The organism is Pedobacter frigidisoli (genome assembly GCF_004331675.1).
In the GTDB taxonomy this organism is placed as follows: domain Bacteria; phylum Bacteroidota; class Bacteroidia; order Sphingobacteriales; family Sphingobacteriaceae; genus Pedobacter; species Pedobacter frigidisoli.
This window is the reverse complement of the sequence record NZ_SJSN01000003.1, coordinates 57,672-173,014: the sequence shown is the minus strand read 5'-3', so window position 1 is coordinate 173,014 and position 115,343 is coordinate 57,672. Positions and strand designations below refer to the sequence as shown.

The 115,343-nt window shown below is 37.1% G+C and carries 98 protein-coding genes (1 of these 98 only partly in view); 74 read left to right on the top strand and 24 right to left on the bottom strand.

What is annotated here, in order from left to right; genetic code table 11:
• The first annotated feature begins 157 nt into the window (after positions 1-157).
• From EZ449_RS04960 to EZ449_RS04865, 20 genes are all read left to right on the top strand, one after another.
• The gene (locus EZ449_RS04960; RefSeq protein ID WP_131556864.1) at positions 158-1,366 is read left to right on the top strand and encodes a site-specific integrase; all 1,209 of its coding nucleotides are present in this window, start codon (positions 158-160) and stop codon (positions 1,364-1,366) included.
• Positions 1,367-2,098: 732 nt separating this feature from the next.
• Positions 2,099-2,701 carry an RNA polymerase sigma factor gene (locus tag EZ449_RS04955; protein ID WP_165499700.1) on the top strand — a complete coding sequence of 201 codons (603 nt, stop codon included), beginning with the start codon at positions 2,099-2,101 and terminating at the stop codon, positions 2,699-2,701.
• A 76-nt stretch (positions 2,702-2,777) separates the two neighbouring features.
• On the top strand, positions 2,778-3,977 hold the full coding sequence (locus tag EZ449_RS04950) for a FecR family protein (RefSeq protein WP_131556862.1): 1,200 nt from the start codon (positions 2,778-2,780) through the stop codon (positions 3,975-3,977).
• Positions 3,978-4,066: 89 nt separating this feature from the next.
• On the top strand, positions 4,067-7,576 hold the full coding sequence (locus EZ449_RS04945) for a SusC/RagA family TonB-linked outer membrane protein (protein ID WP_165499699.1): 3,510 nt from the start codon (positions 4,067-4,069) through the stop codon (positions 7,574-7,576).
• A gap of 10 nt (positions 7,577-7,586) precedes the next feature.
• Positions 7,587-9,104 (top strand): RagB/SusD family nutrient uptake outer membrane protein, encoded by a 1,518-nt coding sequence (locus EZ449_RS04940; protein WP_131556860.1) that lies wholly within the window; start codon positions 7,587-7,589, stop codon positions 9,102-9,104.
• Positions 9,105-9,116: 12 nt separating this feature from the next.
• Positions 9,117-10,019, top strand: a complete 903-nt coding sequence (locus EZ449_RS04935; RefSeq protein ID WP_131556859.1) for a hypothetical protein — start codon at positions 9,117-9,119, stop codon at positions 10,017-10,019.
• 15 nt (positions 10,020-10,034) lie between these two features.
• Entirely contained in the window at positions 10,035-11,168 is a 1,134-nt protein-coding gene (locus tag EZ449_RS04930; protein WP_131556858.1) for a TlpA family protein disulfide reductase, read from the top strand.
• 29 nt (positions 11,169-11,197) lie between these two features.
• Positions 11,198-12,847, top strand: coding sequence for a S8 family serine peptidase (locus EZ449_RS04925; protein WP_131556857.1), 1,650 nt, complete (start codon positions 11,198-11,200; stop codon positions 12,845-12,847).
• An 8-nt stretch (positions 12,848-12,855) separates the two neighbouring features.
• Positions 12,856-14,094 carry an aspartyl protease family protein gene (locus tag EZ449_RS04920; RefSeq protein WP_131556856.1) on the top strand — a complete coding sequence of 413 codons (1,239 nt, stop codon included), beginning with the start codon at positions 12,856-12,858 and terminating at the stop codon, positions 14,092-14,094.
• A 615-nt stretch (positions 14,095-14,709) separates the two neighbouring features.
• Positions 14,710-15,282, top strand: a complete 573-nt coding sequence (locus tag EZ449_RS04915; protein ID WP_165499698.1) for an RNA polymerase sigma-70 factor — start codon at positions 14,710-14,712, stop codon at positions 15,280-15,282.
• Between the two features lie 50 nt (positions 15,283-15,332).
• Positions 15,333-16,496 (top strand): FecR family protein, encoded by a 1,164-nt coding sequence (locus EZ449_RS04910; RefSeq protein WP_131556854.1) that lies wholly within the window; start codon positions 15,333-15,335, stop codon positions 16,494-16,496.
• A gap of 330 nt (positions 16,497-16,826) precedes the next feature.
• Positions 16,827-20,444, top strand: a complete 3,618-nt coding sequence (locus tag EZ449_RS04905) for a SusC/RagA family TonB-linked outer membrane protein (RefSeq protein ID WP_131556853.1) — start codon at positions 16,827-16,829, stop codon at positions 20,442-20,444.
• A 9-nt stretch (positions 20,445-20,453) separates the two neighbouring features.
• Positions 20,454-21,914 (top strand): RagB/SusD family nutrient uptake outer membrane protein, encoded by a 1,461-nt coding sequence (locus EZ449_RS04900; RefSeq protein WP_131556852.1) that lies wholly within the window; start codon positions 20,454-20,456, stop codon positions 21,912-21,914.
• Between the two features lie 91 nt (positions 21,915-22,005).
• Complete coding sequence (locus EZ449_RS04895; protein ID WP_131556851.1) at positions 22,006-23,361, top strand: zinc-binding metallopeptidase; 1,356 nt, start codon at positions 22,006-22,008, stop codon at positions 23,359-23,361.
• 17 nt (positions 23,362-23,378) lie between these two features.
• On the top strand, positions 23,379-24,725 hold the full coding sequence (locus tag EZ449_RS04890) for a DUF4302 domain-containing protein (RefSeq protein ID WP_131556850.1): 1,347 nt from the start codon (positions 23,379-23,381) through the stop codon (positions 24,723-24,725).
• 641 nt (positions 24,726-25,366) lie between these two features.
• Complete coding sequence (locus EZ449_RS04885; RefSeq protein ID WP_131556849.1) at positions 25,367-26,116, top strand: hypothetical protein; 750 nt, start codon at positions 25,367-25,369, stop codon at positions 26,114-26,116.
• 103 nt (positions 26,117-26,219) lie between these two features.
• Positions 26,220-26,498, top strand: coding sequence for a helix-turn-helix domain-containing protein (locus EZ449_RS04880; protein ID WP_131556848.1), 279 nt, complete (start codon positions 26,220-26,222; stop codon positions 26,496-26,498).
• A 439-nt stretch (positions 26,499-26,937) separates the two neighbouring features.
• Positions 26,938-27,297, top strand: a complete 360-nt coding sequence (locus tag EZ449_RS04875; RefSeq protein ID WP_131556847.1) for a plasmid mobilization protein — start codon at positions 26,938-26,940, stop codon at positions 27,295-27,297.
• On the top strand, positions 27,294-28,238 hold the full coding sequence (locus EZ449_RS04870; RefSeq protein ID WP_131556846.1) for a relaxase/mobilization nuclease domain-containing protein: 945 nt from the start codon (positions 27,294-27,296) through the stop codon (positions 28,236-28,238). The genes EZ449_RS04875 and EZ449_RS04870 overlap by 4 nt, the downstream gene beginning before the upstream one ends.
• Positions 28,239-28,259: 21 nt before the next feature.
• Positions 28,260-28,862: a hypothetical protein gene (locus EZ449_RS04865; RefSeq protein ID WP_131556845.1), complete on the top strand. Its 603-nt coding sequence runs from the start codon at positions 28,260-28,262 to the stop codon at positions 28,860-28,862.
• A 133-nt stretch (positions 28,863-28,995) separates the two neighbouring features.
• Here EZ449_RS04865 and EZ449_RS04860 read toward each other — a convergent pair whose 3' ends face one another.
• From EZ449_RS04860 to EZ449_RS04850, 3 genes are all read right to left on the bottom strand, one after another.
• Positions 28,996-29,697 (bottom strand): hypothetical protein, encoded by a 702-nt coding sequence (locus tag EZ449_RS04860; RefSeq protein WP_165499697.1) that lies wholly within the window; start codon positions 29,695-29,697, stop codon positions 28,996-28,998.
• Positions 29,698-29,734: 37 nt separating this feature from the next.
• Entirely contained in the window at positions 29,735-30,220 is a 486-nt protein-coding gene (locus tag EZ449_RS04855) for a hypothetical protein (protein WP_131556843.1), read from the bottom strand.
• A 61-nt stretch (positions 30,221-30,281) separates the two neighbouring features.
• Complete coding sequence (locus EZ449_RS04850; RefSeq protein ID WP_165499696.1) at positions 30,282-30,971, bottom strand: HEPN domain-containing protein; 690 nt, start codon at positions 30,969-30,971, stop codon at positions 30,282-30,284.
• Positions 30,972-31,285: 314 nt separating this feature from the next.
• Here EZ449_RS04850 and EZ449_RS04845 point away from each other — a divergent pair, with 314 nt between their 5' ends.
• The 7 genes from EZ449_RS04845 (at position 31,286) to EZ449_RS04815 (ending at position 42,161) form a co-directional block, all read left to right on the top strand.
• Positions 31,286-31,696, top strand: a complete 411-nt coding sequence (locus tag EZ449_RS04845) for a helix-turn-helix domain-containing protein (RefSeq protein ID WP_131556841.1) — start codon at positions 31,286-31,288, stop codon at positions 31,694-31,696.
• A gap of 204 nt (positions 31,697-31,900) precedes the next feature.
• Positions 31,901-35,338 (top strand): hypothetical protein, encoded by a 3,438-nt coding sequence (locus EZ449_RS04840; RefSeq protein ID WP_131556840.1) that lies wholly within the window; start codon positions 31,901-31,903, stop codon positions 35,336-35,338.
• Positions 35,335-35,775: a response regulator gene (locus EZ449_RS04835; protein ID WP_131556839.1), complete on the top strand. Its 441-nt coding sequence runs from the start codon at positions 35,335-35,337 to the stop codon at positions 35,773-35,775. The genes EZ449_RS04840 and EZ449_RS04835 overlap by 4 nt, the downstream gene beginning before the upstream one ends.
• Positions 35,776-37,002 carry a phosphorylase family protein gene (locus EZ449_RS04830; protein ID WP_131556838.1) on the top strand — a complete coding sequence of 409 codons (1,227 nt, stop codon included), beginning with the start codon at positions 35,776-35,778 and terminating at the stop codon, positions 37,000-37,002.
• Between the two features lie 470 nt (positions 37,003-37,472).
• Positions 37,473-39,833, top strand: a complete 2,361-nt coding sequence (locus tag EZ449_RS04825) for an N-6 DNA methylase (protein ID WP_131556837.1) — start codon at positions 37,473-37,475, stop codon at positions 39,831-39,833.
• A gap of 3 nt (positions 39,834-39,836) precedes the next feature.
• Positions 39,837-40,538, top strand: coding sequence for a hypothetical protein (locus tag EZ449_RS04820; protein ID WP_131556836.1), 702 nt, complete (start codon positions 39,837-39,839; stop codon positions 40,536-40,538).
• Between the two features lie 450 nt (positions 40,539-40,988).
• Positions 40,989-42,161 (top strand): tetratricopeptide repeat protein, encoded by a 1,173-nt coding sequence (locus EZ449_RS04815; protein WP_131556835.1) that lies wholly within the window; start codon positions 40,989-40,991, stop codon positions 42,159-42,161.
• Between the two features lie 149 nt (positions 42,162-42,310).
• On the opposite strand, the gene EZ449_RS04810 is transcribed toward EZ449_RS04815, so the two are convergent.
• The 3 genes from EZ449_RS04810 to EZ449_RS04800 all read right to left on the bottom strand — a co-directional run bounded on the left by EZ449_RS04810 (position 42,311) and on the right by EZ449_RS04800 (position 44,138).
• Entirely contained in the window at positions 42,311-42,991 is a 681-nt protein-coding gene (locus tag EZ449_RS04810) for a hypothetical protein (protein WP_131556834.1), read from the bottom strand.
• Between the two features lie 100 nt (positions 42,992-43,091).
• A complete protein-coding gene (locus EZ449_RS04805; protein WP_131556833.1) occupies positions 43,092-43,679 on the bottom strand; it encodes a Crp/Fnr family transcriptional regulator in 588 nt (195 codons plus the stop codon).
• A 27-nt stretch (positions 43,680-43,706) separates the two neighbouring features.
• Positions 43,707-44,138: a DUF1304 family protein gene (locus EZ449_RS04800; protein ID WP_131556832.1), complete on the bottom strand. Its 432-nt coding sequence runs from the start codon at positions 44,136-44,138 to the stop codon at positions 43,707-43,709.
• A 146-nt stretch (positions 44,139-44,284) separates the two neighbouring features.
• On the opposite strand from EZ449_RS04800, the gene EZ449_RS04795 reads away from it, so the two are divergent.
• The 8 genes from EZ449_RS04795 (at position 44,285) to EZ449_RS04760 (ending at position 57,969) form a co-directional block, all read left to right on the top strand.
• Positions 44,285-44,641: a winged helix-turn-helix transcriptional regulator gene (locus EZ449_RS04795; protein ID WP_131556831.1), complete on the top strand. Its 357-nt coding sequence runs from the start codon at positions 44,285-44,287 to the stop codon at positions 44,639-44,641.
• Positions 44,642-44,886: 245 nt separating this feature from the next.
• On the top strand, positions 44,887-45,528 hold the full coding sequence (locus EZ449_RS04790) for a ligand-binding sensor domain-containing protein (protein WP_131556830.1): 642 nt from the start codon (positions 44,887-44,889) through the stop codon (positions 45,526-45,528).
• A 65-nt stretch (positions 45,529-45,593) separates the two neighbouring features.
• Positions 45,594-46,940 carry a BNR repeat-containing protein gene (locus tag EZ449_RS04785; protein ID WP_225872234.1) on the top strand — a complete coding sequence of 449 codons (1,347 nt, stop codon included), beginning with the start codon at positions 45,594-45,596 and terminating at the stop codon, positions 46,938-46,940.
• Between the two features lie 4 nt (positions 46,941-46,944).
• Positions 46,945-49,101, top strand: a complete 2,157-nt coding sequence (locus EZ449_RS04780; protein ID WP_131556829.1) for a family 43 glycosylhydrolase — start codon at positions 46,945-46,947, stop codon at positions 49,099-49,101.
• A 1-nt stretch (position 49,102) separates the two neighbouring features.
• On the top strand, positions 49,103-50,242 hold the full coding sequence (locus EZ449_RS04775; RefSeq protein WP_131556828.1) for a glycoside hydrolase family 88/105 protein: 1,140 nt from the start codon (positions 49,103-49,105) through the stop codon (positions 50,240-50,242).
• Positions 50,242-51,492: a DUF2264 domain-containing protein gene (locus EZ449_RS04770; protein ID WP_205942946.1), complete on the top strand. Its 1,251-nt coding sequence runs from the start codon at positions 50,242-50,244 to the stop codon at positions 51,490-51,492. Before EZ449_RS04775 ends, EZ449_RS04770 begins: the two co-directional genes overlap by 1 nt.
• Positions 51,493-51,875: 383 nt before the next feature.
• Positions 51,876-55,073 (top strand): glycoside hydrolase family 2 TIM barrel-domain containing protein, encoded by a 3,198-nt coding sequence (locus EZ449_RS04765; protein ID WP_131556827.1) that lies wholly within the window; start codon positions 51,876-51,878, stop codon positions 55,071-55,073.
• A 127-nt stretch (positions 55,074-55,200) separates the two neighbouring features.
• Positions 55,201-57,969, top strand: coding sequence for a glycoside hydrolase family 2 protein (locus EZ449_RS04760; RefSeq protein WP_131556826.1), 2,769 nt, complete (start codon positions 55,201-55,203; stop codon positions 57,967-57,969).
• 45 nt (positions 57,970-58,014) lie between these two features.
• Here the strand turns inward: EZ449_RS04760 and EZ449_RS04755 are convergent, their stop codons facing one another.
• Positions 58,015-60,486: a PAS domain S-box protein gene (locus EZ449_RS04755; RefSeq protein ID WP_131556825.1), complete on the bottom strand. Its 2,472-nt coding sequence runs from the start codon at positions 60,484-60,486 to the stop codon at positions 58,015-58,017.
• A 381-nt stretch (positions 60,487-60,867) separates the two neighbouring features.
• Between EZ449_RS04755 and EZ449_RS22790 the strand changes: the two genes are divergently transcribed.
• Positions 60,868-61,026, top strand: a complete 159-nt coding sequence (locus tag EZ449_RS22790) for a putative quinol monooxygenase (protein ID WP_205942945.1) — start codon at positions 60,868-60,870, stop codon at positions 61,024-61,026.
• Between the two features lie 122 nt (positions 61,027-61,148).
• Here the strand turns inward: EZ449_RS22790 and EZ449_RS04745 are convergent, their stop codons facing one another.
• Together EZ449_RS04745 and EZ449_RS04740 are read right to left on the bottom strand one after the other, a co-directional pair.
• Positions 61,149-62,003 carry an EamA family transporter gene (locus EZ449_RS04745; RefSeq protein WP_131556824.1) on the bottom strand — a complete coding sequence of 285 codons (855 nt, stop codon included), beginning with the start codon at positions 62,001-62,003 and terminating at the stop codon, positions 61,149-61,151.
• A 118-nt stretch (positions 62,004-62,121) separates the two neighbouring features.
• Positions 62,122-62,466, bottom strand: coding sequence for a hypothetical protein (locus tag EZ449_RS04740; protein WP_131556823.1), 345 nt, complete (start codon positions 62,464-62,466; stop codon positions 62,122-62,124).
• Between the two features lie 118 nt (positions 62,467-62,584).
• Here EZ449_RS04740 and EZ449_RS04735 point away from each other — a divergent pair, with 118 nt between their 5' ends.
• Together EZ449_RS04735 and EZ449_RS04730 are read left to right on the top strand one after the other, a co-directional pair.
• The gene (locus EZ449_RS04735; RefSeq protein ID WP_131556822.1) at positions 62,585-63,118 is read left to right on the top strand and encodes a superoxide dismutase family protein; all 534 of its coding nucleotides are present in this window, start codon (positions 62,585-62,587) and stop codon (positions 63,116-63,118) included.
• Positions 63,119-63,218: 100 nt separating this feature from the next.
• Complete coding sequence (locus tag EZ449_RS04730) at positions 63,219-63,746, top strand: ExbD/TolR family protein (protein WP_131556821.1); 528 nt, start codon at positions 63,219-63,221, stop codon at positions 63,744-63,746.
• 81 nt (positions 63,747-63,827) lie between these two features.
• On the opposite strand, the gene metK is transcribed toward EZ449_RS04730, so the two are convergent.
• Positions 63,828-65,078, bottom strand: coding sequence for a methionine adenosyltransferase (gene metK, locus EZ449_RS04725; RefSeq protein ID WP_131556820.1), 1,251 nt, complete (start codon positions 65,076-65,078; stop codon positions 63,828-63,830).
• Between the two features lie 226 nt (positions 65,079-65,304).
• Between metK and EZ449_RS04720 the strand changes: the two genes are divergently transcribed.
• The 29 genes from EZ449_RS04720 to EZ449_RS04575 all read left to right on the top strand — a co-directional run bounded on the left by EZ449_RS04720 (position 65,305) and on the right by EZ449_RS04575 (position 92,951).
• A complete protein-coding gene (locus EZ449_RS04720) occupies positions 65,305-66,186 on the top strand; it encodes a diacylglycerol/lipid kinase family protein (protein WP_225872233.1) in 882 nt (293 codons plus the stop codon).
• Between the two features lie 45 nt (positions 66,187-66,231).
• Positions 66,232-66,582 carry a translation initiation factor gene (locus EZ449_RS04715; protein WP_131556818.1) on the top strand — a complete coding sequence of 117 codons (351 nt, stop codon included), beginning with the start codon at positions 66,232-66,234 and terminating at the stop codon, positions 66,580-66,582.
• A gap of 647 nt (positions 66,583-67,229) precedes the next feature.
• Positions 67,230-68,825, top strand: coding sequence for a phosphoenolpyruvate carboxykinase (ATP) (gene pckA / locus EZ449_RS04710; RefSeq protein WP_131556817.1), 1,596 nt, complete (start codon positions 67,230-67,232; stop codon positions 68,823-68,825).
• Between the two features lie 297 nt (positions 68,826-69,122).
• Positions 69,123-69,956, top strand: a complete 834-nt coding sequence (locus tag EZ449_RS04705) for a MotA/TolQ/ExbB proton channel family protein (protein WP_131556816.1) — start codon at positions 69,123-69,125, stop codon at positions 69,954-69,956.
• A gap of 79 nt (positions 69,957-70,035) precedes the next feature.
• The gene (locus tag EZ449_RS04700) at positions 70,036-70,650 is read left to right on the top strand and encodes a biopolymer transporter ExbD (protein WP_131556815.1); all 615 of its coding nucleotides are present in this window, start codon (positions 70,036-70,038) and stop codon (positions 70,648-70,650) included.
• A 3-nt stretch (positions 70,651-70,653) separates the two neighbouring features.
• A complete protein-coding gene (locus tag EZ449_RS04695; protein WP_131556814.1) occupies positions 70,654-71,160 on the top strand; it encodes an ExbD/TolR family protein in 507 nt (168 codons plus the stop codon).
• 18 nt (positions 71,161-71,178) lie between these two features.
• Positions 71,179-71,997, top strand: a complete 819-nt coding sequence (locus EZ449_RS04690; RefSeq protein WP_131556813.1) for an energy transducer TonB — start codon at positions 71,179-71,181, stop codon at positions 71,995-71,997.
• A 305-nt stretch (positions 71,998-72,302) separates the two neighbouring features.
• Positions 72,303-73,139 carry a PstS family phosphate ABC transporter substrate-binding protein gene (locus EZ449_RS04680; RefSeq protein ID WP_225872232.1) on the top strand — a complete coding sequence of 279 codons (837 nt, stop codon included), beginning with the start codon at positions 72,303-72,305 and terminating at the stop codon, positions 73,137-73,139.
• Between the two features lie 72 nt (positions 73,140-73,211).
• Positions 73,212-74,927: a tetratricopeptide repeat protein gene (locus EZ449_RS04675; RefSeq protein ID WP_131556810.1), complete on the top strand. Its 1,716-nt coding sequence runs from the start codon at positions 73,212-73,214 to the stop codon at positions 74,925-74,927.
• Between the two features lie 82 nt (positions 74,928-75,009).
• Positions 75,010-75,381 carry an NADH-quinone oxidoreductase subunit A gene (locus EZ449_RS04670; RefSeq protein ID WP_131556809.1) on the top strand — a complete coding sequence of 124 codons (372 nt, stop codon included), beginning with the start codon at positions 75,010-75,012 and terminating at the stop codon, positions 75,379-75,381.
• A gap of 183 nt (positions 75,382-75,564) precedes the next feature.
• On the top strand, positions 75,565-76,107 hold the full coding sequence (locus EZ449_RS04665; protein ID WP_029282020.1) for an NADH-quinone oxidoreductase subunit B: 543 nt from the start codon (positions 75,565-75,567) through the stop codon (positions 76,105-76,107).
• A complete protein-coding gene (locus tag EZ449_RS04660; protein WP_131556808.1) occupies positions 76,107-76,607 on the top strand; it encodes an NADH-quinone oxidoreductase subunit C in 501 nt (166 codons plus the stop codon). The genes EZ449_RS04665 and EZ449_RS04660 overlap by 1 nt, the downstream gene beginning before the upstream one ends.
• A 90-nt stretch (positions 76,608-76,697) precedes the next feature.
• Positions 76,698-77,912: an NADH-quinone oxidoreductase subunit D gene (locus EZ449_RS04655; protein ID WP_131556807.1), complete on the top strand. Its 1,215-nt coding sequence runs from the start codon at positions 76,698-76,700 to the stop codon at positions 77,910-77,912.
• A complete protein-coding gene (locus EZ449_RS04650) occupies positions 77,905-78,417 on the top strand; it encodes an NADH-quinone oxidoreductase subunit NuoE family protein (protein WP_131556806.1) in 513 nt (170 codons plus the stop codon). Before EZ449_RS04655 ends, EZ449_RS04650 begins: the two co-directional genes overlap by 8 nt.
• Positions 78,418-78,493: 76 nt before the next feature.
• On the top strand, positions 78,494-79,861 hold the full coding sequence (gene nuoF, locus EZ449_RS04645) for an NADH-quinone oxidoreductase subunit NuoF (RefSeq protein WP_131556805.1): 1,368 nt from the start codon (positions 78,494-78,496) through the stop codon (positions 79,859-79,861).
• Between the two features lie 118 nt (positions 79,862-79,979).
• Positions 79,980-80,990: a 2Fe-2S iron-sulfur cluster-binding protein gene (locus EZ449_RS04640; protein ID WP_131556804.1), complete on the top strand. Its 1,011-nt coding sequence runs from the start codon at positions 79,980-79,982 to the stop codon at positions 80,988-80,990.
• Complete coding sequence (gene nuoH / locus EZ449_RS04635; protein WP_131556803.1) at positions 80,990-82,027, top strand: NADH-quinone oxidoreductase subunit NuoH; 1,038 nt, start codon at positions 80,990-80,992, stop codon at positions 82,025-82,027. Before EZ449_RS04640 ends, nuoH begins: the two co-directional genes overlap by 1 nt.
• Positions 82,028-82,029: 2 nt before the next feature.
• Positions 82,030-82,533 (top strand): NuoI/complex I 23 kDa subunit family protein, encoded by a 504-nt coding sequence (locus tag EZ449_RS04630; protein ID WP_131556802.1) that lies wholly within the window; start codon positions 82,030-82,032, stop codon positions 82,531-82,533.
• A gap of 194 nt (positions 82,534-82,727) precedes the next feature.
• Complete coding sequence (locus EZ449_RS04625) at positions 82,728-83,231, top strand: NADH-quinone oxidoreductase subunit J family protein (protein ID WP_131556801.1); 504 nt, start codon at positions 82,728-82,730, stop codon at positions 83,229-83,231.
• Entirely contained in the window at positions 83,231-83,560 is a 330-nt protein-coding gene (gene nuoK / locus EZ449_RS04620) for an NADH-quinone oxidoreductase subunit NuoK (protein WP_131556800.1), read from the top strand. The genes EZ449_RS04625 and nuoK overlap by 1 nt, the downstream gene beginning before the upstream one ends.
• A 19-nt stretch (positions 83,561-83,579) precedes the next feature.
• Positions 83,580-85,472, top strand: coding sequence for an NADH-quinone oxidoreductase subunit L (gene nuoL, locus EZ449_RS04615; RefSeq protein WP_131557011.1), 1,893 nt, complete (start codon positions 83,580-83,582; stop codon positions 85,470-85,472).
• 20 nt (positions 85,473-85,492) lie between these two features.
• On the top strand, positions 85,493-86,956 hold the full coding sequence (locus EZ449_RS04610; protein WP_131556799.1) for a complex I subunit 4 family protein: 1,464 nt from the start codon (positions 85,493-85,495) through the stop codon (positions 86,954-86,956).
• Positions 86,957-86,959: 3 nt separating this feature from the next.
• A complete protein-coding gene (locus EZ449_RS04605) occupies positions 86,960-88,333 on the top strand; it encodes an NADH-quinone oxidoreductase subunit N (protein WP_131556798.1) in 1,374 nt (457 codons plus the stop codon).
• A gap of 47 nt (positions 88,334-88,380) precedes the next feature.
• Positions 88,381-89,046 carry a DedA family protein gene (locus tag EZ449_RS04600; protein WP_131556797.1) on the top strand — a complete coding sequence of 222 codons (666 nt, stop codon included), beginning with the start codon at positions 88,381-88,383 and terminating at the stop codon, positions 89,044-89,046.
• Between the two features lie 3 nt (positions 89,047-89,049).
• Positions 89,050-89,601 (top strand): inorganic diphosphatase, encoded by a 552-nt coding sequence (locus EZ449_RS04595; RefSeq protein WP_131556796.1) that lies wholly within the window; start codon positions 89,050-89,052, stop codon positions 89,599-89,601.
• A complete protein-coding gene (locus tag EZ449_RS04590; RefSeq protein ID WP_131556795.1) occupies positions 89,601-91,028 on the top strand; it encodes a hemolysin family protein in 1,428 nt (475 codons plus the stop codon). Before EZ449_RS04595 ends, EZ449_RS04590 begins: the two co-directional genes overlap by 1 nt.
• 8 nt (positions 91,029-91,036) lie before the next feature.
• Positions 91,037-91,741 carry a 16S rRNA (uracil(1498)-N(3))-methyltransferase gene (locus EZ449_RS04585; protein WP_131556794.1) on the top strand — a complete coding sequence of 235 codons (705 nt, stop codon included), beginning with the start codon at positions 91,037-91,039 and terminating at the stop codon, positions 91,739-91,741.
• Between the two features lie 122 nt (positions 91,742-91,863).
• Positions 91,864-92,448, top strand: coding sequence for a DUF4159 domain-containing protein (locus EZ449_RS04580; protein WP_131557010.1), 585 nt, complete (start codon positions 91,864-91,866; stop codon positions 92,446-92,448).
• A gap of 2 nt (positions 92,449-92,450) precedes the next feature.
• Positions 92,451-92,951 carry a biotin/lipoyl-containing protein gene (locus EZ449_RS04575; protein WP_131556793.1) on the top strand — a complete coding sequence of 167 codons (501 nt, stop codon included), beginning with the start codon at positions 92,451-92,453 and terminating at the stop codon, positions 92,949-92,951.
• A 67-nt stretch (positions 92,952-93,018) separates the two neighbouring features.
• Here EZ449_RS04575 and EZ449_RS04570 read toward each other — a convergent pair whose 3' ends face one another.
• Together EZ449_RS04570 and EZ449_RS23260 are read right to left on the bottom strand one after the other, a co-directional pair.
• A complete protein-coding gene (locus EZ449_RS04570) occupies positions 93,019-94,710 on the bottom strand; it encodes an SUMF1/EgtB/PvdO family nonheme iron enzyme (RefSeq protein WP_165499695.1) in 1,692 nt (563 codons plus the stop codon).
• A gap of 203 nt (positions 94,711-94,913) precedes the next feature.
• Positions 94,914-95,099 (bottom strand): hypothetical protein, encoded by a 186-nt coding sequence (locus EZ449_RS23260; protein WP_262711104.1) that lies wholly within the window; start codon positions 95,097-95,099, stop codon positions 94,914-94,916.
• Here EZ449_RS23260 and EZ449_RS22980 point away from each other — a divergent pair.
• From EZ449_RS22980 to ispF, 5 genes are all read left to right on the top strand, one after another.
• Positions 95,029-96,447, top strand: coding sequence for an AsmA family protein (locus tag EZ449_RS22980; protein ID WP_262711107.1), 1,419 nt, complete (start codon positions 95,029-95,031; stop codon positions 96,445-96,447). The genes EZ449_RS23260 and EZ449_RS22980 overlap by 71 nt on opposite strands.
• A gap of 39 nt (positions 96,448-96,486) precedes the next feature.
• On the top strand, positions 96,487-97,107 hold the full coding sequence (locus tag EZ449_RS22975; protein ID WP_225872231.1) for an AsmA-like C-terminal region-containing protein: 621 nt from the start codon (positions 96,487-96,489) through the stop codon (positions 97,105-97,107).
• A gap of 38 nt (positions 97,108-97,145) precedes the next feature.
• Positions 97,146-97,424 carry a hypothetical protein gene (locus tag EZ449_RS22970; RefSeq protein ID WP_225872230.1) on the top strand — a complete coding sequence of 93 codons (279 nt, stop codon included), beginning with the start codon at positions 97,146-97,148 and terminating at the stop codon, positions 97,422-97,424.
• Between the two features lie 336 nt (positions 97,425-97,760).
• The gene (porV, locus tag EZ449_RS04560; protein WP_131556792.1) at positions 97,761-98,951 is read left to right on the top strand and encodes a type IX secretion system outer membrane channel protein PorV; all 1,191 of its coding nucleotides are present in this window, start codon (positions 97,761-97,763) and stop codon (positions 98,949-98,951) included.
• A gap of 46 nt (positions 98,952-98,997) precedes the next feature.
• A complete protein-coding gene (gene ispF / locus EZ449_RS04555) occupies positions 98,998-99,477 on the top strand; it encodes a 2-C-methyl-D-erythritol 2,4-cyclodiphosphate synthase (RefSeq protein WP_131556791.1) in 480 nt (159 codons plus the stop codon).
• Positions 99,478-99,763: 286 nt separating this feature from the next.
• Here ispF and EZ449_RS04550 read toward each other — a convergent pair whose 3' ends face one another.
• The 10 genes from EZ449_RS04550 to EZ449_RS04505 all read right to left on the bottom strand — a co-directional run bounded on the left by EZ449_RS04550 (position 99,764) and on the right by EZ449_RS04505 (position 111,070).
• Complete coding sequence (locus EZ449_RS04550) at positions 99,764-103,168, bottom strand: glycosyltransferase (protein WP_131556790.1); 3,405 nt, start codon at positions 103,166-103,168, stop codon at positions 99,764-99,766.
• Positions 103,169-103,330: 162 nt separating this feature from the next.
• Positions 103,331-104,209, bottom strand: coding sequence for a pirin family protein (locus EZ449_RS04545; protein ID WP_205942944.1), 879 nt, complete (start codon positions 104,207-104,209; stop codon positions 103,331-103,333).
• 58 nt (positions 104,210-104,267) lie between these two features.
• Entirely contained in the window at positions 104,268-104,798 is a 531-nt protein-coding gene (locus EZ449_RS04540; protein WP_131556789.1) for a YceI family protein, read from the bottom strand.
• A 159-nt stretch (positions 104,799-104,957) separates the two neighbouring features.
• Positions 104,958-105,545 (bottom strand): Crp/Fnr family transcriptional regulator, encoded by a 588-nt coding sequence (locus tag EZ449_RS04535; protein ID WP_131556788.1) that lies wholly within the window; start codon positions 105,543-105,545, stop codon positions 104,958-104,960.
• Between the two features lie 11 nt (positions 105,546-105,556).
• Entirely contained in the window at positions 105,557-105,715 is a 159-nt protein-coding gene (locus EZ449_RS04530; RefSeq protein WP_082455068.1) for a FeoB-associated Cys-rich membrane protein, read from the bottom strand.
• 129 nt (positions 105,716-105,844) lie between these two features.
• A complete protein-coding gene (locus EZ449_RS04525) occupies positions 105,845-107,032 on the bottom strand; it encodes a hypothetical protein (protein ID WP_131556787.1) in 1,188 nt (395 codons plus the stop codon).
• Between the two features lie 204 nt (positions 107,033-107,236).
• Positions 107,237-108,064, bottom strand: coding sequence for a glutamine amidotransferase-related protein (locus EZ449_RS04520; RefSeq protein WP_131556786.1), 828 nt, complete (start codon positions 108,062-108,064; stop codon positions 107,237-107,239).
• Between the two features lie 7 nt (positions 108,065-108,071).
• The gene (locus EZ449_RS04515) at positions 108,072-109,172 is read right to left on the bottom strand and encodes a carboxylate-amine ligase (protein WP_131556785.1); all 1,101 of its coding nucleotides are present in this window, start codon (positions 109,170-109,172) and stop codon (positions 108,072-108,074) included.
• A gap of 29 nt (positions 109,173-109,201) precedes the next feature.
• Positions 109,202-110,251, bottom strand: coding sequence for an ATP-grasp domain-containing protein (locus EZ449_RS04510; protein WP_131556784.1), 1,050 nt, complete (start codon positions 110,249-110,251; stop codon positions 109,202-109,204).
• A 111-nt stretch (positions 110,252-110,362) separates the two neighbouring features.
• Entirely contained in the window at positions 110,363-111,070 is a 708-nt protein-coding gene (locus EZ449_RS04505; protein WP_131556783.1) for an esterase family protein, read from the bottom strand.
• Between the two features lie 173 nt (positions 111,071-111,243).
• On the opposite strand from EZ449_RS04505, the gene EZ449_RS04500 reads away from it, so the two are divergent.
• Positions 111,244-112,053 carry an alpha/beta hydrolase gene (locus EZ449_RS04500; protein WP_131556782.1) on the top strand — a complete coding sequence of 270 codons (810 nt, stop codon included), beginning with the start codon at positions 111,244-111,246 and terminating at the stop codon, positions 112,051-112,053.
• A 6-nt stretch (positions 112,054-112,059) separates the two neighbouring features.
• Here EZ449_RS04500 and EZ449_RS04495 read toward each other — a convergent pair whose 3' ends face one another.
• Both EZ449_RS04495 and EZ449_RS04490 read right to left on the bottom strand, forming a co-directional pair.
• Positions 112,060-112,734: a TIGR02117 family protein gene (locus EZ449_RS04495; protein WP_131556781.1), complete on the bottom strand. Its 675-nt coding sequence runs from the start codon at positions 112,732-112,734 to the stop codon at positions 112,060-112,062.
• A gap of 178 nt (positions 112,735-112,912) precedes the next feature.
• Positions 112,913-113,275 (bottom strand): DUF4180 domain-containing protein, encoded by a 363-nt coding sequence (locus tag EZ449_RS04490; protein WP_131556780.1) that lies wholly within the window; start codon positions 113,273-113,275, stop codon positions 112,913-112,915.
• Positions 113,276-113,555: 280 nt separating this feature from the next.
• Here EZ449_RS04490 and typA point away from each other — a divergent pair, with 280 nt between their 5' ends.
• Positions 113,556-115,343, top strand: the 5' portion of a protein-coding gene (gene typA / locus EZ449_RS04485) for a translational GTPase TypA (protein ID WP_131556779.1). Its footprint extends 18 nt past the window's final position; 1,788 of the gene's 1,806 nt are visible here — the first part of the coding sequence; its start codon is at positions 113,556-113,558; the stop codon falls past the right edge of the window.

The window sequence follows — 115,343 nt, the reverse complement described above, 5'->3', positions numbered from 1 at the left end:
TTAAAATATAGGTGGACAAATCGAGCGCACTTATGTGCTTGAAAATTTGGCGCACCAAAAACTATAGAAAGATCTGTTAATCAAGCTGTTCGACTGCCGAACATCTTGATTGTAAACAACAACAATCTTAATTTTATAACTTTTAAATTATTTTAAAATGAGTGCAAAATTTAGTTTGTTATTCTTCCTTAAAAGAAGAGGGGGGTATGTTGGAGGTGATCTTCCAGTTTATTTAAGGATTACTGTTGATGGAAAGAGGGCCGAATTAGCCATTCAAAGGAAATGTGATCCTGAAAAATGGAATACAAAGAAAGGTTGTATGGTTGGTACAAAGGATTCGGTAAAAGAATTTAATTCGTTTCTTTTGGCGTTTCAAACTAAGGTCTATGAGATTCAAAGATCTTTACTTATGGACGGCAACCCTATTGACCCAGAAATAATAAAAAGAAATCTTACCGGTAAAGATAGATCTGCGAAAATGTTTCTTGAAGTTTTTGAGGAACATAACGAAAATATGAGAAAGCTTGTCGGTAAGGATTATTCTCTGGCAACGCTTACTAAATATTCGACTTGTCTGAAATCATTAAAGCTGTTTGTGCAATTTCAATACAAGACTAGTGACATCAATATTCGCTTAATGGATTTTGCGTTCCTTACATCGCTTGAAATGTATTTAAAAACGCAAAAGGGGGTTGGACACAATACAGCGATGGGCTATGTGAAAAAGGTAAAAAAAATAATCCATTTCTGTGTCGCTAATAAATGGCTTGCCTCCGATCCCTTTATGGCATTTAAAGTTTCTATAAATAAAACATCGAGAACCTTTCTGAGTGAGGCGGAGATGAAAAGTTTAACAAACAAGGAATTCAAAATCCAGCGATTGGCAGAAGTCCGAGATATGTTTCTTTTTAGCTGTTATACTGGACTTGCATATGTTGACGTCGCAAAGCTGACAAATAATGCGATCGTAGAAGATGGTAATGCAACCACATGGATTGTGATGGATAGAACGAAAACGGGTGTGATGGCAAATATTCCGCTTTTGCCTCAAGCGGAAAAAATCATTGATAAATACAAGGACCATCCAAAAGTATTAGTTACCGGCAAACTGCTACCAATGATTAGTAATCAGAAAGTAAATGCCTATTTGAAAGAAATATCAGTCCTCTGTGGCATTACGAAAGAACTCTCCCATCATTGTGCACGCCACACATTTGCAACTACAGTCACCTTGTCAAATGGGGTTCCGATTGAAACAGTTTCAAAAATGCTTGGTCATTCCAGTCTTAAGTCAACACAGCATTATGCCAAGGTTTTGGACAAAAAAGTTGCTTCCGACATGAAAAGATTGATTGGTGTTTTGTAATTGATTACTTTATTTTTTCGTTTGAAGTGATGGTTTTAATTTTTAAGGCTAGATCAAATTTATTGTTTCTAATCAATCAGTATACATCATTATTAAGAAAAGGTGGTTCACATTATCAAAATTCCGGAATAATGATAAATTTTTAGTTGTTGTGTAATTTACGTTCTGCTGCTTGGCGTAGTGGGGGCTTTTTCGAACAACATTGATACGAAGCACACGGTTCAAAATCAGGACAAATTTTCATATTAAGAACATCCGCCCCATTGGGCCAAACCAATGTAGGTTCAGTTTTTTTCATGCCGTAGATTTTCTGTCGTGTTCTTTTTGCACTTTATAAGGTAAAAAGAATAATTCTCTGTGACTTCTTCAATTTCAAAAAGCCCTGACTTCCCGAATTCTTCTGCTATTGTTTCGCTGTCATAAAAAAAAATATTTTTACTCCGTCTGTTATCTTAAGAGATCTTTCTGAAAAAAATTAAACTAGATCAATGTATTTTACCGCTTACTCTTCCTCGAGAATTTCGCATTTGGTTTTGAAATTTGGAATTACTTTGTTATTGTAAGAGATTTGGTTACTAGATTTTCTATGAGGGTTAGTTTCGGTGAATAATGCCAGAAGAGTTTGATGTGGTTAAGCAATCAGTGAAATCGATCGGTAATTACTAACAGCCTTCAAGCTATATGGTGAGGAGATTTCGAAATTTTGCTAATACTTTGCTAACTTGCCGTCTGATGACAGCTTTACCTACTGATGTTGAACTTTGGATATCCTTAAAGCAGGGTAATAGGGAAGCTTTTACAGCATTGTATGGAAAATATTCAAAGATGCTTTTTTCCTATGGGCTTCGTATAACTCCCGATGAGCATGTGGTTGCAGATGCATTGCAATCAACCTTTGTGAAATTCTGGACCAATCGCGAAACTATAGCATTGCCAGTTCAAGTGAAGCCTTTCTTGATTACCTCATTTCGCAACAACCTGTCAACAATAATTGCAAAAGGAAATAGGACAGAATCCTTAGATAATTTTAACGAAGAACAGTTTGTAATGAACTTTACCTTGGAGTCAGAATATATCAAAAAAGAGGATGTCGATATTCAGTCGAAGAAATTAAATGATGCGCTCAATCAACTAAGCCCTAGGCAGAAAGAAATTATTTATCTGCGTTATTTTGAGGAACTCGATTACAATGAGATTGCTGCAATCATGGACATTTCAGTAAAAGGTGCTTATAAGCTTTCTGCAAGAGCCCTTTTTAGTTTACAGAAAATTATGGAAATTGGCAGGAATGGACTTTTCCTTATGCTTGCTGCCTATCGAATAAGCCATTTTTAATTTTTTTTTAAAAAAATCTCAAACGATGGGGTGTTTTTAAAATTAGCTAAGTCTATCTATTAAACAGCCTATTCAGATGACCAAAGTATTAGCCGACTATACCTCGGAAGATTTCCTGAACGATGACCGCTTTATTAAGTGGGTGAAGTACCAAGATTCGAACCTAGGTCATTTTTGGAATTCTTGGTTATTGACCAATCCTTCGAATAAACTGGAATTTGATAATGCAGTGGTACAACTGAGGTTAATGTTGTCTGTACATCCTGTTGCTATTAAACAGGAAAAACTTGATGCTGTATTTATGAAAATAGAAACAGAAATCGATAGTGGAATCCCTGTTAAAATAATAAAATACAATTTCTTAAGGTATGCCGCTGCGGTATTGATTCCTTTGCTGATATTTTCTGCATTCTATCTTACCCTGAAAGATGATAATATAGGTGCTGAACAGCAGGCAAAAGTTTTAGATCATAACAGGGCAAAACTGATTCTTTCTGATGGGAGTACAGTTCTTTTAGGTAATAATGATCAAAATATAGAAGATGCCAGTGGCTCGAAGATTGAAAAAGATTCTGCTGGTTTGCGTTATGCAGATCAAACTGGAGCAACTACTATTGCCTATAATACGATAGAGGTGCCCAGAGGGGCCGAGTATAGGCTGGTGCTAACTGATGGTACCCAAATTTGGCTAAACTCGGAAACCAAATTGCGCTACCCTGCCAAGGTAATGCCAGATGGCGATAGAAATGTATATCTTGAAAACGGTGAAGCTTATTTTCAGGTTACAAAAAATAAACATGCACCTTTCTTGGTTAACCTGAATGGCATGCAGGTTGAAGTGCTTGGAACCTCTTTCAATGTGAATACATTCAATAATGTAATCAGCACAACTTTAGAAGAAGGAAATATCAGGGTCAATCGCAAGGGCAAAGCCTCCGTTTATCAAGTTCCAGGAGAACAGACCATATTTTCTCCAGTGTCTGAAGAACTGACCAAAGCTAAAGTAGATACCTATCCATTTACCTCATGGAAAGATGGATGGCTTGTTTTTAACGATAATCCATTAGAGGAAGTTATGGAGCAGGTTGGAAGATGGTATGACATGCAAGTAGAATATACAAACCCGTCGCTTAAGACAATTCGCTTTGGCGGAAAGTTGAGAAAAGTAAAAAGCGTCAAAGATATACTAACGGTAATCGAACGTTCAAATGAACTGTCCACGAGAATTTTAGGTGGTAAAATCATCATTAGCGAAAGAAAACCAGCAACACAATAGCAAACCTACAAACTAACAAAATGACCAAAAATTTTACAAAACCTATCAATGGGAGGAGATTCCCATGCCCAAAAAAAATCCTGCTGCTGATGTTATTTTTCATCGGGAGCGTGCAACTAGCCAGTGCTCAGGAGCGAAAGATCACATTAAATTTTAAGGATGCAAAAAGAACTACCGTGCTTAATGAAATTAAAAAGCAGGTAGACATGGAATTCTTTTATAATGTGAAAGAACTCGACAAATACGGCACCATGTCCATCAACATAAAGGATATGCCCATTAGTGAAGTCATCAAGCTGCTGATTAAGGATACTAACCTCAAATATGTGATAGATGGCAATGTGGTAAATATCCTGCTGGTGGGGCAAACCACCAAGTCGGGAGAATACCTCGGTCTAATGGTCACGGTTTCAGGCGTCGTTACCGACGATGAGGGAAAACCACTTGCAGGGGCAAGTATTCGGGACGCCACCAAAGAACACACCACAACCAGTAGTGCCAAAGGCGATTATACCATCAATATTCGTAGGGGTGCCACCTTGATTTTTAGCTACGTGGGTGCGGAACCCTTTCGTACCTCAATCAATGCTGCCGGCTCTACCGATATTACCCAGAACGTACAGCTCAATACTTCGGGCAATGTGCTTGGCGAGGTAACTGTTTCTACTGGTTATCAGGATATTAGTAAAAGAAATTTAGTTGGTTCAATCTCAACCGTTAAGGCTGAAGACATTAAGGTTGCAGGAGTACGCAGTATAGACCAATTGTTGCAAGGACAATTGCCAGGGGTTTCTGTTGCCAACCAGACCGGGATCATTGGTTCCTCTCCAAAAGTTAGGGTACGTGGAACATCCACCTTGTTGGGTAACCAAGAACCTGTTTGGGTAGTAGATGGAATTATCCAACAGGATCGTTTGCCGTTTGACTATTCATTGATTAATACCACCAGTAGTAATGGCATTCGCGACTTGATTGGGAGCTCGGTATCTTTCCTTAACATTGAAGATATTCAGGATATCTCGGTATTAAAGGATGCATCCGCCACTGCTATTTATGGAACAAAAGCTGCCAATGGGGTAATTGTGATCACTACAAAAAAAGGAAAGAGTGGACCTACAAGATTTAACTATGTGAGCAATCTTTCTATTTCGGCCGCACCATCATACAGTGATTTTAACCTGATGAACTCAAAGGAACGTATTGATGTTTCCAAAGAAATCTACGCAAGAGGACTTACCTTCCAGTTCACGCCAGACAACCTTTCTTATGAAGGATACTTAACGCAGTTATTGAACAAGACCATTACGGCTGATCAATTCAATGCACAAGTTGGAAAGTTGGAAACGATGAATACAGATTGGTTTGACCTTTTGTATCAGAATCCTTTCAGTCAGAACCACTCACTGAGCGCCTCTGGAGGTAGTGATAAGGTATCTTATTATGCCTCATTGGGCTATGCCAATAGCCGAGGCAATACGATTGGCAACAATCAGGAAATCTATAACGGGAACCTTAGGTTGGAGTTGAATGTGACGAAAAAATTAAAACTTGGTTTTAGGATGGGCGCCAATATGGGAAAGACAGAAGGTTTCTATCAGTTTAATCCTTTTAATTACGCCTATAATACCAGTCGTGCAATCCCTGCTTTTAATGAAGATGGAAGTTATTTTGCTTATAAGAAGAGCAACGATTTTACTCCTTTTAATGTACTCAGTGAAAGGGAAAATACCGGCAATGCGAACAAATCGAACAATTTCACTGCAACGGCAAACCTCGATTATAAATTCATAAAGGATTTTACCTTCCAATCTGTTTTTGGCATAACCTATAGCCAGACCACTGGAGAAAGTTATGCTGCTGCCCAGTCCTATTATATTGGACAGACCTATAGAATGAATGCATATGGATCGGCTATTCCAGGATCGGCTGCCTACAATGCATCCTACCTGCCACAAGGAGGTGTGCTTAATACCACTTCGGTAAATAACCAGTCCTATACATTTAGGAACGCGGTAGGTTACAACAGGAATTTCAGGAGTGAGAAGGATAACCTGTCGGTACTTGTGGGTTCAGAAATCAGGAGCTCTAAGTACGATGGTCTTACACAGACCAATTTTGGTTATCTTCCAGAACGTGGACGTACCTTTGCCCAGATTCCAGCAACATACCAGCCCATATCTATTGGTTCAACTCCTCAACAAAGCCCAATATTATACAATAACATACCTTCGATCACTGACCAGACTGCTAACTTTGTGTCTTATTTTGGTACAGCTAGCTATAATTGGGACAATCGGTACGTGCTTAGCACTACAATTAGAACAGATGCATCTAACAGGTTTGGTCAATCTACCAACAATCGCTTTTTGCCCATATGGTCTGCAGGTATCAAATGGAACGTGATGGAAGAAGATTTCTTCCACAATAAGTTTTCTTGGTTAAACCAGTTTTCTATCAGGGCAACCTACGGTTTTCAAGGTAATGTTGCAGAGAACTTTGGGCCTGAATTGGTATTGCAGTACCCTAGAAATTCTTTAAGCGCGGTTACTGGTGAAGGTATAGTTAACATCAAAAATCTTGGCTATCCTGATTTAAGATGGGAAAAAACATCAACCGTTAACCTGGGAGTCGATTTTGCGATCCTTAAAAACAGGGTTACGGGAACCTTTGAATATTACAATAAGAAAACCACTGATGCCTTGGCAGAGGTTGTTGTACCTACAGAATATGGGGTTGCTACAATGCCCATCAATGCAGGTAACCTGAACAACCACGGTTATGAACTTTCACTGAACTTCACGCCAATATCTACCAAGGATTTTAATTGGGGCATTAACTTTAACACGGCAAGGAACTTTAATGAGGTAACAAAATCTGGGAATAACCAATTGGGCACATGGACTCAGCTTGCAAATGGAAATGCCTATGTCGAGGGTTATGCAGCTAGTAGTTTCTTTGCTTTTAATTTTAAGGGATTGGACCCACTTACCGGTTACCCGATCTTTAATATCCCAGCTTTAACAGACGAAAGTAAAAAGAATGTTTCCTTGTTGATGGGGCATGCTGGTCAGCTTGACCCGAAATTTACAGGCGGTTTCGGAACGAACTTCCGCTACAAACGATTTAGTCTAAACTCAAGCTTTGTAGTGAGCCTTGGTGCACAAAAGTTCCTAGCGCCTTTATATAACAACAGTAACCTCTCTGCCCCATATCCAACACAGAACCTCTCGGCGGCATTGAACAACCGTTGGAGAAAACCTGGTGATGAGGCATCTACCAATATTCCATCATTACCAACAGCTAATATCCCATTTACCACCATTGGCAATTCAAGTTATCCAATCTATACGCTTTATGATTTTTCGACCGCTAGGGTGGTAAACGCCAATTACCTGCGTTGCAGAAATATAGGTGTCACTTATGCTATTCCTACAAAGTTGCTTTCAAAAGCAAATATACAACAGCTTAATCTTCAGGCATCGGTTACTAATCCATTTTATATCGCTTCCTCAAAGCTTGATGGGATAGACCCAGAGGTTTCAGGCAACAGTTTGCCAATTCCCAGGACATATTCATTAACCTTTAACGTGGGCTTTTAATTAGACAGACATGAAAAAACATATTATTTTAATCTTCCTTTTTTGCACATTGATTTTTGGTTCATGCAAGAAATTCTTGGAAGAAAGCAGTCAGAATCTGCTCAAGCCTACCACTATTTCAGAACTGGCAGAGACGCTGCTTGGAGAAGGATTCTCGCTAAGTGAGCCTGCAAACATACCTTTCCATACCTATATTGATTTAATTACTGATGATGTAGAGGCAAATTACTTAAATGATCCATTACAAATCAGCTCGCTTACCAGATGGGCACCAGGTTTTCTTTGGAAAAAGACAATGTTCGAAGAAATGCCAGTTTTAGGTGCTTCCGGTACTGACAGTTATACGATCTATTATACAAAAATCAAAGCATGTAATGTGGTGCTAGACTATCTGGACAAAGTATCTGGTACTGTTGCAGAAAAGAATAAAGTAAAAGGAGAAGCATTATTTCTTCGTAGTTTTTATTATTTTAATTTGGTGAATCTTTATGGTAAAGCCTATAGTGCAAATGGCGCTAACCCAAATACCGACTTAGGGGTTCCACTGGTACTTAAATCTGATGTTACCAGAGACCTAATTAAAAGAGCAACTGTAGCCCAGGTATATGCTCAAGTGGAACAAGATTTATTGGACGCGTATGAGTTATTGAAGATTACAACATCTTCTAATGTCTACCATCCAGGTAGTGGTGGAGCCTGTCTTTTGTTATCTAGGGTCTATCTATATGAGAAACAGTGGGACAAAAGTATAGATTTTGCAAACAAAGCCTTGGCCATCAAATCTACATTGAAAGACTTAAATGAGGTACCTGCGTTACCAGCATCTGGATTTACTGAGGCAAGTCCGCCGTATCAGATGTCTAATGCATTGGTTAGTCCAGAGGTTTATTGGGGTTATGGTGATTCGAAAGAATATTCATCGGCCCCTCTTGGCTCAGGCGTTCCAGGGGTACTCTTTAGTAAGGGTGCATTTACAGTTTCACCTTCACTTGGTGATTCCTATGAAGCAGATGATCGTAGGAATGTACTTTATTTTAATTATGCTGGGGAGTATAATCCTTCAACCGGGGTACTTAATTGGTATAAGTATTATGGTTTTAAATATGGCTCGCTCACGGCCATCACCAATAATGCAAAGGCCTTAAGGGTTTCAGAAGCTTATCTGAACAGGGCCGAGGCCAATATACAAAAAGCGATTTTGGGCAATATACAGGGAATATCGGCTGCGCTTACTGATCTGAACCTTTTGCGCAGCAAACGTTTTACCACCTCAAAGTTCCAAGCTATTAACATTACAGATGCTACAACGCTATTCGAATTTTATAAGGCAGAACGACGTAGGGAGCTGTGTTTCGAAGACCAGCGTTGGTTCGATCTGAGAAGATGGAATTTGCCTGTTAGCCATACCATTCAATTGTCGGTTACAGGAACACAATCAAAAACCATCTCACCGGGAGATAGTGAGTTTACCTTGCAGATTCCCCAAACTGCCATACGTGCCAATGCAGAACTTGTCCAAAATCCTTAATCCCTAGAGATCATGAAAAATAGAATTTTAATTATAACAATCTTTTTGGTTATGCTATTGGGCTGTAAAAAAGAGGAAACCTTACAACCTAGTGTTACAAAAATAGAATATACGCTGCCACAAGGATCGAATGCTTTTGATGCTGATATCGTAACCCTTTTCAAAAATTATAACAGTTATTTTCTGTACAAGTTTAATCCGGCTATTGATTTTGCTTGGGTACCTGCAGCTTTGGGTACTGATAATCTGTTTAGCACCAAATTCTCCTGCGAACAAGCTGATGAAGCTTATGTTGCAAAGGTATTGCCTTTCGCTAAAAATAACTGGTTAAGTTTTTATCCAGATACCCTGCTTAAAAGGGCACTTCCTTTTAAGGTACTACTAGCGAAAAATTTGAAGAGGCTTGTTAATCCCAATAGTGCTGATGCTACGTTAAGCAACACAGGGCTCACCTCAAATACTTTACCCAACACCATACTTGGATATTATCACATCACCATCAGCAACAATTCTGCAAACTTTGATGCAATGACAGCTGCACAGAAAGTGTTGTTTAAGGGAGACCTTCATATCGAGTTCTGGAACTATATGCTCAATACAGGCAAGGTTGTAATGCCGCCCACCTTTACAACAGGGAGTAATTATACCCTTACCGTTAGCGCTTCGACAATGTACGTGAATGGATTTTTGGATACCAAGGCCAAGGCCCAGACCAACCCCGCACTATATGACCTGAAAACTTACATTAAGGCGATCACGAATAACTCTAGGGCCACATTAGATAATACCATTCTTAAGGCTACAAATGACACAAAGGGTTTGGTAAAGCAGAAATATAATATCGTGATCAATTACTACAAGACCGTTCACAATATTGACCTGCAGGCCATCGGCGATGCTACATTGGTACCATAATTAAATATAAAACAAATGAAAATATTAATCATAGCTGCATCATTTACGCTTCTTTTTTCTGGTGTGGTATCTGGACATAATATGAAAGCAGACTTGCCGGTCTCTGAACAAAGGGAAAACCCGGCCGTTGATAGCCTGAAAAGAAAGATTTTAAAAGCATGGAACAGTGAATTGTTTTGGAAAGGCGGCATCAGCTTGGATAACTTTGAAAATGAAGTACTTAATTGCAGGGAAAAGGCAGCTGTGCTGGTTAAGCAACAGCCCTTGAAAGCTGTGGAAAATAAAGTGTTTGCTGATTTTGCAGAACTCTCTGCCCGTAGGGATTTTGTCAGAAACCAAAAAGACAGATCGGCTGTGCCGCAAAGTTTTTATAATTTACTGGATGTACTGAGCATCAATGATCCGCTATTTCAAAATAAACAAACCAGTGAGTTTTCTAATTTTTTCAATGCTTATGTGGCCATGCTAAATTATCGTTCGGGGAAAGAGGAACCTACCATGTACGACCAGTCAAGGTATGCTATGAACCATTTGACTGATGAGGAGTTAAAAAGCAATTATGTTGGAATGAACATCTCTAGCAGAAATACTCGCTATATGATGGATTCGGAGATGATTGACCTGATCAGGGAGGTGAACAGACTGTCTAAAGATGACGCTTTTAAGAAAAAGGTTAATGAGTGGGAAGCTTTGTATTCACCCATAATGGCTGGTAAACCGATGCCAGATTTTGAGCTACCTAATCAGTATGGGAAAAAGGTAAAATTTTCTGATTTTAAAGGGAAAGCGGTGATTATAGATGTCTGGGCTACCTGGTGCAGCGTTTGTATCAAAGAGATGCCTTATTTCGATGCCTTTAAAAAAGAAATGAAAGACCGCAAAGATGTGGTATTGCTATCTATAGGTTGGGAACAAACAGATGATAAACCAGAATGGAAGAAATTTGTGAAAGATCATAAACTTGAAGGTATTCAGTTGCTTTCGGTGCGTACAAAAAATGAAAAGGATAACCTGGAACAAAAACTGGTCCTGCATTCGATGCCCCGCTATATCTTTATTGATAAGCAAGGTAAGTTTGTAGATTCCTACGGCCCATATCCTAGCAACCCGGATTTTAAGGAAATGTTGCTAAAAACTATTGCGAATTAACCAGAAATATATAAAGAACCAAGATCAAGATGAAGTTTTCAAAACTATATATCACTTTAATACTAAGTACAGGCAATATTTTAAATGTCGATGCGCAGGTTGTTGTACCAACTCCAGGGATGGGAAATACGGCAACTGAAAAGCCAGGAAAGCCTGCTATACCGAAAAACTGGGAGCACCTTTCTTTTGGCAAAGACAGTGTTTATGGAGTAGAATTAAACAAAGCCTATATCGAGTTTCCAAAAGCTGCAAGCAAAAAGAAAATTATTGTAGCCATTATGGATTCTGGCATAGACACTGCACATGAAGATCTTAAAAATGTACTCTGGGTTAACAAAAAAGAAATTGCTGGAAATGGTAAGGATGATGACGGAAACGGCTATGTTGACGATGTACATGGATGGAATTTCTTGGGAACCAAAGATGGAAGGACCAATATTATTGCTACCAATTTAGAGGCGGATAGGGAATTTATGAAGCTTCGTGGGAAATATGAGGGTATTAACCTTCAAGACTACCTCAGCAATCCTATATATGTCTATTATAGGGCTGTCGTTACTAAATCGGCAATAGGTTCCAAAGAAAAGGCGGTAGAAATTGTTAAGGCGCTCGCTGCCGCAAATGAGGCTATTCTAAAACGCATGCAGGATGAGAATCCAAGCAAGATATTAAGGCTTTCGGATTACGTTGTTTTCAAACCAGCTGATAGCATGCAAGTATTTGCACACTCGGCCCTACTTACCGCAGTTGCCTTCAACAAGGTAAGCGATACTACACACCTGTTACCTTACGCCGCAAAGATGTTTGGCAATATGGTAGTTGCAAATGAGAAAGAATTTGAACAGGCCAAAATCAAGGGTAGGGACAACAGGGATTTAATGGACGATAAATCCAATGAAAACTCTACACGCTTTTACGGTAACAATGCCATCTTTTTGCCACATTCAGAACATGGTACGCACGTGAGTAGTATCATTGGTGCACAGCGTGGAAATGGATTAGGAACCGATGGCATAGCAGATAACGTAGAATTGATGATGATTAGGGTGGTGCCAGATGGTGACGAATACGACAAGGATATTGCCAACGGAATCCGCTATGCGGTTGATAACGGTGCAAAGATCATCAACATGAGCTTTGGAAAAACAATCTCTCCTGAAAAAAAATGGGTGGATGAGGCCATTAATTATGCGCAGAAGAAAGGCGTGCTAATTATTAAGGCTGCTGGAAATGATGCTACGGATCTTGACAAAACCACCTATTTTCCAAGCGCACTGATGCTGGACAGAACTATGGCTAATAATTTGGTAATGGTAGGGGCTTCAACACCAGAAGGAAAGGCTGCCAGCTTTAGCAACTACGGCAAAAGTACAGTTGATCTTTTTGCTCCTGGAACTGAGATTTATGCCGCGGTTCCGGGCAATAAATATGCGAACAAACAGGGGACGAGTATGGCCTGTCCGGTTACCGCAGGTGTAGCGGCGATGGTTTGGTCACGTTTTCCAAGGCTAACTTACCTACAGTTAAAGGATATACTGTTAAAATCTGTAACCAAGGTTTCGGGAACTACCCAGTTGCCTGGAGGAGGAAAGAGTACAATCGTTCCTTTTAGTTCTCTTTCTGCAACAGGTGGTATTGTAAATGCTGTTGAGGCTTTACGACTTGCCAAAAGCTATTAAAAGAACTGATGAAGCATTTTATTTTTAGCCTTCTGCTTTTAGTGCTTTTCCTCACAAGTATTGCACAACAGTCGCCATTGAAAAAGATTGATATTCCTTTACACAGGGACAGCATTCGGTTTCAGGTTGTAAATGACATGATTATCGTGAATGTGGAGGTTGCTGGTAAGGTCCGTAATTTTCTGCTTGACTCTGCTGCGCCTACACTAATTTCACAGGAATTACAAAAAGAATTATGCCTTGGTATAACAGATAGCCGTAGCATAACCGATGCAGGGAATACAACCAGCCAAATGGAACGGGGAATATTGCCTCTTCTAGAAATAGGGAATTCGAAAGTTACAAACCTGCCTGTCGTATTTTTCGATATGAGCAAAATAGAGCAATTGGCCTGTTTAAATATTCAAGGCTTTCTTGGTTTTGATGCCTTTGAATCAACAATGCTTCAGATAGATGTTAAAAATAGAAAACTTTTAATTGCCGATAAGCTAGGGAAGATTACCCCCGATGAAAGGTTTGGCCACGGAATGAAGGTTTTAGCAGGGCAGAATGCGGTACTTTTGCCTGTAAAGTTTGACAAGGTCTTCGTTGAGGATGCATTATTTGATACGGGCATGAATGCTTCATTATACAGTGTAGCAAAAAAGACAATCGATTATGTGGCACACACTACATCTCTTGACAAATTTGTGGGAGCTCGGGGTTATGGAGCTAGCTTGAAAGTTGCTTCAGGAACGGAAAATGAGAGTAAAAAAACAATGCTGGCTTTTGATGAGATGTATATCGGGCAATTTAAAATCAGCCAACCAATTGTTGCAAGTGCGAACCAGCCCTATTCACTTCTGGGCGTCAAGTTTCTAAAATTTGGCAAAATTACATTTGATTTTAGCGTCGAACGATATTATTTTGAACCCTATGAAAAGATGAACAAAGCAGAACCGATTAAATCGACTGGTTTTGAATTTAGGTTTGAAAAGAATGAATTTTTAGTAGGTGTGGTGTGGAAGGATTCACCAGCAGAAAAGTTTGGCCTACGGCCTGGATTCAAATTATTGGAATATGGAAACAACAATCTAGAAAAGTTAACCGCAGATCAGGTCTGCAGTATTATGGGAATGAACTTTTCCCATGCTGAAAAAAAAGAAAAAGATACCCTCTATGTTAAATTTATAGATGATGATGGAATAATTAAAGAGTTAGAGTTGCCAGTGGTTGATATCCGTAGTTTCAAAGGTAAAACTAAATAGAAAATTTTAAGGTGATTATAATAACAGTTATAGTTAGTTGATGAAAAGCCGGTGTATGCCGGCTTTTAAATTTCACTATTGAAGCGGTATATTTCCCCTTCATTATGATTGTTTTTTATATTACCTATGTATAAAAAGATAACGTTTTTTTAAATTTGTCAAGAAATGTTTAGTTTATCTGTTTCCTCTGATGTGGGGATATTGACAGTCAGGGCACATATGTCCCTTGTGGAAAAAGTTATTTGGACAAGAGCTATGTGTTTTGGCTATTGCAAATTTTTATCCATTTGTAAATATTAACCAAAATCAAGAATCTTAAAAAAGCATTTGTTTAAAGGGTACCCTTAGTAGATATAATTATTTTAACACTTTAAATAGACTTGAAATACTAAGTTATCCTGGCGTGATATCAAAAAGGCTACTAAAAAGACAAAGTAGAGGTTGTCTTAAAAATGAACATTAACGATTAAAAAATATAGCATTAATAAACAGTATGTTTACGTATTAATACTAATATCTTTTTTTGGCGATCCCTAACCAAGAAAAGATAGTCACAATAGTATTGGCGATGGGAAGTGTATGGTTTTTAAAAACATTGAAAACGAACGAGTACTATTGAAAGAGATCTCTGAAGGGAATGAAAGATCTTTTTCAGTTCTTTTTTTTAATTATCTTCCAATATTACAGTCTTTCGCCTTAAAGTTTACCAAGTCTGAAACGGCCTCTGAAGAGATTATCCAAGATGCTTTTTTAAGGGTTTGGCTGCACCGTGAAAAGTTGGAGCATGTCGATAATGTTAAGGCTTATCTCTACAAGTTTGTATCAAATGAGTGTCTAGGGTTTCTCCGAAAAACAATTAAAGAGGGGAGAATAATAGATTCGGCTCGATTAAACCAACCGGTAAGCGATAACAACACGTCAGATTCTATCCAACTGAATGAAGTTGTTCGCATAATTAATGATGCGGTTAATAAACTCCCAAGTCAGAGAAAGAAAATCTATAACCTAAGCAGATCTGAAGGGAAAACGATTCCAGAAATCGCAAACATTTTAAATCTTTCACCAAATACAGTTAAAAACACCTTGATATCAAGCCTAAAATCAATTAGGAATCATCTTAATAAGAGCGGAATTGAGGTAAATGTCTTGGTTTTTATCATGATTTTAGAAATATTCGAAAATAAATAAATTATTGATAGTCCTAAAGTGCTATTTCTGTTTCTTAGTATCAGAACCGCATGGAAAAAAAGATAAGTTATCTGTTAAATCAGTTTGAAAAAGGAACCATTAGTGAATCCGAAAAAGAAGAACTAGGGTTCTTTGTTAATTCTGACCCAGTAAGTGTTGCGAATGTAATCCAAGAACTTATCATCAAGGAAGAGGGCAGTTCAAATTTTAGGATGGAAGATAAATGGGAAACTGTATTATCCGATATATTGTCATCAGATAGACCGCGGTTAAAAGGAAACCTCAAATTATTTTTCATCATCCGCTGGACGGCTGCAGCTGTCATTTTAATTGCGGTCTCTTCCACGTTTTATTCCAAAATAAATAGAAACAAGAGGCATGTCTTTGCGACAGATTTCTCCCCAGGCAGTAACAAGGCTATTTTAACCTTAGCTAACGGAAGTAAGATATCCTTAACAGATGCAGCAAACGGAAATATCGCAAATCAGGAAGGGGTAACAATTTCAAAGACCGCTAGTGGCCAACTGGTTTACGGCATTTCGAATGTTAATGAAAAGGGAAATCAAAACAAAACAAATACCATTTCTACACCCAATGGAGGTGAGTGGCAGCTGAGGCTGCCAGATGGAACGATGGTATGGTTAAATGCGGCTTCATCATTAACTTATCCATCCACTTTTGCAGGATCAAAGCACAGACGTGTAGAATTAAATGGCGAAGCATATTTTGAGGTGTCAAAGGATAAGCTTCATCCCTTTATTGTCCATACGGTGAAACAAGACGTCGAAGTTCTTGGTACATATTTCAACATTAATAGCTATTCCGATGAGGACCTGACCAAAACCACACTTATGGAGGGACGTGTCAGAGTTACCAAAAATGATAATCAGAAAAGTCAGATGCTTTCTCCTGGCATGCAATCCACCATATCCGAAAAGGAAATAACAGTTAGAACTGTAGATGTTGAGGAATCAATAGCCTGGAAGAAGGGTTATTTTATGTTTATTAATGAGAGACAGGAAAGCATACTACGAAAGATTTCCAGGTGGTATGATGTCAAAATCGAATATGCCGATGAGGCAGCAAAAGATGTGGTGTATTATGGGACGGTAAGCCGTTTCGACAAAATATCAAAAATCCTTGAGAAATTTGAGCATACAGGCGAGGTACGTTTTGAAATCAAGGGAAGAAAGATTATAGTATATAAAAAGTAGCCTAATCAGGAACCAACCAATCCTGATCTATTAAATAAAGTCAAAAATTACAAGCTTCAACTAAACCATACATGAGAAAACTTCAACTAAACTGTTAGCCTTTAGGTTAGGCAAAAGAAAAGGAGTGCTACTAACACCCCTTTCGCTATCTGTTTAACCTCCGGCAAGCCGGCATCGATCAAAATCAATTATTTCTTGGATTCACCGCGTAGTACTTATTAGTGCTTAAACAAAGTAGTGCTACGCTTAAAAACAGATTATTAAATGTACAAAATTTATTCTAAAATTTTATGTACGCATACTCGCTGCATACCAAAATGGTTATTAATTATGAAGTTGATTACGGTCATATTGCTTGCCTCGCTTGTGCAGGTAAGCGCGAACACTTTTGGTCAACTAGTTACATTAAAGGAAAAAAATGTAACACTGGAAAGGGTATTTAAGGAAATCAGAAAGCAGGCCGGTTATGATGTCCTATTGTCATCGGATAAGGTCAAAACAACTGCAACAATTGATGTTGATTTTAAAAACTCATCGATTGAGGAAGTGATGGCGAGGCTTCTCCTAGGCAGGAACCTTATTTTTACAATTGAGGATAAAACCATACTGATCAAGCCAAGGCAAAAGTCTGCCATAGATGCTGTAATAGATTACTTTTTGCGTGTGAAGCTTACCGGTAAGGTTACTGATAAGAGTGGCGGTATAATGCCGGGGGTGAGTGTCCGAGAAAAGGGCATAGCCAATGCAGTATCTACCAACGAAAGTGGAGAATTCTCTATTGTTGTTAAAGAGGGTGCAATATTGGCATTTAGTTCCATCGGCTATAAGACGCTTGAGGTTCCAATAAATGGCTTGACCATTATCAATGTCTCCCTTGAGGAAGATGCAAGTCAGCTAAAGGATGTCAATGTTGTTTCTACCGGATACCAAGATCTCAATAAAAAACTATTTACTGGAGCTGCCACAAGCTTAAAGGCTTCCGATGTTAAGCGTGACGGGGTAACAGACATTAGCAGAATGCTCGAGGGGAGGGTAGCAGGGGTCTCTGTTCAGAATGTTTCTGGCACATTTGGTGCAGCACCAAAAATCAGGGTGCGCGGGGCTACCTCCATTTCTGGAGATAATAAGCCGTTATGGGTTGTAGATGGCATCATCTTGGAGGACATCGTCAATATTTCGAATGATCAACTCTCCACAGGAGACCCGTCAACACTAATTGGCTCTTCAGTTGCAGGTTTGAATCCAGATGATATCGAGAGCTTCAATATTTTGAAAGATGCTGCGGCAACCGCTCAGTATGGTGCAAGAGCAATGAACGGTGTGGTTATTATTACCACTAAAAAAGGCAAGAATACAAATGGAAACCCAGTAGTTACCTACACGGGCAACTTTTCAACTTATATGAAGCCGTCTTATGATAATTTCGATATTCTAAATTCTGCTGATCAGGTAAACGTGTATCTGGAAATGAAAAACAAGGGATGGCTAAATCATGCGAACTCCTCACGAAGCGCAAATGGCGGCATTTTTACCAAGATGTACAATGCGATGTACACTTATGATCCTGTTACCGGGAGCTACACCCTGAAAAACGATGTGCCAAGTGAGAAAGCGTTCTTAACACGTTATGCCAATGCCAATACCGACTGGTTCGATGTTCTATTTAAGCAATCTTTTATGCAGGAACATGCTATTGGCATCTCTGCAGGAAGTAAACGGTCAAAGATATATGCCTCGACTAGTTACCTTCAGGACAATGGATGGACAGTTGCCGATAATGTAAAACGCTTTACAGGAAATATTCGGGCAAACTTTGATATTAATGACCGATTGAGCATTGAGTTGATCACCCAAGGATCTGTTCGCCAACAACAAACACCAGGTACATTGGGAAGAAATGGTAATCCTGTTTTTGGCACCTACGATCGTGACTTTGATATTAACCCATTTAATTATGCGCTAAATACAAGTAGAGCACTAACACCTTTTGATGCAAATGGCAAAAGAGAGTTCTTTACTCAAAACTATGCGCCTTTTAATATTCTAAATGAACTCGAAAATAATACCTTAGACTTAAGTATTATTGATTTCAAGGTTCAGGGGGGACTTAAGTATAAGCTAACCAAGGATCTAAAATATTCATTTGATGGCGCATACAGGTTTGCGAAAACCACTCAAGAACATAAGGTAACTGGGTCATCTAACATGGCCGAAGCTTACCGCGCTGGTATTAATCCAAATGACGCAACGATAAGGAACGCAAATAAATTCTTGTACAGGAATCCAGATGATCCTAATGCACTACCGGTTACGGTTTTGCCTTATGGGGGATTTTATAATACAAATGATGATAACATTACCAATTACTATGTCCGCAATAGCTTGGAATATGATAAGACGATCAATGAGGATCATTTGATTAACTTTTTTGCTGCACAGGAGATGCGTTATATCAATCGCCAGAACAAGATATTTAATGGATACGGATACCAATACGATAAAGGCGGGGTTCCCTTTATTGATCCAAACATCGTTAAAAAGGACGTAGAAGCGAGTTTTGATTATTATAGCATGGGCTATCGCTATGAACGATATCTGAATTATTCACTAAGGGGAGCCTATTCCTACAAGGGAAAATATAGCATTAATGCAACAGGTAGATACGATGGATCCAACCTCTTAGGAGAATCACCAACGGCAAGGTGGTTGCCAACTTGGAATATTTCAGGTGCCTGGAACCTCGATACTGAAAAATTTATGCAAGGCGAACAAATCCAGAAGATTTTTAGCCGTGCATCTTTGAGGGCAACCTATGGCTTAGTTGCGAGCATGGGTACAGCGCAGAATTCGAGTCAGGTACTACGAAGCATGGGTGCCCTTAGGCCATTTATTTCAGAGAAGGAAACCAAGTTATATATAGATGGGCTGGAGAATTCAGAATTAACTTTTGAGAAGCTTAACGAACTGAACATCGGTTTAGATCTAGGTTTATTTGGTAACCGCATAACCTTAACCATTGATGCCTATAGAAGGAAAAGCTTTGACCTGATTGGCGCTTTTACCACTTCGGGAATTGGTGGGGAATCAGTTAAGCTTGCCAATTATGCTGATATGAAATCAAGCGGTATTGAGGCTTCACTTGGTGCCATTGTAGTTAAATCAACTAACTTTAATTGGGCAACGCAATTAATATTTGCGCACAATACAAATAAGATTACCAACCTTAAAAATCTACCCCTAATTTATGGGTTGACCGGGGCTGACGGAGGTGCGGTTGAAGGTTACTCACAAAGAGGATTATTTTCACTTGACTTCCAGGGCTTGAGCCAATCAAATGGGTCGCCAAGATTTATCAATGACCTTGGTATAATTAGTGGTGATGTTAACCTGCAAAGCAGCATAATCAAATACTTAAAATATGAAGGTCCGATTGACCCTACCTATACAGGTGGTTTCTCCAATAACTTTAAGTATAAGAACTTCACTCTGTCTACACTGATCACTTTTGCAGCAGGTAATAAGGTAAGGTTAACGCCAGCCTTTAAAACAAGATATTCTGATCTGGATGCAATGCCCAGTGCTTTTTTAAGACGCTGGGAACTTCCAGGTGATGAACTTAAAACAAATATACCATCAATTCTTGATGTGGACCAAGCACTTCTTTTTCAAACAAATTATGCCTACAACAACTATAATTATTCTACAGAAAGGGTAGCTGATGGTGGATTTGTTAGAATGAAACAGATCATACTGGGTTATGCAATACCACTTAAATACACCAAGGTTTTGGGCGTAACCAATTCATCGATCAGTATAGTGGGAAACAATTTATTTCTCATTTATTCAGATAGCAAACTAAATGGTCAAGATCCAGAATTCTTTGGCTCTGGTGGCGTAGCATTGCCAATTCCCCGCCAATTTACACTATCACTTAAAATGGGCTTTTAAACAAAAATCATGAGAAAATTATATATACTTATTTCTGCGCTTATACTGATAAGCACCGCTGGATGTAAAAAATTCTTGGAACAGGCGCCAGATCAACGTGCCGACCTCAATACGGTTGAGAAAGTTGCCAATCTATTAACAAGTGCCTATCCAGAAGCAAACTATATCGGGTTTACGGAAAACTCATCCGATAATGCGGAGGATAAAGGACCTGCAATTGGAACCGAGGAACGAGATTTTGTGTTACCGTACTTTTGGAAAGACAATGACATCGATTTTCAAGACTCCCCTACCTTTTATTGGAATGCATGTTATCGTGCAATCGCCTCAGCGAATGCTGCCTTAGTGGCAATAGAGCAAGCTGAGGATAAATCTGCCTATCTTCCATACAAGGGAGAAGCCTTATTAGCCCGAGCCTACGCCCATTTTATGTTAGTCGCGTTATATTCAAAAACTTATGACCCAACAGGTGCGAATACCTCTCCCGGCATACCGTATGTAACCATACCAGAAAAAGTGGTGGTAGCACAATATGATAGGGGAACTGTAGCCTCGGTATATACTGCTATCCAAAAAGACCTGCTTGAGGGATTGCCACTATTAAGGAATACGGCTTACAAAGTGCCTAAATATCATTTTACTGTGGAGGCTGCTAATGCTTTTGCTGCAAGATTTTTTCTGTTTAAAAAGGAATACGATAAGGTAATTCAATATGTATCTGCGATCTCGCCTAACGGGTTTGCTGATGTAATAAGACCATGGAATTCAAGATATTATGCTTATACGTTTGGCGAGATGACACTTAATTTTACCAAAGCAACAGAGCCGTCCACCTTATTGCTAATTGAAACAGCCTCTTTCTATGCCAGGAATTATCAACCCAGGTATGGTTTCGGTCAGTCCTTAAATAATCAAATGTATGCAACCAATGTTACTGGCGGAGCGTGGGCTTATAAGTCTGGATATTACGTTAAGCCACCACATTATTCTACTTTTAAGTGGAATGAATATTTTGTGCTGAATAATCCAAATGCCACCATCGGACGGCCATATGCAATTGTTCCGGTATTGACTACAGATGAGGCACTTTTAAATCGGGCTGAGGCTTACGCATCAACTGGGCAAAATGCTTTGGCGCTACAAGACCTCGATGTATTCTGTAGCACTAGGATATACAAATACAATTCATCATCCAACAAGCTGAGCCTAGCCAAAATTGCTGCATTCTATAAAACTACAGATGTAAAGGAGGGATTAATAGCAACGATTTTAGATTTTAAGAAAAAGGAGTTTACGCAAGAAGGATTAAGATGGTTCGATATGTTGAGGTATAAACTCCCCGTTAATCACAGGGTTGTCGCTAATGATGAAAGCTCAACCACGATTACATTAAGTGCTGATGATCCAAGAAGGTTATTTCAGCTCCCTGTTCAGGTGATCCTATCCGGTATTCAACAAAACCCTAGATAATTATTGAGATCAGCCACAATAGTCTCTGATCACACAGTGTATTAATAAAAGTTATGATGGTTGCATCAATCCTAAATAAAGACATATAAAGATGAAAAAAATATTTCAATTTGGTTCTGTGATACTCATTTTACTCACAGCTCTCACCGCATGCAAAAAAGAGGAAGCCTTAAACGCCAATCTAGATCTTATAGATCAAAATATGATTACGAATAAAACGGCGATAGACCTTTGGCTGGATGACAATTTCCTAAATCCTTATAATATAGAAACAAAGTATCGGTTTGATCGCTTCGATTATGATTATGGGAGATACCTTACCCCGCCAAAAGAGAACTTGGTTATTTCTGCTATGGAGACGGTAAGGGATTTGTGGATAAGGCCTTTCGAAGTCGCCGGTGGTGCAGATTTTATTAAGCTCCATTCCCCAAAACAATTTGTTCTGGCTGGTAATGCAGAGTTCAATTCAGATGGATCGATAACCTTGGGTACCGCAGAGGGAGGACGTAAAGTTGTACTATATGTTATCAATAGTTTCAACAAGGGGAACTTGGCGTCGGTTAAACAGCTCATTCAGGTTATTCAACATGAATATACACATATCCTAAACCAAACGGTGGACATTCAACCAGACTACCAACTTGTGTCCAAGGGAGGTTATGACGCTAACTGGACCCAGCGAACCTTAGCTGAGGCACGCTCTTTGGGATTTATCACGCAGTATGCAAGGGTTTCGCCACTAGAGGACTTTGCCGAGCAAGCCTCAAACATGCTCATGATGGGCCGTGTAAAGTATAACCAGATAGTCGCCTTAGCTCCAGTGGATGCACAGTTAAAGTTCAAGCAAAAGGAACAATTTGTTGTAAATTATTATAAGGCAGCTTTTAACATCAATTTCTATCAGCTGCAAACCGAAGTACAGAAACAGCTCTATAAGATTTTCCCACCACAATTATATCAGATGATTGGCCCGGATGTAGGATATACTAAGCTTTATGCCAATCCGGCTACGGACCCCAAACAGTCTCCTGAATTTTTGCAACTCTGGAAAGATGCTGTCTTAGCTGAACTCAACAATAACGGATTTGCGATCGAGGATATGACCATGTTCTTTAAGTCCCGAACCCTTATGACCATTCGTTACCGCCTCACGATAAGAACTGTTGTTTATGAGCCTGAAATAGATTTTGATATTGATATAAATCCCAACACCGGCATTACTACTTTTAAGGAAAAGGCGATTCAACAGGCAGATACGAATCATGGTTTTATGCAGTACTTTAAATCAGATTTCGTTGGTATCCATGCCTATCTACAAAACAATCGTTTCAAGGCTGATTGGATCAATCAGATTATTCCTGGAGAAATTGCCAATGTAGGGTCATTAGGTGCTTTTTATAAGGTAAGTGATCCAAGTTCTTATTTCTACGGGTTAATGGGGCAATAACGTTTAAACTAAACAAAATGAAAAAATTAATCACATATATAATACTTTTGTCTGCCTTGCTAACTGGCTGTGAAAAGAAAGAGCTTTTGATCGATGGTCTAAAGCCCGAAACCCGTATTACTGATGCTTTGGAGGCACACTATGATATGCTTAAAGGAAGTACGTATGGCTGGAAAGCCACCTACTACCCAAGGGTATATGGAGGTGACGATCCTTATGCAAACTCATTATACAGTATGGGATATTCATTCCATATTAGCTTTAATGATAAAAATAGGGTAACGATGCTATCTGACCTTTCTCCAGATGCAGCAACTAAAAGCACCGAGAGCTCTTATCGAATAAAGGCAGCACAAAATTTGGTGCTTTACTTTGATACTTTTGGTTATATTCCCACATTACATAGTACGCTACCGTTTTTTGATGTGGATTTTACTTTCGATAAGGTCCTAGGCGACACAATTAAAATGACAGGACAGATTTCGCAAAGTAAGCTGGTTCTGGTAAAGGCTACACAGGCTGAGCAAACGGCCTACAATTCAAAAGGCTTGTTAAATATTATTACAGCAAGTAATGCCTATCTGGAGGTAAATAAAAAACTCTTCTTCCAATTAGAAGATGGTACAAAGACACAAATTAAGCTAGATTATACAACCAAAGCGATTTCTTTTGCCTGGGTTGAAAATGGTGAACTTAAAAACATAGCTACGAAATACACCTATTCTACAACTGGGCTATTGCTAAAAGAACCAATTTCATTTAAGGGAAAGCCCATTTCTGAATTGATATGGGATCCTGTTAAGAAGTTGTATTACATTAGTTTGGACGCCGTACGTACTGAGTTAGCGCCTTTCATCTTACCACTTTTTTCTTTATACCAGGAGATGTCATACAATCGGTTAAGGGTGATCGCGCCCGATGCAACCACTTATCCGGGTTGGGGAATAGATTTTGAGCAAAGAAGGGCCGCAATAGTGCCACCACTACTAGCCATACCTTTTTATAATTTTAGACTTGGGGCTCTTTACTTTAATCTAAAAGCAGAAAACAAGACATTGATTTTGTTAGCTGATGTTTACACGGGGCCAAACCGTTATCAAATGGGTTTTTACTATACATATACCGTTTCGTCAACTGGCCTCCTAAAATTTACCTTAATGCCTATCCAGCCTATTACTAATGAGAGCGTAAATGCGGGCTTTACCGGAAAAATTGCTGATCCATTGATAACTGAGCGTTTCGGTTCAGATCAATTTACGGTAGACTATCTTAATCATCCTGTCTCTGGAGCGTTACTGGGTCAGCTGAAAAGCGTAGAACATCCCACCTTTACAGTAAGTGGAACTCTCGTTTATCTTCCCTAAAATCATGAAGCTAGATATGTCATATTTCTCTTATATTCAAGGTAAAATATCAATGACAAGGTATATGCAAAACAATGGAACCTGCTTAATAGGTTTATCAATATCCACAAGGAGCATTGGTAATAACAGAATTAACTAAAACACCTGAGAGATTAATATTTTTGGTGGCTTAACATTAATGCCCTCAATAGGTCAAAGCTTTTGAGGGCATTTGGTATATTGAGGTTTTTATTTTTACTGATATAGCTTTCAAACTTTCTTAAGTATGAAAGTCAGTTCCCAGATCTGTATGTAAGCTTATTTGGAAATTATTTTTATTTTTCAATATATGTTTCATAAGTGCCATATGTATACTTCAGGATGGGTAGTCATATTATGTCGGAAACTAGAGTTGAATTTTTCCATGAAAATAATTAACTCAAAATTTTGATTATTAGTAAAAATCAATGTAAGAAAACGATTGATTATTGATGTAATACGCAAGATTTGTTTTAACAAACCATACAGTTGGTATTAGAAGCCACACATGTAGAACAAAAATAAATTGCCATGGCTAGTATTTTAAAGTTTTTCAAAAGTATTCGTCAAGTTCCCATTTCTACATTTAATGTTTAATTTAGATTATACAGTAGAATTATTTTATGATAGAATATTTCAAATTTAGAGATCCATTTGATAAAAGCCCGCACAAGTATGAGATCGGTAATCCAATTAAGTTTGACAGGAAAAAAGGAGATAATTTTTTCTTCAAAAAATTCTTCAGCCTTGAATTTGGAGAATATGCAGAATACTATCAATTCCACCTTGGTTGGTTTGTTTCTTATAACAATTTGAATACTGAAAAGGAATTTTTTACGCATGTTTTAGATAAAATTGAAGATCAAATTGCCCATTACCATAAAAAAAATATAACGGCATTAGATACAATTAAAAGCCTCGAAGCCTTAAGGAAATTCAAGGATATTCTTGTGCGGTTCGATAAATGGCATATTAAAAAGAGCTTGGAAATAGTTGTTTCTGAACAGGATATAGAGATATTAAGACTTAAGCAAGAAATTTTACTATTAAAGGGTCAAATTAAATCCCTAAACCGTTACGAGTCGGATCAGAAAATAAGACTTCTAGACGGTAATTTACCACAGTTAATAGATTTGATAAAGCAGATTCAGAATCTCCAAACACCTGATGGAAAAAAATTAGCTAGCTCACAGTCCCAAAGCCCGTGGTATAAGATGATTGCCAGATACTTTCAACATGGAGAAAGCGAAATCTCTCTTGAAACCCTTAGGAATTACTTTCCCGCTAATAAAACTGGAAAGCTGATTAAAGGCTCTGATGTATCAGAATCCAACAAACTCTTCAAAATTATACCTGTTAATCCAAAACCCTAGATCAAAACACGTTTCATTTGACCAAAGCAAACAACTGGTCATATAAAATGCTATTTTCTGATTCAATTTTGTGCTGGCAATGTCGCCAAACTAATTGAATCTTATGTCTATAGAAATTATGACCAAATCTGATTTGATGGATTTCAAATCAGATCTATTTAAAGAACTTAAAGCATTTCTGGCTCCAGAAAAACCGACCGATAAAAAATGGCTTCGTAGCAATGAAGTCAGAAAATTATTGGGCATATCCACCGGAACCCTTCAAACCCTTAGAAATAATGGAACGCTAAGTTTTACCAAAATTGGTGGAACCATGTATTACAGCGTGGAGGAGATTAATAAGGTTTTGCAGTTTCCAAAAAACCCAAATATTCTGAGATGAGAATGGTTACACCACTATCAGTTTTCCTGTGCAAGGCAGCGGAAGACCATGTAATTTCGCCCTTACATATCAGCCTCTTCACATCAATCGTACAGTGCTGGGCCAGTGGTGGAATGATGAATCCAATTGTTGTCACCAGAAAAAAGCTAATGAGAATTTCAAAGATCAGATCAACCAGCACTTACCATAAGTGTATTAAGGATTTATGCCGGTCCGGTTATATTAATTATCTGCCGTCTTTCAATCCTTCTGGGAGTCTGATTTTTTTAAATAAATAACGTTTTATCAACCTATATTCTGCGACGGATTTTCTAAAAAACTTTGAGGGAGCAAGTTTATGTTTTTGCTATACAAAAACCTTTTTCGCTCTGGCGAAAAAGAACTTGCCTTTTTACTCCCGGTGGTCGCAAAAAGTAGGTGAAGAAAAATTAGAACCCTGATGGAAGAACTATTTAGTGCCGGAAAGTCCAAGGGAGGCAGACCGGTAAAGAAGATAAAACGAGAAAAGATTATTATGGTGAGATTGAGCAAAACGGATCATTTTATCATTGAGGGAAAGGCTAATAAGGCTGGAATTAAAATCAGTGATTGGTTTCGCCAGGCGGCTAAAGCGGGAAAGGTTTCACCGAGAATAAGTCCTGAGGATTTAAGGGTATTCAGGATACTCGCTGGAATGGCAAACAACCTGAACCAACTCACCAAGCTTTCTCATGAGCAAGGACTATTGGTGTTCCAGAAAAAATGTAGGGAGTTAATAGGTGAGATACATGAATTGATTGCTAAGTATTTCAGGGAATGATAGGAAAAGTTGTAATTGGAAAAAGCTTTGGTGGTTGTGTTCGTTATGTGGTAAATAAGAAAGATGCAGAGATTCTTCATGGGGATGGGATCAGGATGGATAATCCATCCCTCATTGTAAGGGATTTTGATTTGCAAAGAAAAATGAATCCGGAGCTTTCAAAAGCTGTAGCCCATACTTCTCTTAGCTGGAGCGAAGTTGATAGAGTTAAATTGAGTAATGAAAATATGTTGGCAATGGCGATGGAATATTTGAAACTCATGGGCATAAGAAATACGCAGTTTCTTGTTGTCCGCCATAACGATAACCATCATCCCCACTTACACATAATTTATAATCGTGTGGATAATGATGGAAAGACAATCTCCGATCAGTTCCAGTTCAAAAAAAACGTTGCGGCTTGCAAGGACATAACCATAAAGCATGGGTTATTTATGGCAAAGGATAGAGACAAAGTTAACAGAAAGGCACTTAAAGGGAGCGATAAGATCCGGTATCAGCTTTTTGACCAAATTAAATTAGCGCAAAAAAGCAGCGAAAACTGGAAGAACTTTGGAAATAAACTATCCAATGCCGGTATTGAAATGGTTTTCAAATATAAGAACGGTGGCAACGAAATACAGGGCATTTCATTCAAGAGCGGAGAATATATTTTTAAAGGTTCAGAAATTGACAGATCACTCAGTTATGGTAAGCTCAATGCCTTTTTTCAGGATATATCTGTTCAACAGGATTCTACCAAAACAAGCTTGCCAGAAAGGGAATTTAGTGAAAGTTCTCTTGGTAAGGAGAAGTATACTGAATCGTCCAAACTGACTGATATATTGGAAATTCTGTTTACGCCGACGTTCTCACCAATCCACGCTGAACCGGAGCCGAGAAAAAAGAAAAAAAGAGGAACCGGTTATGATGAAGAACAAAGCCAGGGAAGAGGTAGGTAATTAAAAATTAAATGCAATCTAATGGAAAAGATAAATGAAAAATTAGAAAATATAGAAGAGATCATGGATCTGCTTATTGGTCAGATGAAATCCCACGATGAAAAGCTATCAGTTATCATCGAGCAACAGCATTCCCAAGCCGATGATAAGACTACAATAACTACGCCTGATGGAGAATTAATGCCTTCTATTGAGGAACTTAATAAATTCGCAGTTTCGATGAATGAGTTAAAGGAGAAAATTGAGCACTTACCCAAGGCATTTAAACTAAAGCATCAATACGAAATAAACTCAAAGTTCTATTTTACTGGTGCTATAATTATTTTTCTTGTTGTTGCAATTTCTTTAGGGAGTTCCATTTCTTTAATTTTCAGGAACGGCGAGCTCGAAACCGAATCAGATAAATTTAAGGTGATACGCGGTGCCTACCCAGAGCTCGCCATTGAAATTGACGGGCATTATCTGAAAGACAAAGAGAACCTGATAAAAAACGCTGATCTCCAAATACATCAACATAAGGTATTAGTTGAGGCAAGCCTAAAGGAAGCCCAGGCAAAGAAAGATTATGAAAGCGCCAGGCAAGCAAAAAAAAGTTTGAAGGATAAGCAGAAAAAAGCTAATTGATAATTCACCCACCACGCATTTGTGGCCTGCAAACCCTGCCGCTCAATATCCACCCTCAAGTTTGCTTTTTACATCTACGAAAAAAATCCTGCCCATTCTAAAATTCCAGAATGGACAGGCATTTGGTGTAGGACTATCTTTTGGTTAAGCCATAGGTTTGCTCAATTTGTTGAACAAAGGGCTTCAAGTGGGATTCATAATGTTTCTTGAGTATCGGCAATCGAAAACTTATTTTTGAGAAATAAAATACAAGTTCTGCATCGGCCATTGATGCAAAAAGATAAAATTCCATTGGGTCCTTTTCTGAGGCAGCAAAAAAGAACATGTTAAAAATCGGAGCAAAATTGGAGAGCTTGCCATTAACCATAAATTTAAGGTCAAGGAAATAGTATTCTCCTTTGTCAATCAGAAAAAATTTCAGTTGAGGTATATCACTCGCAACCTGACAGAATCGAATATCTTTTTTTGTCGGCTTTCCTTTTATGTATCTTAAGCCATAAATCCATTGATAGCACATGAACCGTTCATTCATAAGTTGTGGAAGTGCACTTTTCCAGAGATCAAACTGTAATTTTTTTCTTTCGGAAAAAGTTCTGTGATAATTTTCATCTTTATGGTTTTTAGTTTGAAAGTAAAAAGAGTTCTCCCACATTTCTTCGCAGATGTCGTTCAAAATAAGCTGCGCTGAATTGAGTTCCAGATCGTCTGATGTTGTTTTACTGTTTAGGTATGTCAATAATGATTTAAAATTTATTTTGTCATTATTTAGGGTTGCTGTAAAAGGAATGATTAAGGGCAATTCTTTTTCTTCATTGTATTTCTCGTGTAGATTCAAAGGATCTAAAATGCAATATGCGATAACCGGTGTGAAATTATCTATACGAATCCGATAATTGTGGCTCAATGAAAATATTGGTTCTTGCCTCGTTTTCTAATGGAACAAGTGGAAGCGAAACGCCTGGTTTAAAAAGATTCCTAAATGGATCTTTTAGTTTAATGGTTAGCCCCTTGCTATCGCTCGCGATTTTCAGATATTTCGAAGTTCCATTATCAGCATCCAAGAAATCCGGATAGTAATAGTCCTCAAAGCTTTTTTCATGATAAAACCATAAATATTTATTTAGAAAAAAGTAGGCATATCTGCTTAAATAAAATTCATCTGTATCCACGCTGCAGCTGATAAGTAAATGATCCTGTGTTACCCTCAGGTATACGAATTCTGTATCTTCTTTTCCGATACTGATCGAGGAGGTAAGTATCTCGTTAACAAAACCCAAATGTTTTACGTTGACAGAAAGGTAGCCGCGTTTTGGTGACCTGAATTCTGATAATGAATCCAGGGTTTTTCTTTCTAGCAATCGGGTTGGATTTTTGAACGGGAGTTTAAAAAACCTGTAAAAAGGTATGTCGGGAATTAAATTATTCAAAACCTACCTCTATTTCTTTTTGCAGCTCATTCTGCAATTTAAATTCATCTATTTTATTGGTGCAAATCTCTTTTGTGAGTTTGAAAAATGCATATGCTTTTGATATAAGTTTATCCGCATCTTCCGAATCAACTTTAAATGTATCCTTATATCTTGCCTGGGAATAGCTCCTTAGTAAAATTTCAAATAATGATAGATCATCCTTTGTAGTTCTAAAAAGATTAGAAAGTTCTTCTGAGAAGCAACAGCAGAGATCGAGTTGACGGCCTAAGTGATGAATATCTGACCTGTAAGCGAGATGTTCCCTTATCAATGCAATGGTGCATTGTTCAATGACCTGGTGGGTCAAAAAAACTGCAATAGCATAATGTTGATTAGCATAACTATCTTCTGCAGCATCTAAAAATCCCTGAGCCAATTTTATCCGATGTTCAAAATGCTTTTTGGCCTTTTCAAAGTTTTGGCTGGGATCAAATTCGATTTCGGTGTCCTGCGCCAGGACTCCAGTATTATTATAGAGAAGCCTCCCTTGGTTTAATATCGTAATGAAAAACCTGTTGTTTTTTTTGATACGCTCCTTAATGGTTTCATTTCCATGAGAAAGTATGGTAATCTTACCTTCATTAAATTTGGATCTGCAAAAATCCTGGGCTTCGTGCTCATTCCTAGTTGAGCTTTCCATTATCATTAGCAGAAAGTAATGTGGCTCATTTTTATCTAGGCTAGTCGTAAATCATCCTAAACGATTATCGGATTTTATGATTCTGCAAAATGAATAAATTTTCAATGGCTCAAATTTCTTTACCAGTAATTCAATAAATACATTTAGTTGGTTCGAAATGATTTGGGAGGGGCTTAAAGTAGCTACTGTCATGGCATTTTTGATTTGTTTTCTCTAATTTCTAAATCAATATCGCCGTACCGAACCATAACAAGTTGTTTAATACACTAGACTAGTTGTTTTTTACCAAAGGAAAATTTAGATATATTTGGAATATGGAAACCTCAGAAAAAAACAATCGCATGCATTTAGGACGAAAAATTAGTCGTTTAAGGGAATTGAGAGGTATGAAGCAAGACGCATTGGCTTCAGAATTGGGGATCAGCCAACAATCTGTTAGCAAACTTGAACAGAGCGAGGTCATAGAAGATTCTACTCTAGAGAAAATTGCTTTAGTTTTGGGGGTTCCTGCTGATTCGATTAGAAATTTCGATGAAGAAAAAATGATCTATAATATTCAGAATAACTACGAAAATTCAAATAACACTGGTGCGAATATTGGCTATCAAGTTACTTTCAATCCCCTTGAAAAAGTGATAGAGTTGTACGAAGAAAATAGAAAACTCTATGAAAAATTATTGGCTAGCGAAAAGGAAAAAGTTGAAATATTGAAAGCAAGAGAATAATTTCAAGAGGATAATATCTAAAGCCGTCTCTATAGATATAAGTCTCTCTTTGTCAAATTTTATTGCACAATTTAAAAAGATTAAATTTTTTCGCTTCAAAAGTAGCTAGGTTCGCTGTTTTCTGCATATCATTCCAAAAAAACTGTTATACATGCTTAAATTTTTTATTTTGGGCTTCTAAGTAATACCCTAACGCACTTCTCAATGTCTAAGACCTATCAACAATTTAAAACATTACTGTTTAATCCCAAAACGAATAAAAAAGCACTATTTAATAATTTAAAGCTTAAGTATACTTTCAAGGAACAACAAACAATCGTTCGGGAACTTCCTAAAAGTTTTATGACCTTTATTGTAGGTAATTGCCTATTGAAAGAAAAGGTTAACCTAGGTTTAGGCGGTAATACATTAGATTGTGATTATGAAATTCATTTAAATTGGTTTTGCCTACAAATAGATCATTTCTCATCAGAGATAAACAAGTTCCTAGCTTTGCGTGATGAATTTGAAAAAAAGTTTTTACTTGGAGAATATGAAGAATCTGCGGAAATTATTAGAAAGATAAATAGCTCCATTAGCTATTCAAATTGGTCGATTGAAAATGAATTTTTACAGGTTCAGTTCCAAAAAGGACTTGAGTTTAATTTTAAACTTTTAAATGCTTCACAAAAAATTCCAGTAACTGACAGTGGTTTCTTTTTTTTACTTCATTTTTTTAGTTCAAAAGTTGAGGAAGACATATCTTATTTTAATTATCAAACAAAACTAACTAGCTCCTATATCGGAGTACCAGATCACTATATAAATTTCTTCAACTATCGCTTAAATCCACTAAACTATTCGTTCAATGATTTAAATGGACTGTTTTCAGTGTGTTCCAACTATTCAGTTGTTGATAAATATCTATTAATACGTGATGTTCTTGTGCACTTATCGGGAAGTGAACGATCTAATGGAGAACATGCTTTATGTCTTGAAAAATGTTGTTTCTTGAATAAGAAAATTGATGATCCTTTGCTAACTAAAATCATTGGTTTGTTAGATGATGAAAAAGAAGAAGTCATAGTGGACAATGAAAAAATAGACCTTTTAGATCTTTACACTGAAGGTAAATACTATGAAGTCATTATTTTAGGGAAGATCTATTTGCTTGAATGTCCTAATGAGTTTAGCGTGCTGGAGTTATATGTCAAATCTCATATTCATTTGCAGATTGAATTACAAGCAGTCTCCGTAAATGATTCATTTTTGAATAGCATTTCCAAGCTTCTCTTTGCATATTTAACAAAGAAAGAAGATCCGAATGAAAAATTTGTTGATTTGTTAACTCAGGCTAATGTAGTATCTAATTTTGACTTTTCTCAAGAGCTTGTGTCTTTTCTAGAACGAAATATAAAAGTCGAATATTTTAATGAAAATAACCGAGCATTTTGTTATTCAAAATCTTACAATCCCTTAAATTTCGGTGCCTTAAAAGGTTTGGATAAGCAGAAAAAATACTTGCTATTAGGCAAACCGACTTCACTAACTCAAGATTTCTTCTTATCGTTGATTAACGATTCTAACAACGAAAAATTTAAAGGAAAGATTCCAAAATATCGACATTATTATTATAAAGCATTAACTTATTTCGTTAAAAATGACTTTCAGGCTGCTAAGGTTGCATTAGAGAAAATCATAAAACAAAATCAGCATTTAGGTTTTCAATATGAGCTTATTGTGCTTTGTTTATTTAAGTGCTACGTTAATCTTGAAGATTTCAATTCAGCTATAAATCTTTATGTCGAAACTTATTTGATGAATGAGAAACTTGTCCTCACAATCGATTGTACAAAGGCAGTTGATGATATTGTAAAGCAAAGATTTAGGAACGTTTTTCATAGCAATGTTAATTTTCCAATTTTTATGTACCTAAGTGCTAATGAGGCACATGTAAAATTTATTGCCTATGATTTATTTATGAGATCAGTCAAGGCTAATAGACCAACTGAATTATTTAGCCTACTACCTCGTATTGGCGAAGCTGAGATGCATTTTTTGCGATTAGTATCTAATTCAAAAATTATATCAAGAAAAGCTGTGGTTTTTAAAAACTCGCTACAGGTTATTAAAGAACGAATAGAAATTTGTCAGGCGCTTTCTAAAATTGATATTAAAAATCTTACAGAGTATAGCAAAGAGATTTCGGAATTGACAAAAAGGCTAACGGTTCAGCAAAGAATAAAAGAAATAGATCAAAGTATGATATACGTTGATGAGAATGGTATTATTGGTCATGAATTAAGCGAAATTAATAAAGGATTTAATAGATTTAGGAATATTTCGGAATTAATGAATTTAAAAAACATAGATGCTACCGGGATAAGCTATGATGCATTACTTGATTTAATGGTCGGAAATATTGACACTGATACCTACAAGAAATCAATACGAAAAACAGATATACATTTTGAATTATTTATACAGTTGTTTATTCAAGTTAGAGACAAATTTCTGTTTAGCAACTACTATGGTTTGGATTACTATTTAAGTCAACGCATCAGACATGGGACAATAATTGGTCAGCTGAGAAAGCCATTTCAAGAGCTTAACTTAGTTACTTCGAAAAGCTCAGAAGATGGTGATTATTTGCCAAGCACTTTTTGGTCAGTGCATCAACTTGGCCTTGAAGGTGATATAAAAGAAAAATTCGAAGCCAGAATGGCTGTGTTTTCAGCAAATATAGATGCTTTTATTTCTGAACTTAAAGACCGCTTCATCCAGATAAAAACTGAGGATGCGAAAACGGTGCAATCAGGCTGGTTTGGTTATATGTATATTCCACAATGGCATAAGGATGTGCTGTATTCTATATTTATAGCAAAAATTCAACTGATAACAGATTTTAACGAGTTTGTAAACAGTATTTTTGAAATCCTTTGGGATATGACAGCCCAAAACTTGAAACGTATTCGAACAGAAATTGATGAAGAAGTAAAGTTTATGCTAATTAGCTATTTAGATGAGCTAGAAGCGGATTTGACAGATCTTCTGGATAGATCACAGTCCACTAAATTGATGAAAAATATTGCAGATTGTCGTACTAATACACAATCAGGTGTGGATGTGGTAATTAGATGGTTCAATCGAAGTAAGAATGATGAAATCGATTTCACACTCGCCGACGCATTTAATACAAGCTTACAAATCGTTAACAATATCAATAGCCCTTTTTTGATCTTTTTTTCAGAGTCATTAGAAACTGAAACAATGTTCAAAGGGGCATATTTTACGCATTTTGTCGATTTGTTAAAAATATTCATAACTAACATTTTTAACTACTTCAAGGAAAATAATTTGCTTTCTCAACCTGCAGAGGTTAAATTTCATTTAGAACAGGAAATTTTAATAATTGATTTCATAAACCCTTTAGCTGGTGAGAATTTAGATTCTAATCTAGAAAAGAAAATGGATGAGATCAAATTAGCCTTATTATCAACAAATTATACTGCTATCCGAGGGGAAGGTAAATCGGGTTTTTATAAAGCTAATAATATTTTAAAAAATGTCTTTCGAGATAAGTCAAACGAAATTGTTTTCGATTTACACGACAATACATTCAATGTCAAGCTTATCATATCTGTAAATAATCTTCTTGTATGAAAATTCTAATTGTTGAAAATGATACCAATAAATCATCTGTAGTAGAATTATTTTTACTGACAGACTTAGATATTTCTCCAGAAGAGCTAGTGATAAAAAGATCTTTTCAAAGTGGACTAGAGGCAATTTTGGATAATAGATATGATTTATTAATATTAGATATGAGCTTGCCAACATTCGATATTACAGACTTCGATGACGGAGGCGAAACACTTGATCGCGGAGGAGAAATTATTCTTCAAGAAATGGAAAGGGAAAATATTTCAATTCCTTCACTAATATTAACTCAATATGAAGATTTTGGAGGTGTTTCGCTCTCTAAGATTGACGACAACCTATTTAATGAATTTCCAACTTTCTACTTAGGATGTATCTATTACAACTCGTCGCAGACTCAATGGCAAACAGAACTTAAATCCAAAATTAAAGCATTATAAATGATTTCTATACTAATTGTTGATGATAATAGTTTGAAGGTAGCGGACATTAAACGAGTACTCTTCGAATATCCAGAAATTAAAAACAAAATTGATGTCGTCGCTGACACCAATAACGCCAGGAGGCTTCTAGAGGAGAATAAATATGATTTATTAATCTTGGACCTCGTTCTTCCAAATGACTTCGGAGATACCGAGACTCCGGAAAACGGCATTGATTTCTTAAATGAAATAAAACTCGATCCAAATAAAAAGTGCCCTTTTCACATCCTTGGTATTTCAGGAAAGCCTGAGTACATTAGTCAGTATTCAAAAGATTTTAGTAAAAATCTATGGTTTTTAATTGAGTATCAAAAAGATATTGAAACTTGGAAAGAACTTCTAAGGAACAAGATAGAATACCTAATTGATTCCAAAAAAGAAATCCAAGTTGACGCGCTCAAGGAATATGACTTTGATATAGCGATTATAACGGCTTTAGACAAGGAATTGAAAAAAGTTCTTTCGTTAGATTGGAAATTTAAAGCTCATCCAATGGCCAATGATCAAACTGGATTCTACATTGGTCAATTCGAAAAAGGTAACAAAACTATTAGAATTGTTGCTGCGTGTACGCCGCAAATGGGAATGTGTGCGGCTTCAACTCTTTCAATGAAACTTATACATCATTTTCGGCCAAGATATATAATTATGTCAGGAATCGCGGCTGGAATCAAAGGGGAAGTAAACCTCGGAGATATAATGATTGCTGAAGAAATTTGGGATGCATCTAGCGGCAAAATTAAGGGAGATAAAGAGAAAGGTAATTTATTTCTCCCGGACCCAAAGCATAAAACTTTGAATGAAGACATTAAAGAGCTACTCTTAGACATAAAGCGAAACCGAAAATATATAGATAAGATTAGAGAGAATTACCCTTCTACACCGCCAGCTACTGCACTAAATATACATATCGGGCCTATGGCGTCAGTACCTGCAGTGATTCAATCCAATCAGGAAATAGATAGAATAAAGGCTCAAAGTAGGAAGCTTATAGGTGTGGAAATGGAGAGTTATGGTGTGTTTTATAGTGCTGCACATGCACAAAAGCCGAAGCCACTAGCAATATCAATTAAATCAGCGTGCGATTTTGCTAATGAAGAAAAGGAGGACTCTGTCCAAGATTACGCAGCTTACACCAGTGCCTCTTTTATGTACGACTTGGTCACTAATGAACTTCCTCTTTGATGTAATTAAACATAATGTGGAAAAATTTAAAGAGATCTTTCTTATATTAAATACATTGTTAGCTCGAGTTAATTTCATTTCAAAAAACAAAATTGTTTACAATACAACGAAAAAGAAATTTATATAGCAGATTAAATACAATGGTTAATTGCTTTTTATCTGAGCTGAAGTTAAATAATGGAAATGTTTCGCTTGCAGAAGATGCCAAAAAAAGAATCCATGGCTCAAAAACTGTGGTTTAAAAGCTATAATTGTAAGTTTTGTCGGGCTCGCTTATAAACGTAAGCTATTGTATATGAATATTTTGCGGGGGCCTTTGTTTTCTTACACGCTTATTTACTTACACAATTGTATTTGTGATATCTTTAAAAATTGGTTTTTTGCTAAAATTTTTAGTAATTTTAATTTTTCTACTTTAATTACAATGATAGTTTAGTAAATACATATTAAAAATGCATTTTTGAAAACTAATGATAAACCTGTCTGAAACGCTAATCTGGAAGCAAAAATTTGGATTATTGCCAATACATCTTCGTCCGCTGTTAAATGATTCAACATTTGTTTTGTTAAATGGGGGCAGTGGCGATTTTTGTCTTCAAACTAATGGTGCTGATAACACAAAGCTCGATTATTATTCTAAATCATGGTCAAGTAATACTAAGAATTATTTAGTGCTCGATAATGAATTAGTTAAGATTTTCAATTGGGTAAAAAATGAATATGAGGAAATACCTCAAAATGTTGTAGTAGCGAATTTTGATAAATTTTATCATTATTTACTCTCAAATAGTCGTAAGTCTGATAAAGATGTAGTTCCTTTTATCATTGATATATTTAGACAGCTACGTAATCTGACTCAGGAGAAAACAAATCCTGTTGAAGCCTTAAATTTATTATTCCTTCTTCTCAGCAGTCTAGAAGATGATTATTTTACTATTGATAAGAGCAAATGGAACTTAAATGATGTAAACATACCAGATAACTTTGGGTTTTTTGTAGACAAGATAAATACAGGTATAAATAGTATTAAACCAGAACTTGATTTAATAATACGTCATTCAGCTGGTATTCTATTTCAGGAAGCTCAAAAGGAAGTTTTCTTTTTTAGTACACAAAGGGATCTGTTCGGTGGTATTTCAAATAAGCTAGAAACTGTAAATTTATCTTATTCAAGTATCCATTATACACCACCTTATGTCTCAAGGACCATTGTAGAAAATGCATTACGTCAGCTTGATTTATCTAAAAGCAAGCTTAAGATATTAGACCCCTCTTGTGGCTCTTCGGAATTCTTGGTTGAAACATTAAAACAATTAAGGGAGTTAAATTTTTCAGGAAACTTAGAAATTATTGGATGGGATTCCTCGGAGACGGCAATAAATACTTCAAATTTCTTGCTAAAATATGAACAAAGAACAATATGGAAAGATAGATTAGAATTTAATTTCACCATTGTGGAGGATTCTCTAATGGTTTCTTGGGATACGGATTATGATTTAATTTTGATGAATCCGCCATTCGTGTCTTGGGAATTATTGACAAGTATGTCGGCAAAAGATGCTGTTCAGGAAGCATTAGGTAACAATTTTATAGGCAAACCAAATCAAGCGAGTGCTTTTTTTTATAAATCGGTTCAATCTTTAAATAATGGTGGAGTAATTGGCTGCGTAATTCCGTCCTCATTACTCAGTCTAGATTCTTACAAAAAACTTAGGGATGAAGTCAATGAGCTGATTTCTTTTTCTCTAGTTGGGAAGTTGGGTAATTTTGTTTTTGAAGATGCATTGACCGATGTAAGTTTATTAATAGGTTATAAACCAAGAAAGGTTTCTATGCCTACTATTCTTTGGACACAGAATGAAAAAGGAGTAGTTCAAGAGGCGCTTAGAGATTTGAGAAAAATGTACTATTCGAATGAATTAAGCGTGAATACTAGTTCGTATAGTATTTTCCAACCTTTAAAGTTTCCGATAATAAAGGATTCTTGGAAACCTGTGTCTTCAGAAGAACATGAACTGTTGACGAGCTTGGATATACTGGTTGCCGAAAAACGACTGAGTACAGTAGGTGAAATTTTTAAAGTACAACAAGGAATTAGGCAAGGAGTCAAAAATGTTTTCAAAATTACCGAACTTGAATATTTGGATTTATCAACTAAGGAGAAAACATATTTTCGCTTAGTTGCTGATAATGAAACAATAAAGGATGGACAATTTCATTATCAAAAGACCTTTATTTGGTACCCTTATGATAAGGATGGAATGCTCTTAAAAGATGAAAAAGTTCTCGAAAAGAATGCGCCATTTTTTTTCGCTTCAAAACTAGAGCCTAATCGTACATTGCTTAAAAAGCGATCAGGAATTTCTGAATGGTGGGGACTAACCAGGCCAAGAAATTGGCAGTTCGAAAAACAACCGAAAATTATTTCTGCTGAATTTGGGAGTTCAAATTCGTTTGCATACGATAAAACAGGACGTTATGTCGTTGAAAGAGGAAATGCCTGGATTTTAAATGATTTCTCAAATGAAAATGACTATTATTTTTATTTGTCTATTTTTTCTAGTTCCTTTTTTGATAGACTCTTATCTATATATTCAAAACAATTGGCGGGGGGAAACTGGTATGATTTAGGTAAGATGTATACAAATCAAATACCTCTACCTAAAATTCTAAAATCTGAAGAGTTTTCTGAGGATTTAAATAAAATACATATTAATTCACCAATATACTCTCGTCTAGTTGAGTTTGGTATCCAGATATCTGAAGATATCTATTTTGATAAAAGACGATTAGACGAATGGATACAACAGTATATATACCCTGTTCAATAAATAATGGATCTTCTTGTTAGTAACATTGAAAAATTAATTCAGGATTATTTTCCTGATAAAGCTTTTATTAAAAAGGATGGATTCGGCCTTTACAGATTGGTTTCTAGCAATACTAGCGAGGCAAAGGATCTGCACAAAAATTATTTAGAGGATACAAAAGTTGTTAAATGGTATTTTGATTACTGGATTAAAATCATCATTCAATTCACTAAAATAGATGTTGAAACTAGTTATACAAATCAAAGTGGAATAGCCAAGAAAGATTACTTGGCACGCCTTTCAAAAAATAATCTCGAGTTAAATAAAATATTTTTCGAAACAAATATTTCTTTATCTCTCTTCAAAGGAGAGTATGATGTTCAGTCAAAATTTCAGCTATTTCGAGCGGAATGGGATAGTTATGAAAGTATTCAAAACAAGCACCCACAGCCACATTGGCAATTTTATCAGTTAAACGAATATCAAGAAAAATTAAGCTTGGAATTTTCCAATCAAAATTTTTTATCTAGTATTAGTGTTCCTAATGGTTTCAACGAATTTTTGAATAATAAATTTGACTTCAAAAAATTTCATTTTGCAATGAATGGAAATTGGACTAATGATGAAAGTCATATCCATAATTTAAACAGTGAACAAAAAATAATCAAGTGGTTACCTGGACTTTTGTCTCACTTAAAAGCTCAAGTAGAGTACTTAGAACAATAAGACGAGGCAATGAGCAGATTATTACTAAACGTAAAATAAAGGGATAATTTTGGATAATACAAGATGTTATTAATAAAACTATCTGTCTTGCTTTCTTGAAGAAGTATTGTTAATTTTGATAATAATTGTTGTTCTTATATAGATTTATTGGTGTGCATTTAGAGCGCATTATATTTTGTGATTTTTAACTTGTTGTTAAATAGGTACATATACGGGGTGGTTCGAGTCCCGTCCATTCCGCAACAAAAGCCTTAACTTGAAAAAGTTAAGGCTTTTTTGCTTTTAGAGCATCTTGGAAAAAATCAAAATTTTCGTAAAATCATCGTTTTAAAATTGAGCGTACATCAAGCTGCGAAAAATCGGGCTAACATTTGTTTGATTTTTTTCCGATATTAAGAAATCTTAGTTTTATATCTTTATTTTTATAATATTTATGAAAATAATGCTCTCATGAACTTACTAGTAATCTTTATCTTATTCTTTTTTTTGATTGCAATTACCGCTAAGATAATTACAATTACCCACGAGATTGGACATGCCATACCTGGTCTAATATTCTCTAAAGGAATTGTGACTGTATATATTGGATCTTATGGTGAAGAAAACGAATCTCTCAAACTCATAATTGGGAGATTGCATTTTTGGATTAGGTATAATGTATTTAAATGGAAAGGAGGGCTGTGTAAACTTACAGATGTAGATATATCATTAAATAAACAACTCATATTTATTTTAATGGGGCCGATTTTGCCGTTTTTCTTAGGTTTAGCTATTTCATTTTCATCAATTTATTTAGATTGGCATGGAGGAATAAAATTAGCCTCTTCCATATTTCTTGGCGTTGCTATTTTTGGCTTATACGCGAGCTTAGTACCATCTAAAAATTCAGTAGAGACTGTGGATGGCGAATTATTACAAAACGATGGTTCTGCCTTTAGAAAAATACTTCGCCTGAAAAGGCTTCCTTTGGCAGTTCAAAATGCTGTCATGTTATTCTATACTAAAAAATATGCTGAGGCTGGAGCAATTTTTAGTTCCATTATTTTGAGAGATTTTCGCGAACCTGAGCTATTTAAATTTGCGATTTCGTCTCACATAATGGTTAAAAACTTTACTGAAGCTAAAATAATATCTGATGAATTCCAGTCGCTTTTCCAATTCGACGCAGATGACTTTTCAAATGCCGGATTGATCTATTCATCATTGGAATTATATGAAATGGCGATTGATTTCTATAAGCGTTCTCTAGAATCGGAGCCCAACCATAAATATACTTTAAACAATTTTGGCTATGTTTTAAACAATATTAAGGAATACCATAGCGCCATTTTACTGTTTAATAGAGCAATAAAAATTGATCCCCTATTTGCCTATCCATATAATAATAGAGGCCTGTCTAAAATATTGCTAGGAGATTATGAGGCTGGAGTAACAGATATTAATTATTCGCTAAGTCTTGAGGGGCTTAATGCATATGCTATCAGAAATAAGGGAATTTATTACATGAGAAGTAAAAACTATCTTGAAGCCTTAAATTTATTTGAGAAAGCAAAAGATATAGATGAAACTACTCCTCACGTAGATTCGTATATCGCAATGGCTAAACTTGAAATGTTGTCGTAGTGGCTTACTAATAGGACTTAAAATAGTTGCTCTATTCCTGGGTTAAAGGCTCCTTCGTTTTCATAAATTTGACAACAGTGTCCAGTATTTGCTCTTAACATTTTCTGGCATCAAGTTCAGCATCCAATTTGGATTAATTACATATTAAATCAATTTCGACTATTTTTTATAAGCTGTTTTATGGCGGCTACAGTTGATAGCATTACCAATGGAACTAGCAGAGCAGGTAGTAATACAAACGGGAAATATCCAAGGGCTATGTTGGGTTGCTCGAAACCAAATTGTATAAACCTTGCAGGCAAAGAAAGTAGTGCAGCAGATACCACGTTTAGCAGCAAAGCAAGACAGATTAAATTCCACGCGATGATGACCTTTTTACTTAATGTCTTCTTTACAAATCCAAAATAATATATAAGAGGTGCTGATATTCCCGAAAGGATATCGAAATTCCTGCCATGGAATGTCATAGCTTCAGGAACTGAGTTGTTAATGAATAGCCAGAATAATACAATTTCTACAGGAATTCTAATAACATGAAGAATGGTTAGCATGGGCAGGTTTAATCCATCCAAAAAGGCTCTGCCACTTTTGGTTACTAATCTAGATACGAGAAAAAGTAACGGGGGTAAAATTAAAAGGGGAAACCGGGCAGTCATGGTATTGGGGTTGCTGTAAAATCCGGAAATGCCCAAAGCCGACTGAATAATTATCCACGCAATTAACCCTAATAGAAAAGGCTTTGAATAATTGGTAGCTTTATAAAATAACCAGATGGTAAATATTACCGTAGCACCAAATGTTAAGTAAACATAAGTTTGTAAATGTTCCATTTTTTTGTTGTTTTAATACAACACAAAGGAAGCTATGATTACCCTAAACCAGCTTGCCATTTGATAGGAAACGACTTGCCAAATGGCAAGAAATCAAATGCTATTTTTTAGCAAACTCTTTTCTTATGCGGCTTAGCGAAGTATCAGTAACACCAAGATAAGAGGCTATGTGTTTTAATTGGGCATGTTGAAAAATCTCACTGTTATGCGATACGAGGTTTGCATAACGTTCTTCTGCACTTTTATTGATCATAGCCAAGGTTCGTTGTTTGTAGGCCACAAATTCCCTTACAAGCATTCCTCTCGCAAACTCCCTGAATTCGGGTACTGAATGAAAAAGCAGATTTAGCTTTTCAAAGTTGGTGGCATACACCTTACAATCGCTAATCGCCTGTAAATATTCTGTGGAAGGCTCGCGTAGGAAAAACGAAGAAGCTTCAAATGCTACCCTTCCAGCGGGGTAAAAAAAGGTAGTAATCTCGTTGCCCTCAGAATCAAAAGTAAAAGCCCTGATAAATCCTTCGGCCAAATAGTAATAGTCGCTAACCTTTCCCTGCTTTAAAAGGTATTCATTTCTTGAAAACTCAATTTCTTCAAAGTGTGCTGCAATGGTATCTAGCCCCGTTTGCGTTACACTTATATTTGGAATGTTTGTTTTGATAAAATTGATAAGCTGTTCTTTTCCCATCAGCACAATATAAATTGAAAATTTGGTTTAATCTTTATGGAGAGTTGAATGTTTAAACAAGGGATAAATATTTAAAAAGGCAATAGCAGCGGGAATGGCCTGCAAGCATGCGAGTAAATAAGCATTTGAAGTAACCGCCAATACCAAACCTGCGCCCACTGCAGCAAAGCAGACCAATAAAATAAGTGCATAGCCAACTGACTTAATTTTCTGCTGATATAATCCAGCAATCCCACCAATAACGAAAAACAGATTGTAGAAACCTTGATTGATGAATAGTTTCTTTAACACCAAGGCGTGCATTTCATATCCTAAACTTGCAGGTGGGTTGTTGAACCAATCCAACAGCAAATTATGTACAAAAGGCTGCATCCAAAAAATCGCTTCTAAAATAAAGAACATGAAAAAATCGAAGATTACAAAAACAACCAAAGCCCTCGTGAAACGTGTTAGGTACATAATTTTTTTATCGTTAAAATGAAATACAAATATTCAATATTAAAGGAGCATTTATAAGTAGGGTTAAAATTGTCATGTACTGATAATTTTAACCCTACAGCAAATAAAGTTTATTGGTTATGTTTGAATATTAAAATCTTCCAAAGATGTACGAAAAGAAAATACCTAAAGACCTTACATGCGGATTAAATATTGCCATCGAAGTGATTGGTGGAAAATGGAAAGCTAATTTGCTGGCAAATATCAACAAAGGGATAAAACGTCCGTCGGAATTGCATAAATCCATTCCACAGGCATCTGTAAGGGTTTTAAACCAGCAGCTTTCAGAATTGGAATTTCATGGAATAGTAGAAAAGAAGATTCATAACATCCTACCTCCAAAAGTAGAGTATTCATTAACCAAAGGTGGTGAAAGTATTTTAGAGGTTTTATATGCCATGAAGGGTTGGGGTGAAAGTTACAAAAAAACCTTCCATCAACTGATAAAACAAAAAGAAGCTTAAGAAGTTCGGCATTGTAAATCTTTGTAGTTCAGCTTCTAGGTCATTATATGATGAGGAAAATTGTTCAATATGTTCACCCTTAAAAAAGTTCACTATCCTTTTTACCGCTTCCAAAAATTCGCCAATAGTAACCGCATAATTGCTTATAACATTTTCTGGCAGCAACTTCAGCCTCGAATTTGGATTAATTACGTACTTTAGCTTCATAACCAAATTACATTTTATCATCCCATTTAGTAGCATGTATGCCCAAAGCTGTACGTTTGTTTGTATGTTTTCTTTTTGCCTATTCTGCATCCTGGGGGCAAGTTAGTCCAACAGTAATAAAATGCCTTGGAGTAGAAGATGGCCTATCAAATAACGTAGTTAACTCCCTTTATCACCATTGCTTTGGTTTTATGTGGATGGGCACTTACGACGGCTATAATTTCAAGATCTATAGAAATAAATGGAACGAAAATAATTCCTTAATCTACAACCATATTACGGCTCTTGATGGAGATGGAAAAGATCGGATCTGGATTGGCACGCAAAAGGGAATTTCAGTTTTCGATTATGCAGATTCTAAAATACACCCTGTAATTTATCAGGCTGGCAAAAAGAAAATCAAAATTACGGCTACAAATGGTTTATTTAACTTCGATAAAAACTCTTCACTCATCACTAAAGTTCCTTTTAAGCTGAGTAGTGAAAATGTAATGGGTTTAAGTTTGGATAAGGATCAAAAGCTTTGGATTGCTACAAATGGCGGCGGCTTAAGCGTTTGGAATCCTAAATTTAATCGGTACAAAAACTATGTTCGCAATGCAGAGGATCCAAATTCCTTAACCAGTAATTTTGTTAGCAGTATTTTAAAGGATAAATTTTATGAATACGCCCCCTATTAAATATCACTTAGCCCCCTATCTAAATGCTTAAAAATAGTGTACTTAGAAAACCAAACATACGAGGTGTGAGCATCCAACAAATCGATTTAAACTACAGGCAGATCTTTTCTAAAAGCATATTTTTTATGTTGAGCTTTAGCTGTTTCGTAAGTTTTGCTCAAGTAAAAAATCCAACAACAATAGCCCAAAATGGATGGGCAAACAATTCGGTCAATGCAGTCATCTTTCGGAAAAACGCTTTGGTTACTTTCCAGAATATTCAATACGCAGCTTTTTATGATGATGAGCAATTTGTGGTGCTTGCCAAAAGAAAATTGGGTACCGAAAACTGGGATGTAAAAAGAAGTCAGTATAAAGGCGATGCTACCGATGCACATAAATCGATCAGCATTTCTATTGATGGCAATGGATTTCTGCATTTGGCTTGGGGGCAACACAACAATAAATTAAACTACGCCAAAAGCATAAATGCTGGCTCACTAGAAATGGGCGCTAAACAATCCATGCTTTCGCTTAAAGAGGATAAAGTAACTTATCCAGAATTTTATAAACTCAGCAATGGCGATCTCTTGTTCTTTTACAGAGATGGTGGATCTGGCAACGGAAATTTGATGATTAACCGCTACGAATTAAAAACCCAAGAATGGGTTAGGGTTCAGGATGGATTAATTGATGGCGAGGGCAAAAGAAATGCTTACTGGCAAACTACTGTAGATGAAAAAGGTAGCTTGCATCTTTCATGGGTTTGGAGAGAAAGCCCTGATGTGGCCAGCAACCACGATCTTTGTTACGCAAAATCATCGGATGGTGGTAAAACGTGGCAAAAATCTACAGGTGAAATCTACAGCTTGCCAATCAACGCTGGCAATGCAGAATACGCATTACGCATTCCTCAAAAAAGCGAATTGATCAATCAAACTTCCATGTTTGCGAAATCTACTGGCGAGGTTTTTATAGCTTCTTACTGGCATGATGAAAACAATCCCATTCCTCAATACCACATCGTTTACAACAACAATGGCGAATGGAAAGTAAACAACTTAGGATTCAGAAAGACTGCCTTTTCATTAAGCGGTACTGGAACAAAGCGAATTCCCGTTTCTCGTCCGCAGATTGTAACCTGGAAAGATGGAAAAGACCAGGCAGCAGGATTAATTTTTCGTGATGCCGAAAGAGACAATAAGATTTCTTTAGCATTGACTAAAAACATTGCAGGTAAGGAATGGAACATTACCGATTTAACTAACGAAAGTGTTGGAGATTGGGAGCCGACCTATGACACCGAGCTTTGGAATAAAAAGGGAGTTTTAAATCTGTTTGTGCAAAAAGTAACTCAGGTAGATGGTGAGGGCAAAGCAAATGCAGGAGCAACAAAAGTGCAAGTGCTGGAATGGAAACCAAAAAATAAGTAACAATATGAATAAGCTATTTAAAAGGTTGATGAATTTAAAAAAGTTAGTGCTTGCCTCAGCTTTTCTTTCTTTATCATTTTTTGGTTTCGCCCAGCAAACCGTAAAACCAACAGCTTATTTATTCACTTATTTCACAGGAAATACTGGAGCAGAAGAATCTATACGCTTCGCCATTAGTACCGATGGCTACAATTACATGGCTTTGAATGATAACAAGCCGGTCATCAGCTCTGCTGCAATTAGTTCTACGGGAGGCGTTCGGGATCCACATATTTTACGTGGTACCGATGGCAAAACCTTTTATATGGTAGTTACCGATATGGTTTCGGCAAAAGGTTGGAACTCTAACAGGGCCATGATTCTGCTAAAATCCAAAGATCTCATCAACTGGACTTCATCCATCATCAATATTCAACAGAAATTTACTGGAAACGAAAATTTACTTCGTGTTTGGGCGCCACAAACCATTTACGATCAGCAGGCCAAAAAGTACATGATCTATTGGTCGATGAAAAACGGCGATGATCCTGATAAGATTTATTACGCCTACACCAATGCAGATTTTACTGATCTGGAAACGGCACCGAAACAACTTTATTTTAGTCCTACGAATGGTGCCGCCATTGATGGAGACATTATTTTTAGTGATAGAAAATATCATTTATTCTTTAAAACAGAAGGGAATGGCTCTGGAATTAAAATTGCAGTTTCTGATAAGCTAACAGAAGGTTACGTACTTGGCGATAAATATGTGCAGCAAACTAAAGATCCGGTGGAAGGCGCTGGCGTATTTAAATTGAACAATGGCGAGGGTTATATTTTAATGTACGATGTTTACACCAAGGGCAGATATCAATTCACCATAACCAAGGATTTTAAAAGCTTTAGCGTAATTGATAACGAAGTGAGTATGGATTTTCATCCTCGACACGGAACGGTTTTACCAATAACCAGTGAAGAAGTAGATCGATTAATGGCGAAATGGTATAATCCTATTCTGGTATTGGCATCGCCGAGATCTGCTTCCATTAAAAAGAACAATGTCGTTATCGATTCTGTAAAAAACGAGGTTTATTTGCCAGTTGTGCAAGGAACTAATCTCAAGGCTTTTGATCCTCAGTTTTCTACTTTGCCAGGCATTACGATTTCTCCAAAAGCGCCCTATAATTTTAGCAAAGGGAAAGTGAATGTTCAGGTTAGTATTGGCGGTAAACCTGCCCAAACCTATTCCGTTGTTGCAGAAGTGACCAATAACCCCGTCCTAAACGGTTATTATGCAGATCCAGAGGTTCTATATTCTCATAAAACTTCAAAATATTATATCTATCCAACCAGCGATGGTTTTACCGGTTGGAGTGGCACTTTTTTTAAAACGTTTTCTTCCAGCAATTTAACGGATTGGAAAGACGAAGGCGTAATTCTTGATTTAGAAAAGGATGTAACCTGGGCGAAAAAGAATGCTTGGGCGCCTACAATCGTAGAGAAAAAAGTAAACGGCGAATATAAATACTTCTACTATTTCACCGCGGCTCAAAAAATTGGTGTTGCGGTTGCCAATGATCCAGCAGATCCGTTTAAGGATATTGGCAAGGCTTTAATTTCCGAGCGGCCAAAAGGAACCAGAGGCGGACAAGAAATAGATCCTGATGTTTTTACCGATCCAAAATCCGGAAAAAGTTATTTGTATTGGGGCAATGGGCACATGGCGGTTGCCGAATTGAATGCAGATATGATTTCCATTGATACCAATTCCATTAAAGTGATTACGCCAAATGGTGGTTTCAGAGAGGGAACTGAGGTTTTCCACCGCAATGGAAAATACTATTTTCTTTGGTCTGAAGATGATACTAGAAGCGAAAATTACCGTGTTCGTTATGGCTATTCAGATTCACCAACAGGGAAAATCACGATTCCAGAAAACAACCTTATCCTATCTAAAAATCCATCAAAAGGAATTTACGGAACCGGACATAATAGTGTAATTCAGGTTCCCGGCAAAGATGAATGGTACATGGTTTATCATCGTTTTACCCGACCAAAAGGAATTGCAATGGGTAGGGCAGCAGGCTATAACCGAGAGGTTTGTATCGATAAAATGTTTTTTAATGCTGATGGAAGTATTCAGCCAGTCATTCCAACGGTGGAGGGAATTAAAAATTAAAATGAAGAAATCTACACTATTCTTGGTCTTATTGATGCTCTTGGCTAATCTTGGTTTGGTGGCACAAAATCTGCCCGCAAAAGCAGATGTTCTTGCCATTATCAATCAATCCAATACTTACTGGCAAACGAATAATAAACCAGAAGTTCGGGCTTTTTGGGATCACGCAGCTTACCAAACTGGAAACATGGAAGCTTTTCAGGTGACGGGAAATCAAGATTTTTTAAAATATGCAGAAGCTTGGGCAACTCACAATAAATGGATGGGAGCAAAATCTACTGATCGCTCCAAATGGAAATACAAATACGGTGAAACAGATGAATATGTACTCTTCGGCGATTGGCAAATCTGCTTCCAAACGTATGTAGATTTATATCATTTAGATAAAAAAGAATACAAAATTGCTCGTGCAAAAGAAGTGATGGAGTACGAAATGAGCACCAGTGCAAATGATTATTGGTGGTGGGCAGACGGACTTTACATGGTGATGCCTGTGATGACGAAGCTTTATAAGGCAACTGGAAACCAACAATATCTAGATAAGCTTTACGAATATTTTATGTTTGCCAACAGCATCATGTACGATAAAAAGGCAAAGCTTTACTACCGCGATGCGAAATATGTTTATCCAAAACACACGAGTACAAATGGCAAAAAAGATTTTTGGGCCAGAGGCGATGGTTGGGTTTTTGCAGGTTTGGCCAAGGTTTTAAAAGATCTTCCATTGAACGATCCTCATCGTAATGAATATTTATCCAAGTATAAAAGTATGGCAAAAGCGATTGCTAAATCGCAACAAACGCAAGGGTATTGGACCCGCAGTATGCTCGATTCGGAACATGCACCCGGACCAGAAACCAGCGGAACAGCATTTTTTACCTATGGCTTTTTATGGGGGATAAACAATGGATATTTAAATGAGAAAACCTATTTGCCTGTCGCATTGAAAGGGTGGAACTACTTAACAAAAACCGCTTTGCAAGAGAATGGTAAAGTGGGCTATGTTCAGCCGATTGGCGAAAAGGCCATTCCGGGGCAAGTTGTAGATGCAAACTCTACTGCAAATTTTGGCGTTGGTGCTTTCCTACTCGCCAATTGTGAAATGTTTAGATTTTTAGAAAAAATTGAATCGAAAAAATAATGAAAACGATTACTATTAAAATATTGATCTGCTGTTTAATGCTAGCTTTTGTTGGCTCGAGCAGCTTTGCACAGAAAAAATCGAACAAAAAAGCTGCTGTATTAAGCGATAGGCAGTTTTGGTTGCAACAAATGGACAAAATGGTTCGCCCAGTCTTGTACAATTTGGCTAAAGATAGTTTGAGAATTGCCATGCCTCAAGTTACTTCCATTCACATCGATAATAAGGAATTGCGAATCAAGGTTCAATATGTGGAAGTTTTAGGTCGAGTTTTAAGTGGAATTGCCCCTTGGCTAGAGTTAGAGGGTGGTTCTGCAGAAGAGGTTGCGCTTAGAAAACAATATCGCGAATGGGCTATTCAAGGGTTAAAAAATTCCTTGGATTCTAACGCTAAGGATTTTATGAGGTACGACATTTCCGGACAGCAATTGGTAGATGCTTCTTACGTGGCTTATGCATTTGTTCGTTCGTCATGGCTTTGGGAAAATCTCGGTAAGAAAAATCAGGAGCTGATGATGAAGTCGATTTTAACCACCAGAAAATTTAAGCCTGTATTCTCAAATTGGTTATTATTCTCTGCAATGAATGAAGCTTTTCTTGCCAAATTTGGTTACGATTGGGACCAAATGCGAGTAGATTATGCGCTGCAGCAAATGGAACAGTGGTATGTGGGCGATGGAATGTACACCGATGGTACAACTTTCGCTTACGATTATTACAACAGTTATGTGATTCATCCTTATCTCGCTGGTATTGCAAGCATTGTAGGTAAAAAAACGGGCTCGTATAACGCCATGTTCGAAAAAATCAAGAAACGAAATGAACGTTATGCCATTATTCAAGAAAGGCTAATTAACACCGATGGATCTTACCCAGCAACTGGCCGTTCGATTGTTTACCGTGGAGGTGCTTTTCACCACTTGGCCGATATGGCTTGGAGAAAAGCGCTACCAAAACAGTTAAGTCCCGAGCAGGTGCGTTGCGCTTTAACAGCAGTTATTAGAAAAACTTTAGAAAGCCCGACTACTTACAAAAACGGTTGGTTAACGATCGGTTTATATGGATCGCAACCTAATTTAGGCGATTTTTATAACAATCAGGGCAGTCCTTACATCTGCACCAATATATTTTTGCCATTGGGCTTGCCAGATACCGATCCTTTTTGGTCGGCACCAGCGGCGAAATGGAGTGCACAAAAAATTTGGAGCGGTGAGGATTTTCCCAACGACCATGGTGTGGATTTGAGATAGAAACCAAAAAATTAAACTGCTAAAAATTATTCTACGATCAATAAATAAACACCTAAACAATTCCCTAAAATCACCCTTAACCTCAATCGCATTTACTTATTCATCACCGTGTTTTCCATTGGCCTAATCAATAAGTCTGTTGCTCAAGAAACCGCAAAACCCAATTCGTTGATAATGTACTGCTCACTAAGAATTACTTTCTAAAAAGTCGTGGCTATCTCTGCCTTACAATAAGGATTGTCCTATTAGCAATTCATTAAGTTTAAAAAGCATTGTTTTGGAAGTTTAACTAAATCGTTTTATCTTAGCCTAAGAAGTCAAATATTTATTGTTCTTCTAAGCTAACCAAAACACAAAAACTGAATTAATTTAGTAATCTTTTTATGAGCAAAGCCTTAATAAAACAAGCTAAGAGCAAATTTTTATTGCTATTTGCTTTTGTGTTTCTGCAAGTAACTTTTGCAAATGCACAGCAACAAATCAATAAATTCCTTTCTGAAAAGGATACGGCATCTGTTCCCAAGGAAATAGAAGACCCCGAAAATATTGGGATAAATAAGGAAGCAGCACACGCTACGTTAATGCCTTATGCAAATTTAAAAGAAGCATTGGCCGCCAATAGATATGCATCGTCGTATAGCCGTAGCCTAAATGGAATGTGGAAATTCAATTGGGTAGATTGGCCTCAAAAACGCCCTGTAAATTTTTATCAAACCAATTACGATGTTTCTGGTTGGAATGAAATTAAGGTTCCATCGAATTTTCAGGTTGAGGGATATGGTACACCATATTACAGTAACTACAATTATATTTTTCAAAAGGATTTCCCAAGGGTGATGAGCACTCCACCAGAGCGCTTTACCGCTTATAAGGAAAGAAACCCAGTTGGCAGTTATCGCAGAGATTTTACTGTTCCTGCTGAATGGAAAGGGCGTAAAATTTTCATCACTTTCGATGGCGTTGATGCTGGTTTCTTCATCTGGGTAAATGGTAGAAAGGTTGGATACAGCGTTAATAGCAGAAACGCCGCCGAATTCGATTTAACAAAATATTTGCAGCCAGGCAAAAATATACTTGCAGTAGAAGTTTATCGCTTTACAACAGGAAGTTATCTCGAAGACCAAGATATGTGGCGCTTGAGTGGGATCTTTAGAAATGTAACGCTTTGGAGTACACCGCAACAACACATTAGAGATTATTTTATCAAAACCAATCTCGATAAACAATATAAAAATGCCGAGGTTTTAGTCACCACTAAAATAAAAAACTACAGCACTACAACAACCAAGGCAAAAAATGTAGTGGCAACTTTATATAATGGTTCTACGCCAGTTGCTGGTGCTATAGGTAAAGTCATTGTTCCTGCGTTACAACCTGGAAAGGAAGTTACCGTAAATGTAAAATTTAAGGTTACCAATCCCGAAAAATGGACTGCCGAAACACCTAAACTCTACACCACCGTGATTAAGCTTACGGATGGAAATGCCAATACGGAAATTTTATCCTCAAAAACAGGATTTAGAACTATCGAAATTAAGGGTCGGTTATTTACTGTTAATGGTGTAGCTATTAAATTGAAAGGGGTTAATCGCCATGAAAACTGGCCAGATGATGGCCATGCCGTTACGGAAGCGCAAATGATTAAGGATATTCAGTTGATCAAACAAGCAAACTGTAATCATGTTCGTACCAGTCATTATTCGAACGATCCGCGTTGGTATGAGCTGTGCGATGAATATGGACTTTATCTTGTAGCTGAGGCAAATGTAGAATGCCACGGAGCAATGAATGAGTTTAATGATGATCCACGGATTAAGGCGGCAATTGTAGATAGAAACGTAGCCAATACAGAAAATTTCAAGAACCATCCATCTGTGGTTATCTGGTCGTTAGGAAACGAAAACGGAAGCGGCGGAATTAACTTTAGGGCTGCCTTAACGGCCATTAAGGCAATAGATCCAACAAGGCCAACGCATTACGAGGGTTTTGGTATTGGTAAAAATAATCCTGCTGATATCGATAGCCAAATGTACACGGATGTGAAAAGTTTGGAAAGTAGGGTAACGGATAAAACACTCGATAAGCCATTTTATCTCTGCGAATATGCGCATGCAATGTTTAACTCAATGGGTTCTGTAGATATCTACAATGAGTTATTTGATAAATATCCCGCCTTATTAGGTGGCGCAATTTGGGAATGGCAAGATCAGGGGATTTATAATAATCGTGATCCAAAACATCCAATTACAGCCTTTGGTGGAGGATTTGGAGAATATCCCAATGACCAATATTTCATTCATAAGGGAGTAGTTTTTTCCGATCGATCGCTAAAACCGCATTACCCAGAGTTGAAACATGCTTACCAATGGATTAGCATTATTCCAAAGGATGTTAAAAAAGGCTTAATAACCATCAAAAATAGGTATCAGTTTACCAATCTTAATTCATTGGTGGGTAAATGGGTAATTACGGAAAATGGTAAAATACTTTCATCTGGGAGCTTAGTTACGGGCTCTATCAATCCAGGTGCTGAAAAGGATATAAAAATTCCTTTCGTAGTGAAGCCAAAACCGGGATCGGAATATTTCTTAAGGGTTTCTTTCGATCTTGCTGCTGATAAAAATTGGGCTAAAAAAGGATACGAAGTTGCCGAACAACAATTGGAGATCCCAATCGGTATTCCTGCTGCAGAAATCAATGCTGGAGGCAATCTAACGTTAAGTGATTCGAAAAAATCCATCAATATAAAAGGAAGTGATTTTGCTTTAACTTTTGATAAGGAAGAAGGCACTTTCACAAAGATGGAAAAGGATGGCGAAAATGTTCTTCAAGATAATGGCGGGCCAATGTTGCACCTGTGGCGAGCGCCGCACCGTAAAGATGATATGTGGGCTTACGAAGATTGGGAGAAAAATGGATTGAAATCAATCAAATGGATAACCAACGAAGTCACCAATAGCCAACTATCGACGAATAAAGTTCAAATAAAAGTGAGCTTAACAGGTACGGGAAAAAATAACTTCGTGGTTCATCATCAAGTAACTTATACCATCGATGGCAATGGATTAATCAAAGCCGAAAACAATGTAGATTTCAGCGATCCTAAATTAATTCTTGCTAGAATTGGAATACGTTTGTTTTTGGATAAGGATTTGAATGAAATGGAATACTTTGGTCGCGGGCCAATGGAGAACTACGCTGATAGGAAAAGTGGTTTTGATGTCGGCCATTATTCGAGTAGCGTAACCAACCAAATGACCCCTTACGAGAAACCGATGGAAAGCGGGAACCATGAGGATGTTCGTTGGGCGAATATCTACGGAGATAGTGGATTAGGATTAAGCGTAAAAAAAGGAGCAGATTTATTTCAGGTTGCGGCACTTCCTTACAGCGATGAGGAAATGGAAAACGTAGAGTATAAAATAGATCTGCCAAAAAGTAAGGGAACGGTATTGTGCATTAGTCATAAAACCCTGGGCGTTGGTTCTTGGGGCTGCGGACCGAAGCCGCTAGAGCCTTATATGGTTTATGCAAAACCCACCTCATTTAGTTATAACATTCAATTAACAAACAGAAAATAACAAACTGAAAAAGCTGCTGATGCATTAATCAGCAGCTTTTTTAGTTATACAGATAACCGTTTCGCTAACGCTATCATAAAATTTAGTACCTTAAAGCAGTTCCTAAACTAAATACAAATCCCATTTTATGATCAAGATCTTCCCAAAATTAATCATACAAATAATTTTTTTATTGCTCTGTTCATTAAGCTTTGCGCAGCAAACTGTTGTCAAATACCTATCTGGATTGGATAAGGATCACACTGTTCAATGGGATTTTTTCTGTACAGATGGCCGTAATAGTGGAAAGTGGTCAAAAATTCCTGTTCCCTCAAATTGGGAAATGCAAAACTATGGCACCTATAATTATGGGCACGATAAAGTAAAAGGGAACGAAAGTGGAATCTATAAACACGATTTCTTTGTTGGCGATTGGAAAAATAAACGTGTATTTATTGTTTTCGATGGATCGACGACGGATACAAAAGTGATGGTAAATGACAAGCAGGTTGGGCCAATACACCAAGGTGGGTTTTATCAGTTTAAATATGATATAACTGATTTTTTAAAGTTTAATAGCGAGAATGCACTTGAAGTAAGAGTGGATAAAACTTCGGCAAATCTCTCTATAAATAATGCCGAACGCAAAGGTGACTTTTGGATTTTTGGCGGCATATTTAGACCAGTGTATCTAGAAATTGTTCCAGAGGTTTTTATTGAGCGATTAGCAATTGATGCCAAGGCAGACGGAACTTTTAAAGCAGATGTGTACACCAAAAACCTTAAGGGCGATGAACTGATAGAAGCGCAGGTGCAAATGTTAAACGGCCACAATGTTGGTGGGCCAATTCGAACTAACCTTAAGCAAAACCAAGAGCTCCAAACCCTAAGCGGTAAATTCAACAATCCTTTGTTGTGGAATGCAGAGTTTCCAAATCTATATCAGGTAAGTATTTCGATCAGAAATAAATCTGGAGTTATACATAAGATTATTAAAAAATTTGGTTTTAGAACTGTTGAGGTTCGCCTAAATGATGGTTTATATGTAAACGGAAATAAAATAATGCTTAAGGGAAGCAACAGGCATAGCTTTTGGCCAGAAACTGGAAGAACGTTAAGTTACGGTGTTCATTTGTTAGATGTGAAGCTGATGAAAGAGATGAACATGAATGCGGTTAGAATGTCGCATTACCCACCCGATGTAGATTTCCTAAATATCTGCGATTCGTTGGGTTTGTATGTGATTGATGAGCTTACCGGCTGGCAGGCGAAATACGACAACGAGGTTGGTCATCGGTTAGTGAAAGAGTTAGTGCTTAGGGATGTAAACCATCCATCTATCTTGTTTTGGGCGAACGGAAATGAGGGCGGTTTTAATACTGATTTAGATAAAGATTATGCACTTTACGATCCTCAAAATCGAGTGGTTATTCATCCTTGGGAAAAATTTAATGGGACTGATACCAAGCATTATCCCGATTATAATTACATGGTTAAGGCGGCACAAACAGGTAAGGAAGTCTTTTTCCCTACAGAATTTATGCATGGCTTGTACGATGGTGGCGCTTCTGCGGCTCTTGATGATTTTTGGAATCAGATGCTGAAACATCCGCATGGAGCAGGAGGTTTTATTTGGGCATTTTTAGATGAAAGTGTTATTCGAACTGATAAAAATGGAATCTATGATAGTGATGGTAATCACGCTCCAGATGGAATTCTAGGTCCACATCGCGAAAAGGAAGCCAGCTTTTTTAGTATCAAGGAAATCTGGTCGCCGATTTACATTGCGCAAAAGGAGATCGACAAAAATTTCGATGGCAAATTAGAATTAGAAAATAGGTTTTCTTTCACCAACCTAAATCAATGTACTTTTAAGTGGCGCTTGGCAAAATTCCCATCAGCCAAATCTCAATCCCTAGTTTCAAAAATTACTGCCACAGGAAATATTTCTTCACCAGATATTAAGCCAAATGGAAAGGGAAAGTTAGACCTTGTTCTTCCTGTATCTTGGAAAAATAATGATGTTCTGTACCTCAGTGCATTTGGGGTAGATGGTAAGGAAATATTTACCTGGAGTTGGAAAGTTAAACCAGTTAAAGCAATTGTTGCAGCGTTTGTTGTTAAAAGCTTAAAATCAAAAATTACTGTTGACGATAAAACAGAACTAATTAAAGTGGTATGTGATGGAATCGGATATTTTTTTGATAAAACTACAGGATATATACAGCAGGTAAATAAAGGTGTAAAGGTAATCTCTTTGTCCAATGGACCAGTTTTGGCTGGCATGGATACATCCTTGCAGCATTTTTCATCCCATTTCGATGGCGATCGATATATCATTGAGGCCAGTTACGGTGGTATGGCCTCACTAAATGTCAAATGGATTTTTTCTGCCGGTAAACCTGCCAAACTTGAATACAGTTATAATCAAACTGGCGATGTAGACTTCTCTGGTATTACTTTCAATTATCCCGAAAACAAAATTACGGGTATTAAATACTTAGGTCGTGGGCCTTATCGGGTTTGGAAAAACAGATTAAAAGGGCAACAGATAGGCGTATGGCATAAAGATTACAACAATACCATTACGGGCGAAACATGGAGATATCCAGAGTTTAAGGGCTACCACGCTGAGGTTAATTGGGTTGTAATCGAAAATAAGGAATCGCCATTTACCGTTTACACCACAAATGAAAATGTGTTTTTGCAAATGTTTCAACCAGATAGAGAGAAAGATGCCTTGAAGAATAATAATGTTGAACCAGCTTTTCCCAAGGGAAATATTGGCTTTCTAAATTCGATAAGTCCAATCGGTACAAAGTTTCAATCTGCAGGTGTAATGGGCCCTCAAAGTGAAAAGAATCATCTTGATGGAAAACTAATTACTGGAGACTTGTATTTCGATTTTAGCAATTAAAAAGATTTGATGAAGTGGATTTAAACAATCTTAAATCCGCTTCATTTAAGATAATGGTAGGGTAAAACAAAAAGTAGATCCCTTGCCCAGCTCGCTTTCTACCCAGATTTTGCCATTGTGGCGCTCTATAATCTCTGCACTTAAATAAAGGCCAATGCCAAAGCCAGAAATAGTATGGTTGCCTTGAACGCGATAATAGCGCTCGAATAATTTTTCAATATCCTCAGGTTTTATGCCCATTCCTTCATCTTTTATCCTCACTTCAACATAAGCATCGAACAATTGACAGCTCACTTCGATATTTGTGCCATTATCTGAATATTTTATGCCATTGCTTAATAGATTTGAAATGACGTTTCCAATTTTATCCTTATCAGCAATCAAGGTTACTTCGCACGCTGGCTTTAAAATAAGTTTGTGAGATGATTGGGATATAAATGTTTCGTCAATTATTTCCTTTATCAATTCATCCAATCTGAAAGGATTTTTGTCAATCAATAATTTGCCAGATTCTAACCGGGAAACATTTAGAAAACCATTAATCATGGTAGTCATTTTTCTAATCTGCGAATGTGTTTTATCCAATGCAAGTACCGCATAATCGTCCTTATCCTTAAATGCTTTTCGCTGTAGAACCTGTACAAATCCGTTAATGGCGGTTAGTGGAGTTTTTAGTTCATGGCTTACCATGCCGATAAAGTCATTTTTTCTCAACTCATCGAGCTTCTGCTCGGTAATGTCCATAAATATTCCCGAGTATTCAGTGGGATTTCCATTTAGATCGCTAAATACCTTTCCTGTAGCCCTAACCCATTTCTCTTCTCCCGTAATTAGATTGTTTATAGGGTATTCCATATCACTTGATAATTGGTTCTTAATGGCGTTAGATGATGCAGAAAAAAGCAGTTCATGGTAATTAGGATTTACGGCCTGCATTATCAAGTCCATTTCAACAGGTTTATTTAGCGGTAAGCCCAATAATTCCTTAACAAAGTTAGACATGGTAACTTCCATCGATTTAGGATCGATGCTCCAGGTACCCATTTTACCTGTCTCTATTGCTTGGCGAAGTTTTTCCTCACTATCGGCAAGCTTGCTCGTGTATTGAACCAAGTCATCATGCGTTTGGGCAAGTTCCTCGTTTGTGGTTGCCAATTCTTCATTGGCAGCGGCCATTTCCATATTAACATCCTGAAGCTCTTCTTGGTAAAGCTTTCTTTCGGTAATGTCTGGACTAACCGTTGCCGTTGCAATAACCTTATTAGTTTCGGCATCTCTTATGGGGAAACCATTCCACTCAATCCAAAAGGGCTGACCAGTTTTCTCATTCCAAAACCGAATTTCGTGCTTAAAATTATCGACTAAAAAGGTTGGTAATATTTTTTCGGCAAACTTCCTGTCTTGAGGATAAACACAATCCAAAATTGTTCTTCCACTATATGTTTTCCAGCCCAGTTTTGTTAAGGCCGCAGGGTTTAAATATTGGAAAGAAGAATTGAGTTCAGCCAAACCAATAAATTCAGAGCTTGCTTCGATTAGCTTATTAAGATTTTGTCGTTCAATTTCTGCAACTTTACGTTCAGTGATATCAATACAAGAACTAATGTATCCGGCAAAGGAACCATCGTGGTTAAAGCGTGGAGGGCCTTTAGCCAATAACCAATGGTAGTCGCCTTTTTTACTTAATAGCCTAAATTCTCCTGTAAATGGTTTTTTTTCTGCAAGCGCTGAGAGGTAAATATTGATATATCGATTTCTATCATCAGGATGAATCAAATCGACCCAACCGAATTCTAGAAGCTCATCCATTGACCTACCTGTAAGCTCTACCCAAGGTTTGTTAAAATAAATTGCATTTCCGGTTTCATCTCCCACTGCAATGAGGATATCTGTTCCTTCTGCCATGGTTCTAAAGCGCTTTTCACTTTCCGTGAATGCTTTTATTCTATCTGCAACCCTCGCTTCCAACTCTAAATTTAAGATATGTAAATTTTCTTGGGTTTTCTGGAGCTCTTCATTTGTGGCAGAAAGTTCTTCATTAGTTGCTGCCAACTCTTCATTTAGGGCTTGCTCCCTTTCTAATGCTTCTTCTTTCTCTTGTGCCCTTTCTAGAGCTTCACGCTTAAGAAAGCGTTCACTAACATCAATCGCGGTATGTAAAATACAAGTGGTTTTACCATCTTCTCCTTTTATTGCCCTGTATTCGAAATCGAAATAATAGGTTTGAATTTTTCCATCAACCTCCAAGTGTGCCGCGGTATTCTTTCCTGATAATGTAAGCCCTTCATTCCAAACCCTTGCAAACATCCCAATAAAGGGCTGACCTTTTAGCTCGGGCAAAGCATCTTCTAAGGATTTTCCAATTACATTCCGATCCTTTCCCCAAATTTTGAGCATTGCATCATTAGCGGTTTGAATAATAGCCGTTTCACCAACATGAATAGCCGTTGCTGTTTGAGTTAAATCGAAAACATGTAATAATTGTTCGTTGCTTAAAAAGTAGTCTTTATCACTCATTAGGGTGGTATTTCTGTAAATCTTAATTAAATATTTCTATCGAATTTAATTTTTGCCATGGTTTGATAAGCGGCTTTTAGTGCTAATTTTATTTAGAAATTATATACTAACCATTACTGCCTTAAAAAGGTTTTTAATAACATGGTTTTCTGACGCATATTGCGTGTTTTTTCTACAACCAAAATATAGTGAATTGGTTAATTTGGTTTTTCATTCCCAAATAACTTTAAATTTACCTTGGCCGATGAATTTTTTATGCAAACAAGCTTATGAAAAGAATAAATGGCATTCATTTCCATGATGTAGAAAATAATCCAGATATTATCAACAACTTAAAATGATACAACATTTAAAAACAATTCTTTTAAACACACTAGACTTATGAGTATTTATCTAACAGCAATAGTTAAAAGTAAAACAGCTACCACCGCAGAATTAAGAACCATTTTGTTGGATATGGTGGCCAATTCCAGAAAGGAAGAAGCGTGTATCCAATATGATCTTCATGAAGCTGCTGCAGAAAACACCTTTATCTTTTAAGAGGAATGGGAAAGTCAACAAGGTTTAGACTTGCATAATCAACAGGCATATATCACAGCTTTTGTTGAGAAATCTTCCACATTAATTGATTCGATTGTAATTTATAAAACCGAAAAACTGGCTTAGGCTGCTATTTTATTTTTAATGGTTAAAGCAGAACCTGCAGATGCTATAACCACAAAGGCTACCGCCAAACATTCTTTAAATGATAGATATTCTTGCAAGAATACAAAAGCTGCCAAAGATGCCATTGCAGGCTCTAAACTCATTAATATACTGAATGTTTTGGCCGGAAGTTGTTTTAAGGCTTTAATTTCTAGGGTAAACGGAATGGCACTTGATAATAAGGCGAGTGCTGCTCCCATTCCCAATAACTTCGGATTTAGGTTACTCAAGCCTCCACCAAAAAAGCCAAATGGCAAAATAAGCAGACTAGCGAAAACCATCCCAATGGCTACAGCTTCGCCACCATGCATAATTTTTGATATTCTTCCGCCTAAAATAATATAGGTTGCCCAAAGTACAGCAGCCAAAAGCGCCAACAAAACGCCAACCAAATTTAAGCCATTGTTAGTCCATGGAGTTATTAGGGCGATTCCGGCAGCAGCCAAAACTATCCACAGAAAGTCTATTGCTCTTTTCGAACCGAAAACTGCCAATACCAAAGGGCCTAAAAATTCTAGGGTTACGGCTAGTCCAATCGGTATTCTGGCAATAGCCATGTAGAAGATCAGGTTCATTGCGCCCAGATTCAGGCCGTATAGAATCACATATTTCCACTGCTTTTTGTTCAGTTTAGAAATTTTTGGTCTAAAGGCGATTAATAAGATGATGGCAGATAAGCCAATCCTTAATGAAGCAGTTCCAGTAGCACCAATAGCAGGGAAAAGCCCTTTTGCGATTGCCGCTCCACACTGTACACTAATAATGGATAGTAGAACTGCTGGTATTGGTGGAATATTAATCTTGCTCTTCATTAAGGAAATGATGAATGAGCGGCGAAATTACAAATTTCTAACTGGGGAAAGTGTATAATAAAAAAAATGGAGTGCTAGGTTTTATCATGCACTCCATTTCAAGGTTATTAAAAATTATCTAGCAGAATAGTTCCTGCTCATCTCTATTCTCGGTTGGTATCTTCTTTAGAAAATCATCAAATCCCGATCCTAAATTATCAGAATAAATACCGTAAGCATCTAATATATACCCTAATTCTTTATCCTTATCCTCAGTTATATAGAGTACAGAGTTATCTGCTGGATCTGAATCACCCTCAAATCGATAAGTTTTAACAATCGTTAAATCCTCAGGTTTATAAATCTTGCCAGTTTGGCTTTGCATCTTACCATGATCTGTTATTTTTAATTCGTTATCTTTTCCTTTCAGCCTCAATTTCTCCAAAATTTGACTCAAAGTGTTCATTGCTATTGGCTGTTCCATAGTTATATGATTTTTCTTACCTATTAAACAAGTGGTTTCGCAAATGGTTTTAGCAGGATCCATTTATAGGCAAACCAAATGAGCTTCAATGTGTTTGCTAATTAAACTAAATTTTAAAATGATGAAAAATTATCTCCTAACCTTAGCTATTGCTGGTGCGGCACTAGTAAGTGCTTGCACTAAAACCGATAAAGAAATTGCCCAGGCAAATCTATCCGAAACGGCTGATCCATCAAAGAGCATTGGAACAGTTAAGTTTTATGAACTGAGTGATGGCAAAATCAAAATGGATTTAGAATTGAAATTTGCATCTAGGGCTGATAGTAATGTGGCGGTACATTTTCATGAACATGGCGATTGCGGAGATATGGGTGAAAACACACATGGTCACTGGAATCCTACTAAAGAAAATCATGGCAAATGGGGCTCATCAGCCTATCATAGTGGAGATATTGGTAACATCATGCTAGATGCTAAGGGTGAGGGCAAAATTTCCGTAACTACTGATCGCTGGAGCATCAAGGATGGAGATGTTAAAAATATCATTGGTAGGGGGATTATTGTTCACGGTGGAACCGATGATTACACAACACAACCAACAGGAAACTCAGGGCCAAGAGTGGGCTGCGGTGTAATAGAGGCCATTAAATAGCATTAAACTTTTATAGTAATTAAGGCGATTAAATTTTTAATCGCCTTTTTTTATGCAATTTCATTAAGGTTGTCATCATCATTAAAAAAACCTAAACATTATGGCATCACTAAACGAATCTCCAAACAGCAATGCTGTAAAGGGAAGAACCAAAAAAGCAGCACCAAGAGTAGATCTTACAGCTATGGTAGATCTAATGTTCCTGTTAACCACATTTTTTATGCTAACCACTTCCATGAGCGAACCAAAAGCTGCGGATATTGCAAAGCCCATCGAAAGTGAAGTGCGAAATCCGTATCCGGCATCGCGTACCATGACAATAGTACTTGGAAAAGATAACAAGGCCATTTCATACATAGGCGTAACGGAGAGTGCGCAAATGAAGCTTATTGATGTAAATAAGATTCAGCAAGAAATTGCTGAAAATAAACGCATTGTAGCAGATGCCAATTCTAATAATCCAAGCAAGTATTTAATTGTGATTATCAAGCCTTCAAAAACCTCAAAATTTAAGGATTTTGTGGATGCAATTGATGAAATGAAAATTGCGGATATAAAATCTTATGCCATAGATGATGATCATCTCTCAGTAGAAGAGGAAGATTTTATGAAAAAGAAAGGGATTTAATGCTTTGCCGCTCAGATTTGATTATAAAAAAAAGCGTCCTGATTTTTACATCGAGACGCTTTAAAATATTTCAATTTAATACTAAATTCCGAAAGCAGATTTAACTTCTGTTACGTAATCTAATTTCTCCCAAGTAAACAATTCAACCGTAACCGTCTTCTCTTCACCATTTGGCGTTCTGAATGTTTTAGTTACCGTTTCTGGCGTTCTGCCCATGTGGCCATAAGCAGCAGTTTCACTATAAATTGGGTTTCTTAATTTTAAACGTTGCTCAATAAAGTAAGGGCGCATATCAAAAATAGATTCTACTTTTTTGCTGATTTCTCCATCTGTTAAACCCACTTTAGCCGTTCCATAAGTTACCACGTTAATCGAAGTTGGTTTCGCAACCCCAATAGCGTAAGAAACCTGAACCAAAACCTCATCAGCTAAGCCAGCAGCAACTAGGTTTTTTGCAATGTGACGTGTTGCATAAGCAGCACTTCTATCTACCTTACTCGGGTCTTTTCCTGAGAATGCGCCACCACCGTGAGCACCTTTACCGCCGTAAGTATCAACAATAATTTTTCTACCAGTTAAGCCAGTATCTCCATGAGGTCCGCCGATAACGAATTTCCCGGTTGGATTTATGTGATAAGTAATTTGATCATTAAATAAATGCGCATATTGAGGGTATTTCGCTTTAATTCTAGGAATTAAAATCGACACCAAATCAGATTTGATTTTTGCCAGCATTGCAGCTTCTTCGTCAAAATCATCATGCTGCGTAGAAATCACAATTGCATCAATGCGTTGTGGTTTATTATCATCAGAATATTCTAAAGTTACCTGAGATTTTGCATCAGGACGCAAATAGGTAATTTCAGCATTTTCTCTTCTCAAGTTAGCCAATTCTCTTAATAGCGCATGAGATAAATCGAGTGCCAAGGGCATGTAATTTTCAGTTTCGTTAGTGGCATAACCAAACATCATCCCTTGGTCGCCAGCACCTTGCTCTTCCTTGTTCGTTTTATCTACACCTTGGTTAATGTCTTGAGATTGTTCGTGAATAGCAGATAAAATTCCACAAGAATTGGCCTCAAACATGTATTCGCTTTTGGTGTAACCAATTTTTTTGATTACATCACGAGCAATTTGTTGTACGTCTAAATATGTTTTAGATTTTACCTCACCCGCTAGAATAACCTGACCAGTGGTAACCAAAGTTTCACATGCAACTTTCGATTCTGGATCGAAAGCTAAAAAGTTATCAATTAAGGCATCCGAAATTTGATCGGCAATTTTATCTGGGTGACCCTCAGAAACAGATTCTGATGTAAATAAATACGACATTTATTAAATATTATTAGTGATAAATAAACAAATTAATAATTGCCAAAACCCCTTGAAAACAGGTTTTTATAATGGTTGAAAGGAGGCATTAGCAATTTTTTTAAGTGGTTGCAATCCGGTCCCGATTATCGGGATAGCAAATCAATCCACTTTTAATGAATGCAAAATTAGCATATTTTCTTTATTTCAAAAATTATAGATTATTTTGTGCCTTCATTCTTACACTTTGCATACAAAAATCAATATCCTTTTTATCATAAATCCAATCTCCGGTGGTAGAGGGAAATTAGCTATTCCCGATTTTATCGATAAATACCTCGATAAGGAAAAATTTAACCCAAACTTCGTTTTTTCTGAATATGTAGGCCATGCCGCAGAGCTTGCAGATGAAGCCTCGATTAAAAATTTCGATGTTATTGTGGCAGCCGGTGGCGATGGAACCATTAATGAAGTAGCAACAAAAGTATTAAAGCACAATAAAATATTGGGTATTTTGCCACTTGGTTCTGGTAATGGATTGGCGAGATTTTTAAGCATTCCCAAAAATTTGCGATATGCTTTAACTATCATCAACAGTTTAAAAGTCGATCAAATCGATTCCGCAGAATTTAACGGCAAATGTTTTTTTAACCTGGCCGGTATGGGCTTCGATGCGCACTTAAGCTCCGTTTTCTCAGAAGATAAAAAAAGGGGCTTGTCTGGTTATCTTAAATTGGGTTTTCAGGAGGTTTTTCATTATAAGGCGCAAACCTATTTGCTTAATATCGATGGAAAGGAATACACCAGAAAAGCCTTCGCTATTAGTATTGCCAATTCATCACAATATGGAAACGATGTTTACATTGCTCCAAATGCATCCGTAAAAGATGGCTTGCTCGATGTTTGCATTATTAAACCTTTCTCCCTACTTAAGCTTCCCGTTTTAAGTTATGTAATGTTAAGGGGAACGGCAGAAACCTCAGATATGGTTGAAATTATAAAAGGCAAAAACATTGTAATTACCCGAGAAAAGGAGGGAGCCGTGCATGTAGATGGCGAACCTTTGCAAATGGGTAAACACATCGAGGGGCTCGTAAAACCACTTTCCTTAAATGTAATTGTTCCATAGCATTTCACCTCTTCCATTTTACTTTTTACCTCTTACCTTTGCAATATGAAACCAAAGAAAAATAGTTTAAGCGATCTTGGCGGAATCATGTACTCTACCAATCCCGAATTCGAATATGTTGAAGAAGTTGATGATACCGTTACCTCACCCAACAACCAGCAAGATTTAAGGGTTATGCTAGATAAGAAAAACCGTGGTGGTAAGGCCGTAACGCTTATTACAGGCTATCGAGGCCGTACCGAAGATCTAGAAATATTGGGAAAGATGCTTAAAACCAAGTGTGGTGTAGGAGGTTCAGTAAAGGATGGAGAAATTATGATCCAGGGCGATGTACGCGATAAAGTGATGGGTATTCTTCAAAAAGATGGCTACAAAGTGAAAAAAGCTGGCGGCTAGTTTTTGGAAACGGAAGCAAGAAGCACTTGGCATCTTCAGCCCTGCTATCCATTCCTTTCGATGAAAAATCGAACCATTCCTACTAGGTTTATTTAACTCAGGTTCGTATTTCAAACAGAAACCTGTGCCTTTCTATCGCAAAGTTTGTCTTTCAAGTTTTGTAGTCAAAGTCGCTAACTTTTAGGGCGATCGTCTGAGGATTAATTTATTTCATAAAAATCAATATGAGTGACGTTTAAGGCGATCGTCATTGCGAGTCGCGATTTTTCATCGTGACGTGGCAACCTCATTGCCGCTAGTAAATTGTAAAGAGCAAGGTGGAGATTTCTACCCCGATGCATCAGGAATGAAAAATCAGAGAATATTCCCACAATGACGAAAAAAACAAGAATGTTGTCAATCATAGCTTGTGTAAGCGTAGTCGAAGATCCTTATCGGTAAAAATATAACTATTCAAATCTTCCCTCCAAAAACACCCTTAGTGTATAAAACGAAAATATTTTAAGCTCAAAAATATCACATAAATATCTAATAATCAGTTTATTAAGTAATAGTGTATTTGCTACAATATGTAAATTTTAAATCAAAAATATTCGTTTTTTTGCTAAATAACGCTTTACCTTTGGCCCACTAACTAACTTATTGTTATGAGCAAAAAGAAACTGCAAACGCCAGATTTAGGCTACCTAAATCTAGGCGAGAACATTGCCGTAAAATACCAATTATCTCCAATGGAATTAATTGATGAAGCCTTATTAAATAAAGAAGGTATGCTAGCTTCTTCTGGAGCATTGGCAATAGATACCGGAAAATTTACTGGCCGTTCTCCAAAAGATAAATTCATCGTTTGCGATGATGTTACCGAAGACACGGTTTGGTGGGGAGACATCAATATTAAAATCAGTCCAGCAAAATTCGATCAGCTTTTTAAGAAGATGACGAGTTACCTGAACGATAAAAAAATCTACGTTCGCGATTGTTCCGCTTGTGCCAATCCTGATTATTCGATATCCATTAGGGTTATTACAGAAACTGCTTATCAAAACCTTTTTGCCAATAACTTATTTATCCGTCCCGAAAGAGATGATTTAGGAATAACGCCCGAATGGACCATTATTGCGGCACCAAGTTTCTTGGCCGATCCAACTACCGATGGAACCCGACAAGAAAATTTTTCAGTGATCAATTTCACCAAAAAAATGATCTTGATTGGTGGAACCGGTTATACGGGAGAGATAAAAAAAGGAATTTTCTCTGTTTTAAACTTTATTCTACCCCTTTATAAAAACACGCTTTCCATGCATTGTTCTGCCAATGTGGGTAAGGATGGCGATACGGCAATATTTTTTGGCTTATCAGGTACTGGAAAAACAACTTTGTCGGCAGATCCAGAAAGACGATTAATCGGCGATGATGAACACGGCTGGGGAAAAGACTCGGTGTTTAACTTCGAGGGTGGCTGTTATGCAAAATGTGTCGATTTAACCCAAGAAAAGGAACCACAAATATATAATGCGATAAAATTTGGTGCCCTGTTAGAGAACATCAACTTCTTCCCCAGAACCAAGGATGTAGATTATGCAAACATTGATAAAACGGAAAATACTCGTGTTGCCTATCCGATAAACTTCATTGAGAACGCGATACTGCCATCAATCTCAGGCGTACCAAAAAACATTTTCTTTTTAACCGCTGATGCCTTTGGCGTATTGCCGCCCATTTCTAAATTAAATGTAGAGCAGGCCATGTTTCATTTTATGAGCGGCTACACCGCAAAGGTAGCAGGAACGGAAGCAGGTATAACTGAGCCACAACTTACTTTCTCGGCTTGTTTTGGTAAGGCATTTTTGCCATTACACCCATCAAAATATGCTGAGCTACTTGGCGAAAAATTGCGGGCACACCAAGTAAATGTTTGGTTGGTAAATACAGGTTGGAGCGGCGGTGCTTATGGCATTGGTAAGAGAATAAAATTAAGTTATACCAGGGCAATGATTACTGCCGCGTTGAGCGGAAATCTAGATCATCAACATTATAAAAAGCACCATGTGTTTAATTTAATGATTCCTTTACATTGTTTTAATGTGCCCGATGAAATATTAGACCCATCTAAAACATGGAATAACCAAGAAGAATATTTCATAAAAGCTTATGAACTGAATAATGCGTTTGAAGAAAATTTTAGGCAGTTAGAGCAGGCAACTCACTCAAAATTGTACGAAGAAGCGTTAAAATTGTGTTAAATGCAGTTTTAAATGCATTTTTTATGGCAAAAATTTGCAATTAGATTTTTTTTTAGTTTTTATTGTGAAAGAATTGCCTCCGGCTGAGGCAATTTTTTTGTTATATGCCCAAGTTGGTTACCGTAAACTAAATCTTAAGTAACGATTTAATTGTTTATTGATTTATTAATTTGTAATTTAAAATCAATTTATAAATTTGTTTTTCGCAACAAAAGCAGATGACAAACGTTGTGTGTAGTACAAAAGAAAACAGCTAAAAATTAAAAACAAGAACTAAAACTAAAAATTTAAAAAAAAATGGCAAACGCACCAAAACCAACAACTGTTAAAAAAGAGACCTCGTCTTCAAGTGCTTCAAATGTATTTGCAACATTAGTAATTCCAATCTGTATAGCACTTGGATTTGCCGTATGGTATTTCGTATTCGGAGCCGCAGATAACTTCATCGACGGAGATAGAGACAAATTACCTTTACCTGGTAACTATTTAGGTACTGCATTCAAAGGAGGATTTGTTGTAGCAATCTTAGTTGGACTATTATTAGTTGTAATTGTATTCTCAATCGAACGTTTTATCGTAATTGGTAAAGCAAGCGGTAAATCGAGTTTAGATACATTTATCGTTAAAGTAAAAGGATTCTTAAATTCTGGTAACATCGAAGCTGCTAAGGCAGAATGCGATAAACAACAAGGATCGGTTGCTAACGTAATCAAATCTGGTTTGAAAAAATATAGCGAGGTTGAAGCTGATCCAAACATGGATGTTGAGCAATCAATCGTTGCTATTCAAAAAGAGGTTGAAGAAGCTACAGCATTAGAAATGCCAATGTTAGAGCAAAACTTAACCATCATCGCTACATTAGTATCAATCGGTACGTTAATCGGTTTATTAGGTACAGTAAAAGGTATGATCACGGCTTTCGCGGGTTTAGCGAACTCTGGTGCTCCAGATCAATCAGCATTAGCGGTAGGTATCTCTGAGGCATTGATTAACACCATGACTGGTATCTTGGTTTCTACAGTAGCAATTATCATGTACAATGTGTTAACTTCTAAAATTGATAAGTTAACTTATGCTATTGATGAAGCTGGTTTTAGCATCGTTCAAACATACGCTAGTTCGCATAAATAAGAATTTTGAAAAAATTTTTACCGGCTTTATGGAAAACCGGAAAAAAGATCATCATTATTAAAAACTAGTAAAAAATATTATGCCTAGAATTAAAGTTAAAAGAACAAGTACCGTAACGGATATGACCGCCATGTGTGATGTGGCATCATTGTTACTTACTTTCTTCATCTTAACTGCTACCGCAAGGCAACCAGAACCACTAGCCGTTTCTACACCCTCATCTACGTATGAGTTTAAAGTGCCGGCTGAAAACAATGCGATTTTAACAATCGGACAGGGTAAGGTTTTCTTCGAAGTAGCAGGTATTAAGGTAAGAGCTAGAACATTAGAGCTAATGGGCGAGCAGTATGGTGTAAAGTTTACTCCTGATGAAATTAAACGTTTCTCAGTGATCTCAACTTTCGGCGTACCTTTTGCAAGCTTAAAAGGTTTTATTGCTATGAGTGGCACAGATCGTATGAAACCAGGTGTACAAAGAGGTATCCCTACAGATTCGACCGACAATCAGTTAAACTCATGGGTTTTACAGGCTCGTACAGCAACCAAGGAAGTAAATAATCAAGATATGCGTGTTAGTATCAAGGGCGATGCTAAAGAAGAATATCCAGTTGTTAAAAAGATTATTGATGTGCTTCAGAAGCAAAGTGTAAACAAATTTTTATTGGTTACTAATGCTGAAGCTAAAAAGAATTAAGAAATGGCAGAATTAAACACAGGCGGGAAGAAGTCCACACCAAGGGTTGATATGACTCCGATGGTGGATCTAATGTTTCTTTTGGTAACATTCTTTATCTTAACAACATCGATATCTACGCCGCAGGCGATGGATATTGCTAAGCCAGATAAGAACGAAAAGTTACCTGAAAATAGGTTAGAGCTAAAGGCAAGTAAAACAATGACTATCCTATTAGGTAAAAAAGATAAGGTAGCATGGTATATGGGTGTTGCAGGAACAAGTGCACCAACAATTGAATCTGTATCTGCAGTTGGCGATGCTATCGTAAAAAATAGAAAAACAGCCGATGCATCAGGAGTACCTGGAGATTTTGTGGTCTTGGTAAAACCAACATCAGGATCTACTTTCCAGAACTTTGTAGATATGATGGATGAATTGGAAATTCTTAAAGTTAAGGTTCGTCAGATTGATGATGACAACATTCTTGACAATGAGAAACAAGCCATGAAAGAGCAAGGAATTTTATAATCAGTTAAACCAATAGTTATGTCGAAGTTAGATATATTAAGAAAGGAATGGCTTGAAGTGGTTTTTGAGGATAAAAACAAAAGCTACGGTGCTTACCAATTGCGTAAAACCAATGGTTCGAACACTGCAAAAGCATTATTCATCGGATCTGTAATATTTCTAGTGTTATTCTTCTCTCCAAAAATCTATAGTCTTATTAAAGGCTCTATGGATCAGGAAGATGAGAAACTTAAAGCACAAGAAGTTATTTTAGCACCGCCACCACCAGTGGATCCAAAAACACCACCACCACCACCGGTAGAACCACCACCACCAAAAGTGGATCAGGTGAAAATGCCACCTCCAATTGTTAAACCCGATATTGAGGTTCGTGATGAACCACCTACGGTAGAAAAATTGAAAGAGGCTGACCCAGGTCAACGTGATATTAAAGGAGATCCAACTGCTGATATCGTTATTAACGAGCCAGTTGGTGAAGGACCAAAAAGAGAAAACGCAGTTGCTGTTGATGATAACCAAGTTTATGACTTCGTTAGTATTGAAAAACAACCAGAGTTTCCAGGCGGTTTACCTAAGTTCTACAAATATTTAGGTAACGCAATTAAATACCCGCCAATGGCACAAGAAAATAACGTACAAGGTAAAGTGTTTTTATCTTTCGTTGTTGAAAAGGATGGTAAGTTAACCGATATAACTGTTACCCGCGGTTTGGGTAGTGGAACTGATGAGGAAGCTATCCGTGTATTAAAAGCTAGTCCACGTTGGAACCCAGGTATCCAAAATGGTAAGCCGGTGAGGGTAAAATACAACATCAACGTTAACTTTACATTGAACTAATAGTAGATGTTAAATTTTGATATTTTTAAGCAAAAATCGCCTAAACAGCGGTTTTTGCTCATTTTAGGCCTTGTCATGTTTGTTTTCTATGTGATATTGGGCTTCGCATTTATCTTTTGGAAGGGCCTAAATCTAAATATCCCACACTGGGGGAAAATAGCAATAGGAATCTTCTTGATTATTTATGCTTTTATAAGATTATTAAGCCTGGGTAGGCGAGACTAAGTCATTAAATGAGAAACATCCTTTTTATATTCTGCATTCTGGCATTTGTATCTTGTAAAAGAAAAGATAAAACAAATGTTGTGAAAGAGACCAGAACGAGCGGTACTTTAAAAATATTGGTTGATGAAAGTGTTGGTCCAATTGTACAGCAACAAATAGATATCTTTAACCTAGATTATCCTCAAGCAAAGTTTCAAACAATTGTTAAGGCCGAGCAAAAACTTTTGCCAGCATTTTTAAATGATAGTGTTAGGGTAATTGTTTTACCCAGGTTACTTACAAAGGCAGAAGAAAAATATTATAACCAACGTCATATTCGGATTAATACCTCAAGGTTTGCAGTTGATGGAATTGCTTTAATTACCAATAAAGGCAATATCGACAGCACCATCGACGTTAAAGAAGTAATTGATATTTTGCAGGGGAAGAAATCAGATAAGAAATTGGTGTTTGATAATGCTTATTCAAGCACCTTTCAATATTTCAAGGACTTGGCTAGTATCAGTCAATTTCCGGCCTCAGGTGTTTACTCTAAAAATTCTAGCAATGAAGTAATTAAACTTATTGCGGAAGATAAAAATTTTATTGGTATTTTAGGCGTTAATTGGGTTTCTGAACGAAATACTGATATGGCTAAATACCTAGAGCAGGTAAAACTTTTAGGTGTTAAAAATCTAAAAGGTAAACCAGGAGATGATCAATTCTATAAACCAACGCAAGACAATCTGATTAAAGGAATCTATCCTTTCCTTAGAAACGTAAATATAATAGATTGCGAAGGCAGAGATGGTTTAGGCACAGGATTTGCAACATGGTTAAGAAGCCAGCGAGGACAATTGATTGTACTTAAATCTGGACTAGGCCCACATAAGTTAATGCCTAGACAACTTAACCTTACAAAAGGGAATAAAAATTAATTAATTATAAATTGAACCACGAAGTAATCTATTAAGAAACTTCATTTTTATTAACAAAAAACAGGATATCCGATGAAAATTTTAAAGAAAGCAATAACCTTAAATTTAGGTTTGGTGTTGATGGGATCTGCAGTTTTTGCTCAAGATTTGAATGACGCGAAAAAAGCTATCGATGCTGAACAGTACCAAAAAGCTTCATCAATGCTTAAATCATTGGTAAGCACTAAAGCAACTGATGGTAATAACTATTACAATCTTGGTTTGGTTTATCTTAAAACTGGTTATATAGATTCAGCTAGAGCAGTATTTAACAAAGGCTTGGCCACTGATCCAAAAAATAACTTAAACCTTATTGGCTTAGGTGAGGCAGATATGTTATCCAACAATCCAACATCTGCAAAAACTAATTTTGATAAGGCTGTAGCTATAGCTTCTAAAGATTATAAAACTTATTTATATATCGGCAAGGCATATTTAGCTCAAGATAAGCCAAGTGATGATGTTTCTAAGCCAGACTTTACAAGTGCTTTAGCAAACATTACCAAGGCAGATGAGTTGGATTCTAAGGACAAAGACGCTGAGATTTTCTTAGCACAAGGTGATGCTTATGCACTACAAAAGAAAAATTCTGAAGCTTTGGGTCCTTACATGCGTGTAAACGATATCGATCCAACCAACAGAAGAGCAAAAACTCAAATTGGTAGAATGTATAAAGATTCTAGAGCTTTCGCCGAAGGTGAAAAAGAATTAAATGATGTAATTACTGCTGATCCAAACTATGGCCCTGCCTATCGCGAACTTGGTGAACTTTACCTTTTATGGAGTAGCTTTGGGGTTAACAAAGAAAGAGCAACTAAAGGAATTGAGAATTACAAAAAATATCTTGATTTAACTGATAAATCATTAGAATCTCAATTACGTTACGCACAGTTCTTATTTTACGCAAAAGATTACCAAACTTTAGAACAAGTTGCAACAGCCTTACAGGTTCCAGCAAATGATCCTAAGGGAATTGTGGTATCAAGATTAAAAGGATGGTCAGCTTACGAGAATAAAAACTATCCACAAGCTTTGAAAAGCATGGATGAGTTTTTCGCTAAAGAAAAAGATCCAAATAAAATTTTAGGATTCGATTATCTTTATTTAGGTAAAGCTCAGTTAAAGGCTGGTCAAGATAGCTTAGCGTTGATAAACATTACTAAAGCAGTTGAGAAAGATTCAGCAAATACTGAAGCATTAGCAGAAGTTGCCAAAACATTCTTTGATGCCAAAAAATATGCTAAATCAGCTCAAATTTATGATAAAGTAATTGCAGCGGGTCCTAATTCTAAAGGTGTACTTTATAGTTACTTTTACAATGGCTTAGCTTATTATTTTGATTATGCAACTCAATACTCCGCAAAGAAAAATCCATCAAAAGATTTACTTGTAAAAGCCGATTCATCTATAGCTAAAGTAACACAATTGGCACCAGAAACTACAGATGCTTATCTTTACAGAGCTCGTATTAATAGTTTATTGGATGATGAAAAAACTCCAAAAGGCCTAATGGTACCGTATTTTGAAACATTTATTCAAAAGGTTACTGAAAAACCGGAGTTAGTTACCCCTAATGCTAAGAAATTATCAGAAGCTTACGATAATATAGGTGGTTATTATTATAACTCTGATAAGGCTAAGGCAAAAGAGTATTTTGATAAGAGTGTAGCGGTTTATCCAGCAGGTACATTTGCAGCAGCTAAACTAAAAGAATTGGCAGCCCCTGCACCAAAAGGAAAAGGTAAATAATTCGATAGTTAAATAATTTAGAAAAGGCAGAGTTTGGTTACTCTGCCTTTTTCTTTTACTTTTGCATCAGAAAATAAAGATTATGCAAGCGCAAAGTACAGCAATAGATTTTTTACCAATCATTTTTCAAGTAGTTGTTGCCTTAGGTTTCGTAGTAACTACTTTAGTTGCAACACACTTTCTAGGTCCTAAACGTAAAACAAGCGATAAACTGGAGACTTTTGAGGCTGGTGTAAAATCAGTAGGTAATGCTCGTCAACCATTTTCTATTAAGTATTTTGTAGTTGCTATTTTATTTGTGCTTTTTGATATTGAGGTTATCTTCATGTATCCCTGGGCGGTAAACTTTAGAGCTTTAAAAATGGATGGAATGATCGAAATGTTCATTTTTATGGGCACACTATTGTTGGGTTTCATCTATGTGATCAAGAAAAAAGTTTTAGACTGGAACTAGTTCAGTTTCCAGTTTTTAACGGCGGTTATTAAACCTGTAACTACAAACTGAAAATTGACAACTGGGTACTGAGTTATTTATTTAGAAAGGTTCTAAATCGAGTTAAGCTAGTTTAATTGCCTTTAAAATATTGTAAATTTGTTGCTCATTCTGCAAAGGAATGAGCATTTTTTGTTTATAAACATGAGTGAAATTAATATAGTTGATGCGCCTCCAGGAATAGAAGGGTCTGGTTTCTTTGCCACTTCGATGGATAAAGTGATTGGTTTGGCTCGCTCAAATTCATTATGGCCATTACCTTTTGCAACATCTTGTTGTGGAATTGAGTTTATGGCAACTATGGGTTCTCACTACGATTTAGGTCGTTTCGGTGCAGAGCGTTTGAGTTTTTCTCCTCGTCAGGCCGATGTTTTAATGGTGATGGGTACCATTGCTAAAAAAATGGCTCCAGTGTTGAAACAAGTTTATATCCAAATGGCAGAGCCACGTTGGGTGATGGCTGTTGGTGCTTGTGCAAGTAGCGGAGGTATTTTCGATACTTATTCTGTTTTGCAAGGTATTGATGAGGTTATTCCGGTGGATGTTTATGTTCCTGGCTGCCCGCCAAGACCAGAAGCTATTCTAGATGGTTTCCAGCGTATTCAGGATTTGGTTAGAAATGAATCTGGCAGAAGAAGAAACTCTGATTATTATAAAGAACTTTTAGGTCAATACGGCATTAAATAATGGAAGAAACGACGCTAAATAACGATATCCTTGCAAAGCTTAGTGATAAGTTTGGCGAAAAAGTAACTGCTGTTTCTGAGCCTTATGGTATGCTAACTTTTGCAACTACCAAAGATGTTATTGTAAATGTTTTATCGTTCTTGAAAGAGGAATTAAAGTTTAATTTCCTGACTGATATCACAGCAGTTCACTATCCTGGGAAAGATCATGGTATTGCTGTTGTTTATCACCTGAATAATATGGTTGAAAAAGTTAGGATTAGAATTAAAGTTTTTATTTCTGAACAAAATCCAACTATCCAAACAGCAACTACGGTTTGGAAAGGTGCTAACTGGATGGAGCGTGAAACATACGATTTGTTCGGGGTTAAGTTTGAAGGTCATCCAGATTTGCGCCGTATCTTAAATATGGATGATTTAGGTGTTCACCCGATGTTAAAACAATATCCATTGGAAGACCCGAATAGAGTAGATAAAAAAGACGAATTTTTTGGAAGGTAAACCCCTTGCCCCTAAAGGGGAATTAGGACAGATATAAAAGTAAATAATTAATAAATTTGAAAGGAGTTCCGAATTGCGGAATTAAGGTCTATGAATCATAACCATCCGGTATTTACAGATAACGACCCGCAAAGTGAGCTGGTAACCTTAAACTTAGGTCCAACGCACCCTGCAACCCACGGCGTTTTTCAAAACGTTTTGCAATTAGACGGCGAACGTATTGTAAGCGGCGTTTCTACAATTGGGTATATTCACCGTGCTTTCGAAAAGATTGCCGAGCATCGCCCTTTTTATCAAATCACCCCACTTACCGACCGGTTAAACTATTGCTCTTCTCCCATTAACAACATGGGTTGGCACATGACGGTTGAGAAATTGTTGAACATCCAAATGCCTAAGCGTGTAGATTATCTTCGCGTAATCATTATGGAACTTTCTCGTATCTCCGACCACATTATCTGTAATACGATTATCGGTCAGGATACAGGCGCAACAACAACTTTCCTTTACCTTTTTCAATTTCGTGAGCATATTTACGAAATCTTTGAAGAAGTTTGTGGCGCTCGTTTAACAACAAATATTGGCCGTATTGGTGGTTTTGAAAGAGATTTTAATGAAATCGCTTTTGCGAAAATCAATAAATTTTTGAAAGAATTTCCAGTGGCATTAAAAGAGTTCGAAAACCTTTTAAGCCGTAACCGTATTTTTATAGATAGAACAGCTGGAGTCGCTGAAGTAACTAAAGAAACAGCTTTAGAATACAGTTGGACTGGCCCGCTTTTACGTGCTACGGGTGTAGATTACGATGTTCGTGTAAGCGACCCATATTCTTCTTATCAGGATTTCGATTTTGAAGTTCCGGTGGGAACGAGTGGTGATATTTATGATAGATATCTTGTTCGTAATGAAGAGATGTGGCAAAGTTTGCGCATTGTTGAGCAAGCATTAGAAAAAATTAAATCAGAACAAAAAGGTATCTTTCATGCTGATGTTCCTGAATTTTATCTTCCTCCGAAACAAGAAGTTTACAACAACATGGAAGCATTAATCTATCACTTTAAAATTGTGATGGGCGAAATTGATGCTCCAAAAGCTGAAGTTTATCACGCTGTTGAGGGTGGAAATGGTGAATTAGGCTTCTATTTGATAAACGATGGCGGACGTACACCTTATCGCTTACATTTCCGCAGACCGAGTTTTGTAAATTACCAAATGTTTGCACCGATGAGCGAGGGTATGCTATTATCCGATGCCATTATCAACATGAGTAGTATGAATATTATTGCAGGAGAATTAGATGCTTAAAGTAGAAGAACAAACACCTGTAGTGTTCTCATCAGAGTTGCTTGCCAAGTTTGATGATGTAATTACCCGTTATCCGGCAGATAAAAGTAAATCGGCTTTGTTACCACTATTACATTTGGTACAGGCGGAATTTCTTTGGGTAAGTACTTCGGCAATGGATAAAGTTGCAGAATACTTAAAAATTCAGCCGATTGAAGTTTACGAAGTTGCTACTTTTTACAGTATGTATTTCTTAAAGCCTCAAGGTAAATATGCAATGGAAGTTTGCCGTACTGGACCATGTTGTTTAGTTGGCGCTGAAAAAATATTAGACCACTTGGAAAGCAAGTTAGGCGTTAAAGAAGGCGAAATTACAGCAGATGGTTTATTCAGCTTTAGAGGAGTTGAGTGTTTGGCTGCCTGCGGTTTCGGTCCGGTATTACAGATTAGCCCGGAATATACTTTCTACGAAAACTTAACTACCGAGAGTGTAGATAAATTGATTGAAGATTTGAAAAATAAATAACCCCCCGGCCCCCTGAAGGGGGAGTTTAACAACGAGGGGATAAAGTCCCCTTTAGGGGATTTAGGGGTAAAAAATAATGAGTCGTAAATTATTACTTGAGCATATAAACGTACCAGGCATCAATACACTTGAGGTCTATCGCCAAAAAGGTGGGTACCGTGCCGTGGAAAAAGCCCTTAAAACTTTAACACCTGAAGAGATTGTTGAAGAAGTTAAGAAATCTGGCTTACGCGGTCGTGGTGGTGCGGGTTTCCCAACGGGGATGAAATGGAGTTTTTTGGCTAAACCAGAAGGAGTTGCACGTTATTTGGTTTGCAATGCTGATGAATCTGAGCCAGGAACTTTCAAAGACCGTTATTTGATGACCTACATTCCCCATGCATTAATTGAGGGGATGATTGTTGCCAGTTTTGCCTTGGGTGCAAAGGTCTCATACATCTACGTTCGTGGTGAGATGATGCCTCAAATCCGTATTCTGGAAAAAGCAATTGCTGAGGCAAAGGCTGCAGGGTGGTTAGGTAAAAACATTTTAGGAACAGGTTACGATTTAGAGTTATATGTTCAGCCGGGTGGTGGCGCTTACATTTGTGGTGAAGAAACTGCATTGTTAGAATCTCTTGAAGGTAAAAGAGGTAATCCAAGGATTAAACCACCATTTCCCGCAATCGCTGGTTTGTACGGTTGTCCGACAGTAGTTAATAATGTGGAGTCGATTGCTGCAGTTGTACCCATTATTAATGATGGTGGCGAAGAATATGCAAAAATTGGTATCGGTAGAAGTACAGGTACAAAGTTAATATCAGCATCAGGTAATTTAGTAAAGCCAGGTGTATATGAAATCGAATTAGGCTTACCGGTGGAGGAATTTATCTATTCTGATGAATATTGTGGTGGCATTGCTAATGGTAAAAGATTAAAAGCAACGGTTGCAGGTGGTTCATCTGTGCCAATTCTACCGGCTAATCTGACTTTAAAGTATGCTAACGGCGAACCTCGTTTAATGAGTTACGAATCTTTATCTGAGGGTGGATTTGCTACAGGAACCATGATGGGTTCGGGTGGTTTTATCGCTTTTGATGAAGACCAATGTATTGTTCGCAATACCTGGAACTTCGCCCGTTTTTATCATCACGAAAGTTGCGGACAATGTTCGCCTTGCCGCGAAGGTACCGGATGGATGGAAAAAGTATTACACAAAATCGAGCATGGTCATGGAACGATTAGCGATGTGGACTTACTTTGGGATATCCAACGTAAAATTGAAGGTAATACCATTTGCCCTTTGGGTGATGCGGCAGCTTGGCCGGTTGCAAGTGCAATTCGTCACTTTAGAGATGAGTTTGAATGGCATATTAAAGAGCCAATTAAAAGCCAAACGCAAAACTATGGCATCGCAAATTATGCTGTGCCGATTGAAAAAGCTCCGGTAACGGAAGAAAAATAATTTTTCCTCGGTTCATTTGCCTCGGTTGGTGTCTTCACGAAACGAAACATAAAAATATAGAATTGGTTCGTGGAGACACGAACCAAGGCGAGACAAAAAAATAAGATTATCATTAACCATGAGTGAAAAAGTTAAGGTTACGATAGACGGAATAACAGTAGAGGTTGATAACGGAACCACTATCCTAAATGCTGCAAGGCAAATTGGAGGTGATATCGTTCCACCAGCGATGTGCTATTATTCTAAGTTAGAAGGCAGTGGTGGTAAATGCCGTACCTGTATTGTTAAAGTAACAAAAGGTTCGGAAAAAGACCCACGCCCTATGCCAAAATTGGTTGCATCTTGCCGTACAACAGTAATGGATGGTATGGAAGTGTTGAACATTACCTCTCCGGAAGTTTTAGAGGCACGAGCAGGTGTGGTAGAAATTTTATTGATTAACCACCCTTTAGATTGCCCTGTTTGTGACCAGGCTGGTGAATGTGATCTACAAAATTTAGGTTACGAGCATGGTTTGCAAAAAACCCGTTATGAGTTTGAGCGTCGTACTTTCGAACGTATTGATATTGGTGATAAAATTCAGTTGCACATGAATCGCTGTATTCTGTGCTATCGATGTGTTTTCACTGCAGACCAGATTACAAACAAACGTGTCCATGGTATTTTAAACCGTGGCGACCATTCAGAAATTTCGACTTATATCCAACAAGCTGTTGATAACGATTTCTCTGGAAACGTAATCGATGTTTGTCCTGTTGGTGCTTTAACGGATAAAACTTTCCGTTTCAAAAATCGTGTTTGGTTTACCAAACCAGTTGATGCACACCGTGATTGCGGCCATGACAAATGCAATGGTAAAGTAACGCTTTGGTATAAAGGTGAAGATGTTTTACGTGTTACAGCTCGTAAGGACCAATTTGGAGAAGTAGAAGAATTTATCTGTAACACTTGCCGTTTCGATAAAAAAGCAACTTCTGATTGGGTTATTGAACATCCTACTCATATTGATGATACTTCGGTAATCGCATCGAACCATTACGAAACATTAAAACCTTTGCATGTTATCCAGCCTAATCAGGCATTGCAAGCTGCAAATGAAGTTGAATTACATAAAACAGTTAAATACTAATGGATACAGGTTTTATCATAGAGAAATTTATTCTGGTAGCGGTAATTTTCGGTATCAGCTTGGTAATTGCCATGTATTCTACTTATGCGGAACGTAAGGTCGCAGCATATCTTCAAGACCGTTTAGGTCCTGATAGAGCTGGTCCCTTTGGTATTTTACAGCCCTTGGCCGACGGATTAAAGATGTTTATGAAAGAGGAAATTATTCCGACAACATCGAGCAAATGGTTATTCATCGCTGGTCCTGGTTTAGCATTGCTTTGCGCCTGTATTGGTACCGCTGTTATTCCATGGGGAAGCCCAATGCTAATCGGCGATAAAATTGTACCTCTTCAAGTATCCGATATCAACGTTGGTGTTTTGTACATCTTCGGTGTGGTTTCATTAGGTGTTTACGGTGTAATGATTGGTGGCTGGGCATCTAACAATAAGTATTCTTTATTGAGTGCTATTCGTGCTGCATCGCAAAATATCAGTTATGAAATCGCGATGGGATTATCAATCATCGCTTTGCTTTTAATGACAAATACTTTAAGCTTAAAGGAAATTGTAGACCAGCAACATGGTTGGCATTGGAATGTTTTATATCAACCATTGGGATTTTTAATCTTTATGGTTTGTTCTTTTGCTGAAACTAACCGTGCACCATTCGATTTACCTGAATGTGAAACGGAATTAATTGGTGGTTATCACACAGAGTATTCATCAATGAAATTAGGTTTTTACCTGTTCGCTGAATACATCAATATGTTTGTTTCATCAGCAGTAATGGCAACATTATATTTTGGTGGATATAACTATCCGGGAATGGATTATATGGCAACATTGCTGGGGCCGACTTGGGCGCCATTATTCGGAACAGCTATTTTATTTGCGAAGATATTCTTCTTCATCTTTTTCTTTATGTGGGTACGTTGGACAATCCCTCGTTTCCGTTATGACCAATTGATGAATTTAGGTTGGAAAGGTTTGATACCTTTGGCGATTGCCAATATTATAATAACCGGGGTTGTGATTGCGATTATAGAGAAGTTTTAATTATGGAATCATTAAGTAACAAGAAAAAAGTACTGGAGCAAAAGCCTTTGAGCTTTATGGAGCGAATATACCTGCCTGCAATTGCAAAAGGTATGGGCATCACCATCAGCCACTTATTCAAAAAAGAGGCTACAATAAGATATCCGGAAGTAGAACGCGAATTCTCTGCAAACTTTAGAGGGATGCACTCACTTAAACGTGATGAGAATGGAAAAGAGCGTTGTACCGCTTGCGGCTTATGTGCGTTATCTTGCCCCGCTGAAGCAATTACCATGATTGCCGCAGAACGTAAACCTGAAGAGAAAGATTTATACCGTGAGGAAAAATATGCGGCAACTTATGAAATTAATATGTTGCGTTGCATCTTCTGTGGATTATGTGAAGAGGCTTGTCCGAAAGAGGCAATTTATTTAGACGGACCAATTGTACCTGCAGATTATTTACGTAAGGATTTCATTTACGGTAAGGATAAGTTGGTTGAGGCACCGTTGGAGATGAAAAAATAAAATATGGTTCGTGAAGACACAAACCATGGCAATAGGCATAAAGTCTCGGTTCGTGTCTTCACGAAACGAAATAAAAATTAGTTTAACCAATCCGTCATTGCGAGGAACGAAGCAATCCTAATGCGATAGACGTTAAATAAATAAGATTGCTTCGTGCCTCGTAATGACGAGGCGTACAAACAAATAACAAATTAATGAGTACACAAGTATTCTATTTCGTAGCCACATTAAGTATCATCTTTTCGCTGATGGTGATTTTCGCAAAAAATCCAATCCACAGCGTATTGTACTTAATCCTTACCTTTTTCACATTCACGGTGCATTATGTATTGTTGAATGCACAGTTTTTGGCTGTTGTAAACTTCATCGTTTATATGGGTGCCATTATGGTGTTATTCTTATTCGTACTGATGCTGCTGAATTTGAACAATGAAACCGAACCATCAAAATCACCATTAATTAAAATTATAGGTGTAATTGCAGGCTGTTGTTTAGTCGTAACCCTGGTTGGTTCTTTCAAAGCAGCAAGCATTAACAGTCCTTTAATTTTGAAAAATCAGGGATTAGGTTTGGTAGAAAACTTAGGTAAAGAGCTTTTCGGTCCATTCTTATTACCATTCGAATTATCATCTCTATTACTATTGGCAGCAATGGTTGGAGCAGTTTTGTTATCTAAAAGGGATGAGGTAGAAGCATAATGGAAAATTTAACTACACAAATGGCAGGCGTTCCGCTAAATCACTACATCTATTTATGTGCAATTATTTTCACAATTGGTGTAATTGGCGTACTAACCCGCAGAAATGCAATCGTAATTTTTATGTCTGTAGAGTTGATGTTAAATGCTGTAAATTTGCTTTTAACCGCTTTTTCAGTGCATAACAACGACCCATCAGGACAAGTTTTTGTATTCTTTATTATGGCGCTTGCTGCTGCAGAGGTTGCAGTTGGTTTGGCAATTATCGTAATGGTTTACAGAAATACGAAATCGATAGATATTAATGTTTTAAATCGCCTTAAGTGGTAAATATATATTAAGAATGACAATAGAACAATTGATTTGGTTAGTTCCTTTACTTCCTCTATTAGGATTTGTAATTAACGGACTGGGCAGAAATTCTTTATCTAAAGGACTTGTTGGTATCATCGGAAGTGGAGTAATCTTGGCCTCTTTCATCATCAGCGTAGTTATTTTCTTTAGTTTACAAGGCGATACACAAAAATCTCACGAAGTATTTTTATTCGATTGGATTAGTGCGGGAACATTACACATTCCACTTTCGTTTCTGATTGACCCGTTGAGTTCAATCATGCTTTTGATTATTACCGGAATCGGTTTCTTAATCCATTTATATTCTACCAGCTATATGCATAATGATGAGGGTTTTGGTAAATTCTTCTCTTACCTGAACCTGTTTGTGTTCTTCATGCTATTATTAGTATTAGGTTCAAACTACATCGTGATGTTTATCGGATGGGAGGGTGTAGGTTTATGTTCTTACCTGTTAATCGGTTTTTGGTACACCAACACGGCTTATGCATCGGCAGCGAAAAAAGCTTTTGTAATGAATCGTATTGGCGATTTGGGCTTTTTGCTTGGTGTATTTTTAATGTTCAATTTCTTCGGAAGTGTAGAATTCTCTAAAATATTTCCTCAGGCAGCGAACATGTTGCCAGGCAATAATACCCTGGTTTTAATCACCATCTTATTATTTATCGGGGCCTGTGGTAAATCTGCACAGTTGCCTTTGTTTACCTGGTTACCAGATGCGATGGCTGGGCCGACACCGGTTTCTGCGTTGATTCACGCGGCAACGATGGTAACGGCAGGTATTTACATGATTGCCCGTTCAAGCGTCTTATTCGATTTAGCACCACTAACCCAGCACATCATTGCCATTGTTGGTATTACGACAGCTTTAATAGCGGCAATTATTGCTTTAACTCAAACCGATATTAAAAAAGTATTGGCTTATTCAACGGTATCTCAACTGGGCTATATGTTTTTAGGCTTAGGCGTTGGCGCTTATACAGGTTCATTCTTCCATGTATTAACCCATGCTTTCTTCAAAGCGTTATTATTCTTAGGTGCGGGTTCAGTTATTCATGCCATGCACCACGAACAAGATATGCGCCACATGGGTGGATTAAGAAAAAAACTTCCTGTTACTTTCTTAACCATGATGATTGGTACTATTGCGATAGCCGGTTTACCGCCGTTTTCGGGTTTCTTCTCGAAAGATGAAATTTTGGCAAATGCTTATCAATACAGTCCGATTCTATGGGGCGTGGGTGTATTAACCGCATTCTTAACTTCTTTCTACATGTTCAGAATGATGTTCCTTACTTTCTCTGGGAACTATAGAGGAACACATCATGAAGAAAGTCATGTACACGAATCGCCAAAAGCGATGACTATTCCATTAATCATCTTAGCCATTTTAGCTGCTATTGGTGGAGCAATTAACATTCCCCATGTTTTCGGTGGAAACGAATGGTTGGCACATTGGTTATCACCCGTGGTTGCACAACATGAGTTAGATTTAACCCATTCAACAGAATTTACCTTAATGGGTGTTTCGGTTGTAGCGGCTATAATCGCTTTGCTTTACGCTTACACAAGATATGTTAAAGGTGCTCGCGTTCCTGTTGCCGATGAGGCGCCACGTTCTGCATTGGCAAAATTATCGTACAATAAATTCTATTTAGATGAGATTTACGATTTCATCATTACAAAACCTTTAGATGCTTTTTCGAGATTCTTTTACAGAATTATCGATACCAAATTCATCGATGGAATTGTAAACGGATTAGGTTGGAGCACAAACGAGGCAAGTAAGGGCGTACGTTTATTACAAAGTGGAAACGTTGGTTTCTATATATTCATGATGGTATTCGGTATCATCGCATTGCTTGCTTATACATTTTATTACATATAAAAAGGGTTCAAAAATAAATAATGGAACAACTTTTACTACTTATATTTCTTCCGCTTGCAGGTGCTATTATTACGGTCTTTGCGGGTAAGTCGGCTAAAATAGTTTCGACCGTAATTTCGGTGGCTTCTTTAGGCTTGGCTTTGTTTATCGCTTGTAACTTCATTCCAAATGCAAGTACACAGTTTGAAGCAAACCTACCTTGGATTGCAGATTTGGGCATTCGTTTTCATGCGGGAATCGATGGAATCAGCATGTTGATGGTATTGCTTACCAATTTATTGGTGCCGATTATCATTTTTTCGAGCTACAGACACGATTATAAAAATCCTGCGGCTTTTTATGCTTTGATTTTATTTATGCAAGCAGGATTGCTATTGGTGTTTACCGCGATGGATGCTTTCTTATTCTACATTGGATGGGAAGCCGCTTTGATTCCAATTTATTTCATCTGTGCTTTCTGGGGTGGAAAAGATAGGGTTCGCATTAACATGAAATTTTTCGTTTATACGATTGCAGGTTCATTGTTTATGTTGATGGGGATTATTTATTTGTACTTACAAAACCCTGCACACAACTTTGATATTCAGGCATTTTATGCTTTAAACTTAGATAGCGCACAACAAGGATGGATTTTCTGGGCTTTCTTTATTGCTTTTGCGATTAAGATGCCGATTTTTCCTTTCCACACTTGGCAACCAGATACCTACACAGCAGCTCCAACACAAGGAACGATGTTGTTATCAGGCATCATGTTGAAGATGGGTATTTACGGCGTCATCAGATGGCTATTGCCAATCGTTCCAGCAGGTGTTCAGGATTGGTCTTGTTTGGCAATTGTTCTTTCCATCATTGGAATCGTTTACGCATCAATAATCGCTTTTACGCAGAAAGACGCTAAACGTTTAGTTGCTTATTCTTCTATTGCTCACGTTGGATTAATCTCTGCAGGCATTTTCGCATTGAACCAACAAGGTATGCAAGGTGCGATGGTTCAAATGTTAAGTCACGGTATTAACGTGGTTGGTCTGTTCTACGTTTTAGATATTATCTTTTCACGTACCAAAACCAATATAATTGAAGAATTGGGTGGTATTGCTAAATCAGCACCTCAACTGGCAATTACATTCCTTATCATCGTTTTAGGAACTGTAGCCTTGCCAGGAACAAATGGGTTTATTGGTGAGTTCTTACTACTAATGGGCGTTTACAATTACGGCATTTGGGCAGCCACTATTGCAGGCTTAACGATTATTTTCGGAGCGGTTTACATGTTACGCATGTACCAAAACGTAATGCTTGGCAAAACCAACGAATTAACAATTACTTTCACCGATATTCAGGGAACAGAGAAGTTGGTTCTTTATATTATTTGTGCGTTAATCATCATTTTGGGCGTTTATCCGAAACCGATATTGCACTTAACAGAGGCATCTGTACAACATTTATTAGAGCAGGTAAATCAAAAATTAACATCAGTAAAATAAGCAATGAATATTATAATAACCATTAGTATAACAGCTTTTATTGTGCTTTATGCAGGTTTGTTTAAAGCAAATAAAGCATTATTACCGCTTACCGTTGTTGGCTTACTTACTGCATTAGGATTTACTTTCGCTGCATGGAATGGCAATGCCGTTCACTTCGGAATGATGCAAACTGATAATTTCGCCTTAGCATTTTCTGGTGTTTGCATCATCGGTACGCTTTTAATTTTCTTATTAACCCAAAACTATTTCCACTCAAAAAGCGATAATATAGCCGAGTATTATACTTTGATTCTTTTCGCCCTGGCGGGGATAATTATGATGGTATCGTACAAAAACATGGCAATGCTGTTTGTAGGCTTGGAAATCATGTCGGTAAGTTTATACATCCTTGCCGGTATCCGTAAAAAGGATTTTGCCTCAAACGAAGCCTCATTGAAATACTTTTTGATGGGTGCATTCTCAACTGGCTTCTTGTTGTTTGGTATCACGTTAATTTATGGCGCTACAGGCTCATTTGATTTAGATAAAATTCAAGCTTATTTAGTAGATAACAGTAAAGCAGTTTCCCCAATCTTCTACCCGGGAGTGATCCTGATGATGATTGGATTATGCTTTAAAGTTGGTGCTGCACCTTTCCACTTCTGGACACCTGATGTGTACGAGGGTTCGCCAACATTAATTACTACTTTCATGAGTACAGTAGTCAAAACCGCTGGTTTCGCTGCATTCTTAAGATTATTTGCAGGACCGTTTGAGCCACTACACGATTTCTGGGTTGCGCCGTTAATTGTGATTGTTTGCTTAACCTTATTTATTGGTAACGTTACTGCTCTTTTCCAAAAGAACTTCAAGCGTATGCTGGCTTACTCAAGTATTTCTCATGCAGGATATTTATTATTCTCACTTGTAGTAATTGGCCCACATACTCAAAACAATGTTTTGGTTTACGCAGCAGCGTATACTTTCGCGTCAATCATCGCTTTTGCGGTATTAATCCTGGTGAAACAGAAGACAGGTAGCGACAGCTTTGAAAGCTTCAATGGGCTAGGAAAGAAGAATCCTTTGGTAGCCTTATCGCTAACAATTGCCATGTTATCGTTGGCGGGAATTCCTTTAACGGCTGGTTTCATTGGAAAATATTTGATGTTCCTCAATGTAATGGGCCAATACAAAACGCTTTTGGTAGGTTTCGCAGTTTTAAATGCATTGGTAGGTTTTTACTATTATTTCAAGGTAATTGTTGCTGTCTGGTTTAAAGATGGAACAGAAACCGAACTTTCTACACCAGCCCAATACAAGATTGTTTTGGCTGTATCGGTTGCTATTACACTAATTTTGGGTATTTATCCTGCAATAATTTTAAACCTAATATAGATATACACTGTTAGATAATTATTTGTAGTTTTACGAATAATAGATATATGCAGGATTTCTGGAATAACCTACAGCATTTAATCGACCCCGAGAAATTATTGAGGGAGGGCGGTTTCTATCTTGTTATATTTGTTATTTTTGCTGAAACAGGCCTCTTCTTCGGATTTTTTCTTCCAGGCGATTATTTATTGTTTTTAGCAGGGATGTTTGTAGCCACCGGAAAGCTAGATGTAAACATTGCCGTTCTACTGGCAGGATTATGTGTAGCAGCAATATCGGGTAACTTCACAGGCTATTGGTTTGGCCGAAAAACTGGTCCAGTATTGTATACCAGAAAAGACAGTTTCTTCTTTAAAAAAAGGTATCTTAAGGCCGCAGAAGCTTACTACAATAAACAGGGTGCTTTTGCATTAATTATGGGCAGGTTTGTTCCGATAGTTAGAACTTTTGCACCGATTTTTGCTGGTGTAGTAAAGTTAGAATTTAAAAAATTTGCACTTTATAATGTAGTTGGTGGGGTACTTTGGATTTGTTCCTTAACCTTATTGGGCTATTTTTTGGGCAAAAGATTTGAAAAACAAATTAACGATTACTTATTATACATTATTATTGGCTTCATCCTTATTACAACTATCCCATTATTGATTACCTTTGTGAAAAGTAAAGTGTTAGTAAAAAGTACTGAAGAGGACAACAATTCAGATTTAAATTAAAAAATGGCAAAAGACGATCATCACGCATGGCATAGCGTATCTCCTGGTAAAAACGTTCCAGAAATTGTAAACGCAATCATTGAAATTCCTAAAGGCTCAAAAGCCAAATATGAAATAGATAAAGAATCTGGTCTAATTAAGTTAGATAGAGTTCTTTTTTCTTCTGTAATGTATCCGGCTAACTATGGCTTTATTCCACAAACATATTGCGATGATAAAGATCCATTAGATATCTTAGTGCTTTGTTCTGTGGATGTTTATCCAATGACATTAATCGAGGCTAAGGTTGTTGGTGTAATGCACATGGTAGATAATGGAGAGCAGGATGATAAGATCATCGCCGTTGCAGCACACGATATGTCGGTGAACTATATCAACGATTTAGATGAGTTGCCTCCACACCAAATGAAAGAGATTGTTCGTTTCTTTCAAGATTACAAAGCGTTGGAAGATAAAAATGTAACTATCGAACATTTACTTGGTGTTCGTTACGCGCACAAGGTAATTAAAGAAAGTATGGAACTTTATAATACAACATTTAGAGAATTAGCTTAATGGATTTACCCACGGTCTGCTTGTTTTTTAATTCAGAGTTAAGTGCAATATTGCCTACCACAAATGTAATTTTAGCCGCTGTTAGCGAGCCAGATACAGCATCGGTAGGATGGAGATTATTCTTCGCCTTATTTTTAGTTTTGCTAAATGGATTTTTCGTTGCTGCTGAGTTTGCAATTGTAAAAGTTCGGGCATCACAAATAGAAATTAAAGCAAAAACGGGCAGTCGCGTTGGTAAAATGGCCAAAGGAATTATCCATAATCTTGATGGATATTTGGCCGCTACACAGCTAGGTATAACGCTTGCATCACTTGGCTTAGGTTGGGTTGGTGAAGGCGTTATGCATACCATCTTTAAAAATCTTTTTGATAGTTTACATTGGGGCTTTAGCGATGCTTTTATTCACTCAGCATCAACAGTTGTTGCGTTTTCGGTAATTACGATTATGCATATTGTGTTTGGAGAATTGGCACCAAAATCCTTTGCTATACAGAGACCAGTTGCTACAACCTTATTCGTATCTGTTCCACTTCAGATTTTTTACGTTGTTTTCAAACCATTCATTTGGACCTTAAACAGCCTTGCGGCAATCATCCTTAAACCTTTTGGTATTGATACATCTGGTGGTCACGAATCTCTGCACAGTACAGAAGAGTTGCAATACCTTTTAGATCAAGGAAAAGAAAGTGGTGCCTTGGATAATAACGAGCATGAACTAATAAAGAACGTATTCGATTTTAATGAGCGTGTTGTTAAAAACATCATGGTGCCTAGAACGAAAATTTCTGGAATAGAATTATCAGCTTCAAAGGAAGAGGTTATCGATACCATTATCAAGGAAGGTTACTCTCGTTTACCTGTCTATGATGAGATCATGGATAAAATCGTTGGGATTATTCATGCCAAGGATATCTTGCCATTGGTGATGTCTGAAAATCAGAATTGGACGTTAAGTGATATTATTCGTAAGCCTTATTTTGTTACAGAAACGAAAAAGATTAACGATTTAATGAGTGAGTTACAAAGTAATCGTATTCAAATTTCTATCGTTTTAGATGAATTTGGCGGTACAGCGGGAATGGTAACACTAGAAGATATTGTAGAAGAATTAGTGGGTGAGATTCAGGATGAGTACGATGAGGAAAAACCATTGGTAGAAAAAGTTTCTGATAATGAATTTATCGTTAATGCTTTTGCAACCGTTTATGATGTTAATGAGCATCTTCCTCACGATTTACCAGAGGATGAAGATTTTGATACTATTGGTGGCTTAGTTTCTCACGTATTTGAACGTATTCCCGAAGTAGGAGAAAGCAATGAATCTTACGGTTACCTGTTTACCATCCTTAAGAAAACAGAGCAGAACATAGAAACAATTAAGCTAGAACTGGTTATTAATGAAGCTGATATGGTTGATAATCATTAATTTCAACAATGCATATTTTCTATACGCCAGATATAGCCCACAATACTTATACCCTTAACGAAGAAGAGAGCAAACATTGTGTTAGAGTCTTGCGCTTGCCGGTCGGATCATTAGTAAATCTTGTGGATGGGAATGGCGGTTTCTATACAGCGGAAATCACATTAGATAATCCAAAAAAAGTTGTGCTGTCAATTTTGAATGTGGAAAGGGGATTTCACAAGAGAAATCACCATCTACACATTGCAGTAGCGCCAACCAAAAATATCGATCGAATAGAGTGGTTTTTAGAAAAGGCTACAGAACTGGGTATTGATGAAATTACACCCATCATTACCGATCGCTCTGAGCGTAGAATTGTGAAAGAAGATCGCCTTAATAAGGTGATTACATCGGCAGTTAAACAATCAATTAAAGCTTATCATCCAAAATTAAATGGGGCAATTTCTTACGATGCCTTTATGAAACTTCCGTTCGATGGCGAGAAGTTAATAGCTCATTGTATTGATCAAGGAGAGAAGAAATACATTTCCGATCTCGTTGTCCCTCATCAAAAATATCTTATCCTTGTTGGTCCCGAAGGTGATTTCACTCCCGAAGAAGTTAATTTAGCTTTGAATAAAGGCTTTAAAGCTTTAACTTTAGGAGATAACAGGTTGCGCACAGAAACTGCAGCGCTTTCCGTTTGTTTTGAAATCAATTACCTTAACCGATAATCAGTTTGAAGTTTTCAATTTTCAATTTTCATTTTTTTAAAGTGAAGTCGCTAATTTTAGGCTTTGGTCTTTTGGCTTTAGTCTTTGGGCTCTATGCTTTTAACTCAGCTCCATCTTATAGAATGGCTAAACTGAAATACAGTGGGGGTGGAGATTGGTATGCAGATAGAACAGCACTTCCAAATTTGATCGCCTATTGCAATAGCAATCTTAAAACAAATTTTTATCCCGAAGAAAGCATTGTAGAAGTTGGCTCAAAAGAGATATTCAGTTATCCGTTTATCTATATGACTGGACATGGAAACGTGGTTTTCAGTGATCAAGAAATTGCAAACCTTAGAAAATACCTCATGGGTGGAGGTTTTCTGCATATTGATGATAATTATGGGTTAGATAAATTTATCAGGCCACAAATGAAGAAAGTTTTTCCTGAATTGAGTTTTGTAGAATTGCCAGCCAATCATGCCATCTATAACCAAAAGTTTAAGTTTCCTGGTGGATTGCCAAAAATTCATGAACATGATAATAAACGGCCACAAGGTTTTGCCTTAATTTACAAAGGACGTGTGGTTTGTTATTACACTTTCGAGTGTGATTTGGGCAACGGCTGGGAAGATTTTGGAACTTATCCAGAAGATAGTCAAGAAACAAGAACCAAAGCGCTTAAAATGGGCGCAAATTTGGTTCAGTATGCTTTAACACAATAACTATGTATAAAGTAAAGGTAAATGATCAGTTTCAATATGATATTGAAGAAACAAAAGCTAAGCTTTTGGTGAATGGTAAACACATTGAATTGGATGTAAATAATCTTAATGCATCAAATGCTCATGTGTTGTTTCAGAATAGATCTTTTAATACTGAAGTGGTTGATGTAGATAAAGCAGAAAAGACTTGTAAAATAAAGGTAAACGGTAATATTTATAACATAAAGGTAGAAGATCAATTTGATCAATTACTACAACAACTTGGGCTAGATAAATTAGCCACCAATAAGGTTTCTGAAATAAAAGCACCAATGCCAGGTTTGGTTTTGAAAGTGAGCGTAACAGAGGGAGAAGACGTTAAAAAGGGAGATAACCTATTAATTCTGGAAGCCATGAAAATGGAGAATATCCTAAAATCATCTGCTGATGGGATAGTGAAAAGAATTTTGGTCAATCAGGGCGATAAAGTAGAGAAGAATCAAATTTTAATTCAGTTCGCTTAAAACTTAAATTAAAATTAAGACATAAAAAAGTCCCGACATTAAATCGGGACTTTTTGAGTTTGTAATATTATTTACCTCTGGTTACCCTGTAAGGTTTTTGAGGAGGATTTTTAAATTGTCTTTTGCCTGCTGTACTAATTTCTGGAGCACCAAGCATTGTCATGGCACAACGGAAACCAACCTCTGACGATGATTCGTCTTGTTGCATGAAACGACGAGTTGCTGGATTTAACCAGTAAGCCATATCATTCCAAGAACCACCTTTGTAAACCCTCGATTTATCGTTTACCAAAGTAACGCCTTCTTCATTAAGTAAGGTGTTTTGTTTATCGCGATAACCTCTTTGATCTGCTTGATAACCAGCTGGAGCAAAAGCCGTTGCTTGTGGATCTGTAGATTTAGAAATCGAATCGGTACGTTTTGCTTGCGCTTGTTTTTCTGCCCAAGTTTGTTTTCTGCCAGAATAAGCATTTTCCTTAATCGGGTTGCCGTATTTATCTAGCGCAATTTTCCCACTCTGCGTATCTTCTAATTTCTTATTGGTAAAGTAGTTACCACGGTATGGATTAAAAGCATCGGCATCAGTAAATGTTCCTGTTCTGAAAACATCATTAACCCATTCATTAACATTACCAGCCATATTATATAAGCCAAAATCGTTTGGAGTATATTGAATAACCGGAACAGTTAAATCTCCCTTATCATTCAATGAACCACCAACACCCATATAATCTCCAGGCGCTCTTTTAAAGTTGGCTTGGATCATACCTCTGGTTTTCTTTTTAGCCGAACTAACACCTAAGCCGTTCCAAGGGTAAATTTTATTTTGATTGATATTCTCGTACTCCGTATTACCAATTAAACCCAATGCAGCATATTCCCATTCAGCTTCTGTTGGTAAGCGGTAAGGTTGCATAATTACACCATCTTCCAAAGTTGCAGTTCTTCTTGGTTGTGCATTTCTGCCGCCTGTTGCAGGAGCAGCAGCACCAGCGGTTGCAGTTGCGGCACCAGTTTTTGTATTGTAATCTACTGGAGCATTTTTTCCTTTATCATCATATTGGCCATTTAAATACGCATCAGTATTAAATGGATTAGTAGGCTTTGGTGTTGCTGCACCAGTTGTAGAATTGTTTCCTCTTCCTGATGTGCCAGCGCTAAGCGTTTTATAATCTGTTAGAATTCCTTTTTCGCGTAAAATAAATTCATTCGCTCTAGAAGTTCTCCATTCGCAATAACGAGAAGCTTGCTCCCAAGATACGCCTACAACAGGATAATCGCGGTAGGCTGGGTGGCGTAAATAATTATCTACGTAAGGTTCATTATACGAAAGCGCACTACGCCAAACCAATGTATCAGGAAGTTCGTTGTAATAAAATTCGCGATCTTCAGGATAGTTATATCTAATCCAATGTAAGTATTCCAACCAATCGGTATTAGATACTTCAGTTTCATCCATGTAAAATGATGGAACAGTTACCTGTCTTTTGTAATTGTAAATGTTTGGTTCAACGCCAGGTACTTCGATGGCACTACCACCAACCACTAAAACGCCACCTTCAATCGGAATTAAACCAGGACCAGGAGCACGTTTATATTGCGTAGCAACTGCAAATGCGCCAGAGGCATTCTTGTTGCTTTTCCTATCGGCATAAGGAATACCCGTTTTGCTAGAACTATTTCCGCCCTTAGAGCTACAACCTGTAAGTAGTGCAGCTAATGACAAACAAGTAAAAGAATATAGTATAAGTTTTTTCATATGATACGAGGGAATATCGCCCAATAGCGATTCAACCGATAAAATTAAACAATTTTAAATGAATATATAAATATTGTGACAATAAAATACTGAATATATTTTTAAGCCATAACGTATTATTTTATCCCGTATTGTGTCTGTTTAGTTTTTCACTAAATTTAATGTTAAATTATTAAAAATAAGCATCATACATTTTGGTTCATTTATTGTCGAGTTATTAGCCCAAACATTATCACTGTAAAAAAAATAAGTCTGCTTAAAAAAGTAATCATAGTAATTGCTGCTCTTTTTGTAATTCTGTTTGCCGCTGCTGCAGCTATTCCGCTGTTTTTTAAAAAAGAAATTGATGCAAAAATTAAATCAACCATCAATAAAACAGTAAATGCCAAAGTCGATTTTAAGGATCTCGACCTATGCCTGATTACATCTTTCCCCAATTTGGGAATAAAAATCAACAACTTGAGTATAATAGGACTTAATAGTTTTGCTAAGGATACCTTGGCAAATGTTAAACAATTGCAATTAAAGGTTAATTTATTCAGTGTTATTAAAGGCGAAATCTATCAGATAAACTCAATCGATCTTAACGAGCCTAATATTTTTGCCAAGGTTTTAAAGAGCGGAAAGGCCAATTGGGACATCATGAAAAAAGATAACGCTTCTGCAGCTACAAATACCGATGAAACAGCTTTTAAAGTGGCATTGCAAAAGTATGCTATCGAAAATGGAAAGGTAATTTATGATGATGCATCATTGGTTTTCTTTATGGAGCTCGAAAACCTTAATCCTAGTGGAAAGGGAGATTTTACACAGGATCTTTTTACCTTGAAAACCCAATCAAATATCGAAAAGTTAACCGTTAAATATGGAGGGATTCCTTATTTAAACAAAGTAAAATTAAACGCAGATCTTCCAATCGATATCGATATGAAGAACATGAAGTTCACGTTCGCTGAAAATAAAATTCAGTTAAATGAATTAATCTTATCAGCAGTTGGCTATCTGGCCATGCCAAATGTTAAAGATATGGTTGTTGATTTTAAGTTCGATGCGAAACAATCGGAGCTTAGGAACTTCCTTTCGCTTATTCCAGCAATTTATGCCTCTAACTGTAAGGATATGGAGGCCACGGGAAAATTTGCAATGAATGGAACTGCTAAAGGTACCTATAACGAAAAATCCTTGCCAGCTTTTGATGTAAATCTTTCAATCGAAAATGGAAAAATTAAGTATCCATCTTTACCATCGGCCATTAATAATATCCAGGTTAAATCTAACATTAACAACCCAGATGGCGTTATCGATCATACCGTAGTTAATATTCCTGCTTTCCATTTGGAGTTTGGGCAGGTGCCGGTAGATGGAAGATTGCTATTGAAAAACCCAACAACCGATCCTTTTGTGGATATGGCCTTAAAAGGAAAGCTAGATTTAAAGCAATTAACCGCAATATTCCCAATGAAAGATATGACCTTAAGCGGTATTTTGGATGCTGATGTAAAAGCTGCTGGTCGAAAATCTTCAATAGATAAAGGGCAATATGAAGCTTTCAAGGCATCAGGACAAATGATCGCCAGCAATTTTAACTATGCTGGTAAGAATGTTCCAATGCCGGTGAGTGTGCCCACTGCTAAAATGGTTTTCAGTCCGAAGAATATAACGCTTAGTAATTTAACGGCCAAGGTTGGTAAAAGTGATTTTTCGGCAAATGGATCGGTAAACAATTATTTAAGTTAATTCTTTAAGAAAAACCAAGCCTCACAGGGTAATTTCAATATGTCATCTAACTTAATTGATGTTAACGAATTGATGGGGCCAAAGGTAACTCCAGCTGAAAATGAACCAAAGAAAGCAACTTCTAAACTGACTGTTTTTGAGGTGCCAGGAAATATCGATTTTAATGTTGCCGCAAAAGCAGGAAGAGTTTTGTACGATACTTATGATATTACCAATGCAAAAGGTGCTCTATTAGTGAAAAATAAAGCCATTACTTTTAAGGATATGGGCATGAATATGTTAGATGGAACCTTAAAAATGAATGGGTCTTATGCCACCATCAACCCTGAAAAACCAAAGGTTGATGTAGATTTTGGTATAGAGAAAATGGATATTCAAAAGGCATTTAATGCTTTTAATATCATTAAATTATTAGCCCCTGTAGCCAAGTTTACCAAAGGTAGTTTCTCCACCAATTTAAAGTTCGATTCTGATCTGGATCAAAATATGATGCCCGTTTATTCTTCTATCAATGCAGAAGGCTTAACAAATATTATTCAAGCAGTGCTTGATGGATTTGAACCTTTGAATAAGTTAGCATCCGCATTAAGCTCTGATAAGTTTAAAAAACTCGAGTTGAATAACGTAAAGACGAAGTTTAAAATTAAGGATGGACGTTAAATGTAGCGCAGTTTGATATTAAGAAAGATGGAATTGTGATGAATGTTCAAGGTTCAAACGGACTCGTTCAGACCATGGCTTATGATCTGGCACTCAATCTTCCGAGGGCAATGCTTGGCGCCAAGGCAAACGAAACCGCAAATGCCATCATTGCCAAATTAAATAGTAAGGCGGGGACAAATGTAGCTATGAGTGAAACCGTAAAGCTAAATGCAGTTCTGGGGGTAACAATATTGAAGCCAACTATTAGATTAAAATACGGTTCTGGCGATGCGAAAGCTACCGCTAAGGATGCAGTGAATAGTGTAATTGCCTAAAAGAATGCCGAATTGCAGACAAAAGCACAAGCGAAGATAGAGACCGTCAAGGCCAAGGCAACCGAAAAAGTAAAAGATGCTATAGCCGAAAAGCTAAATGGCTTAGTTAAAAAGAAGAATTAACATACTGGCATTTAATTATTTATAGCCTAATTGCCTAATCGACTAATACTTACGATTTTTACAGATACATTGGTATGTAAAAATCGTAGGTTTAATTAGTAAATAATCACTTTATTCGTATTTTGGTGAAATATAATTTTTGGTTTTACGTTAAGAATATTAATCTCCAGAATAACGTATTCCCGAAGATCTAAAATTACGTACCTTTAAAGGATGAATCTCAAGTACATCAGTAAACTTGCTTTTTCTGCACTATCTTTAGTCTTGGTTTTTGGTAAAACAAATGCCCAAGTCGTTATAGGTAATACCCAAACTAATGGTAGTGAATCGAATAATATTGTAACAGCTGTTCCTTTTCTATTAATTACTCCAGATGCCCGTTCAGGTGCCATGGGTGATGCGGGTGTGGCGGTTACTGGTGATGTAAATTCTGCGAGTATAAACGCTTCAAAGCTTGCTTTTCTCGATAAGCCTTATGGTTTTTCTGTTTCTTATAGTCCGTGGTTAAAGAGCTTGGTTCCCGATATTAATCTTGCCTATTTAAGTGGATTTTATAAACTCGATGATCGCAATACAATAGGTGCCTCACTAAGGTATTTTTCTTTAGGTTCTATTCAGCTAACCGATGTTAATCAACAAGATTTGGGTATTTCCAATCCGAACGAATTGGCCTTGGATTTCTCTTTTGCCAGAAGTTTTGGAGAGGAGTTTTCATTGGGATCATCATTAAGATATATTTATTCTAACCTTGCTTCAGGGCAGTTTGCTTCTTCTGGTCAGGTTCATGGCGGTAATGCTGTTGCAGTAGATGTTTCAGGGTTATATAAAACAGCTACCACGCTTTTCGGTAAGGAGACCGTTCTTTCTGCCGGCGCAAATATTTCGAACATTGGCACTAAGATGAGTTACTCTGATGGAGGCGAAAGTTTCTTTCTTCCTACTAACTTTAAGATTGGTGGCGCTTCTACCTTTGTTGTTGATGAGTTCAGTACATTTACCCTAGCAGTCGATTTTAACAAACTGTTAGTTCCAACACAACCAATTTACGATTCGAATAACACTATCGTAAGTGGAAAAGACCCTAATCGTTCTGTTCCTGCAGGAATATTTGGATCATTTAACGATGCACCAGGTGGTTTTAGCGAAGAAATTAAGGAGGTTGGAATTTCAACAGGACTGGAATATTGGTACAACCAACAGTTTGCCCTAAGGGCGGGTTACAACTATCAAAGCCCAATGAAAGGCGATAGCAGGTATTTTACATTAGGTTTGGGCTTAAAGTATAATGTCTTCAATATCGATTTCTCTTATTTGTTGGCAAATGCACAAACAAGTCCGCTAGCCAATACCCTACGTTTTGGCCTTTTGTTTAACTTTGGCGATAAGAAGATCGTTAAACAATAAGACCTAACAATTTTCGATTAAACTTTCATAAAATTAAATTTCTAACATGAAAATTAGAGTAGGCTTTGGTTTCGACGTACATCAGTTAAAAGATCAACATCCATTTGTTGTTGGTGGAGTAACTTTAGATCATGATAAAGGTGCTTTTGGGCACTCGGATGCCGATGTTTTGCTTCATGCTATCTGTGATGCCCTCTTGGGTGCCGCTAATTTACGTGATATTGGCTTCCACTTTAAAAATACCGATGAAAGGTGGAGGGGGATTAGTAGTGTTATCCTTTTAAAAGAGACCGTTAAGCTGTTAACAGAAAAAGGTTGGCAGGTTGGAAATATCGACGCCATGCTCTGTTTAGAAGCCCCAAAAATAAATCCCCATATTCCAACAATGCAAGAGAATATAGCTGCTGCCATTGGAATATCTACTGAGGATATCTCTATTAAGGCAACCACAAATGAAACTATGGGTTTTGTAGGTAGGGAAGAAGGCGTTGTAGCCTATGCCGTTTGCTTGATAGAAAAAGTATAGTCATTTATATTTTGGAGCGCAAAGTTTCTACAAAAATTAAAATTTCTTCCCGTTTTTTGCTTATACGCTTCACTCGTCATACTTTCTTGCTGCAGGTTAAACGCTGCAACCGGGGCTAAAAGCAACTGTAGCCTTTCATTTTTGCGGTTGGCATAGCGTACAAACTTGGTTGCTAAACCTGACAATAGCGGCAGCCCCCGATTCTTTATCGGGGCTACAGCGAATGGCAGGACTGATGACCGCCAAAAGCTTGAGCCAATCATTTTCTAAGACAAAAAAATAATCCTTAAGCTGTAGCCTCTTTTACATTGCCCGTCCTTTTTAATGTTCCCCAAGTTTCTAGTTCTCCCTTAATGGCTTTTCTAAACGAACGAAATAAAACCAAGTACATTAATTGTCTCCAAAAGAACCGTTGAGGTAAGATGTAAAGTAGGTTTTTATACTTCTCTTTCTCCATTTTGAAAGCTATCGCCGCAAAAATCATATCTACAACAATAAAGATAATGTAGTAAAATAACACTTGTCCAAAACCATTATGTAAGCTCAAAATTCCTGAAAAGCCAGTTAGGGTGAGGTTGTTTATTGCGCTTAAAGAAAACAATCCGCTGATTAATGAAATGAGCATAAACAAATCTGCCAATGGAGAAAATAGCGGTAATATAATCTGATAGATTAGGATGTTTGGCATTCCCACCATTCCAAAATACCCATATTTTTTGTTCAATAGGGTTTTACGGTTTTTCCAAAAACTTTGCATTACCCCAAAACTCCAGCGGAAACGTTGTTTCAACAACATGTTTACAGTTTCTGGTGCTTCGGTGTAGGCAATTGCAGCATCACAGTTTTTTACCTTATAACCAGCTCTTAGAATCCGCATAGTTAAATCACAATCCTCTGCTAAGGTATCTATAGTAAAGCCGCCAATTTCCAAAACCACATCTTTTCTAAAGGCACCAATGGCACCTGGAACAACGGTTATGGTATTTAGTAAATCGAAAGCACGACGATCCATATTTTGAGCAGTAATGTATTCTATTGATTGCCATTTTGTGATAATGTTGTGCGCATTGCCAACTTTAACCGTTCCAGCAACGGCAGCAATTTTATCGCTGTAAAAATAACGCATCAATTCTTTTACCGCATCGGTTTTAAGCTGTGTATCGGCATCAATACAGATAATAAAATCGGCACTGGCCTTGGTAATTCCAAAATTAAGAGCCGATGCCTTACCGCCATTTTCCTTGCGGTAAACCTTAACTTGTGGGTGGTATCCAAATTGTGAATTAATAATCTCAAAGGTTTTATCTTTCGATCCATCATCAACAAAAATTAATTCGAAATTTGGATAATCGGTTTTTAAAAGGCTATTAATGGTATGTATTGCCGTAATTTCCTCATTGTAAGCTGGAATAATAATGCTCACTTTTTCTGATGGATCAGCAATCAATTTGCCAATATTTCGCTTAGCTCTATTTTTTTGCCTAATGGCGAGGTAAGTAATAAAAATCGTTCTTAAAATAGCGAGAACGATCGCCACAGAAAATACGATATTTAAGATCATGTTTCCGTAGTAAAAGAAGTTGATGAAAAAATAATCGCCAGAACCACTAAAGCCACTGTTGGCAGAAGAGTTTACGGCAGGCATTAATTCTGACCTTTTTTTGCCCATTAAATCGCCAACAGTGGTAAATGTATAACCCTTAGCCTTGAAAAATTTAATAATTCTGGGTAGCGCCGCAACTGTAGCTTCGCGATTGCCACCAGCATCATGAAGTAGCAGAATATTCCCATTATCTTGTTGCTTAACCACTTCATTAAAAATTTGATCTGCTGTTTTTCCTGGCTCCCAATCCTCCGGATCGATATATTCACCAATATTGATGTAGTTTTCCTTACGACTTTGCGCAACCGGCAAAATCTCAGATATGTTTTGTGGTTCAGCATCAGCATTAAAAGGTGCACGAAATAAAATGGTGCTATGGCCAGTAACGGCTTCAATTAATCGGCGTGTAGCGTTCAATTCAAATTTAACGCGTCGTGGTCCAATGGCCGACATATCTGGATGAAGGAATGTGTGGTTTCCAATCTCATATCCATCGTTATATTCTTGCCTCAATAACTCCATATTCTTCTCGGCCATAATACCCACCACGAAAAAACATCCCGGAACATTTTCCTTTTTTAGGATATTCAGCACTTGCGGCGTATAAACTGGATCGGGTCCATCATCAAAAGTCAAGGCAATTTTCTTATCAGCCTCACCAAACCTTTTGATTACATATTGCTCTGGCAAACGCATGTATTTTTGATCGGCAATGGAAAAGTTATCCCTATTTAAGGTAAATCTTACTGCGCCAAGTTTAGGTGAGGATATTAAATCCAAGATTTCGCCATCTCCGATGTAAGAAATGCCACCCATATTTAAGGAAGAGATTTTACGCAGATCGAAAGGTTTTTTTTTAAGCGTATCTAAACTCAAATCATTTGAAATGAAAGACCATAGGCGCTTATCTTCAGAGCCCAAGCGCCACAAAGCAATTCCTGCTATATTCCAATCATCCGCCTTGCGGATTAAATTGAAATAAGTTGAGGCATCTGTAAAATAAACCTCGTGCTTAATTCCGCTGCCATCACTGTAGCTGTAATTTAAATTTGCCGAGGCAGGATCGTAATTAACCTTGCTTTTGTAATTTACGGCAACAGTCATCGCTTCTTCGTAGGTTACTGGTTTGCCAATACTGTTTTTTGGCCAATCATAACCATAACAAGCCAAGGCAAGAATAACTTTGTCTGGGTCAACTTTGCTGCAAATATCATCAAGTTTTTCTTCCACCCATTCTTGGTGCGAAATATCTCCGGCATTACTTTGATCGGTATGCTGATCATAAGCCATCAACACAATATAATCATTGTACTTCTGCAATATCTCTGGCTGATAATCATCATTTTCTGGTGAAATATCTTGAGAGACAATCAGTTTTTCGGCATGAAACTGCGTGTAAAGATTCTTCATGAAAGCATTAAAGCCATCATTGTTCTCTAAGTTTAATTCCTCAAAATCGATGTTTATACCTTTAAACCCATATTTCTTCGTGATTGAAATGAGGTTGTAAATCAATTTCTGTTGAGCAGGCAAATCGTTTAGCAAGCGTTTTACAGCTTCGCCATCCCAATGATCTTTATTGAAATTGGACACCACGGCAATAGCAGATTTTTTCCCCGTATGGATTACTTTCAGTGCAGCTGTATCGGCTTTATCTACAATCGAATCTCCATTTAAGAAAAACGACTCAGCTGCAACCATGTCCAAATGACCGATGTTGCGCTTCAAATCAGACAACGATTTATCTTTACTGGCCGCCCAGCTTACATAAAAAGCCATGTTTATGCGCTTACTATCGCCATGTTTGGTTAGAATTCTATGCTCCCGATCCTTTTTTATTTGCTGGAGATGAGACTTCTCAATGGTAAAAGCCTTATACTGCTGAGATTTTTTTAATTTCTCCAATTGCTTTTGCGTTAAGGGAGAATTTGTATTGATAAAGGGCAAATTTGGCGCCTGAACTGAAGATAAAGTATAGGCTACGCAGATTATTGCGATGATGAAAACTAAAAAAAATGAGCGACTTACCCAAGTAAAAGTATGCCAACGCCTTTTAGTCTCAGTTTGAAATATTTGTTTTCCGGACATTTTTCTGTTCTGATTTATAATCAAATATCACTAAGGAATATGAAGATTGTATGAAAAGAATCTGACACTGATTTAGTTAGGATACAAAAATTGATAAGTACAAAAAAGCCGACAAATTTTATTAGAAATGTCGGCTCAAAAATATAATTAATTAAACGCTATTTATTCTTCGATATAACCAAATCTACCTTGATTATAATCTTCAATGGCTTGATTTATTTCAGCCTCCGTATTCATTAAAAATGGTCCGTATTGAACGATGGGTTCATGAATAGGTTCGCCGCTTAAAATTAAAATGATACTATTTTCCATTGCTACGATCTTCACTTCATTTCCCTCGTTTTTAAAGTGAACAAAGCTGTTTACATCAGCAATTTCGTTATCATTGATTTTAATACGACCTTCTATAACCATAAAGCCAGTATTAAAATGATCAGGGAAATTAAAAGTTGCTTCTCCATCTTTGTTTAATCGGGCATTATACAATTCTATTGGGGTAAAAGTAGTGGCATTGCCTTTTAAGCCTTGGAATTTACCCGCAATAACTTCGATTTTGCCACCATCATTAGGAAGAACAAAACTTGCCATATCAGCCTGTTTAATAGCTTGATATTTTGGTTTACTCATCTTATCTATAGCGGGAAGGTTAATCCAAAGTTGCAGCATTTGGAAAGGGCCACCTTTTAAGCTGTAATTTTTCTCATGATATTCTTTATGAAGTATTCCACTGGCCGCAGTCATCCATTGCACATCGCCAGGATAAATTATACCACTATTTCCTGAACTATCGTGATGCGCAACCGCACCATGGTAAGCAATGGTAACCGTTTCAAAACCACGATGTGGATGAATACCCACGCCACGAGGTTCTTTTCTTGCAGAAAATTCGATTTTAGAGCCATAATCCATTAAGAAAAATGGGCTCATATCTATTTCATAACCGCTCGGAAAAAAATTATGTACCCTAAAGCCATCGCCAACCATGTGCGGTGCCGGTGCTTTTAATACTGTTTCTACTTCTTTTATTTTGATTTCCCTCATACCTCCATGGAAAATTTAAGTTCAGCCTGCAAAATGCAGGCTGTAAATGCAAAAGGAATTAAGCTTGTTTTACAAACTGTAATTCACCTAAAATGCGTACTTCTTCACTTACCATTACGCCACCAGTTTCTAATGCAGCATTCCAGGTTAAGCCAAAATCAGAACGATTAATTTTTCCGCTTAAAGTAAAGCCAGCTTTTGTATTTCCCCAAGGATCGGTTGCAATGCCACCAAATTCCGCAGTTAATTTTACAGGTTTAGTTTCGCCTTTAATGGTTAAATCGCCTTTAACGATGTAATCTCCGCCATCTTTTTCAACCGATTTAGATGTGAATTCAATATGTGCAAATTTTTCTGCGTCGAAGAAATCAGCACTCTTTAAATGTGTATCGCGATCAGTGTTTCCTGTATCAATAGAATCAATATCACCTTTAAAAGAAATTTCGCTGTTAGCAAATTCATCACTTTCGGATGTTAATTCTGCTGAGAAAGATTTCAAGCTACCGGTTACAGTAGTGATCATCAAATGTTTTACCTTAAATTGTAGTTCGCTGTGGGTTGGATCTAACGTCCATTTTGTAGTTGCCATATCTTTTGTTTTTTGAGATGTTTAATATTTACAAAACAAAAGTACAGCATGGGCTTTGAGTAGAAATTGATGTATGGTAATTAATTAACAGGATTTAAGGATGATAGGATTTTCATGATTAAGGAATTATAAATCTTGAGAATCCTTAAATCCTGCTTATCATGATCTAAAGTGTTTATTGGCCAACTCTTTTCTAACACGACTTAAAGATTCAGGGGTAATTCCTAAGTAGGAGGCAATCATCCATTGCGGAACGCGTAAAGTAAGATTTGGGTAAAGCTTGATGAAGTCGAGATACCGTTCTTCAGCGGTGGCACTCAAAAGCATATTAATTCTTTTCTGCATAAAGCGAATAGAATTATTTAGCAGTTTGGTGTGCATAGGTTGCAAGCAAGGAACTTTTATGGCGGCCTGTTCCATGAAATCGTTTGGCATGATTACAGCTTCAGTGGCTTCAATTGCATCAATAAAAAATACCGATGGCTCATTATTCATGCTATTTCTGTCAGAAATTAACCAGTTCTCGGGTGCAAACTGAAGAATATGTTCTTTGCCTTTTGAATCTATTGAGTAAGCACGAAGCAAGCCCTTACAAACAAAAAAACCATGTTTAGTAATGTCGCCAGTATATTGAATGATTTCGTTTTTATCGAATTTCTTTATTTTCAAATCGGCAGAGATGCTGTCGAATTGCTCATCAGTTATTTCTATTTTTTCCTTAAGGTAGTTTTTAAACTGATTAATCATAAAGGGACGAATTACTTTTTAGCAGGCTTGATATCAGAAAAATCTACACCACATTTGCAATTACCACCGCAGCCATCCTTTTTAACCTGTAATGATTTATAAACCAAACGGCCAACATATACCAATGCAACCGCAAAAAGTAAAAAGACTAAAATCGTTTGAGTATTCATAAAACAAATATAAGCAGCTTGGTTGATTTAGGTTTCAGTTAAATGTAAAAAGGTTTAGCCACAGATTCGCAGATTTAGAATTATTTTTGGTAGTGAAATATTAATCAGCGAATCTGCGGCAAACTATTACTAATCCTCCATAAATCCAACGGTTCCGCCAACCCAGTCAAAATCTGCATTGTACCGAACGCCAATCATTTTGCCTTTACTCAACCGGCTTAGATTGGTGCAAAGCTGAGGTTCTCCGCCATCAGGCCAAAGATACATCATTCTAATTTCGGCCTTTACGCCTCCATCCGGCGATTGAACTGCAGGTTCGTAGGAAACTTTTCGTTGTAAAATCCAGTTTTCCGGATCGGGAATATTTTCGATATCTGCTTGCTTTACATCAATAATAACACCCATACCAGCAAAAGAAAAAAGTGGTTTTAGAACATAATTTTCCAAATCAGTAGGAATAATTTCTATCTGATTTAAAAAACGCGTATCTGGAACAAATTCACTATTTAAAAAAGGCATGGTGTATTTACTGATTCGATAAAACCAGTTTGGATGCGTTACCCACTCTATATCTAATTCGTTTCTCGGATCGAAGCTGTTTTTGAAAATCTCCGTATTATCAGCAACTTCATCGAATATTAAACGGTTATAAATCCTTTTTAGTTGGATCTGTTTGCCATCTTCCTCGTAAAATAACTGATTACCAATTTTCTTGATGTCTTCCAAGGCCAGAATTTTTATGCCCAGCATTTTTTTGGTTACAAAAAAATCGATTGCCGTTTTTTGGTTTGGCGCATCTACATCCATCAAAGCCACTTCATGCGGTTGGTGCTTGCCGATAATTACTTCTTTAAAAAGTTTGATGTATTTATCTTCGTTGAAACCATTGAGGAAGTGATTAACAGAGTTGTCAATTTCGAAACACTTTCTGAAAGTATTTGATAGGTGAATCTGAAAAGCATATAATGAGGGAAAACCCTGCATTTCAATTAACATAGGGGTTAATTCGCCTGCTTCGTTCTTGCAAATTCCGAAATCGAAAGTTAAGAAATGAGGCTGCTCATTTTCATTTGGAACATTCCAATCTTTGGGAATAGATTTTTGGGTTAATTCCTTGAAGTTGGGCTGTTTAATCAGATTTATAATTTCTTCGCCTGCCGCAATTAACTTTTCCTTTAAGGCCTTTGGAACAAAAACAGGTGTTTCTGCAACACGGAACGGAATCTCAAAATAATCTTTCTCAAGCTCAGTAATAAAGTTTTTATAGTTTTCTTCGGTAAACTGTTGATTATATTTTTGGCGTAGAGCAGGTATCATAGTTTTGTATTTTGTTTCACGAAAATTTGCTGATTGTCATTCTGAGCACAGCGAAGAATCTCCAAGCGATAGAAACACAATCGTCAATTAACCTACTGCCAAAAAAAAGCCTGTTCAGTATTTTAGAAAAGTGCTAATCGGTTACGGATTCTTCGTGCCTCAGAATGACAGTCGACTGTGTTTTTAGCCCCTTTAGGGGTTGGGTTAGGCCTCTTGCAAATTCCCAATTGCTTTATTTAAGAAATTAGGAAGAATAACACTTTGCGTTAACACAATCCTAGCAGGATCATCTAAACTGTTAAGCATATCTAAATATTTTTGTTCTCCATGCAAATCAACAATTGCTTTCTTCTTTTCATCCTGAAGCAAATACATTTTCATACCTATAGGATCTGCCTCTGGATGAAATTGGGTGCCAATAATTTCATCAGAAAACCGAATAGACATCATGCATCTTTCTAAATCAACATGCTTGCGCTCTTTTTCTATGGCTAAAAGCTTAGCGCCTTTTGCAGCAAATGCAGCAAAATCGGGCTTAATTACTTGCCAATCTCGACTATCAACCGAGAAAAAAGGATTGGTAATGCCATCAAAAATTTCATCTTGTTCGCCCTCTTCAGTTAAAGTAATTGGAAAAATTCCAAATGCATTCGAACGCCTTTCCGTTACATTTCCTAGCTCAAATTTTCGGCAAGCCAGCTGAAACGAGTGGCAAATTAAAAAAGCATATTTCTTTTGTTCATCATTTGAAGTGTTAAAAGCCTCAATTTGATCCAAAAGATTGAAAAAGTCATTTTCCCATTTTTCGCCTTTGCTTTCAATTGGACTACCAGGTCCGCCGCTTGAAATGTAAGCATCATATTCTATTCCGGGTATCTCACCTTTTTGTCTTAAATCGAAAATATCGAAAGAAAGATTAATGTTATTATCTTTTCCAAAGCGGGATAAAATTTCCTGAATTCCCCGCATACCCTGATTAGGTGCACCGTTATTCATGTCAATAACGGCGACCTTTAAATCTCTTTTATCCATTTTAAATTTACCTTGCACCTATAAGTGTTTGAGTAGTAATGTAATCAACTACCGATTCAAAGTTACCTGTTTGTGCGTAAACTGCCAACTGTCTATCTGCACCTGTGCCGTGCTCCAATATTTTATGAACATATTCTAAGTCATTTCTGCAACCTAAATCATCTACAACATCATCCACAAAATCTAATAATTCTAAAACCAGATTGCGGCAATTCACTTCCATTTCTTTACCAAAATCGATTAAATTTCCGTCAATTCCATAACGGGCAGCACGCCATTTATTTTCGTTAATTAAGGCTCTAGAATAACTGATGAATTCCATGTTTTGCAAACGAAGTTTATACAATTTGGCGCACAAGGCTTGGAATAAAGCCGTAAAAGCCATTGTCTCATCAATTAACATTGGGCAATCGCAAATGCGGAACTCTACGGTATCGAAGAATGGATGCACTCTGATATCCCACCAAATTTTCTTCGCATTATCCATGCAATTGGTTTTGATTAAGAGCTTTACGTAATTGTCATAATCTTCAATACTATTAAAAATATCAGGAATACCTGTTCGAGGGAATTTATCGAAAATCTTAGTTCTGAAAGATTTGTAACCAGTATTTCTCGATTCCCAAAAAGGAGAATTGGTTGACAAAGCAAATACGTGAGGCAGGAAGTACCTCACCTGATTTGCAATGTGAATGGCCAATTCGCGAGATTGAAAACCTACGTGAACGTGCAAGCCGAAAATTAAATTCGAGCGGGCAGCTTCCTGTAGCTCGTTTACAATTTCATTATAACGGGGATGTTCTGTAATTAATTGTTTTTCCCAATGTGAAAATGGGTGAGTGCCGGCAGCGCCAATACGCAAACCTTGTTCGCCAGCTAGTTGCGAAACCGTATATCTCAGTTGCGAGATTTCCTTGCGGGCTTCTTCTGTGGTTTTACAAATGCCTGTTCCAACCTCTACAACAGCTTGGTGCATTTCTGCCTTAACCTGGTCCTTGTGTATCTTTTGTGCGGCCTCAACAATTTTTTGGTCATGCGAGGTAAGTTCCCTGGTAACGGGATCAACTACCATATACTCCTCCTCTATGCCAAGCGTGAATTCATTCATCCTAGTACGTATTAATTTTTAAATCCCTTTTACTTTTTTGGCGCAGCCTTTTTCGCTGGTGCCGCTTTTGGTTTTGCAGGTGCTTTTTCTGCTTTTGGTACTTCTGGTTTAGTTGCTGCCTTGCCAATTAGCGGTTTACCTGCAACCGATGATTTAATGTATTCGCCCCACGTTAAATTATCCTGACCAGGTTTTTGCGCTTTGGCTCTTTCGATGGCATAGTTTGCAGTTGTTTCAACCACCCAATCAAAATTTTCTTGTCCAACGCTTTTAATATCGGCATCAGGAGCCGGGTTACAGAAATCGATAGCAATTGGAATACCATCTCGCACCGCAAATTCTACTGTATTGAAATCGTAACCTAAATATTGGCATAATTTCAAGGTATATTCTTCAACCGTTTTGAGCAATTTAGGATCTGGTGCCTTACCATCAACCGCATAACGCAGGTGATGAGGGTTGCGTGGCTCGTATTGCATAATGCGAACATGTTTTCCGCCGATGCAGTAACACCTAAAATATTCATCAAAGATGATTTCCTCTTGCAAAAGCATTACCAACTGTTCTGTCCCTGCGTGTTTATCAAAGAAATCTTCCTTATCATGTAGTTTGTAAACATCTCTCCATCCACCACCATCGTAAGGTTTCATGTAAGCCGGAAAGCCTGTATATTCAAAAATAGCATCCCAATCTAATGGCATACTTAAATTCGAAAATGATTCTCCTGTTGTACCTGTCGGGTGTTGACGTGATGGAATTAAAGCTGTTTTCGGAACTGGAACGCCAATTTGTTCTGCCAAGGCATTGTTAAAGAATTTTTCATCAGCACTCCACCAAAATGGATTGTTAATTACAGCGGTTCCGGTAATGGCTGCATTTTTTAACGATGCACGGTAAAAAGGTACATCCTGCGAAATACGGTCGATAATTACCGCATAATCCAACGGACTGTTTTGAAGTATTTTCTCTATTTTAACAGGTTCGGCAGTGATGCCTTTTTCTGCTTTCTGATTAATTCTCTCTACAACGGCTTCAGGAAAAGATCGTTCCTGGCCAAATAAAATCCCTATTTTCTTCATTGGTACTTAAATTTTTAATTGTTGTGAGGTTAACTGTTTAAATTGGTTAACTCGTTAATTGCTGAATTGTTATATTTTTGAATTGATATATTGCTAACTGGAAACTGGAAACTACAATTGTGCTATATAATTCGGAAACATTTCTCGCCATATCGGCCAATCATGATCCGCATTCTGACGAATATCCAACCAATGATTAATTCCTTTTTGCGCCAGAATGCCTGATAAGCGCTCATTATCTGGGCGACACATATCTCTATCGGTTGTACCCAAAACAATTTTCATGTAATGGAGTTCGGGATTGCTGTTATTCATCAGGTTGTCAACCGGATTATTGAAATAAACGTCATCATTATAAAAGCCATCCAATTGGCCGCTGATATCAAACGCACCGCTCATGCTGAACATGTGGCTGACTAACCAAGGATGGCGGAATGCAAAATTGGCGGCATGGTAACCTCCAAAACTACAGCCGGCGGTAATGATTTTGCTATGCCCAGTTTCATGTCTGGCTAAAGGTGCTACTTCCTCCAGAAGATACTTATCGTACCAAATGTGATTTTTTACTCTATCTGCGGGATGTATGCTTTTGTTGTACCAGCTTAATTTATCAATGCCATCAGGACAATAGATCTTAATCTTTCCTTCATTAATAAAACCTTCTACAGAGTCTATTAATTTGAAGTCCTTATTTTCGAAATATCGGCCCATGCTCGTTGGGAACAGCAGAATAGGGATACCACCGTGACCAAAGGTGAGCATGTCGATTTCAGCACTTAAATTAGGGCTGTACCACTTTTTATGTTCTTCTTTAACCATATATAAAATTGAATGTTTTAAGATATAAATTAATTTTATAAAAAGAATCTTATTGTAGCAAAAATAAAAGCGTAGTGTAAAAAATGGCTGCTGATAATTAATAGTTTATCAAGATTTGTACCTTTGCCACGAATTCTGAGGCGAGAGCCAAGTGATAGGAGATTTTAAATAATATGTACACTACCGTTTTATCAGTAAAAGTTAATACAGCAAATTTTAAGATACCGTCTGCTTATTTAAAGCGTGAGGTTGAATTGGATATTTATGTGCCTGATGGCATTTTGGGAAATGAAAAAATAGAACTTCTTCTATTAAACGATGGTCAGGATGTGGCTAAGATGGATTTTAAGCGGATTTTAGAAGAGGCACATCACAATAAAAGAAACCATAGATTAATTGTTGTGGCCATAAAAGCCTCTGCAGAACGTATTATGGAATATGGTGTAGCTGGCGTTCCCGATTTTAAGGATCGTGGTGCAAAGGCAAATTTGTACTCCGATTTTATTATTAAGGAACTTTTGCCTTTCGTTAAAAAGAAGATTGCGATGCCGATTACCGGCAAGGTAGCTTTTGCTGGATTTTCTTTGGGCGGTTTATCAGCTTTCGATATCGCATGGAATAATCCATCGGTTTTTGACGCAATTGGCGTTTTCTCGGGTGCTTTTTGGTGGCGTAAGAAAGATTTAGCTGACGGATACACCGATGCAGACCGAATTATGCATTCACTTATCGATACCACTTCGACCAAAACAGACATGAAGTTTTGGTTAATGACGGGAACTGAAGATGAAAAAGCCGATCGAAATAAAAATTTAATTATCGATTCTATTGATGATACGATTGATATCGTTAAATCCCTTTTAAATAAGGGTTACAAGCGGCCAGAAAACATTTTCTATTATGAAAAAGTTGGGGGTAAACACGATGTTCCGACTTGGGAAAGTGCAATGCCAGCGTTTCTAGATTGGGCATTCGAGGTTTAAAGTTTATTAGTATTTCGATAAAATAGGCGTATCAAAGATTGTCCAAAGGCAAGCTTTTTGCTCACATGCTTTCAAGGCGCTATTTGTCCAGGTGTTGCAGGTTTTGAGGATGCTGTAGCTTCCCTTCGCTTCGTAAAAGGCATCTCCATAATCGTAGTGAATGTTAGTGTTAACTTTTAGGATATGTCCTTTAGCATCTACCTCAAAACTTTTAGAAATATAACTGATCAGCATTTCATATTGCGTTTTGCTGATCATCATTTTTTTGCAGAGGGAATCTTCTACAATTCCACGATAATAGGTGGTATGCATAGCAGAGGTGCTTAAGCCTGAAATTGCCCTTAACGCAGTACTTAATTTTAGATCCTTAAATTCTGGGGTTTCCAGGTAGAATTTTTTATCTCCCCAGCCTATTGCGAGGTATTGGTAGGTACTATCTGCAGAAAGTGTATTGCTATATTTTATCTCATTGGTCCAGTCTTTTTGCGTGTTTTTTGCTGGCACAACAATATCGGTGTGTACGCCATTGCTCATTACATAAATGGTAACTTCCTTTTTATTTGTAGGATAAGGGTTTATGGTAACCCTCGAAAAGCAAAAGGCCAAAATAAAGAATAAGGCTATAAGTGCTACAAAACTGACGGTAAATCTACCCGTTAACCTTAAAAATTTTTTGTTCATTTTCAATAGATGTTAATATGCTTAATAGTAGGGAAAGAATAATAGGAACCCAACAAAGTTGTTGAAGATAAACTTATATTTTTTAGTAAATAGGGTTGCCTTTTTGCATAATCATTCTCTGGTTCGGGCATATTAAGTTATTATTTATGTTCTCATTACCAGAAATTAAAACTTTTTCTTAAAGCGTAGATAACCTGATCAAAGCATCAGCGATGGTTGGTAAGAAATTAACCTGTTTGCCCTTATTGCTTTCGTAAATAAAATCTTTAATGCTCTGGCTTGTGTGAGATTTGAAATCTCCAACAATTGCTAGTTGAACCCTAAAGTTGGAGAATTTTTGAAGAATTTCGCCTGCCAAACCGCTTTTCAGATGAAAGAAAACAGGAGAAATGCCCTTTTCATAAATAATAATCTTATCATAATCTTGATAATAAAGGTTGCCCAAAAGATCTAAACCATCTTCGACGGAATTAATAACTATTTCATTTGAAATAATTTCGGCTATCTTAATGTTGGTGACTATGTGCTCTTTGATTTCCATTTGTTTTTAAAATACAAGATCATCATTCTTTTTATCGAAATCAACTTTTGAGCCTAAGCTTATCGGGTTAGGCGTTTTGTTTGACTCATTTTCTTACCCAAGGGCTGCCAACCCCATAATCGAAATAAGCTGTAGCCTTTAACCAAACCAAATATTACGTCCATGCTTTTCTAATTAAAAATGAGATAATTACAACATTATCATAGCATTAAATAGTAAGGGTTATAGTAGAAAATCCATTTCTAAACATTATCTTTGCGCCAAATTTGAGGCGCATTTTATGCAAAAGATTAGAAATATAGCTATTATAGCACACGTTGACCACGGTAAAACTACATTGGTTGATAAGATTTTACATTCTTGTTCTATTTTTCGTGACAACGAACAAACGGGCGATTTGATATTGGATAATAACGATTTAGAGCGTGAGCGTGGTATCACAATCGTGTCTAAAAACGTATCGGTACAATACAAAGATGTAAAGATTAACATTATTGACACTCCTGGTCACGCGGATTTTGGCGGTGAGGTAGAGCGTGTTTTGAAAATGGCAGATGGTGTACTTTTGCTTTGCGATGCTTTTGAAGGTGCAATGCCTCAAACGCGTTTCGTAACGCAAAAAGCTTTAGCCCTCGGTTTAAAACCGATTGTGGTGGTAAACAAAGTGGATAAAGAAAACTGTCGCCCAGAAGAGGTTTACGAGCAAATTTTCGAATTGTTCTTTAACCTTGAAGCAACTGAAGAGCAATTGGATTTCCCAGTAATTTACGGTTCATCTAAACAAGGATGGATGAGTACGGATTGGAAAGTTCCAACTACTGATATTTTCGCATTATTAGATGCTGTTGTGGCAAACATTCCACCTGCACCAATTAATGATGGTACTTTACAAATGCAAATTACTTCGTTAGATTATTCATCTTTCGTAGGTCGTATTGCAATTGGACGTGTTCACCGTGGTACTATTAAAGAAAACCAACCGGTTACTTTAATTAAACGCGATGGTAGAATTGTAAAATCAAGAGTAAAGGAACTTTATACTTTCGAAGGTTTAGGAAAAATCCGTGCTACAGAAGTAAGTTCAGGAGATATTTGTGCTGTTGTAGGTATTGATGGATTTGATATTGGTGATACCATTTCAGATTTCGATTCTCCAGAGCAATTGCCAGTTATTAGCATCGATGAGCCAACAATGAATATGTTGTTTACCATTAACAACTCTCCATTTTTTGGTAAGGAAGGTAAATTAGTTACTTCTCAACGTATTAAGGAGCGTTTGATTAAAGAAACTGAAAAGAACTTAGCTTTAAAAGTTGTTGAAACTGCATCTCCAGATTCATGGTTAGTTTACGGTCGTGGTATTCTCCATTTATCGGTATTAATCGAAACCATGCGTCGTGAAGGTTATGAAATTCAGGTTGGTCAGCCACAAGTTATCATTAAAGAAATTGATGGTAAAAAATGTGAGCCAATTGAAACATTAATCGTTGATGTACCGGGTGAAGTTTCTGGTAAGGTAATCGAATTGGTAACTCAACGTAAAGGTGAGTTGTTAATTATGGAGCCTAAAGGCGATTTACAACACTTAGAATTCGAAATCCCGGCTCGTGGTATTATCGGTTTACGTAATAACGTATTAACTGCAACTGCTGGCGAAGCGATTATGGCTCACCGCTTCAAAGCTTACGAGCCTTGGAAGGGAACAATTCCAGGTCGTTTAAATGGTGTTTTAGTTTCAATGGATAAAGGTATGACTACCGCTTATTCAATAGATAAATTACAAGATAGAGGTCGTTTCTTTGTAGATCCAGGAACCGATGTTTACGAAGGTCAGATTATGGGTGAGCACATCCGCGATAATGATTTAGTGGTAAATATTGTTAAAGGTAAAGCATTAACGAACATGCGTGCATCTGGTACAGATGATAATGCTCGTATTGCACCTGCAATTAAATTCTCGTTAGAAGAGGCTATGGAGTATATCCAAGCTGATGAGTATATCGAGGTTACACCGCAAAGCATGCGTTTACGTAAAATCTTCTTAACAGAACAAGAACGTAAGGTTAAA

Excerpts from the sequence above, each read along its gene's own strand:
- EZ449_RS04910 (WP_131556854.1), top strand. The coding sequence starts at position 15,333 with ATGGAAAAAAAGATAAGTTATCTGTTAAATCAGTTTGAAAAAGGAACC.
- EZ449_RS04835 (WP_131556839.1), top strand. The coding sequence starts at position 35,335 with ATGAAAATTCTAATTGTTGAAAATGATACCAATAAATCATCTGTAGTA.
- EZ449_RS04730 (WP_131556821.1), top strand. The coding sequence starts at position 63,219 with ATGGCATCACTAAACGAATCTCCAAACAGCAATGCTGTAAAGGGAAGA.
- EZ449_RS04625 (WP_131556801.1), top strand. The coding sequence starts at position 82,728 with ATGAGTACACAAGTATTCTATTTCGTAGCCACATTAAGTATCATCTTT.
- EZ449_RS04890 (WP_131556850.1), top strand. The coding sequence starts at position 23,379 with ATGAAAAAATTAATCACATATATAATACTTTTGTCTGCCTTGCTAACT.
- nuoK (WP_131556800.1), top strand. The coding sequence starts at position 83,231 with ATGGAAAATTTAACTACACAAATGGCAGGCGTTCCGCTAAATCACTAC.
- EZ449_RS04630 (WP_131556802.1), top strand. The coding sequence starts at position 82,030 with ATGGAATCATTAAGTAACAAGAAAAAAGTACTGGAGCAAAAGCCTTTG.
- EZ449_RS04595 (WP_131556796.1), top strand. The coding sequence starts at position 89,050 with ATGGCAAAAGACGATCATCACGCATGGCATAGCGTATCTCCTGGTAAA.
- EZ449_RS04650 (WP_131556806.1), top strand. The coding sequence starts at position 77,905 with ATGCTTAAAGTAGAAGAACAAACACCTGTAGTGTTCTCATCAGAGTTG.
- EZ449_RS04640 (WP_131556804.1), top strand. The coding sequence starts at position 79,980 with ATGAGTGAAAAAGTTAAGGTTACGATAGACGGAATAACAGTAGAGGTT.
- EZ449_RS04540 (WP_131556789.1), bottom strand. The coding sequence starts at position 104,798 with ATGGCAACTACAAAATGGACGTTAGATCCAACCCACAGCGAACTACAA.
- EZ449_RS22975 (WP_225872231.1), top strand. The coding sequence starts at position 96,487 with ATGTCATCTAACTTAATTGATGTTAACGAATTGATGGGGCCAAAGGTA.
- EZ449_RS04760 (WP_131556826.1), top strand. The coding sequence starts at position 55,201 with ATGATCAAGATCTTCCCAAAATTAATCATACAAATAATTTTTTTATTG.
- EZ449_RS04610 (WP_131556799.1), top strand. The coding sequence starts at position 85,493 with ATGGAACAACTTTTACTACTTATATTTCTTCCGCTTGCAGGTGCTATT.
- EZ449_RS04905 (WP_131556853.1), top strand. The coding sequence starts at position 16,827 with ATGAAGTTGATTACGGTCATATTGCTTGCCTCGCTTGTGCAGGTAAGC.
- EZ449_RS04830 (WP_131556838.1), top strand. The coding sequence starts at position 35,776 with ATGATTTCTATACTAATTGTTGATGATAATAGTTTGAAGGTAGCGGAC.
- EZ449_RS04880 (WP_131556848.1), top strand. The coding sequence starts at position 26,220 with ATGTCTATAGAAATTATGACCAAATCTGATTTGATGGATTTCAAATCA.
- EZ449_RS04690 (WP_131556813.1), top strand. The coding sequence starts at position 71,179 with ATGTCGAAGTTAGATATATTAAGAAAGGAATGGCTTGAAGTGGTTTTT.
- porV (WP_131556792.1), top strand. The coding sequence starts at position 97,761 with ATGAATCTCAAGTACATCAGTAAACTTGCTTTTTCTGCACTATCTTTA.
- EZ449_RS04930 (WP_131556858.1), top strand. The coding sequence starts at position 10,035 with ATGAAAATATTAATCATAGCTGCATCATTTACGCTTCTTTTTTCTGGT.
- metK (WP_131556820.1), bottom strand. The coding sequence starts at position 65,078 with ATGTCGTATTTATTTACATCAGAATCTGTTTCTGAGGGTCACCCAGAT.
- EZ449_RS04885 (WP_131556849.1), top strand. The coding sequence starts at position 25,367 with ATGATAGAATATTTCAAATTTAGAGATCCATTTGATAAAAGCCCGCAC.
- EZ449_RS04900 (WP_131556852.1), top strand. The coding sequence starts at position 20,454 with ATGAGAAAATTATATATACTTATTTCTGCGCTTATACTGATAAGCACC.
- EZ449_RS22970 (WP_225872230.1), top strand. The coding sequence starts at position 97,146 with ATGAATGTTCAAGGTTCAAACGGACTCGTTCAGACCATGGCTTATGAT.
- EZ449_RS04850 (WP_165499696.1), bottom strand. The coding sequence starts at position 30,971 with ATGGAAAGCTCAACTAGGAATGAGCACGAAGCCCAGGATTTTTGCAGA.
- EZ449_RS04735 (WP_131556822.1), top strand. The coding sequence starts at position 62,585 with ATGATGAAAAATTATCTCCTAACCTTAGCTATTGCTGGTGCGGCACTA.
- EZ449_RS04670 (WP_131556809.1), top strand. The coding sequence starts at position 75,010 with ATGCAAGCGCAAAGTACAGCAATAGATTTTTTACCAATCATTTTTCAA.
- EZ449_RS04520 (WP_131556786.1), bottom strand. The coding sequence starts at position 108,064 with ATGGATAAAAGAGATTTAAAGGTCGCCGTTATTGACATGAATAACGGT.
- EZ449_RS04590 (WP_131556795.1), top strand. The coding sequence starts at position 89,601 with ATGGATTTACCCACGGTCTGCTTGTTTTTTAATTCAGAGTTAAGTGCA.
- EZ449_RS04600 (WP_131556797.1), top strand. The coding sequence starts at position 88,381 with ATGCAGGATTTCTGGAATAACCTACAGCATTTAATCGACCCCGAGAAA.
- EZ449_RS04955 (WP_165499700.1), top strand. The coding sequence starts at position 2,099 with ATGACAGCTTTACCTACTGATGTTGAACTTTGGATATCCTTAAAGCAG.
- EZ449_RS04570 (WP_165499695.1), bottom strand. The coding sequence starts at position 94,710 with ATGAAAAAACTTATACTATATTCTTTTACTTGTTTGTCATTAGCTGCA.
- EZ449_RS04755 (WP_131556825.1), bottom strand. The coding sequence starts at position 60,486 with ATGAGTGATAAAGACTACTTTTTAAGCAACGAACAATTATTACATGTT.
- nuoF (WP_131556805.1), top strand. The coding sequence starts at position 78,494 with ATGAGTCGTAAATTATTACTTGAGCATATAAACGTACCAGGCATCAAT.
- EZ449_RS04775 (WP_131556828.1), top strand. The coding sequence starts at position 49,103 with ATGAAGAAATCTACACTATTCTTGGTCTTATTGATGCTCTTGGCTAAT.
- EZ449_RS04675 (WP_131556810.1), top strand. The coding sequence starts at position 73,212 with ATGAAAATTTTAAAGAAAGCAATAACCTTAAATTTAGGTTTGGTGTTG.
- EZ449_RS04665 (WP_029282020.1), top strand. The coding sequence starts at position 75,565 with ATGAGTGAAATTAATATAGTTGATGCGCCTCCAGGAATAGAAGGGTCT.
- EZ449_RS04660 (WP_131556808.1), top strand. The coding sequence starts at position 76,107 with ATGGAAGAAACGACGCTAAATAACGATATCCTTGCAAAGCTTAGTGAT.
- EZ449_RS04510 (WP_131556784.1), bottom strand. The coding sequence starts at position 110,251 with ATGAAGAAAATAGGGATTTTATTTGGCCAGGAACGATCTTTTCCTGAA.
- ispF (WP_131556791.1), top strand. The coding sequence starts at position 98,998 with ATGAAAATTAGAGTAGGCTTTGGTTTCGACGTACATCAGTTAAAAGAT.
- EZ449_RS04840 (WP_131556840.1), top strand. The coding sequence starts at position 31,901 with ATGTCTAAGACCTATCAACAATTTAAAACATTACTGTTTAATCCCAAA.
- EZ449_RS04780 (WP_131556829.1), top strand. The coding sequence starts at position 46,945 with ATGAATAAGCTATTTAAAAGGTTGATGAATTTAAAAAAGTTAGTGCTT.
- EZ449_RS04865 (WP_131556845.1), top strand. The coding sequence starts at position 28,260 with ATGGAAAAGATAAATGAAAAATTAGAAAATATAGAAGAGATCATGGAT.
- EZ449_RS04745 (WP_131556824.1), bottom strand. The coding sequence starts at position 62,003 with ATGAAGAGCAAGATTAATATTCCACCAATACCAGCAGTTCTACTATCC.
- EZ449_RS04870 (WP_131556846.1), top strand. The coding sequence starts at position 27,294 with ATGATAGGAAAAGTTGTAATTGGAAAAAGCTTTGGTGGTTGTGTTCGT.
- EZ449_RS04535 (WP_131556788.1), bottom strand. The coding sequence starts at position 105,545 with ATGATTAATCAGTTTAAAAACTACCTTAAGGAAAAAATAGAAATAACT.
- EZ449_RS04920 (WP_131556856.1), top strand. The coding sequence starts at position 12,856 with ATGAAGCATTTTATTTTTAGCCTTCTGCTTTTAGTGCTTTTCCTCACA.
- EZ449_RS04605 (WP_131556798.1), top strand. The coding sequence starts at position 86,960 with ATGAATATTATAATAACCATTAGTATAACAGCTTTTATTGTGCTTTAT.
- pckA (WP_131556817.1), top strand. The coding sequence starts at position 67,230 with ATGAGCAAAAAGAAACTGCAAACGCCAGATTTAGGCTACCTAAATCTA.
- EZ449_RS04545 (WP_205942944.1), bottom strand. The coding sequence starts at position 104,209 with ATGAGGGAAATCAAAATAAAAGAAGTAGAAACAGTATTAAAAGCACCG.
- EZ449_RS04525 (WP_131556787.1), bottom strand. The coding sequence starts at position 107,032 with ATGATACCTGCTCTACGCCAAAAATATAATCAACAGTTTACCGAAGAA.
- EZ449_RS04925 (WP_131556857.1), top strand. The coding sequence starts at position 11,198 with ATGAAGTTTTCAAAACTATATATCACTTTAATACTAAGTACAGGCAAT.
- EZ449_RS04795 (WP_131556831.1), top strand. The coding sequence starts at position 44,285 with ATGTACGAAAAGAAAATACCTAAAGACCTTACATGCGGATTAAATATT.
- EZ449_RS04580 (WP_131557010.1), top strand. The coding sequence starts at position 91,864 with ATGGCTAAACTGAAATACAGTGGGGGTGGAGATTGGTATGCAGATAGA.
- EZ449_RS04765 (WP_131556827.1), top strand. The coding sequence starts at position 51,876 with ATGAGCAAAGCCTTAATAAAACAAGCTAAGAGCAAATTTTTATTGCTA.
- EZ449_RS04825 (WP_131556837.1), top strand. The coding sequence starts at position 37,473 with ATGATAAACCTGTCTGAAACGCTAATCTGGAAGCAAAAATTTGGATTA.
- EZ449_RS04715 (WP_131556818.1), top strand. The coding sequence starts at position 66,232 with ATGAAACCAAAGAAAAATAGTTTAAGCGATCTTGGCGGAATCATGTAC.
- EZ449_RS04945 (WP_165499699.1), top strand. The coding sequence starts at position 4,067 with ATGTTATTTTTCATCGGGAGCGTGCAACTAGCCAGTGCTCAGGAGCGA.
- EZ449_RS04805 (WP_131556833.1), bottom strand. The coding sequence starts at position 43,679 with ATGGGAAAAGAACAGCTTATCAATTTTATCAAAACAAACATTCCAAAT.
- EZ449_RS04550 (WP_131556790.1), bottom strand. The coding sequence starts at position 103,168 with ATGTCCGGAAAACAAATATTTCAAACTGAGACTAAAAGGCGTTGGCAT.
- EZ449_RS04585 (WP_131556794.1), top strand. The coding sequence starts at position 91,037 with ATGCATATTTTCTATACGCCAGATATAGCCCACAATACTTATACCCTT.
- EZ449_RS04960 (WP_131556864.1), top strand. The coding sequence starts at position 158 with ATGAGTGCAAAATTTAGTTTGTTATTCTTCCTTAAAAGAAGAGGGGGG.
- EZ449_RS04705 (WP_131556816.1), top strand. The coding sequence starts at position 69,123 with ATGGCAAACGCACCAAAACCAACAACTGTTAAAAAAGAGACCTCGTCT.
- EZ449_RS04935 (WP_131556859.1), top strand. The coding sequence starts at position 9,117 with ATGAAAAATAGAATTTTAATTATAACAATCTTTTTGGTTATGCTATTG.
- EZ449_RS04790 (WP_131556830.1), top strand. The coding sequence starts at position 44,887 with ATGCCCAAAGCTGTACGTTTGTTTGTATGTTTTCTTTTTGCCTATTCT.
- EZ449_RS04490 (WP_131556780.1), bottom strand. The coding sequence starts at position 113,275 with ATGGAAATCAAAGAGCACATAGTCACCAACATTAAGATAGCCGAAATT.
- EZ449_RS04875 (WP_131556847.1), top strand. The coding sequence starts at position 26,938 with ATGGAAGAACTATTTAGTGCCGGAAAGTCCAAGGGAGGCAGACCGGTA.
- EZ449_RS04655 (WP_131556807.1), top strand. The coding sequence starts at position 76,698 with ATGAATCATAACCATCCGGTATTTACAGATAACGACCCGCAAAGTGAG.
- EZ449_RS04895 (WP_131556851.1), top strand. The coding sequence starts at position 22,006 with ATGAAAAAAATATTTCAATTTGGTTCTGTGATACTCATTTTACTCACA.
- EZ449_RS04740 (WP_131556823.1), bottom strand. The coding sequence starts at position 62,466 with ATGGAACAGCCAATAGCAATGAACACTTTGAGTCAAATTTTGGAGAAA.
- EZ449_RS04950 (WP_131556862.1), top strand. The coding sequence starts at position 2,778 with ATGACCAAAGTATTAGCCGACTATACCTCGGAAGATTTCCTGAACGAT.
- EZ449_RS04820 (WP_131556836.1), top strand. The coding sequence starts at position 39,837 with ATGGATCTTCTTGTTAGTAACATTGAAAAATTAATTCAGGATTATTTT.
- EZ449_RS04845 (WP_131556841.1), top strand. The coding sequence starts at position 31,286 with ATGGAAACCTCAGAAAAAAACAATCGCATGCATTTAGGACGAAAAATT.
- EZ449_RS04700 (WP_131556815.1), top strand. The coding sequence starts at position 70,036 with ATGCCTAGAATTAAAGTTAAAAGAACAAGTACCGTAACGGATATGACC.
- EZ449_RS04800 (WP_131556832.1), bottom strand. The coding sequence starts at position 44,138 with ATGTACCTAACACGTTTCACGAGGGCTTTGGTTGTTTTTGTAATCTTC.
- EZ449_RS04495 (WP_131556781.1), bottom strand. The coding sequence starts at position 112,734 with ATGAACAAAAAATTTTTAAGGTTAACGGGTAGATTTACCGTCAGTTTT.
- EZ449_RS04770 (WP_205942946.1), top strand. The coding sequence starts at position 50,242 with ATGAAAACGATTACTATTAAAATATTGATCTGCTGTTTAATGCTAGCT.
- EZ449_RS04515 (WP_131556785.1), bottom strand. The coding sequence starts at position 109,172 with ATGAATGAATTCACGCTTGGCATAGAGGAGGAGTATATGGTAGTTGAT.
- EZ449_RS22790 (WP_205942945.1), top strand. The coding sequence starts at position 60,868 with ATGAGTATTTATCTAACAGCAATAGTTAAAAGTAAAACAGCTACCACC.
- EZ449_RS04695 (WP_131556814.1), top strand. The coding sequence starts at position 70,654 with ATGGCAGAATTAAACACAGGCGGGAAGAAGTCCACACCAAGGGTTGAT.
- EZ449_RS04940 (WP_131556860.1), top strand. The coding sequence starts at position 7,587 with ATGAAAAAACATATTATTTTAATCTTCCTTTTTTGCACATTGATTTTT.
- EZ449_RS04530 (WP_082455068.1), bottom strand. The coding sequence starts at position 105,715 with ATGAATACTCAAACGATTTTAGTCTTTTTACTTTTTGCGGTTGCATTG.
- EZ449_RS04575 (WP_131556793.1), top strand. The coding sequence starts at position 92,451 with ATGTATAAAGTAAAGGTAAATGATCAGTTTCAATATGATATTGAAGAA.
- EZ449_RS04500 (WP_131556782.1), top strand. The coding sequence starts at position 111,244 with ATGTACACTACCGTTTTATCAGTAAAAGTTAATACAGCAAATTTTAAG.
- nuoH (WP_131556803.1), top strand. The coding sequence starts at position 80,990 with ATGGATACAGGTTTTATCATAGAGAAATTTATTCTGGTAGCGGTAATT.
- EZ449_RS04505 (WP_131556783.1), bottom strand. The coding sequence starts at position 111,070 with ATGGTTAAAGAAGAACATAAAAAGTGGTACAGCCCTAATTTAAGTGCT.
- EZ449_RS04815 (WP_131556835.1), top strand. The coding sequence starts at position 40,989 with ATGAACTTACTAGTAATCTTTATCTTATTCTTTTTTTTGATTGCAATT.
- EZ449_RS04810 (WP_131556834.1), bottom strand. The coding sequence starts at position 42,991 with ATGGAACATTTACAAACTTATGTTTACTTAACATTTGGTGCTACGGTA.